This is a genomic window from Rahnella sp. ChDrAdgB13, from assembly GCF_017655185.1.
GTDB classification, from domain to species: domain Bacteria; phylum Pseudomonadota; class Gammaproteobacteria; order Enterobacterales; family Enterobacteriaceae; genus Rahnella; species Rahnella contaminans.
In genome coordinates this window covers 1-83,306 of record NZ_JAEMGT010000029.1, presented here as the reverse complement: position 1 = coordinate 83,306, position 83,306 = coordinate 1, and the positions used below count along the sequence as shown (strand labels likewise).

Here is an 83,306-nt window from a genome sequence, read left to right as displayed (position 1 = left end):
TATGAGGCGATGCTGCATTTTACCTGCGGCATCATTATCTGGAATAAAATCCTATTGGGATAGGCTCTAAGGCTTAATGATGTTAAAAAAACGCCCACTCTACACGCATTACACCGGTTCGCTGTTACTCGAAAATCCGCTGCTGAACAAAGGGTCGGCCTTCAGCCGCGAAGAACGTCTCGCGCTTAATCTGAATGGATTGCTGCCAAATCAGGTTGAAACCATCAGCGAACAGACCGACCGTGCATACACTCAATTCTCTGAATTCAAACGTGATATCTCCAAACACGTCTATCTGCGCAATATCCAGGACACCAACGAAACACTCTTCTATAACCTGGTGAATTCTCATCTGGAAGAAATGCTACCGATCATTTACACCCCGACCGTTGGCGAAGCCTGCGAGCATTTCTCTGATATCTACCGCCGGGCGAGAGGGTTGTTTATCTCCTACCCAGACCGCGACCACATTGATGAAATGCTGCAAAACTTCTCCAAGAATGACATCCGGGTGATCGTCGTCACCGACGGCGAACGCATTCTGGGGCTGGGCGATCAGGGCATCGGCGGGATGGGTATTCCTATCGGTAAACTGTCGTTATATACCTCCTGCGGCGGGATCAACCCGGCCAATACGTTGCCGATCATGCTCGACGTCGGCACCAATAATGCGCAGCGCCTCGATGATCCGCTGTATATGGGCTGGCGCCACCCGCGCATTACTGACGGTGAATACAATGAATTCATGGATATGTTCATTCAGGCGGTAAAAACACGCTGGCCGGACGTATTACTTCAGTTCGAGGATTTCGCGCAAACCAACGCGATGCCCTTGCTGGAGCGTTATCGCGAAGAGCTTTGCTGCTTCAATGATGATATTCAGGGCACCGCCGCTGTCACGCTGGGCTGCCTGATTGCCGCCAGCCATGCCGCCGGAACGCAACTGCGCGACCAGCGCGTCACTTTCCTTGGCGCGGGTTCTGCCGGCTGCGGTATCGCAGAAAAAATTGTTGCGCAGATGATTGCCGAAGGCGCTACGGAAGATGAAGCGCGCAGCCAGGTCTTTATGGTGGATCGCTTTGGCCTGCTGACGGATGACATGCCGAACGTGCTCGGTTTCCAGCGCAAGCTGGTCACGCGCAAAGCCAACATTGCCCACTGGAAAGTCGATGCACAAAATATCTCTTTACAGGATGTTGTGCACAACTCCAAACCGACAATACTGATTGGCGTTTCCGGGCAACCGGGGCTATTCACAGAAGAAATCATCCGTGAAATGCACCACAATTGTCACCATCCGATCATCATGCCGCTGTCGAATCCGACATCGCGCGCTGAAGCCCGCCCGCAGGATGTGATTGCGTGGACAGAAGGCGCCGCGCTGATGGCCACCGGCAGCCCGTTTGCCCCTGTGCATTATCAGGACCGCACCTACCCGATCCCGCAATGTAACAATGCGTATATCTTTCCCGGTTTAGGTTTAGGGATCCTGGCCGCCAAAGCGCGTCGCGTTACTGATGGAATGTTGCTGGCCGCCAGTCAGGCGCTGGCGAGCTTATCTCCGCTGGCAACCACCGGTAAAGGTTCGCTGTTACCGGCTATTGCCGATATTCAGCACGTGTCGAAAGTGATTGCCGCCGAAGTCGCCCGTGTGGCGCAGCAGGAAGGTGTGGCGCCGGAAATATCGCAAGAGACACTGCAAAATCGTCTTGATACTGAATTTTGGAAGCCAGAATACCGTTCTTACAAGCATTCATCGTTCTGATCATTTTGTCTGGCCGGAGAGATACCGGCCATTTTTTAATTCTGAAGTAGATCCGGGCAATAAACGCTAAAGCCCGGCATTTTGCGGATTATCAAAACCAACGCGCCCTACAAACGGCAAACGCAGCGCCGGATTTTTGAAATCAATTCCCAGATTCAGCCCTAACACATTCACTTCAACACCTTCTTCAACGCCAAGCGTGACGCCCAAAAGCCCCAGCACTGAAACCTGCACGCCACGCCCGGAAGGTGGCAAACCAATCGGGTTTGTGATGCCGCGATAATCTTTGCCAATGGCGTTAGACGGCATATCAAGTTGGAGATCCGGCACTTCGCGGCCAATGTGTGCCATAAATGTGTTGCTGTTGGGTCCCGGCCACGCGTGATAGGTATGCGGATACGGATAACGTTTAATCGCCGCGACAATATTGGGGATCATCGCTTCTGCCTGAGCCCCGCGATGATCGACCAGTAATTTGGGCTTTGACCCAAACCAGTAACCGTCAGGGAGGGCATAATTGCGGCGAACAACGTCCGTGCTGCCCCAGCTAATGACGTCATAACGTGTATACGCCGTTTCGCCTTCACGTTTAAAAATAATCCACGGATGTACCGCCACCAGCCCGCGCCAGCCATAGGTCGGCGCGGCATATATCTGGATAATTGCAGTACTGCGTAGTCTGACCGGATCCGGCGCAATACCCGCAGAATCACGACGCGCCGTCGCCCAGTTCTGACTGGCAGGCTCTGTTTTAGTGTGCGACGCCCTGGCAAAACTGTAACCCAATGACAGCAACAAAATGCCTACAAAACATATAATTATCCATTTAACGGCCATTTTTTCACTCACTCTTGTCAGCCATTTCGAAAGAACAACAGTACGCATTCATAACAAGGCTGGCAACGTGAAAGTCTGGCCCTTTGGGAAACCTGATTTGTGAGCGCCCTCACACTCCTGATCATCATCCTACCTATGTTTTGTAATCGATTACTTTTTAAGTGTAAATTTTGTAATCGATTACAAAAATGAAGGAAATAAGTATGCTTTTAAAATCTCACCTCTCAGGCGGATTGTTAGTGTTGTGTTCTCTGGTCGCTTTGCCTGTACACGCTGCGAAACCGGCCTGCGATAAACCACTTCCTACAAAAACCTGAGCAAAGCGCTGTCAGCAACAGAGAAATAATGGAAATGCCCGCCTCGCTGCGGGCAATTTAACTCAGGCACTCGCGCGTACAATAAAATGCCAGTCCATCATCAGGCGTTCTGCCGGAGATTCGGGGTTATCGATTTTTTTAATCAGTAAGGAAACCGCCTGCCGGCCAATATCGCGCGAGGGTTGTTGGATGGTCGTGAGCTGCGGAGAAACCATTTCGGCCAGTTCGGTGCCATCAAAGCCAATGACCGCAATATCCTGCGGAACCTTCAGCCCGGTGTCCCCGATAGCACGCATCGCGCCTGCGGCCAGCGTGTCGGAGACGGCAAACACACCATCAGGTTGTTCCGCGGCTTGCAGCAATTTTTCCATCGCCGCTTTTCCCGCGCTAAAACTCAACTCGCTGGCATATTCAATGGCTTCATAACCGTGCTCTTGTTCCTGCATCACCGTTTTGTACCCCTGTTCTCGCAGCCGGGCATATTTGTAGCTCAGGTCGTGGTTGATAAGTGCAATACGACGACAACCGCGGGCAATCAGATGCCGGATGGCAAACTCGGAGGCGTCGGTGTCACTGATCCCGACGCAGGAAACGTCCCCCGTATCCGCGTATTCGGCGCACTGCACCCACGGCGTCTGACCGATCATACTCGTCAGTTCGGGGAGTTTGGAAAAGGCATCCATGGTGATAATGCCGTCGACCATTTTGCCGGAAAGCAGGCCGAGGCTGGATTTAGAGCGTTCGATGTCGGAGCCGGAATTGCACAAAAGAATACGGTAGCCGTTCTTTTCGGCTTCTTCTTCAATGCCTTTCACAACATCAGCACAAAACGGATTGGCGATATTCGAGACCATCACCAGGATCATTGAGCTTCTGGACGTTCTCAACTGGCGGGCCAATAAATTGGGCTGGTAGTTACTTTCCCTGATCGCTTCCAGTACACGTTCGCGGTTTTTGCTTTTGACGGAATCGCTGTTATTGAGTACACGCGATACCGTTGCCACCGAGACACCGGCCAGTTTGGCAATTTTCTGAATCGACATAACGACAACACATCCTGCGGTCTGCTCTTTTTTGCCAGAGGCTACCACAGATCGGAGATGGCATGAATGGAAGCCCGGCGTTATCTGTGCGCCGGGCGTGAAGAAAGGACTTAAACCCTTACCCAACGCTGCTGCCGGTGACTTTGCAAAATGGCATCGACAACGGACATCACGCGGGCGCCTTCATAAAAAGTGGCAAACGGGCTGTGATCTTTGGCCGGTGGACGCCCTTCCCTGACGGCAGTATAAAACTGCAACATCATGTTCCTGAACGCATCCGGCCAGCCTTCAATGTGCCCGCCGGGAAATTGCGCGCTGTGAACCACATCGGCATTCATCAAACCCGGATCGTCCGTTAACAACTGATTCGGCTGCGCGCGCTGCCCTACCCAAAGTTGCTGCGGTATTTCCTGATCCCAGGCCACTGACGCCCCGCTGCCGTTCACTTCGAAACTCAGCCGGTTTTTACGGCCTGCGCTGACCTGCGAAACATGGAAACAGCCTTTACTGCCGTCATCAAACCGCAGCAGTACAAATCCCATATCTTCGGTTGTGACCGGCCGGTCTTCATAATGCGTATCAGCCTCTTTGGCGGCAAACGTTGAATTGCCCTGCACGGTAGCTTTACGCGTGGGCCAGACGATAGAGAGATCGGCCATCACTTCGGTGATGCGTTTGCCGGTGACAAACTGAAGCGTATCACACCAGTGCGAACCGATATCCGCGATGGCCCGCGAAGCGCCGCCCTGAGCCGCATCAACGCGCCAGTTATAGTCCGTTTCCAGCAACATCCAGTCCTGCAAATAACTGCCGTGCGCCGAAAATAACTTCCCGAGTTGCCCCTGACGCACCATGCTCGCGGCCTGCTGAACCATCGCGAATTGCCGGTAGACAAAACTCACGCCGTGAACGACACCCGCGTTTTCTGCCATTGCCACCAGCTCCTGCGCCTCCTCCGGCGTCATGCACAAAGGTTTTTCGCTGAAGACGTGTTTCCCGGCGCGAAGGATCTTGCGGTTAATCTCCGCATGCAGATGGTTCGGCGTGCAGTTATGCACCACGTCCAGGCCGGGATGTGCCAGCAACGCGTCGGTATCACTGTACGCATGCGGGACATTCAGCTGTCCGGCTTTTTTCTGCGCGGCCTCAAAAGGCGTATCACACAACGCGACCACATTGACAAATCCCAGCCGTCGTAACGCTTCGAGGTGCGCAGGGCCGATAAAACCGGTGCCGATAATGCCGACATTAATCATGAAAAACATCTCCGCCCAGGCCGAGCATCCGGCGTGCCTGCTGGCGGTCATTCTGGCCAGCAGCAAAATCATCAAACGCCCGTTCTGAAACCGGAATGATGTGACGACGGATAAACTCACTGCCTTCACGCGCGCCGGTTTCAGCGTTTTTCAGGCAGCACTCCCATTCCAATACTGCCCAGCCGGAATAATCGTATTGCGACAATTTGCTGAAAATGCTTTTGAAATCAATATCGCCATCGCCGGGCGAGCGAAAACGCCCCGGTCTGTCAGCCCAGTTCTGATAACCGCCGTAAACACCGCTCTGGCCGCTGGCGGCGAATTCCGCGTCTTTCACATGGAAGGCTTTGATACGGTCATGATAGCGGTCGATGAAGTCCAGATAATCCATATGCTGAAGCCGCAGATGGCTGGGGTCGAAGAGAATATTGCAGCGGGGATGGTGATTGACGAGCGCCAGAAAACGCCCGAACGTCACGCCGTCATGCAAATCTTCGCCCGGATGAATTTCAAAACATACATCCACACCGTGCTGATCAAAACAGTCCAGAACGGGCAGCCAGCGCTGCGCTAATGTGGTAAACGCCTCTTCCAGCAAGACCGCATTATGCGGCGGCCACGGATAAAAATACGGCCAGGCCAGCGAGCCTGAAAACGTCGCGTGCGCCGTCAGCCCGAGTTTTTCAGAAGCTGCCGCCGCCTGTTTTAACGCCTGCGTCGCCCACGCCTGACGCGCTGAAGGGTTTCCGCGCACCGCTTCCGGTGCAAAATTATCAAATGCCAGATCATACGCCGGATGCACGGCCAGCAGTTGTCCTTCGAGATGGGTAGAAAGCTCGCTGATCACCAGCCCGTGCCGCGCCAGCGTGGCAGTAATTTCGTCACAATACGCCTGACTGGTTGCCGCTTTCGGCAAATCAAAAATGTGCGGATGATTGCACGGGATCTGCAACGCTTTATAGCCCAGCGCCGCGGCCCATCCCGCCAGGCCTTCTAAAGTGTTAAACGGGGCTTCAGCCCCGATGAACTGCGACAAAAAAATGCCCGGTCCTTTAATGGTTTTCATTGCACCTCCTGAGTTACTCAACACGCTCTTTCTCGTCATATCTGAACGAGAAGAGGAAAATTAATGCGATAACCGCAGCGGAAATCGCCGGGATCCACCAGAACGTCACCCACGCCTGCGGCACGGTTTGCCCGGCGACCAGACGGTTATAAAGCGCACCGGAAATCTGCGACCCCAGCAACATACCGATGCCGTAGGTGAACATGACGATCATGCTCTGCGCCTGACCTTTCACTTTTTCCCCCGCCACACGGTCGGTGTAAATAAACCCGACCACAAAGAAGAAGTCGTAGCAGACGCCGTGCAGCAAAATTCCGATATAGAGCAGAAAACGCCCTTCCTCGCTGACGCCCAGCGCAAAGAAGGCATAACGGACAAACCAGGCGAGCATGCCAATCAGCAGCATGTATTTCACGCCCAGACGGCGGAACAGCAGCGGGATCACCAGCATGAAGAAGATTTCTGACATCTGGCCGAAGGACATTGCGGTACTGACATCCGCTATACCGGTATCCGCCAGATACGACGCGGTGTACGCGTAGTACGTCCCGAGCGGCACAGAGATCAACATGGCGCAGAGCGAGAACACAAAGAAATGACGGGTTTTCAGCAGTGCAAAGGCATCAGCACAAAACAGATCGCGCAGTGCAAACGGGAGGCCTTTTGCGGGGGCGGGGGTATGTGGCAACGTCAGGCTGTAAGCCGCCAGCACCACGGAGCACACCGCGGCAATCGAGAAAATACTGACGCTCGCCGAGACGCCGGTCACGCCGATAAAAATCCCTGCCACAATCCAGCCAATCGTGCCGAAAACGCGCACCACCGGGAAACTTTTATCGATGTTTTTCAGGCTGTGGAAAGAGATGTTGTTGGTCAGCGCCAGCGTCGGCATGTAGCAGAGCGTGTAACCGAACAACAACGTGATGAGCAGCGTACCGTTTTCTGCGATCAGCGCCTGAGGCACAAACCACAAGATCACCGCGCCTGCCAGATGCATTACCGCCATCACTTTTTGTGAGGGGAAGAAACGGTCGACCAGCATCCCGAGCACAAACGGCGATAAAATTGACGCGATCGGCCCTGCCGAGAAAGCATCGCCGATCAGCAGTGACATGTTGTGATGCGCCATCACCAGCCCCAGCGTCACCGACAAGCTTCCCCAGATAAAGAACTGTAAAAACATCATCAGTGATAAACGCGGCACCAGAAAACGGTGCCGTATATGACTTTTTTCATGGCTTTCTAATGCTGACATCATTTTCGCCTCACAAAAAGTAATCGATTACAAAACGTGTTTTAGGAAAAGTAATCGATTACAAAATTATTATCCCGTGCTTCATCGCAAATTTGCGAGAAAGCTCACGATAAAAAATCCCGTCAGGAAAATCGGACTCCAGCCCATTGTTGCCAGCGGCGGGCTGTCCCATACTGAAACTCACGCTATGAGGTTTTACAGGTTTAATGAAAACTATAAATTAACGTTACGCATTGAATAAAAGGATGAATATGACTGACTCTAAAAAAGCATTGATCATCGGCGCTTCACGCGGTATCGGTTTAGGTGTGGTGGACGTTCTGGCAAAACGTGGCTGGCAGGTCACGGCGACAACGCGGGCTGCCGTTCCGGCCAAAAGTCCGTCTTCGGTTGAATGGGTCAAACTGGACATCAATAAATCCGAAGCGCGGGAAGCGGTTAAAGACGCACTTTCCGAAAGCCGTTTTGATCTGATTTTTGTGAATGCGGGCGTATTTGGCCCTGACCATCAGGACATTCATCAGGCATCCGATGAAGAAATTTTACAGCTGCTTCTCACTAATGCCATTTCCCCTGTCCGCACCGCGGCTGAATTCCTTCCGCTGCTCAACCACCGCACCGGCGTGCTGGCGCTGATGACTTCTGAGCTTTCCAGCCTCAATGAGAATGAAGTCGCCACCTATCCGCTGTATTCCGCCAGTAAAGCCGCGCTGAATATGCTGACCCGCGGGTTGCAGGAAGCGACTGAGAAACAGGAACTGACGCTGTTGTCCGTCCATCCGGGTTGGGTGAAAACGGATATGGGCGGCGAAGATGCCACGCTGACCGTAGAAGAAAGCGCCACCGGGATTGCCGATCAGTTCGACGCATTCCGCGGCAAAGGCGGCCATCACTTTGTGGAATATTCCGGCCGTAAACTGCGCTGGTAAATTTGCAGTTCCGTGCTTGCTGACGGCCTCACCCGAGGCCGTTTTTAATTCTAAAACACAACCGTAATCCCCTCCCCGCGAACTCCATTCCTTCTTCACAATATGACGGCAGACTCCGTTATATGAAGATTTGCTGAACCTTTTGTGATGTTTCTCTTTTATGGTAAAACTAGCCGGTCGGTTGGTTGTTAATAATTTGTACACACAATAATTGCCGGGCTAACTTATTCCAAAATAAGGCTCAGACGCGGCGTATAAACGTTTTTTTCAGGGATTTATCATGCCTCCTGCTTCCTCAGCGGATTCAGATTCACTGTTACAACATCGTTCATTTGTGGCGTTCTGGATAGCGCGCGCCGCGTCCAGCTTTGGTTTTCAGATGCTTTCCATTGTGGTGAGCTGGCAAATCTATTCCATCACCGGCCGGGCGTTTGATCTCGGGCTGATCGGGCTGGTGCAGTTTTTCCCCTCTGTCGCGCTGGCGCTGGTCGCCGGGCACGTTGCCGACCAGTTTGATCGCCGCCGCGTCGTCTTGCTCGGGCAAATCGTCGAATGGCTGGCGATTGGCGCGCTGGCCTGGTTATCGCTCACGCATCACGTTAATGAAGTGATTGTGCTCGGGCTGATTTTCATTATTTCGACCGCCAAAGCGATGGAAGCGCCGTCGTTGCAATCGATGCTTCCGGCCCTGGTTCCGCCGCATTTACTGGCACGCGCGATGGCGGCAAACAGCGTTTCCGGCCAGGCGGCGGCGATGGTTGGCCCGGCATTGGGCGGTTTTTTGTATGTCGCCGGGGCGGGCGTGGCTTATTCGGTCTGCGCCGTGCTGTATCTGCTATCGATCCTGATGGTCAGTCGTTTACGCTATGAACAGGCACCTCCTCGCCGTGTTCCTGCCACGTTCAAAACCCTGTTTGCAGGCATCAGTTTTATCCGTAACCGGCCGGACGTTCTGGGCGTGATTTCGCTGGATTTGTTTGCCGTACTGCTGGGCGGCGCGACGGCCCTGTTGCCAATTTTCGCTCACGATATTCTGCACACCGGCCCGTGGGGTTTGGGCTTGCTGCGCGGCGCGCCTGCAGTCGGCGGGTTAATCGTCGGATTCTGGCTGAGCCATCGTGCACTGAAACGCAATGTCGGGATGACTATGTTTACGGCGGTGGCCGGTTTTGGCGTCGCGACGTTAGTTTTCGCCTTCTCAACGTCGTTGTGGCTTTCCATGCTCGCACTCTTTGCACTCGGCGGTTTCGACATGATCAGCATGGTCATTCGGGGCGCGCTGGTTCAGCTGGACACGCCGGACGATATGCGCGGCCGCGTCAGCGCCGTGAATTCCATTTTCATCAATACCTCCAATCAGCTTGGCGAGTTTGAGTCGGGTTTACTGGCTGCCTGGGTCGGTGCAGTGCCCGCTGCGGCGATTGGCGGCGTCGGTACGCTGATCGTGGTGGGATTATGGATGACCTGGTTCCCGGCCCTGCGTAAACGGCAGAAGCTGGAAAATGATGCGGTGACACCGTAACGCTTTGCGGGGTTTCCGGGACTGGAACAATTTGGAAATCCCCAATATAATCCGTTCATTCATTCACCAACCGAATACATAAGGAGGATTGCCATGCTGACCCGTGAAGTTTTTTTAATTTCACTCGTCCTTAGCGATCGTCACTGCTCAGGCGTTACCGGTATCGTGCTGCGATAACCTGCTTGAGCGAAGCTAACTGACAATCTGAGAACTTCCCTCCGGCTTACCGGTTATCGTCGGCTTTATTGACGAGAGGCATTTTTTTGCCTGTAAAACTTGAGTAAGCACCATGACATTATTATCTGCACAATCCTTATCCTTCGATAATTCCTTCGGCCCTTTGCTGACGGAAATTTCTTTCGGCCTGAAAAAAGGCGACCGCATCGGGCTTATCGGTCATAACGGCTGCGGGAAAAGTACCCTCCTGAAAATCCTCAACGGCGAACTGGCGGCGACGTCCGGCCAGCTGACGCTGGCGACTCAGTGCATTATGGCGACGGTAGAACAACATCTTCCGGCCGCATTGCAAGATGCGACGCTGATTGATGCGGTGCAAAACCATTTACCCGGCAGCCTTCATCAGCCGGAAAGCTGGCAGGCCGAAGTGCTGCTCGCCACGCTGGGCTTTGGGGAAAAAACCTGGAGTCTGGCCGCAGGTACGCTCAGCGGCGGGCAACATACGCGGCTTATGCTGGCGCGTGCGCTGGTCCGGCAACCAGATTTATTGCTGCTCGATGAACCGAGTAACCATCTCGATCTGCCCACGTTGCTGTGGCTTGAACAGTTCCTGCAAAACTGGGGCGGCAGCTTTGTGCTGGTTTCCCACGACCTCAGCCTGCTGGACAGCGTAACCAACTGCACCTGGATCCTGCGCGACAAAACGCTGCAATTTATCCGTCTCCCCTGCACGCAGGCGCGTCAGGCGCTGGCCGAAAAAGATGCGGCGGACGCATTACGACGCAGAGCCGAGCAAAAGGAGATCGACCGTGTCACTAAAAGCGCCAAACGGCTGGCCGTCTGGGGCAGTATTTACGACAACGAAGGTCTGGCGCGCAAGGCCAAAAAAATGGAAAAACAGGTTGACCGGATGAAGGAAGAACAAACCGATGTCACCGCGGGCAATCAGTGGCAGTTGCGGCTGAGCGGAGAAGCCTTACCGGCGGATCGCGTACTGGCGCTTTCTGCCTTACAGATCCGGCCCGCCGCGGATGCGCCGGTCTTGTTTGAACTTGGCGAACTGCGGGTGAAAAGCGGCGACCGTATCGCGCTGGCAGGCCGCAACGGCTGCGGAAAATCATCGCTGCTGCACCATCTGTGGCAGGCTTACAGTCAGCCGGAAACCACCGCTGAGGGCGTGATGTTCCATCCCAAAGTGCGTACGGGCTATTACGATCAGAGCCTGCGGCAACTACAGGATGAGGATTCGCTGTCGGATGCGCTGGCACATTTTGCGCCGCTGACCGAAGAACAGCGGAAAATGGCGCTGATCGGTGCTGGTTTTCCGTATCTCCGCCATCAGCAAAAAGTCAGCACCCTGAGCGGCGGCGAGCGTTCGCGGTTGCTGTTTACCGGTCTGATGCTGGCGAATTACTCGCTGTTGCTGCTCGATGAGCCGACCAACCATCTGGACATGGAAGGTAAAGAGGAGCTGGCAGAAACGCTGAAAAACTTCAGCGGCGCGGTATTGCTGGTTTCTCATGACCGGACGCTGATTGCGCAAAGCTGCAACCGCTTCTGGCTTATTCATCAGCAACGGCTGGAGGAATGGCACAGTCTCGCGCCGGTCTGCGCGATCCTCGCCGATATTCCGGTGGCGAATACCCTGGCTGCGGAAAAACCACAGGTGGCTACATCTGCGGTTCCCGAAACCGAAGAGGAGCACTGGCTGGCGACGCTGCTGGAGCTGGAAAGTAAACTGGAAGAAGATCTGGCGCGAAAGCCCAGACATCAGAAACCGGAATTACAACGCCAGTGGCAACAGCAAATCGCCGAACTGAATGCCTTACTGGAACTGAGCTAACGTTTAAATATTTCCCCTTTAAGGCCGCAGAAATGCGGCCTTTTTTCGTGCAAGCCTGTCGTTTTTACCCGCGTCGGTTATGCTTAAAAAGCAGAAACATATTACCGGTTTGATTTAGCGACGCCGGAAAAGAAAATGGTTCACGCAGGCCAGCGCGGAAAAAAGACTGATTTCCTCGCCCAACTATATTTTCAACGGCACGGGCGAGCGCCACGCCTTCGGCTTTCCTGAGGATATTCTTTGAGAAGTAAGCCCGGCGTAAGGAAGATCCGCATTCTTAACAAAAAGATCACACCCTCTTCGCCTCCTTGATAGACTGGCCTGAGACTAAAATAAGCTGCCGGAGAAAACATGTTTAACGTATTACGTGCTGAACCCAAAACGACTTTCGAATACGGCCCTTTCCGGATCCGGCGTATGCGTCCGGGGCAGATCCTGCCTGAGCGCGGTGACGATGCTTTCGGCCCGCTGAGTGTTATTGACCACGCGAATCTCGAACAGGGGACGCTGGTGAAAATGCATGAGCACAATAACGACGAAATCCTCAGTTATATGTGGCGCGGTTCGATGGTTCACGAAGATTCTGCCGGCAACCGCGTTCCACTTTCACCGAAAAAACTGATGATGATGAATGCCGGGGAAAGTTTCTGGCATGAAGAATCCACGCCTCTGGTTTCGGCTGAGATGCTGCAAATTTTTATCCGCCCGCGCAAAGCGAATCTTGAAGCCCGCGTGCAGTTTATGGAACGTCGGGACGGCCCGAAACAAAACGCATGGACGCTAATTGGCGCACCGGAAGGCATTGAGTCTCCGCTGGAAATCCGCCAGGCCATTTACGTTTACGATATCCGTCTGGACACTGACACGACGATTGAAATCCCCACGCATCCTGGATTTGCGCAGTGGCTATACGTGATGGACGGCGAAATTACGATTGGCGGTCACACGCTGGGTAAAGGTGACGCAATCAGCGACGAAACCAGCGCACTGACGCCTGCAACGGCCACAAAAGAGACGACGCTGGTGTGTTTTCTGGTGTATCTGGATGCGGAATCCGTTCTGGAAGGCACTATCAGCGGTAAGTTCGGTAATGTGAAATAAGGCGACAGGCCAGTGTTACGAATAATCCGAGATATTACAGTGCCCTGAATGAAAAAGCCCCAGCAAGTTATTGCCGGGGCCTTTAAAGTACTATCAAATTAGTATTTAACATTCATCAACTTAATTACAGATACTTACTTCTACAGATGTACATCGTTTCACAGGATATATTTTTGAAACCGGTTAACGCTATCCTCCTATAATAATATGGAATAACATCGCTATCCTGTTCATTTCATTCAGCCTGGTTTTTCATGTCAGGATAAATGAGTACATCACCCTCGCGATATAGACTCTTTGATGCGTGGCCTTACTCTCTTCGCGATATTCTCGATTTCAGACTTACGTACCCAAATCGCGAACATTACTCTTAATTACAAGGCGTTACATCATCGCGTTTTCGTCCACATAATGCGATTGCACAGATTTACCGCGTGGCCTTAAAGCATCATCTCACAGACATTCAAATATCGCCTGATATTGAATCACCCAAACAAAAATACTTCGTGGCCTTTATCGCATCTCATTACTGACAAGTTTATCAACTTGTTAAATGCACCGGGAAATAAAATCTTCACTTCATTTCTCTGCGGGGCTGACTTCTAATTTACTCGTTATGAGCAGTGTGTCAACACTGTATTTAAGCACAGGTTTTTACTCCCTTTTTTGATAAGTAATAATAATGAAAAATGTGATCTGCACCAGATATAGGGGTTAGCGTTTTAACCTAAAAAATCAACATTTTCATATTTTAGAAACATCTCAATTCACGCCCTGCCCGGCATCTTCGCCAATGCGCTGTTTTGTACCAGCAAACTAGTTCAACAGTGTACATCCGGCACAAGATGCACTATATTGCGGCGCGTAAGGCTAACAAGGCAGGATAAAACTGCGATTTTTGGTCAATTCCCCTATCAATTCTTTTACAGCAATTCTTGAACGAATCGTGATAAAAGCCACGCGAGGAACCGCACTATGGCGACGCTTTCCGTGACCACCCCACAACGCTCGGTGCTGGGTGGCGCAATGATTATCGGAGGAACCATTATTGGTGCCGGGATGTTTTCCCTGCCGGTGGTGATGTCCGGTGCCTGGTTTTTCTGGTCTGTCGCGGCACTGATTTTTACCTGGTTCTGCATGCTGCATTCCGGCCTGATGATCCTCGAAGCCAACCTGAATTATCCGGTAGGATCGAGTTTCAACACGGTGACCGGCGATCTGCTGGGCAAAAACTGGAACCGGCTTAACGGCCTGACCATCGCCTTCGTGCTGTATATTCTGACGTATGCCTATATCTCAGCCAGCGGTTCCGTGCTCCAGCATACGATGCGCGAAATGTCGGTGAACTTCTCCCCGCGTCTCGGCGGGCTGATAACGGCGCTTGCCGTGGCGTTTATTGTCTGGCTGAGTACCCGCGCGGTCAGCCGCATGACGGCAATTGTGCTGGGCGCTAAAATCATCGCGTTCTTCCTGACGTTCGGCAGCCTGTTGTGGCACATCAAGCCGGTGAATTTACTCAACAGCGTCGAAATTAATCCAAGTTATATGCCTTACGTGCTGGCGACGCTGCCATTCTGCCTCGCATCATTTGGTTATCACGGCAACGTGCCGAGCCTGATGAAGTATTACGGCAAAAATCCGCAGATCATAAAAAAATGCCTACTGCTGGGCACGCTGATGGCGCTCGGGCTTTACATCATCTGGATGCTGGGGACGATGGGGAACATACCGCGCCCGGAGTTCATCGGCATTGCGGCCCGTGGCGGCAACATCGACGTGCTGGTACAGTCACTGAGCCAGATCCTCAACAGCGAAGGACTAGATCTGCTGCTGACGGTCTTCTCCAACTTTGCCGTCGCCTGTTCATTCCTCGGCGTGACGCTCGGCCTGTTCGACTATCTGGCGGATCTGTTCGGGTTTGATGACAGCCGAACCGGACGCTTTAAAACCGCACTCGTGACGTTCATCCCGCCCATCGTTGGCGGCGTGATTTATCCGGATGGCTTTATCTATGCGATCGGTTTTGCAGGTCTGGCGGCGACCGTCTGGGCAGTCATCGTTCCGGCACTGATGGCTCGCGCATCGCGTCAGCGCTTTGGCAGCCCGCTGTATCGCGTATGGGGCGGAAATAAAATGATTATGCTGGTATTACTGTTTGGTGTGCTCAATGCGGTCGTACATATTTTTTCCAGCGTAAATCTGTTACCTGTTTATCACTGAAAGCGCATAAATATCGGCATCTGGCCATGTCTTAGCGGCATGGCTTTTTTTTGTTTTACATCACAAACTCCCCTCATAAATAAATTCCCCCTACAGACGGTGATTTATTTGCCGATTGTATATTGTAATAATCAATTCAGATGCCAAATATAACCCTTCGACCGTATTCAAAATCAGGAAAAAAAATGCTGGAAATTTTCGATGTGAGTTACAACGACCTGACAGGCAAACGTTCGGATGATCTCTACAAACTGAGGAAAAAAACGTTTAAAGACCGCCTGGACTGGGCCGTTCAGTGCAGCAATGACATGGAATTTGATGAATTTGATAATGCTGATACGCGCTACATGCTGGGTATTTACGACAACCAGCTGGTGTGCAGCGTGCGCTTCGTTGATTTACGTCTGCCGAATATGATCACCCATACTTTTAACCGGCTATTTGATGACGTGAAATTACCCGAGGGTGATTATATCGAATCGAGCCGATTTTTCGTGGATAAGAACCGCGCAAAAGAATTACTCGGCAGCCGTTTCCCGATCAGCCATGTTCTGTTTCTTTCGATGATTAATTATGCGCGCCATCACGGACACACCGGAATATACACCATTGTCAGCCGGGCGATGCTGACGATTGCGAAACGTTCCGGCTGGGAAATTGAAGTGATCAAAGAAGGTTTTGTCAGCGAAAATGAGCCTATTTACCTGCTCCGTTTGCCGATTGATTTGCATAACCAGGGCATCCTTGCCCGACGTATCAGCGATCAGTCCGAAGCCTCGCTGGAAGCGTTATGTGAATGGCCTATGTCTTTGCCTGTGACACCAGTACAGGTTTGATGAGTTCCAGTTCAACGCCAAGCCGGATTGCCTGCTTGGCGTTAATAACCCCCAGCTTTTTCACCACGTTAGCCATGTGATATTTCACGGTTCGCGTCGTGATGTTGATGATCTGCGAAATCTCATCGTAGGTTTTCCCCATGCTCGCCCAGTGCAGCACTTCGTTTTCTCTCGGTGAGAAAATCGGTTTCCCGCCCGACACCAGCGATGGCGAAATCTGCGATGAACGCGCCGCGCTCTGGTTAAGCATCAGCATCTTCTCGTGGGTTTTGATCAGCAGGCATTGCAGCTTATCCATATCCTGCGCGACCCTATTTTCCGGCCCTTTATCCGCGCCCGCTTCCATAATCAGTGACAGCATGCCCAGATTATTCATGTGGTCATGAAGCACGAAAGTGAAACCGTTCGCGATATTATATTTCTTCGACAACGAGAAAATTTTGGATGATTTTAAATCAGAAAGCACGGTAAGATTTTCATCCCACGCGAACGGCGAAACACGTTTAAGCGCGGTCAGAACCACCGGGTCGATATGCTGGTAATTATGCGATTTATAGATATCGGCCCATTCATCCGGATAGCTGGTGACGACAAAGATGTCGACCGGATTTCTTTTATTGATCACCAGATAGGTGTATTTCAGATTGCCGTAAGGAAGTAATTTCCTTTCGAGATAATCACGTAACGTATCGATAATTTTTTCATCATTTCTAACACGCGAATGCATTCCTCTTCCCCCCTGGCTGACGCGGCTTCCCTTTTGATTTTCGTGGTCTTTCTGTCACAAAGTACAGTGCACGATTACACCTTAGTACAACTATCGGGTTGCGTCTCCCCCCGTATAATCACCGCATAATAATTAATTAGCAAAAAAAAACCTGACCGGTAGAGTCAGGTAGCAACATTAGCCAACACCAGGGAAATTTTTAAAAGAAGTTATACCTAAAATGCTACAGAAGCGAACGCGTTTCAACAGTTCTCGCTTCCGTAGCATTTATTATTTTCGCGCCTCAAACTATTTTGACTCATTATTCGCCAGCCCCACGCCTTAATCCCCTCTGATATTACGCCTTCATTCCTAACCGCTTCGCCAGCCGGTGAAGATTTCCGCCGTCCATTTCCAGCGCTCTCGCCGTTGCAGACCAGTTCATCTGATGTGCCTGCAAGATTTTGGTAATTTGTTGCCGCTGAAAATCCTGCGTGGCCTGTTGCAGATTGAGTGAAGTTACCTCCGGGGCTTCGTTTTCGGGCGCGGCCATGACTTCCGGATTTCCGGCCTCAGAAAAGTTAAACAGCGCACGATGTAACGTGACATCGCCCTGAATTTGCGACGCCCGCGCCAGCACTGCCGCACGTTCAATTGCGTGTTTCATCTCACGTACATTGCCGGGCCAGCCATAGCTGACCAGCATCGAAAGTGTGTCAGCAGGCAGCCTGAGCTGCGAAATCCCCAGCTTGTTTTTGATGTGTTCGACAAAAAAACCGGCCAGCAGAACGATGTCACCCTTTCGTTCGCGCAGCGGCGGCACGAAAAGCGGAAACACGCTCAGGCGGTGGAACAGATCGACGCGGAAAGTCCCGTCCACCACCGCTTTTTTCAGGTCGCAGTTCGTCGCGGCCAGGATCCTGACATTCACGCGTTTGGTGCTGTCATCGCCGACCCGTTGCAGGTCACCGTACTGAATCACGCGCAGTAACTTGGCCTGAAGCACCAGCGATAACTCGCCGATTTCATCGAGAAACAGCGTGCCGTTATCCGCCATCTCAAATTTGCCCGTGCGGTTATGGATGGCGCCGGTAAACGCCCCTTTCACATGACCGAACAGTTCACTTTCCGCCACACTTTCCGGCAGCGCCGCGCAGTTGAGATACACCAGCGGTTTTCCCGCTCGCGGTGAAAGATGATGCACGGCATTGGCCACCAGCTCTTTACCCACGCCGGTTTCACCGGTGATCAGCACGTTGAGATCCGAACCGGCCACCACGCTGATTTCATGCCGTAATTGCTGCATGGCGTCGGAAAGCCCGATCATTTCCTCCTCCGGACGGCGGACGTTTTGTTTGCGCGCATTCGGCGCGGCCATCGCCGGTAACGCCTGCTTTTCAAGGGCATCCACCAGCAGCGCATTATTGAGGGCGGAAGACGCCAGCGCGCCGATGAGCCACAACTCCTCATCGCTGAACGCATCAAATTGTTGCGGATTCAGGCTGTCAAACGTCAGCGCGCCAATCAGCGCCTGATCGGCAAACAACGGTAAACCGATGCAGGCGTGAACTTTCAGATCGTCATGACCGGGGATGAGCCCGTCGTACGGATCAGGCAGATGGCTGTCCGCCGGAAAACGCACCACATTCCCCGCGCGGGCAATGGCCTCGAGACGCGGATGTGAGGCCAGCGCGAAACGCCGTCCGAGCACATCCGGCGATAAACCATCGATCGCCAGCGGCCTGAACTGCTGTTCTTCATAACGCAACAGCGCTGACGCATCACATTTGAGGAGTTGGCGCACGCTGGCAATCAGATGCTGAAAGCGATTCTCACCGGACAAACCGTTTTGTAACTCAATGGCAATGCCCGCCAGGGACTGAATGGATAAGCTCATAATGTCATTCCGACACAGTTAAAGTCATTTTGACAATAATAGCGCATTGTCAAAATGACTCATAAGATTATTTAAATCTTTAAAATCAGTATGATAAATACTGGCACGGTCATTGCTCTCTGAAGAAGACCATCCATTACTTTTTCAGGAAACTATCATGGCTATTCAGGTTAAAAATAACATCAGTTGGGTTGGGCAACGTGACTGGGAAGTTCGCGATTTTCACGGCACCGAATATAAAACCCATCAGGGCAGCAGCTATAACAGTTATCTGATCCGTGAAGGTAAAACCGTCCTGATTGACACCGTCGATCATAAATTCAGCCGTGAGTTTGTTGCCAATCTCGAGAAAGAAATCGACCTTGCGGCGATCGATTACATCATTATCAACCATGCCGAAGAGGACCACGCCGGTGCGCTGACCGAACTGATGTCCCGCATTCCCGACACGCCGATTTACTGCACCACCAACGCGATTGATTCCATCAACGGCCATCATCATCACCCTGAATGGAATTTCCACACTGTGAAAACCGGCGACTCGCTGGATATCGGTAACGGCAAAACGCTGATTTTTGTGGAGACGCCAATGCTGCACTGGCCGGACAGCATGATGACGTATATGACGGAAGACGCCGTTTTGTTCAGCAATGATGCCTTTGGCCAGCACTATTGCGACGAGCATTTGTTTAACGATGAGGTCGATCAGACAGAGCTCTACGAGCAGTGCGCCCGTTATTACGCCAATATTCTGACGCCATTCAGCCGTCTGGTGACGCCAAAAATTAACGAGATCCTCGGCTTTAATTTGCCGCTAGACATGATTGCCACCTCGCACGGCGTGGTATGGCGCGACAATCCGACGCAAATTGTGGCGAAATACCTTGAATGGGCGGCGGATTATCAGGAAGACCGCATCACTATTTTCTACGACACCATGTCCTCAAACACCCGCATGATGGCCGACGCCATTGCACAGGGCATTCACGACACAGACCCGACCGTTGCGGTGAAAATCTACAATATTTCCCGCCACGATAAGAACGAGATCCTGACGCAAATCTTCCGCTCCAAAGGCGTGCTGGTCGGTTCATCCACCATGAATAACGTGATGATGCCGAAAGTGGCAGGCATGCTGGAAGAGCTGGCCGGTCTGCGTTTTCGCAACAAAAAAGCCTCCGCGTTTGGCAGCTTTGGCTGGACCGGCGGCGCGGTTGACCGCATTCAGACCCGGCTGATGGATGCCGGTTTTGATATCGCGTTGTCACTGAAAGCTAAATGGCGCCCGGACGGCAAAGCGCTGGAAGAATGCCGTGAACATGGCCGCAAAATCGCCCGCGAATGGGCTTTGCATCCGCTCAAAGAAACCAGCGTGCCGGTGCAGCCCGTTGAATCTGCCTGCGGATGCAATGCTGAGCCGAAAGCCGACGCCGGTGTTTCAATGATTTGTACCGTGTGCCAGTGGGTTTATGACCCGCAGCTGGGTGAGCCGTTGCAGGATGTCGCGCCGGGAACCGCGTGGTCTGACGTACCGGAATCCTTCCTTTGCCCGGGCTGTGCGCTGGGTAAATCCGTCTTTGATCCGCTGTGAAAGGAGGCCAGATGGAACACAACATTGTGATTATTGGCGCCGGATTTGCCGCGCGCCAGCTGATAAAAAACATCCGCCGCGCCGATAAACAGGTACCGGTCACGCTGATCGCCGCAGACAGCGCAGACGATTACAACAAACCGGATCTGAGCCATGTTTTCACGCAAAAACAAGGCGCGGATGACCTGACGCGCCAGAGTGCGGCGCAGTTTGCCGCGGAAAATAATCTCACGGTGGTTTCAAACACGCGGGTCACGGCTATCGATCGCAGGAATAGACGCGTGGTGTGCGGCGACCGGTTTTTTGATTATGAGAAACTGGTGCTGGCGACCGGCGCGCAGGCGATATTGCCTGCGTTGCCGGGCAGCGAATGGATTTTCACGTTTAACAGCCAGAATGAGTACCGGCAGAATCAGGACGCGTTGCAGTCGGCGAAACAGATTGTGGTACTGGGCGGCTGCCTGATTGGCAGCGAACTGGCGATGGATTTACACCGCGCCGGAAAACAGGTGACGGTGGTTGATCGTTCCCACAGCCTGCTGGCTTCGGTGATGCCTGCGGAAATCAGCAGCCGGTTACAGCATAAATTCAGCCAGATGGGCATTCAGCTGGCGTTAAATAACGAACTGGAATCGGTGGCTAAAACGGCTGATGGCCTGAATGTTTCGCTGAAAAATGGCCTGATAATACGTGCTGACGCCGTGATCGCGGCCATCGGCCTGAAACCGGAAACCGCCCTCGCCGCAGACGCCGGTTTGCACACGCAGCGCGGCATCGTGGTCAACGGTCAGTTACAAACGTCGGATCCGGCCATTTACGCGCTCGGCGACTGCGCAGAAATTGAAGGGCGAATTCTGCCTTTCCTCCAACCGGCGCAGATTGGCGCAATGACGCTGGCGAAAAACCTGATGGGCGGCGCAGAAACGCTGAATCTTCCCGCCATGCTGGTGAAGGTCAAAACGCCGGATTTACCCCTGTTCTTTGCCGGTGAAACCACACGCACCGACCTGAGCTGGGACATCACGTTCAACGGTCAGGGCATGATGGCGAAAGGCCGGGACGACCAGAATCAGCTGCGGGCGTTTATCGCCAGCGAGGAACACACCAAACAGGCTTTCCTGCTGTTGCGTGAACTGAGCGTGTAAACCCGATCACGCACGATGCTGATAAAACGCCAGCACGTGACGCGGTTCGAAAGAAAAAATGACATATTCCCTGCCGTTCAGCGAGAATTCGCCCGCTTCTGTCATCGGGTAATGCCGGTGAATGAGCAGGGATTTATGATTTTCTTTATCAACAAAAGCCACACCCAGCGCAAAGTCCTCTTTCAGCGCATCGCAAATATGTAAAAGGAGTTTCGTCAGTAATCCTGTACCACGATATGCCTTTCTGACACTGACAGGCCCATAGAGAAAAATCTGTTCCGCCGTCGCCACACCGGAGGCAAGTATCGCGTTATACGCTGCCTGCGCAGGGCCGTGTTTCGCCAGACTGCCGCGCGTGGTCATCGCCACACCGGTAATCACCGGCTGTCCTTCATGTTCATCACGGCTGACAAACACGCCACTGCCTGACTGGAATTTTGCCAGCAATTCAGCGTCCATCGTCCCTTGCGTAAATCCTTCTTCTCCGCGCTGCTGCGCCGTCAGATTATCGCCTCTGGATCCGCTTAAAATACTGAGGATCTCAGCAATGTCATGATGATCGGATTTCGTAATTTGCATGCGTCTCATCTTCCTGTTGATGACTTTTTTAAGGTGTGATTATGGCAAAGGTTTGGAGGATTGGCGCGCAGAGGGAAAACGGGGCGAAGAATATGCCCCGTCAGAAATATCAGCCCAGATCGGTATTGGCGTTCAGGGCTTCGCCGGTGGCATAGAACTGGCCGCCTGCGATGTAATGCAAGCTGCGCAGGGACGGATCAGCGCCTTCGAAATGCCAGTGACCGTTGCTGAATACACGGGTATCCGCCCAGGCACCGACAATTTCACCGATAAACAGATCATGCGCCTGCTGGTTGTGCGGCTCAGGGATCAGCTTACACGCCAGCCACGCAGAGCAACCGGCGACAAACGGCAGGTCGCCGTGCCCTTCCATACGAAACAGCTCTGCGCCGCAATGCTGTAATTTATCCGGATCGTTACGCAGCGTTCTGGTGCCCAGATCGTACGTCATCTGCAATTGCGCCACCGTTGGCACCTGAATCACGAAATAACCACTTTGCTCAATCAGCTCGCGGGTACGGGCGATTTTATCGATCACCACCGTCAGTTTTGCTGGTTTAAAATCCAGCCCGCACACCCAGGACGCTGACATCACGTTGTCCACGCCCGCGTGATGGGCGGATACCAGCGCGGTGGCTCCGTGGTTGATCAGGCGGTAGGCTTTTTCCAGTTCGACGGGCGCAAATTGTGGGGTCATCAGAATCTCTCAGCAAAAAATGTCAGAAAACAGCATGGCAAATCAGCCCGGCCAGCACTACGCAATCGGTGCGGACTGTCGCGGTTTTAGGGATTTTCGCAGTAAATTAGCCGTGAGCGCCAGCAGGAAAAACAGCGCCTGAATCAGCACAATTGTCGGCCCCGTCGCGGCATCAATATAAAAGCTGATAAACGTGCCTGACACTGCCGCGGAAAGTGACACCGTCACTGCAATCATTACCATTTTCGGCAATGTTTTACACAGCAGAAATGCGGTAATACCCGGTGTGATCAGCATCGCCACCACCAGCACCACGCCGACCGCCTGAAGCGCCGCGACAATGGTCATCGCCAGCATGCACAGCAACGCGTAGTGGTAAAAACGAACCGGTAACCCGATGACTTTGGCCTGAACCGGGTCAAAGCAAAACAGCACCAAATCCTTAAATCTGAACAGGATAGCCAGCGTCACCACTGCCGCGATAATCAGCGTTTGCAGCATTTCGCTGTCCGTTACGCCGAGTACGTTGCCAAACAAAATATGGCTGAGATGCTGCCCGGTGTTCACCCGCGAGAAAAGCACCAGCCCGGCGGCGAACATTCCGGAAAACACAATGCCCATCACTGAATCTTCTTTTACCCGGCAATGCTCTTTAATAAAACCGGTGGCGACGGCGCAGAAAAGCCCGGAACCAAACGCCCCGATGGCCAGCGGAATACCCGCCAGATAGGCCAGCACCACGCCCGGTAAAACGGCGTGAGAAATGGCGTCGCCCATCAGCGACCAGCCTTTCAGCACCAGAAAACAGGAAAAAATCGCACAGACGATACTGGTCGCCGCCGCGGTCAGCAGCGCGCGCTGCATAAATTCGAAGCCCATCGGCTCAAGCAAAACATCCAGCCAGCTCATCATACGCGGCTCCTGCGGAGCCGGAAGTGATTAACCAGCCAGCCGTGTTTCGGCGCAAACAGAAACGCCAGCAGGAAGACGACGGTTTGCAGGCAGACGATAACGCCACCGGTCGCGCCATCCAGGTAATAACTCAGCCACGCACCCGCCGCACTGGTGACCGCGCCAATAATCACCGAAATAAACAGCAAATGTGAGAAGCGGTCAGAGAGCAGATACGCCGTTGCGCCGGGGGTAATCACCATCGCGATCACCAGAATGGCGCCGACGGTTTGCAATGCGGCCACGCTGCACGCGCTGAAAATGGTGAAGAAAATGATTTTCAGCTTCAGCGGAGAAAGCCCGACCGACACGGCGTGCGCTTCATCGAAGAAGACCGCCAGCAGATCCCGCCAGATAACGCACAGCACCACCAGCGAAATGCCAACGATGATCTGCACCTGCAAAATATCCGCGTCATCGATGCCTAAAATATTGCCGAACAGGATCGACTGGACGTTGACCGACGTCGGGTTAAGCGACACCAGCAGCAGGCCGAGTGCGAAGAACGTGGAAAAGACGAAACCAATAATCGCGTCTTCGCGCAGTTTGGTGAAATGGCGCAGCAGCGTCATGGAAAGCGCGGCCAGAATGCCGGTGCCGAAAGCACCGACGGCATAAGGGAATCCAAGCGCATACGCGCCCGCCACGCCCGGAACGACCGAATGGGATAAGGCATCCCCCATCAGCGACCAGCCTTTGAGCATCAGATACGCCGACAAAAATGCGCACACCGCGCCTACGCCCGCGCTGACCCAGATGGCTTTGACCATGTAATTATACTGAAACGGCTCAAGCAGCAGTTCGGTCATACCACCCGCCTTACCGCTGTCTCCGGCAGGCTCTCTTTCTGCACTAAATAGCCGATATTGCGCAGTGCGCCGCCAAAGGTGTTTTCCAGATTCTGATGCGTAAACGTGGCTTCCAGCTCACCGGCGGCCATCACCGTCCGGTTGATAAGCACCACGCGATCGCAGAAATCCGGCACGCTGGCGATATTGTGCGTGGACACCAGAATCAGATGCCCTTCCTCACGCAGCTGGCGCAGAAGTTCGATAATGGCGTTTTCCGTTTTGATATCCACGCCGGTAAAAGGCTCATCAAGCAGCAGAACGCGCCCCTGCTGAGCCAGCGCGCGCGCGAGAAAAACACGTTTTTTCTGGCCGCCGGACAGCTCACCAATCTGACGATGCGCCAGATCGGTCAGCCCGACACGCGCCAGCGCCGACGCAACCTGATTTTTATCTTCCTGCGAGGGAATACGCAGAAATGACATTTTGCCGTAACGCCCCATCATCACCACGTCACGCACCAGTACCGGAAAATTCCAGTCCACTTCTTCGGACTGCGGCACGTAAGCGATCAGATTCTGCTTCAGCGCTTTAGCGACGTTCAGGCCATCCAGCGTCACGCTGCCGTGCGTCGGGCGGATAATGCCCATAATGGTTTTGAATAACGTGGATTTGCCGCTGCCGTTAACGCCCAGCAGCGCGCAAATCGAGCCGCCGTGCAGCGTAAAACTCGCGTCTTCAATGGCGGTGTGACCGTTGTTGTAGGTCACGGTGACATCATCAACCCTGAGGTGAAGCCGCGAGTCATTCATTGCCCGAACCCTTGCGCAATCGTGCCGACCGTCACTTTCAGCAAATCAATATACGTGGGCACCGGGCCGTCCGCGGCGGACAGCGAATCGACATACAACACGCCGCCGTATTTCGCGCCGGTTTCCTTGCTGACCTGTTTCGCCGGTTTATCCGAAATCGTACTTTCGCTGAAAACTACCGGGATATTTTGCTGACGCACCAGATCAATCAGCTTTTTCACCTGCTGCGGCGTGCCCTGCTCTTCGGCGTTGATCGGCCACAGATACGCTTCTTTAAGATCGTAATCTTTCGCCAGATAACTGAATGCGCCCTCGCTGGTCACCAGCCAGCGCTGACCGGCCGGGATTTTCGCCAGACGTTCGCGCAGCGGCGCATCAAGCTGCATGATTTTCTGCGAATAATCTTTGGCATTGCGGTCGTAGGTCGCGGCGTTTTCCGGATCATATTTCACCAGCGCAGCGCGGATATTCTCGACGTAGACCAGTGCGTTTTTCGCGGACATCCAGGCGTGCGGATTCGGGTTACCGAGATACGGCCCTTCCTGAATTGGCATTGGCGTAATGCCGTCCGTGACCGTCGCCGACGGCACATCTTTGATATTGGCAAAAAAACGCCCGAACCAGCGTTCGAGGTTAAAACCGTTCCACAGAATCAGATCCGCAGACTGCGTTTTGACGATATCGCGCGGCGTCGGCTGATAATCGTGGATCTCCGCGCCCGGCTTGGTGATCGACTCTACGGTCGCCGCATCACCGGCGACGTTCTGCGCGATGTCCTGGATCACCGTGAAGGTCGTCACCACTTTGAACTTTTTTTTGTCTTTCTCTGCCGCCGTCGCATTTCCGGTGATCAGCGCAACAATCATACCGATCAGCATCAGACGCAAACGAAACGGTGAATAACTGAATAATTTTAAGAGGCTCTGTCCATTTCCCATCAACGTTCTCCTGTGAAACACCACAACAACCGGCGGTTTATTATTCAGGTATAGCACAGGCTATACTCCATAGCCAAGGCAAAGTTTTCAGAAATTGGTAGATGTGTGCACTTGGTTTACAATGCACGGATTGCTGCGGTGAGCGCGGCTGCGGTGGAAAACCGTTGAGCAAGAAAGAGGCAGGCGTAGTGAAAGATAAAAAAATAAATCCATTACTGGATGTGGAAGAACACGCTCAGGGTTTTTTACAGGTGCGCGAGGCGCATCGCCGCGAATTAATGGACGATTACGTTGAGCTGATTTCAGACTTAATTCATGAATTTGGTGAAGCAAGACAGGTCGATCTGGCCGCACGTCTGGGCGTTTCGCAGCCGACTGTGGCGAAAACGCTGAAACGTCTGGCTAACGCCGGGCTGGTTCATCAGCTGCCGTATCGCGGCACTTTCCTCACGCCGGAAGGTGAGAAACTGGCGGCGGAAAACCGCGAACGTCATAACGTCGTTGAAGCCTTTTTCATCGCGTTGGGCATCAGCGCAGAAACGGCGCGCCTTGATGCGGAAGGGGTGGAACATCATGTCAGCGACGAAACGCTGGCCGCTTTCCGGCGCTTTACCGCAAGCCAGGAAATCAGCGCGAAAAAGTGACTTTTTGGCCCGTCTGCGAAAGGCAGCGGGCAGTTCGTCAACAAACGTATCTCCCTGAATTTTTTATACACAATTACACCCAAACTCTTGTCACATTCCCCCAGTTCTCCTGCCAACCTTTTACACCCCTGAAGCGTATCTTTAGCCTCAGGAGTGGTGTCATTTTTGCCGCTCCGTGCATCCGGTCAATGTGCTTCGAGGTGGTTATGAAAAGGCTGTTGTTGTTGATGCTTACCGCTGGCGCGCTGATGTCAGCCAGCTCTGCGTCTTTCGCCTATGGGTATTACGGTCATGGCTATTATGGTCATGGCTATTACGGCCGCGGCTGGTATGGCGGACCGCGTGTTGTTGTCGGTATTCCCTGGGGCCCGCCGCCGCCGGTGTATTACGGGCCACCGCCGGTTGTCTATGTTGCGCCTGCGCAACCGCAGACTTACGTCGAGAAAACCCCAAATTATGCTTACTACTGCCAGAATCCGGCGGGATATTACCCGCAAGTTCCACGCTGTGCGCGCGGCTGGATGAAGGTCGTTGTGGGTGATTCCGCTCCACGTTAACAGGCGATAATGTCATGAACAGGTTTACTCCGCTGGCGGTTATTGCCCTGGCCGCAGCGCTTTCCGGCTGCGTATCTCCCCCGACCCGCCCGGATGTAATGGTTTTACCGGGTACGGGAAAGGATTATCAGCAGTTTCAGAGGGATGAAATGTCCTGCCGGAATGCGGCCTACGCCAGCGTGAACGGTGGTGCACAAACGGCCAATAATACTGCGGTGAATACTGCGGCGGCAGGCACGGCGGTCGGCGCCGCAGCCGGTGCTTTGCTGGGCGCGGCGTCACATCAGGCGGGTGCTGGCGCGCTGATTGGCGCAGGCAGCGGGCTGCTAATCGGCAGCGCGATGGGCAATAACAGTGCCGGTGCCAGCAGCGGCGATTTGCAGGATCAGTACGATACGGTTTACACCCAGTGCATGTACGCCAAAGGCAACAAAGTGCCGGTGGACGCCAGCTACAGCGACCGTCAGGACTCTGCGCCGCAAAGCCCGGTACCGCCGGATTACTATCCGTCTCAGCCGGGCGACAACGGCGTTCCGCCTGATTACGTTCAGTAAACACTAAGCAATAACACAGGCAATAAAAAAAGGCTGCCGTATCTGCGGCAGCCTTTTCGTTTTAACCGGATTGAGCGCCGGTTTGCGTCAGTCATGCGAACGGCGGACGCGCATTGAATACATCTTCAATCACCTCAAGTACCCCTTCGTTTTCATGGGAAGGCGCGCGATATTTCGCTGCGGCTTTTGCCGGGGCGGACGCATTCTCCATCGCAAAACCGTAGCCCGCGTAACTCAGCATTTCCAGGTCATTACCGCTGTCACCGAACGCCAGCACTTCATCATCACGGATACCGTAAATCTGCTGGATTTTGCGCAGCCCGCTGGCTTTATGATTCCCGGCGATAATCAGGTCAACGGATCCATGTCCGCTGGTCACCGGCGCGACGATCCCGCCGAGCTGTTCTGTGATTTCCCCCATCAGCGGGTAAACGTCGTCTTCCACGTAGCTCAGCGCGAATTTGAAAATCGTATCGCTGATTTCTGCATAACTTTGCACTTTTGTCAGACGATGATAGTAGCGACGCATCCGGCTGATAAATGCTTCGGGCGTGCCTTCCAGCACATACGCGCCCAGCCTGCCGCAGACAATCGTGTTGATCCCCGGCGTGCGGCTGATCCAGTCCAGCACCAGCGTGACCTGTTCAGGTTCAAGCTTGCCGCAGTAGATTTCCTGCTTTTTATCGACGACGTAACCCCCGCCTTCCGCCACGTAAGCGATCTCTTCATCGATGTCATCAAAGAAGGATTTCAGCTGGTAATACTGGTTACCGCTGGCGACGACAAACTTGATCCCGCGCTCCAGCATTTGCTCATACTGCCCGCGAAAACGGGCTTTGTTATATTCACCGTTCTGATCCAGGAAAGTGCCATCCATGTCGACGGCAATAAGTTTTACGGCCATTACAGCTCCTTACAGGGTCGGATTTGAAACAATCATCATAAACAAAAAAAGGCTGGCGGGGTTCTGCACACCAGTTGGCAAGATGCCACTCAGTTATAAACTTTTATTAATCAGCCTGATATTTTAATTTGTACGCGCCGAACGTCACGATCAGGAATGCGGCAGCGACGGCGGAAAACGCCACGTACAAACTCGACAGGTGCGCGACAAAACCAATCAGCGCCGGACCACCCAAAATTCCGAGATACCCGAGCGTTGCGACAAACGCCACTGACATGTTCACCGGCATCACTTTTTCCTGACCGGCCAGCGTGATCAGCACCGGCGCAATGTTTGCCGCACCAATCCCGACCAGCGCAAAACCGCAAACCGGCAGGAACCAGCCCGGCAGCAGGATCACCATCAGATAACCGGCAATCCCGAGAATTCCGCCCATCACCAGAACGCGTTTACGGCCCAGCGCGCTGACAATCGCGTCGCCGGTCAGGCGCATCACGGACATCGCAATGGCAAACACCGCAAATCCCCATCCCGCATGTTCAAGCGCCAGCCCGCGCTCGCGGGTCAGGAAAACGCCGCCCCAGTCGAGCACTGCGCCTTCGGCCATAAAGCAAATCATCGCCATAACCGCCATCAGGATCAGACGGAAATTAGGCCGTGCTTTAGCTTTACCTTCGTGCGAGCTTTCCTCGTGCGCCCCGAACGGCAGCAGGCTGCGCCACGAAAACGCCGTCCCCAAAATCACCAGCACGATGGCGAAAAATGTGCTGCCCACCGGCGTGATACCGGCGCTGAGCAACAACGCACCGCCACCCGCGCCCGCAATCCCGCCGACGCTCCACAGACAGTGAAAACCCGACATCAGCGGTTTATCCGCGGCCTGTTCAACCATCGTGCCCTGCACATTGACCGCCACGTCCGCCAGCCCGATGCCCATGCCGAAAATGAACAGACTCAGCGCCATCAGCCGGATATCGCTGAATGTCGCCAGCAGCGGCATCATCAGACAATACATCACCACGGCGGCGAGGATCACCGCGCGGCAACCGAATCGGCCGATGATCCGGCCGGAGCCCAACATCGACAACAACGATCCTGCGCCGAGACACAACAGCAGCATACCGAGCGCACCGGCTTCGGAATGCGTTCGCAGCTGCGCGTAGGGCACCAGCGCGCCCCACAATCCCATCGCCATGCCGGTGACAAAAAATATCATCCGCGTAGCCACACGGCGGCCCGGTGCGCCGACCCACTCAGCGGGTTTTTCTAATTCAGGTGACAGTGACAAAGTGCGCTCCTGTGCCGTATTGGATAGTTATTAAAAGACTTTTAATAAGTGCGAAGTATATTGATCAGGGCAACGCAAAGTCAACGCCTGAGGCGCGATTAGTTTCCGAAAGCGATATGCAGGTTGTAGTTATTCAGCGTGAGTTCAGTGATGCCTTGCAGATAGTCCTGCCGCATCGACGGGCGATAAATCAGCGCGGGCATATGCTGCGCGGGAATATGCTCCTGACAGCGTTGGGTAAGTTCGGGGATCAGCGCATCGCTGATTTTCGGGCCGGAGAGCGCAATTGTCGCCGGGTTGATAATGGCGCTGAGCGAGACAATGACCTTGGCCATTTCTTCCGCCACAGGCAGCTTATCGAGATCTTTAAACGGCAGGTTCGACACCTCGCCCGCAAACTGACTGGCGCCCTGCAACACCTGCCCGTTGATGACCATTCCGCAGCCGAGGCAAGGCACGTCAGGCTTGAAAATGTAGGCTACCGGCGCGGTTTTTACCGCGCAGCTGCTGCGGTAAAAACCATAGGCGGTGTAGTTCATGTCGTTGTCAGCCTGCACGTAGATACCGAATTTTTCGCGCAGCTGTTGTTCGATATCCACACCGGCGAACGCGCTGATATCGCAGGTCGCCACGCGCCCTTTCACCACCACGCCCGGCAGGCCGATACCGAGAGCTTTAATGTTCGGGTAATCCGCCAGCAACCCGGCAATCTGCTGATAAAACGTTTCCAGGCTGAGCGGCACAAAGCGCACTTCGCCCTGCGCCAGGCTCGCGCCCGTGGCCGAATTCACCGACCAGATAATCTGCGCCGCCGCATCGCTGCCCTGCGCATAGAGACTCAGCACGGAGAAATAATCGGGGTTATACGCGTAACGCTGCGCAGGCCGCCCGCCGCGGGATTCTTCCAGCTCAAGCGCCAGCACTTCACGCGTCAGACGTAATTCATTAAGCACCGCGCCGCAGGTCGCAATACTCAGCCCCGTTTGCGCCGCCACTTCCGCTTTGGTCGCCGAGCCCAGTGATTTCAACGCCTGAGTGACCAGCACCACGTTATTGATCTTCATTTCGCGGGTTGTACGGTTTTGCGGGGTAATCATGGTGCCTCGGGATGCGGGGAATTTGAGGGTAATTTAGCACAAAATCAGGGCGCGGACTTTTGGCCGATAAAACTCAGAGGGGGAAGTGTTTAGAGGGAGGAAGTATCCGGAGGCAAGTCACCTCCGGATGACGGATTACAGCACCTTACTCAAGAACTCGCGGGTACGCGGATTGGTTGGTGCGGTGAAAAGCTGCGCTGGCGGCCCTTCTTCCTGGATCACACCCTGATCAATAAACACCACGCGATCGGCCACTTCACGGGCAAAGCCCATTTCGTGGGTCACGATCACCATCGTCATGCCTTCGAGCGCCAGCTGTTTCATGACGGCCAGCACTTCGCCGACCAGCTCGGGGTCGAGCGCAGATGTCGGTTCGTCGAACAAAATGATCGAAGGTTCCATCGCCAGCGCCCGGGCGATCGCCACACGCTGCTGCTGACCGCCGGAAAGGCTGGAAGGCCAGGCGTCGATTTTGTCGATCAGCCCGACTTTTTGCAGCAGCTTCTCAGCACGTGAAACCGCTTCGGCTTTCGACAACCCTTTCAGCGACATCGGCGCCATAATCAGGTTTTCCAGCACCGTCATGTGCGGAAACAGATTAAAGCGCTGGAACACCATTCCGACGCCGGAACGCAGCGTATTCAGATTGGTTTTCGGGTCATGAACCGCGAAACCGTTCACCACTACTTCGCCGCCGTTCGGTTTTTCCAGCGCGTTCAGGCAACGCAGGAAGGTACTTTTCCCCGAACCGGACGGGCCGATGATGCACACCACTTCTTTCTCTGCGATATCACACGAGATGCCGCGCAAAACGTGGGTTTCACCGAACTGTTTCTGTAAATCCTTAACGTGAATCACTTTTGCCAAACCTCTTTTCCATGTGTTGAACGAGTAACGAGAGCAGGAAAGTCAGAACCCAGTACACCAGCGAAATCGTCAGGTAGGGTTCCCAGTAGGTGGCGTAAGCGCCTGAAACAGTTCGCGCCGCGTAAGCCAGATCGGCCAGGCCGATGGCGGACGCCAGCGAAGAATCTTTCACAATCGCAATCGCGTTATTGCCCAGCGGCGGCAGAATACGACGAAACGCCTGCGGCAAAATCACTTTGCGCATCGTTTTGCCCCAGCCCATCCCTAATGCACGTGACGCTTCCATCTGGCCGTTATCAATCGACTGGATCCCGGCGCGGAAAATTTCGGAAACGTAAGCGCCCGCGTTCAGCGTAATCGCGACGACACAGGATAAAAACGCGCCGTAATCGGAGCGTAACGCACGGGCGAAATCCGAAGACATCAGGCCGTTGGTCACTAAAATCCCGTCACGCGGATTGATGAACAGCGGAACCAGCGCGAAGTGAACCACCATAATCTGCACAAACAGCGGTGTCCCGCGAAATGCGCTGACGTAAATGCGCACCGGCCATTGCACGGCGAAGCGCAGAACATATTTCCACGGGCCGTCGTCGGCGCGGGCCATGCGTCCGAGGCCGAGCAGCAGGCCCCAGGTGGTGCCTAAAATGACGCAAATGAGGGTGCATTTGATGGTCATCAGCGCGCCCTGTACAAACAGCGGCGCATATTCTGAGATTATCTCCCAGCGAAATCCGGTCATACCTGTCCTTGTTCAGGGGCGCTTTCACGCCCCTGCATATCAATATTTTTCTGGGGGGATTTATTGCGCTGGCAGCGTTGGCACGTTCTTATCAAACCAGGTTTCGTAGATTTTTGCGTAGGTGCCGTCAGCCACGATTTTCTTCAGACCGGCGTTGATTTTACCCAACAATTCCGTGTTGTCTTTGGCGACCGCAATGCCGAAATACTGACGTTCGAACTTGCTGTCCGGCACCAGTTTCAGGGCTTTTTCAGGATGGGATTTGATGTAGTACTTCACCACGCCGACGTCGCCAACCGCTGCGCCAATGCCGTCTTCCGCCAGTTCCTGCAACATCAGCGGCGTGTTATCAAAACGTTTGATGTCCGTGCTGTTTTTGCCCAGTGCGTCAGATACCACGATGTCGCCAGTGCTGGAGTTCACCACGCCGACTTTCAGGCCTTTCAGCGCAGCAACGGAATCCACTTTGGAATCCGCAGGCACCACGATGGATTGTTCTGCCGGGAAATACGGCGCAGAGAAATCGACCATCGCTTTACGTTTGTCGGTAATGGTGATGCCGGAAATAATGATGTCACGATCACCGGAATTCAGGGTGGCGAAAATCCCTTCCCACGGCGTATTGACCAGTTTGATGTCAAAATCTTCCGCTTTAGCGATAGCTTTGATTATGTCGATATCAAAACCTTCCAGCTGTTTCTGGCTGTTTTCATATTCGAAAGGGCGATACGTGCCGCCGGAACCGACCACATATGTGGTCTGCGCGGCGTAGGCGGAAGTGATTAAGGAAGAAAGCAGGCACCCGGTGAGAACTAAAGACTTGAACATGGACACTCCTGTGTGTTTGTTATTTTATGCAGATAATTTGCATAAAAATACACAAATTGACGAAGCGCTTCAACCGAAAATTTGGTGAGGGTGACAGACAGATAAGAAGAATCCTCCGAGTTCCCCGCGGCGACATTCATCTCAATCCTGAGATCGGGTATATTGGTACGCAGATCACAAAAATCCCTTAAAGGAAGACGTCGCACTATGAGTTATCGTTTCACCCTGGCCGCCGTTGCGGCCGTTTTCGCACTCACAGGATGCGCAAACACCAAAACCGCTGAAAAACCGGCGTTCGATCTCGGTTCCACGCGTCTGACCGTCACACACGTTCCGACCAAAACTGACGATGGCACCCAGATTTACGTCACCATTGATGGCAAAGATGCCGGTGCGCTGGGGCTTGGCGAAAGCGTGGAAGTGCAGCTTCCGGAAGGGAAACATCAGGTCGGCGGTTATGCCCGTTCACTGATCGGACGCGTGACTATTGCGCCTGTCGATGTGACAACGTCACGCAACGATATCAGCCATGTGACCTATTCCGTTGCGAATCTCAAGCCGACATTCCTGGTTCGCGCGACAACCCCGATCCCGAAACCTAAGTCAGAGTCGGTGCCGTTAGAACCGATCCCGGCCCTGCCAACGCAAATTGAGGCACCGGCAACGGACGTTCAGGCGCAAACCACAACGCCAGCGGCGGCATCAGCAACGACGCCAGCAGAAACTACAGCACCTGTAGCAGCAACCGCAACAGCAACGCCAGCCACTACAACGCCGGCGACGACAACCAAAACCGAAACCACTACAACGCCGGCTGCGGCAACCACGACTCCGTCTACCACCACGCAGACTGAAACCACGACTACACCGGCAACCCAGACCACTACGCAGTCTGTGCCTGTCACCACGTTGCAGTCGCAGACGGATACCACGACGTCATCGCCTCAGGCAGCTAACATCACTGAACTTCAGGATCCGCAGAGCTAAACTGTTCTGCTTTCCGCACGGCCCGTTTCCGGATTTCATCCCCGGAAACGGGCCGTTTGCTTTTAGAATTTCACCACAGCACCCAGCTCAATCACCCGGTTTGGCGGAATATGATAATGTTCCGGCGCACGCAGGGAGTTACGTTGTAACACCTGGAACAGTTTCCCCCGCGCTTTGAGATACCACGGACGCGGATCGCCCAGCACAAAGGTATCCCGCGACATAAAGAACGACGTTTCATTCATCGTACACTTCAGCCCTTCCAGCCCGCAGCGGTACAAAATATCAGTGACATTAGGTTTTTCCCGCCAGCCATAACTGGCGATAACACGCCAGAATGACGGCGAAAGCTGCTCAATCGTCACACGCCGGACGTTGTGCACGTACGGCACATCTTCCGTCGCCACCGTCAGTAACACCACGCGCTCATGCAATATCTTGTTATGTTTCAGATTATGCAGCAGCACCAGCGGCACTTCATATTGCCCGCGCGACATCACCACGGCGGTACCGGGTACACGTTTCGGCGGCGATTTTTCCAGTGACACAATCAGCGCTTCGAGCGCTTCCGGATCCTGACGTAAACGCCTCAGCAGGCGATTACGTTCAGTTTTCCAGGTGAGCATAATCAGCAAAATCGTCAGGCCGATCACCACCGGCAGCCAGCCGCCGGAGAACAGTTTGACCAGATTCGCGGCAAATAACGGCACATCAATCAGTAGCATGACCGCCATCATCAGGCCGCCCACCCCGCTTTTCCAGCCCCAGTTTTTCACCATCACAATGCCTATCAGCAGTGAAGTAATGACCATCGTACCCGTCACCACAATGCCGTAAGCAGACGCCAGATTGCTGGAGTGTTTGAAGCTGAGGATGGCAATCAGCACCGCGAAATAGAGCAGCCAGTTGACGACCGGAATATAGATCTGCCCCGACTCTTCATCAGAGGTGTAGATGATGCGCATCGGCGGCAGATAACCCATCCGCACGGCCTGACGCGTCAGGGAGAATACGCCCGAAATCACCGCCTGCGAGGCAATCACCGTCGCCAGCGTCGCCAGTATCAGCAGCGGGATCAGCGCCCAGCCGGGTGCCAGCAGGAAAAACGGATTCTGGATGGCGTCAGGTTTGCTGAGTAACAGCGCACCCTGCCCGAAATAGTTCATCACCAGCGATGGCCCGACCAGAATAAACCACGCAATGCGGATCGGCTTTTTACCGAAATGCCCCATGTCGGCGTACAGCGCCTCCCCGCCGGTCACGGACAGCACCACCATGCCGAGCGCGAAAAACGAAACGGTTTTGTATTCCGCAAAGAAGTGCACCGCCCAGTACGGGTTCAGTGCGTGCAAGACCTGCGGATTACGCAAGATCCCGCTGAGGCCCAGCACGCCAATCGTGACAAACCACAGCACCATTACCGGCGCAAAGATTTTCCCGACGCTGCCGGTGCCATTTTTCTGAATGAAAAACAGCAGCGTCAGAACGGCAATGGAAAACGGAATGATAAAACGATCGAGGGAAGGCTCGATGATTTCCAGCCCTTCAATGGCGGAAAGCACCGAAATCGCCGGGGTAATGACGCCGTCGCCGTAGAAGAAACTGCCGCCCACCAGCCCGAGAAACATGATAAGTGGCACCCATCGCGGGCTCAGATTGCGCACGGCCAGCGACATCAGGGTGAGAATTCCCCCTTCGCCGTCGTTGTCGGCGCGCATCACAAAACTGATGTATTTGACCGAAACGACCAGCATCAGTAGCCAGAATATCAGCGACAGAAAGCCGAACAGAGAGCTCTGTGTCAGGGTGATGCCCGCCTGGCCGGTCAGGCATTCCCGCAGGGTATATAACGGGCTGGTACCGATGTCGCCATACACGACACCAATACAGGCCACAGTCACAGTAAGCAGGGATGATTTCTTTTTTATATGTGTCATAAGTGGCTTCGCGATGTCTCAGGACAACCTTTGTTGTCCCATTTTCAGAGTATAGCTGCTGCCACCTGTTCGCCGCCTCAACAACCCTCATTTTCTTTACATAAAAGAAACATTTAACGCACAAAGCCTTTTGCAATCGCAATAAAATTATCGCGGACAGAATCATCATAGCGCGTGTCCCAGGCGATCCCCACCTGCCAGCGGGTTGCTCCCCCCGAAAGCGGCACAATATTCAACCCCGGTGGCGCGATATGCACCACGCTTTGCGGCAACAGGGCCACGCCGGTACCGGCAATAATCAGCGCGACAATCGTCTGAATATCTTCCACCTGCTGCGTGGCGCCCGGAAATATGTGCTGCTCGTGCAGGAACAGCGTCGTCTGCGTATCCAGGCCGCCGCCGCGCGCCGGGTACAAACGCAGCAACGGGAATTTTTGCAGCCAGCCTTCGATGCTCAGGCCATTATTCTCCGGCGTGACCAGCACCAGATTATCGTCAAACAGGCTGTGATAACTGAGCGGTTTCGCCGGTGGCACACGGACAAACCCGACCTGCAACGCCCCGCTTTGCAGCATGTCGTATTGCTGCGCCGAGGGCAGATCTTCGAGCGTGATGTCAACGCCGGGATACTGCGCCCGGAACTGCGCAATACATTCCGGCGCAAAATAAAAACTGGACAGCCCGAAACCTGCCGCCAGAAAACCCTCGCGCCCTTTCGCCACCTGTTCTGCGTGATGCAAAAACAGCTCCGCCTGCGCGACGACTTTTTTCGCTTCCGGCAACAGCCGCTGCCCGCCCGCCGTCAGCGCGGTGCCGTGGCGGCCACGCGTAAACAGCGCCAGGTTTACCCGGGATTCCAGCAGATTGATCTGTTTGGTGAGCGCAGGTTGCGATATCGCCAGCGCCTCTGCTGCCAGGGCGTAATTTCCTTTTTCAGCCAGCACCACGAACGCCTTGAGCAGTCGCGTATTCATATTTTGCATTCCGTTTGGTTATCAAAAATGAAAAAAATTCATTATAAAGTTATCAGCCGGATTGCTGTAATGCCAGTGAAAGTCACCCTTTGTGACCCTTTACGGAGAACGGCGATGAGCGAAGTCACGGCAGTAAAATCGATAAAAACGGCAGTGGTTCAGTTTCAGCATCAGGCCAGCAATAAGGCTTATAACCTGTTGATTATGGAGAAATACATTGAACAGGCCGCCGCGCAGGGTGTGAAGATCCTGGCCTTCCCGGAAATGTGCATCACCGGTTACTGGCACGTGCCGGGTCTTTCGGCGGAAGAAGTGAATGCGCTGGCTGAAGCGGTTGAAACCAGCCCGTCGCTGGCACTGATCAAGGCGCTGGCGGCGAAAAATCAGATGCTGATTGGCGCGGGCCTTATCGAACGCGCGACAGATGGCCGGATTTATAACACCTACGTGGCCTGCATGCCGGACGGTTCTTATCACGCGCACCGCAAACTTCACGCGTTTGAACATCCTGCGTTTAGCTGCGGTGACGGTTTTACCGTTTTTGATACGCCATGGGGCGTGAAGGTGGGGATCCTGATTTGCTGGGACAATAATCTGGTGGAAAACGTACGCGCGACCACGCTGCTTGGCGCGGATATCCTGCTGGCACCGCATCAGACCGGCGGCACCCATTCGCGCAGCCCGCACGGCATGAAACCCATTCCGCTGGAATTGTGGGAACAACGTGCGCAAAGAAAGGAAGAAATCACCGCCGCGTTTAAAGGGGAAAGTGGCCGCGGATGGATCCTGCGCTGGTTGCCATCGCGTGCGCATGATAACGGACTGTTCATTTTATTCAGCAATGGCGTGGGCGCCGATGCGGATGAAGTCCGCACCGGCAACGCGATGATCCTCGACCCCTATGGCCGGATCATCAGCGAAACCTGGGTTGCCGCTGACGCCATGGTCAGCGCCGAACTGGATTTAACGCTGATCCCCCTGAGTTCGGGCCGCCGCTGGATCTACGGCCGACGCCGGAATTGTATTCCATTCTCACCGAGCGTCAGGGCTACGAGCGCGACGCCATCACCGCACGTTTTTCCGAGGAAGCGACGGGGCCGGCATCGCGTAAAGTTTAACGTGTCATAGCGTAATGATTGTGGAAGCCGGTGATGTGCAAGTCCCGGCATTCATTCTTTCACCGTGTTTATTCAGCCGCCTGCAGACTGCGCCTCACCCGCTGAGAATTACTGAATCCCCCCCTCAGAACCTAACGGATTAGGATTACAGGCTTTTTTGCCCCTCTGCGGATGAATTTCAGGCCAAATGAAGCCTTTTCATACAAATATAGCCAAGGCTAACATTCTTAACCAACACTATAACTAGTTGAATATTATGGTTTTTTTATTTTGTTTTTTGTGGCAGACTGCGCGCTTCTGATGATAACCCGCCTTTTTGTCACCAAAGGCATGACCGGTCCGTTTTTATGCAACTTTATACTATCCTCATTCTGGCTTTTGGTATGTCTATGGATGCCTTCGCGGCGGCTATCGGCAAAGGTGCCGCGTTGCACCGTCCCCCGCTGAAAGAGGCACTGCGTACCGGATTAATTTTTGGCGTGATTGAAGCCATAACGCCGGTGATCGGCTGGGCTATCGGGCTGGCGGCCAGCCAGTTTATTATGAGCTGGGATCACTGGGTGGCGTTCACACTGCTGCTGGTTCTGGGGATCCGTATGATTTCCGAAGCCTTCAAAAAAGATAAGGCCGAAGAAGTTGAAGCGCCGCGCCGTCACGGTTTCTGGCTGCTGGTGACCACCGCAATTGCCACCAGTCTGGATGCGATGGCCGTCGGTGTCGGGCTGGCATTCCTGCAAGTGAATATTCTGGTGATGGCGCTGACGATTGGCGCGGCGACCACCATTATGGCAACCTCCGGCATGCTGCTGGGCCGTTTTCTCGGCGCGGCCATCGGTAAATGGGCCGAAGTGCTGGGCGGTATCGTGCTGATTGGCATCGGTACGTCGATTCTGGTCGAGCATTTAGGTTTGCTGAGCTGACGTGAATTACGGTAGCTTTACGGGAAATGGTTCAGCCAATCCGACAGGAGCACCGTAATGCCACATATTGATTTGAAATTTTATCCGCGCGGGCTTTCAGAAGAAGCGACGCAAAAACTGGTCGATGACCTTTCCGCCGTGCTGATTAATCATCTGGGGACGACGGACAAAGCCATCTCCGTGATGTTGACGGAAGTTCAGCCAGAGGCGTGGAAAAGCGATGTGTATGATCCGGTCATCAGACCGGCATTAGATCAGATGGCGAAAAAACCCGGTTATACCCTGTAATCTCCCTCACTGCGTCATCCCCCATTTGAAGACCCCGTCACGGCTAACGTGACGGGGTCACTTTTTAGCACTCATTACTTTTAGCGCTAATTACAGTGTTCCCGTCCCGCCGTCAGAACACCAGACCTGTCCGGAGGAATAGCTACTTTCCGGCGATGCAAACGCGACATACAGCGCCGCGATTTCCGCAGGCTGGCCGGGGCGCCCCAGCGGTGCCTGCTCGCCAAATTTTTCAACTTTCTCCTGCGGCTGCCCCCCCGAGGTTTGCAGAACCGTCCAGTACGGGCCAGGCGCGACAGCATTCACACGAATTCCGTCAGGCGCAAGCTGCTTGGCGAGCGATTTCGTAAACGCCACGATTGAAGCCTTGGTTTGCGAATAGTCGAGCAGATTCTCACTCGGCAAAAATGCCTGAACCGAGGTTGTGTTGATCACCGAGCTGCCGCGCGGAAGATAATCCAGCGCCGCTTTGGTTATCCAGAACATCGCGTAAACGTTGGTTTTAAACGTCGCGTCAAACGCCTCGGTCGTGAGATCTTTAATCGAATTGCAGAACTGCTGACGCCCGGCGTTATTCACCAGAAGATCCAGCCCGCCGAGCTGTTCCGCGGCTTCTTTTACCAGCCTCTGACAAAACTGCTCATCACGGATGTCACCCGGGATCGCAATAATCTTACGCCCTTCACTGCGCAGTAAATCGACGACTTCCCGGGCATCCGGTTCTTCTTCCGGCAAATAGTTAATCGCGACATCAGCGCCTTCACGGGCAAATGCAATCGCGACAGCGCGGCCAATACCCGAATCACCGCCGGTTACCAGCGCCTTGCGGCCTTCAAGCCTGGAACTCCCCTGATAAGAGGTTTCACCGTGATCCGGAACCGGGACCATTTTGCTCGCCAGACCCGGGAACGGCTGTTTCTGCCTTTCAAAAGGGGGCTTTGGATACGCATCCACATGTGGCTGATTGAGGGACGGAGGAAGGGGTTTGTGACTGCTCATGATGGCTCCTTAAACTAAAAACGTAGTATTAAGGGTAGAACACCTCAGCCTGCCCGAGGTGTGTTACGGACAGTTCCGAGTTGAGGCCGGCAAGCATTGAGAGAAAATCAGGTGAACGTCATCGCCCCGCGTCCCTTCTTTTCGTAACGTCGTGATGATTTGAAAAATTCCGGCAACCGTAATTCAGACGCCAACCATCGCCGCTGGCGCCGTAAAAATATGAACGCAGATATCCTCATCCAGCCTGATAGTGCTTTTTTGCTTTCAAATCACGACCCTTCTGGAGAGCGACGTCCATTTCGCAAAATTCGAAGATTCACGGTACCCGACCTTTCACTGAGTGGGGATCAGGCTTTTTGGGTGCTTCAGCGTCAGCGGTTAACCTCTCTCAGCTTTTCGGATAAGCCACATGATAGCCGTCGGTGTTGTCCGGCGGTGTCACCGGCACGATATGCGCAAAACCCGGTTCGCCGAAATGCATACCTGCCACCAGCAGTTTTTCGCGGGCGACCTGCGCCATGATGGTTTTACGGGTGTTTTCCGCCTGAACGGGATCGCAGTCAAAGGCGATGGAAACGCCGGGTTGCGCGGACTGAATGTGCGGGAAATGCACGATGTCGCCCCAAATCAGCAGGCTTTGCTCGCCCGAATCAATGCGGTATCCGCTGTGCCCCGGCGTATGACCGGGCAGCCAGACGGAACGAATGCCTTTCACAATCTCCGCGCCATCAAGAAACTTCAGCTTCGCCGCGTAAGCCGTCAGCATCCGGCGCGCCAGCAAGAAATTACGCTGCCGGTGCTCCGCGACCTGCATCATTTTGCTGTCATCGCGCCAGTATTGGGCTTCGAGCGGGTGAATATGAATTTCTGCATTGGGATAAACCGGTTGCCCCTGCGCGTCCAGCAGCCCGCCGATGTGGTCCGGGTGCGCGTGCGTCAGCAGAACCGTATCGATATCTTCGGGAGCCACGCCCGCAGACCGCAGATTTTCACCGAGCTTTCCGCCGGAATTATTCAGCCCGCCGGTGCCGGAATCGACCAGAAGGGTGCGCCCCGGCCCGCGGATCAGGTAACAATTGATATGAATATTGCCGGGCTCTGCCAGCCCGGCGTCACGTTGTATTTTCGCGGCATCTGCCGTCTCAATGCCGGACAACAGATCCAGGCTTGCCGCCATGTTTCCGTCGCTCAGGGCCGTTACAGTAAAATCCCCAATCTGGCGGGACGCAAAAGACGGATTGTTCATAATCACCTCAGGTTAATTACGTGCATGAGGCTGCAACATTGTGGTTTAGCAACTCATAAGCCTTTGATGTGTTTGATCGCCAGCTGGAGCGCCGAGTTCGGCTCACCGTGGAAATCTAACGCCTCTTCCTGCGCACGTTCGAGACAAAAAACAATGCGCCTGCGGCTGACTTCCTCACAGTTCTGAGCAAGCATCAAACAACATTCACCCACCATCCTGCAGGCCTCTTCAAAAATCTGACCGGACTCTCGCATAGCAAACTCCATCACGCCTGAAAATAAAATACTGTTTTTAGGTTAACGGCATAATTTGATAAAAGTTTGTTTTTTTTACCGAACCTTTACTCAAATTTTCTGAGTTCGCGGACGGCGGGCAAGGCTAAATCAGAACATCACCGGCAACCCGAGCCCGCGTTTTACCTGCACCAGCGTTTGCTGCGTGACGTTTTGCGCCTGTTCGCTGCCGTGGCGCAGCAACGCCAGCAACTGACCTTTGTCCTGAATAAACGCATTCCTGCGGCTGCGGATCGGCGCGAGCAAGGCTTGCAGACAGCCTTCCAGTTCGTCCTTACAAGCCCGGTCGCCTAATCCTCCGCGCAAATAATGCGCTTTCATCGCGCTGACTTTTTCTGCGTCCGGGTGGAATGCGTCCAGATAGCTGAACACCACGTTGCCATCGACCTGACCGGGATCGTTAACCCGCAGGTGATTCGGATCGGTATACATCGCACAGACCGCCTGATGAATGTCTTCTTCGCTGGCGGAAAGCGTCAGCGTATTGCCAAGGGATTTCGACATTTTGGCCTTGCCGTCGATGCCCGGCAGACGCCCCGTTTTGCTCAGCAGCGCCTGACAATGGCGCAGCAACGGCTGACCCGTCAGGCTGTTCATCTTGTGGACGATTTCATTGGTCTGCTCAATCATCGGTAACTGGTCATCGCCGACGGGAATTAAATCCGCCTGAAACGCCGTGATATCCGCCGCCTGGCTGATCGGGTAGGTCATAAAACCGACCGGCAGCGAACGGGAAAAACCTTTCTGAGTAATTTCACTTTTCACGGTCGGGTTACGCTCGACGCGCGCCACGGTCACGATGTTCATGTACAGCAGGGTGAGTTCGGCCAGCGCGGGCAATGCGGATTGCAGGCAGACCACCGTTTTAGTGGGGTCGATGCCCACCGCCAGATAATCCGCCATCACTTCGGGAATATTACCGGCGACTTTTTGCGGGGAATTGCCGTTGTCGGTCAGCCCCTGAAGATCGGCGATCAAAATGTATTGCTGATTATCGTGTTGCAGCGCCATCCGCTGGCGCAGGGAGCCAGCAAAGTGGCCTAAATGCAGCTGACCGGTTGGACGGTCGCCGGTAAGAATGGTTTTTGCGTTATTCATGAGAGTTCCTTTTTGGTTTTTTACGCCGGAAAGGAGTCTGATAAACAACAAAGCCGCCTTCCGGCGGCTTTGTGAACAGATACAGGAATTCAGCCGCCTTTAGAGTGGCAGCCACCAGGAACAACGTGATGTGGTCATGGTATGTATCTGAGTTTTCATGGCGGTAATTTATCATTACTTAGCACGAAAGGTAAATCACGAATTTCTTTGCAAGCCGCTCACTGCGGGCGTTGCGCGGCTATTCGGCTTTTACCGGTTTGATGAGCAATGCTTTTCCCCGGCGTCTTTCGCTCAATACGGCCAGTATTCCGGCGGCGGCAATTACCGATGCGCCAACCAGCGTCGAAACGGTCGGCAGGCTGTCGAGGAACAGGAAACCAATCATCATCGACCAGACCATCGTGGTGTAATCGAACGGTGCCAGCAGCGAGGCATCGGCGTAGCGCAGGCTCAGCGTAATGAGGATCTGCGCCATTCCGCCGAAAAATCCGCAGCCCGTCAGCAGCAAAAGCTGTCGGGTATCGGGGATTTTCCAGCCGAAGAAAATCGTCGCCAGCCCGATCAGCATGGTCATCAGCGAGAAGTAGAAGACGATCGCACCCGGCCTTTCGATACCGTTCAGAAAACGGATCTGCACCGACGACACCGCCGTACACATTGCCGCCAGCAGCGCCAGAATCACGCCAAGTCCGGCTGAAACTTGCGTAAACCCGCCCGAAAGCAGCGAACCGCTGTCACGCAGATGCGCCCACAGCATCACCAGAATGCCGGTGAAACCGACCGCCACCGCCATCCAGCGGGCGGCATGCACGTTTTCTCGCAACAAAATAGCGGCCATGATCACCGTAAACAGCGGCGCGGCGTAGCTGATTGCTGTGGCATCTGCCAGCGAGATATACACCAGCGCCAGATAGTTAAAATACATGCCGCCGGTGCCGGAAAATCCGCGAATTAAATGGCCGAATATATTCTTCGTTTTAATTTGCGCAATAACCGGCCCCTGCAATTTTAGCCAGATCAACAGCGGGAATAAGGCGACGAAAGAGCGAAAGAATATCACTTCTCCGGTAGGAATATTTCCCCCCAACCCTTTTACGCAGGCCAGCATGAGCGTGGCGCATAGGGCGGATAATATTTTCAGCGAAACACCCATTCTGGCGTTCATGTTTTACCCTTTTACTCTTTGAGATTAACGGTCTGAAACTGACCACTATTCTGGCAGAGCCCCCTTTTTTGCGGTCATACAAAAAGCGTATCGCCATACAGGGTTTACTTCTTATACAACGCCAGATTGAGCTTATATAGTCGGGTTGACCTCATAAGAAACCGCAGCCAGTTTTGCTCACAGTGAGCCAGGGGAAGTTGTCGTCACACACCGCTAATTAAAAGACCCGGAGAATGAATGATGAAACTGAAGTTACTGTCTTGCTCTTTGCTGACATTGCCACTGATGGCGGCCTTTTCCTCTGCGAAAGCCGATGTTCTCTCTGATATTCAGGCGCGCGGCGCACTTAACTGTGCCGTGTATTCCGATGTGCCGCCTTTCTCTTCGCCGGATCCGAAAACACGCCAGCTGGCCGGAATGGACGTCGATTTATGCACGGCGTTAGCCAAACAGATGGGCGTAAAACTCAATCTGATGCCGACCTCTATTGAAGCGCGCATCGCGGTGATCGCAACCGGCCGCGCCGACGTGCTGATTGCCAATCTGGCGTACACTAAAACGCGCGGCCAGCAGATTCAGTTCAGCGACCCGTATTACGTGGCGAAAGAAGTGCTGGTGGTGAAAAAGCCGAACGTCAATAAAACCCGTGCGGATTTTAAAGGCAAACGCATCAGCGCCACCAAGGGCACGACGTCAGAGCAATCCATTTATCTGGCGGGCGCGAAAGCCGTGACCTTCCAGGATGCCGCCTCGGCGTTTCTGGCACTCGAACAGAATAAAGCCGTGGGCTTTGTCACCAACACCATGACCGCTATCAAGATGATTTCTCAGGCCGGAAAAGACGGCATCGAACTGGGGATGATCAAAGAACCGATGGCGCTGGAACCGATTGGCGTCGGTATGAAAAAGGACGAACCGGCGTTGCTGGCAAAAGTGAACGGCAGCCTGAAAGCGATGGATGACGACGGCACCATCGATAAAATCTGGGCAAACTGGATCGGACCAAATACCGAATACAAAATGGTGCGCGAAGACAAAGTTCAGCCGCTCTCCAGCCTTAAATTCGAACCTCTGGAATAGCCGATGACCATTGTGTCGCACGAGGTGCCTTCCCGCGTCTCTTATATTCTTGCCAGTCAGGGCGACAACATCAAAATCTCCACCATCGGCAGCCGTGCGTGGCTGATTGAAGCGCCGGGGGATTTCGACCTGCCCGCCCAGCGCCGCATCTGGTCGCTGGCGGCCACACTGCGCGTGCGCGACGACGTCGAATCGCTGATCCCCGGCGTCACCAATTTGCTGGTGCTGTTTCGCCAGACGCCGGAAGATTATGACGCGACTTTCGCCCTGCTGGTCGGCGCGTGGGAACAGGCGCAGGCCGTTCATCCGCAAGGCAAACTGATTGAAATTCCGGTGATTTACGGCGGCGAACATGCCACGGATCTGGATGCGGTTTGTCAGCATACCGGGCTTTCGCCCCGCGACGTCATCCGCCGCCACTCTCAGGGCAGCTACACGGTATTTTCACTGGGCAGCGCGCCGGGTTTTGGCTATCTCCACGGGCTGGATCCGTCTCTCGCTACGCCGCGTAAAAAAGTCCCCTCGCTGAATATGCTCAAAGGCACCGTGACCATCGGCGGTGCGCAGACCGGCGTTTCCGCGCTCACCGGGCCCAACGGCTGGAACGCCATCGGATTCGCCGAACTGACGCTGTTTGACCCGTGCGCTGAGAATCCCGCGCTGATGGCACCGGGTGACAGCGTGCGGTTCCTGCCAGAAAGGATAGAACTGTGACCCCAAAAGCGGTGATTGAAATTGTGAAAACCGGCCCGCTGAATACCGTTCAGGACGCGGGCCGCAGCGGATTTCGGGATATCGGCGTGTCCGTCAGCGGCGTGATGGATCCGCTGGCGTTTCGCGCGGGCAACATCCTGCTGGGCAACGACGAAAACGCCGCCTGCATTGAAGTGCAGATGTTCCCGTTTAAAGTCCGGTTTCTTGCCGATACCAGCATTGCCGTTACCGGCGCGGATTGCCGCACGAAGCTCGACGGCGAAGAGCTTCCGCCCTGGTGGGCCTGTTCCGTCCGCACCGGACAGGAGCTGGAAATGCAGTTTCCGCGTTCCGGCGCGCGCAGCTATTTGTGCGTCGCCGGAGGCATTGACGTGCCGGTCGTCATGGGTTCGCGCAGTACCGCCCTGCGCGGCGGTTTCGGCGGAACAGACGGGCGACCGCTGGCGAAAAACGATCGTCTTGCGGCAGGCGATTCTTTCATCTCACCTTTGCCTGCACAAGGCATGGGTATCGAGCCGCCGCAGATTGCGCTGGCCAACGTGTTCCCGACCAGCACTGAGGGACTGGTGCAACTGCGCGCCATTCCCGCCGGTGAATATGCGCTGTTTGAAGCCGATCTTCCCCGCTTCTGGTCGCAGCCCTGGAAGGTTTCCCTGCACAGCAACCGCACCGGTTACCGGCTGTCCGGCGAACCGGTCACGCCGTCGAAAGTCATTGAAATGCGTTCCTACGGGTTAATCCCCGGCATCGTGCAGGTTCCGCCTGCGGGCGAGCCCATCATTCAACTGGCCGACGCTAATACTGCCGGAGGCTATCCGAAAATTGCCGGCATTATTGAAGAAGATTTGTGGCGTCTGGCGCAGGTTCAGCCCGGTCAGAGCATCCGGCTTGTCAAAAGCGATGCACGCGAAGCCATTGCCGTGGCACGTCAGATCAACCAGTGGTTCTCCCGCCTGCGCGATAACGTAATGCCGGTGAAGACGGTGATGGGGTTTTAAATTTCCCTCATGATGAAACAGAAAACGGGCCCGAAAAAGGCCCGTTTTTTTACGGTTGGAATTCAGAGGTTTTATTTCAGACCTGCACAAAACTCCGCGATCCGGTCGCAGCCGTCCTGCAAAATTTCCATACTGGTGGCGTAGGAAATACGGAAGTACGGGCTCATGCCATACGCTGCGCCCTGCACGGTGACGACGTGCTTTTCTTCGATCAGCGCCATCACAAAATCGGCATCATTATCGATGTGACGCCCGCCTGCGGTGGTTTTCCCGATACAGCCTTCGATATTCACGAACAGATAAAACGCGCCCTGCGGTCTATGGCAACGCAATTCATGCACGGACGTTAAACGCTCCAGCACGTAATCGCGGCGCTGACGGTAGATTTCGGCGCGCTCTTTCAGTAAACCCTGCGGGCCGTTAAGCACAGCAACCGCTGCCGCCTGCGTAAGCGTGGTGACGCCCCCGCTGTTTTGCGTGTTCACGTTGCTCATGGCTTTAATCAGATCTTTCGGGCCGCCGCAAAAACCTAAACGCCAGCCGGTCATGGAATAGGCTTTCGACACGCCGTTAACCGTCAGTACGCGATCGAGCAAACGCGGCTCCACTTCGGCCAGCGTGTAAAACGTCACGTCGTCGTAAATCAGGTGTTCGTAGATATCATCGGTCAGGATCCACACGCCCGTATGGCGCAGCATCACTTCGCCAATCGCCTGCAATTCCGGACGCGTTGCCACGGAACCGGTCGGATTGCCCGGATAATTCAGCAGCAGCCATTTGGTTTTCGGCGTGATCGCCGCTTCAATGTCCTGCGGATACGGCTTGAAATTGTTCTCTTCCGGGCAGGCCACCGGCACCGGAATACCGCCCGCAAATTTGACGATATCCGCATAGCTGATCCACGACGGCGTCGGGATCACCACTTCATCGCCCGGATTAATCGTCGCCAGCATCGCGTTAAAGATAATTTGCTTCGCGCCGCCTGCGGTGAGGATCTGGCTCACATCGTAATCGAGGTGGTTATCGCGCTGGAATTTACGCGCGATAGCCGCCCGCAAAGCCGGGGTTCCGTCGGTTGGCGGATAGCGGGTATCACCGCCGAGCGCGGCGGCGTAGGCCGCTTCCGTGGCGTGTCGTGGCGTCGGAAAATCCGGTTCGCCGGTAGAAAGCGCGATGACGTTCACGCCGGCGGCGGCAAGATCACGGGCCTTTTGCGTCATGGCGACGGAGGCAGAAACAGAGACATTTTTTAAGCGGTCGGCGATATCAGGCATGGTCCTGGGGTTCCATTGTTTTTATCGAACGTAAAAAGACGGACAGCGATGAGGCACTACAGGGGGAAGAGTAATGAGGAACGGACCGCGCCGACCAATAGCGCTTTGTTGTGATGACATAACACAAAGCAATGGCTGAACGCGCAAATCAGGCAATTTGCACCGGTGCAGTGCAGGCGGAGGAAGTCATTTTCCGGCAGGCGGCGCAAACGCCGAAAATATCCGGCTACGCAATGACCAAACCGGCGGTGAAATCAGAAGGAAACCCGGCGCACAGGCATAAATCAGCGCATCAGTGCGTGTTGGCACTCATCTTGCTTCATACACATTACTTATAACACCACTCGTTTACGTGATGAGGATGCCATCGTGAATCTCCGCCGCCTTAAATATTTTATCAAGATTGTCGATGTGGGCAGCCTCACTCAGGCCGCAGATATCCTGCATATTGCGCAGCCTGCGCTCAGCCAGCAACTCGCCACGCTGGAAGGCGAAGTGAATCAGCAACTGCTGATCCGCACCAAACGCGGCGTGACGCCGACCGAAGCGGGCAAAATTTTATATATCCACGCACAGGCTATTTTGCGCCAGTGCGATCAGGCGCAGAGCGCGATTGACGGCTCGGCGCTGGCGCTTTCGGGCAGCGTTTCCGTCGGGCTTGCGCCGGGTACCGCCGCACAACAGCTGGCGTTGCCGCTGATGGAAGAAGTCCACCGGCAATATCCGGGTATCGTGTTGTATTTTAATGAAAACTTCGGCACCACGCTGAGCGAACTCATCATGAATGGCCGGATGGATATGGCGGTGATTTACGGCAACCGCGAAATTCACGGGCTACGCTTTATGCCGCTGATGAAAGAAGAGTTGTATTTCGTGTGCCCGCACGCACTCAGCAAACCACTGAAAACCGTCAGTCTGGCGCAGGTGGCAAAGTACGATCTGTTCCTGCCGCGTATTTATAACATCATGCGTAAAGTCATCGACGACGCGTTTATCCACGAAGAAGTGACGTACCGCGTGAAGTGCGAAATCGAATCGCAAACCACCCTCAATGCCGCGCTGGCCGCAGGATTAGGCTGCACGATCATGCCGGAATCCGCCGCCCGTGCGATGCTCAAAGCCTCCGGTTCGTGGATGGCGAAAATCGACAAACCGAATATTCAGGCGGCGCTGTCATTTTGTATGTCCGACCATCTGCCGCTTTCCCAACCCGCCGAAGCGGTCAAAGCGATTTTGCTGTCGCTGATGGCCAGCCGCACGGTAGATAACCGGCCACTGACGCTGGTGGGGTAATAAGCGCACCTTATTACCGCAAAGCGAAATCCTCTTTCCTGACGTCCGCAGTGACACGATAGAGTGCGTTTACCGCCCGCTCAGCGGGCCGTTTTGTCGTCGTTATTGCGCGGGGACACTCTCTCTTTGACGGGATGGATATGGAAAAAAAAGCACCAGCACTCAGCGAGTTGCGCTCTGTCGCACAGAAGATGCGCAAGTCCGGCCTCAGCCAGATTGAACTGCGCGGAAACGGCTTCCGGGTCAGCATAAAATACGCGCCCGTTTCCCCTGCCCTTTTGCCGTGCCGCGTGCCGGACGAAACGCCTGCGCTTCCCGCGCTGGCCGCCCCCGACGCGGTGCGTGCGCCCTTCCCCGGTATCGTGCTGCTACAGCATCCGCTCAGCAAAATTCCGTTTACTCAGCCCGGTGAAAAAGTCGGGAAAGACGCGCTGCTCGGCCTGCTAAAAGTTGGCGTGATCTACCTGCCGCTGCGCAGTCCGGTGCAGGGCGTGGTGGAACCCCTTTCCGTAAAAGACGGTGACTGCGTGGAATACGGCGAGGAAATTTTCACGTTACGCCGCGAGGAACTGGCCGCATGAAATACATCGATTTGAACGCCGATATCGGCGAAGGATTTGGCGATTACACCCTTGCCGACGACGCCACGCTGATGCCGCTGATCACCTCCGCCAACGTGGCCTGCGGGTTTCACGCCGGGGACGCGGTGATTATGGCGAAAACCGTCGCGCTGGCGAAAAAGTATCAGGTGGATCTCGGCGCGCACGTCGGGTTCCCCGATTTGTCCGGGTTTGGCCGACGCCGGATGCACATCGAACCGCAGGTCATGGCGCATTACGTCACTTACCAGCTGGGCGCGCTTTCGGCGTTTGCCAGAGCGGCGGATTACCCGCTGACACACATGAGTTTTCACGGCGCGCTGGGGAATATGGTCTCCGAAGACGCTCAGCTGGCGCGGGTGTTATTGCAGGCGGTGAAGGATTTCGATGCACAGATGATCATCAGCACAATGTCCGGCAACGCCGTTGAACGTATGGCGCGGGCGCTGGAGTTGCCGGTGATTTGCACGTTTCTCGCCGACCGCGCGTATGAAAGCAACGGGCTGCTGGTCAGCCGGGCGAAACCGGGCGCGGTCATTCATGACAAAGAGCAGGTGCGCGCGCGTATCCGCCAGCTGCTGCGCGAAGGCACGGTACAAAGCATCGACGGCGTGACGCTGCCGGTGACTGCAACGTCGATTCTGGTTCACGGCGATACGCCGGAATCCATCGAAATGGTGCATACGCTGCGGGAAATTATTGCCGAAATGGATATCGCGCTGATGCCGCCAGCCCGGCAACGCCGGGAGCTGGCGAGGGGAAACGCGCTGTTATAAGTCCCGCTTATCGCCTCACACAGTTTATGTCTTATACCGCCTGAGAATTACTGGATACAGTCAGAAAACACCCACCGGCAGAACATGACGGAGCCGGGGTTTAACAGGAGAGTCGCAATGCCATTTTCAGATTACAAAACCGCGCTGGTGACCGGCGCATCGGCCGGAATGGGTGAAGCCATTGTCGAACGCCTTTGTCAGGAAGGCATTACGGTTCACGCCGTCGCCCGCCGCGCCGATCAGCTGGCCGCCCTCGCTGCCCGCACCGGTTGTATTGCGCACGCACTCGACGTCAGCGACCTCGACGCCGTCACGCGCCTGTGCAGCGAAATCAGCGTGGATATTCTGGTGAACAACGCCGGTGTTTCGCGCCCCGGCTCTATCCTGAACGCCGATGAAGAATCCGTGGATACGCAGGTGGACGTGAATCTGCGCGCGGTTTTGCATCTCTGCCGCCTGCTGGTGCCGGGCATGATGGAACGCGATCGCGGCCACGTTATTAATATCACCTCAATTGCCGCGATTTATAACTTCGGTGGCAACTCGATTTATCACGCCACCAAAGCCGGCGTTCACGCCCTCTCGCGCCAGCTGCGCGTTGACTGCTACGGCAAGCGGGTACGCATTACCGAAATCTGCCCCGGCCGCGTGGCAACGGACATTTTCGGCAACGTTTCCGGCGATCACGAAGAAGCCCGCCGCCGCTTCATTGACGGTTTTGAACTGCCTGAAGCCAAAGACATCGCCGACTGCGTGGCGTTTGCCCTGTCTGCGCCGGTTGCCGTGAACATCGGCAACATCGAGATCACCCCGACGTTGCAGGTTCCCGGTGGCCTTTCCACCATGCGCCCCGGCGAAGGTCTGTGATTTTCCCGCTAAACCCGTTTTCCTTATAAACCGACAGTTCAACCATTCAGGAGGGTGAAAATACAATGACGCTCGATTTCAGCAAAGTCCTGACCGGTCAGTTCGGGCAGATGATCGTCGATGGTATGGTTGTCACCCTCAAGCTGGCGCTGGGATCCTGGCTGCTGGCGATGTTTATTGCCCTGCTGCTGGTCGTCATCCGGCTGACGCACAAACGCGCCGCCGAATATTTTGTCCGTGCGTATGTGTCGTATCACCGCAATGTGCCGACGCTTATCCAGCTGATGATGTGGTATTTCGCCATTCCGACGCTGCTGCCCGAATCCGTGCAGATGTGGATTAACGATTTTAACGCCGAACTTCTGTTCTCGATGTTTGCGCTCGGATTGTGTCAGGCGGCGTATTTCTCCGAAGACATCCGCAGCGGTTTACGCGCTATTCCTGAAGGACAAACCGAGGCATCACGTGCACTGGGCATGAGTTACACCCGTTCTTTGCGCTCGGTGATCCTGCCGCAGGGCATCCGTAACGCGCTGCCGTCGCTGCTCAACCACACCGTTTTGCTGTTCAAAAACACCAGCCTGGCGATGGTCATTGGCGTGGCTGAACTGACTTACGTGACCCGTGATATTGAAAACCAGACGTTCCGCACTTTCGAATCGTATCTGGTGGCCTCTGCCGGTTATCTGTTCTTCTCTCTGCTGCTGATGGGTGCCGGTGCGTTGCTGGCCCGCCGGTTCCAGCGGGTCTACGCGAGGTAATCCCATGCTCGAAATGTTCACGATTTTGCACGACAACGGGATGCTGTTCCTGATGGGACAATACCCGCAGGGGCCGCTCGGCGGGATCCTCTGTACGCTGCTGATTTCCGTGCTGGCCGTTCTGTTTGCGCTGCCGGTGGGGGTTTTACTCGGGCTGGCGCGTTTATCGCCGTTCCGCTGGCTGAGCTGGCCCGCCGCCTGCTGGGTTTACGGTTTACGCGGTATTCCGCTGCTGATGGTGGTGTTCTGGACGTACTTTTGCGTCCCGCTGTTAATCGGCCACAACATCAGCGGATTCAGCACCATGCTATGTACGCTGGTGATTTATGAAAGTGCGTATATCGCCGAGATAGTGCGCGGCGGCATTCAGGCGTTGCCGGGCGGCCAGTACGAGGCGGCGCGCGCATTGGGCATGAGTTATTTCAAAACGCTGCGCCTGATTATTCTGCCGCAGGCGTTGTACAACACGCTGCCAAGCCTGGTCAGCCAGCTGGTTTCCATCATTAAAGACAGCACGCTCGGTTACGTGATTAACGTACCGGAGCTGACCTTTGCCGCCAATCAGGTAAACAACCAGCTGCTGACCAAGCCGTTTCAGGTTTTCGCGATTGTCGCGATTGGCTATTACCTCATCTGTTTCAGCCTGACGTGGCTCGCCAATAAGCTGGAAGCGCGCATTACGCGCAAACGGCAGAACCGCGTGCCGGAAGCGGACAACGTGGCGCAGGCGATGCTGCTGACCAAGACTCAATCACAATAAGGAGCGACGATGCGACCGGTGATCTTATTTAATCAGGTCAATAAATGGTATGGCGAATACCAGGCGCTGACCGATCTGAGTGCAGAAATTAAAAGCGGTGAAGTGGTGGTGGTATGCGGGCCGTCAGGCTCGGGTAAATCGACGCTGATCCGCACCGTCAACCGGCTGGAGCCGATTGAAGAAGGCCAGATTTTATTTGATGGCATCGACATTCACGGCACCAGCACGCGCCTGAATCAGCTGCGCACGCGCATCGGGTTTGTGTTTCAGAACTTCAACCTTTTCCCGCACGTTTCGGTGCTGGAAAATATCATGATGTCGCCGGTGAAAGTGCTCGGCGTGAAGCGTCAGGAAGCGCGTCAGCACGCGGGTGAACTGCTGGAACGCGTTGGTTTATCGCATAAAGCCAATGCCTATCCGGCGCAGCTTTCCGGCGGACAGCAACAGCGCGTCGCCATTGCGCGCGCGTTAGCCATGAAACCGCCGGTGATGTTGTTTGATGAACCGACGTCAGCGCTGGATCCGGAAATGGTTGGTGAAGTGCTGAACGTGATGCGCGGTCTGGCGCGGGAAGGCATGACCATGATGTGCGTAACGCACGAAATGAATTTTGCCCGCGAAGTGGCGGACACGATCTGGTTTATGGATCAGGGGAAAATTCTGGAGAAATCCACGCCCGAAAACTTCTTCACGCGCCCGCAGCACGCCCGGGCTCAGAAGTTTTTGAGCGATTTGCATCACAACTGATTTTTGAATACCGCGCCTTTGGGTAAAACGCAAAGGCGCAGGATCCGGCTTTACAGTGCTTTGGTTCTTCTCTGGTTTTTATCCAGATACATCGCCTGATCCGGATTAACAGCAGCAGGATTAATCGCGATAGCGCCGATGCTCGGGCCGGCGTAATCCAGCGTGCAGGAATGCAGTTTGTATTCGCCGATGAGTAAACTGCGCAGACGGTTTTTGAACGCATCCGCCGCGCGCAGCGCGTCATCAAATCCTGACGGCCCTTCTCCGGCGACGATAAATTCGTCACCGCCGACACGCCCGAGGATCTCACCTTCCGCCGCGCCCGCTTTCAGCCTTTGCCCGACCGCATACAGGAAATCATCGCCCGTTTCGTGGCCGTAGACATCATTGATCTGCTTGAAATTATCCAGATCGGTAAACGCCACCAGAACATAATTCGCCTTGTCAGCGGCCCTGTCGAACAGGTCGGGCAACGTTTCAAACACCGCGCGGCGGTTGGGCAATTCGGTGAGTTCATCGGTCAGGCTGACGGCGGTCAGCGCGGCATTCGCCTCTTGCAGCTTTTTCAGCAGCTGTTCGTTCTGAATCTGCTGGGCGATCAGTTGCGCGAAAAGCTGCAACACCTGTTCGCTGCGTTCCGAAAGTTCGCGGTTTTCGGAACTGGCGGCGCACAGCGTGCCGTAAAGCGAACCGTCCACCAGCGTCACCGGCGTGCTCACGTAAGTCATGATCCCCAGCGCTTTTGCCGCTTCGGAATCGCCCCAGATACTGGCGACATCGCAGGTATAACGGCGGCCTTCGTCGAGCGCACGCTTGCACAGCGTATCGCCCCACGGCACCGAAATCCCTTCAGGAATTTGCATATCTTGTGAGTTGCGGGAGAACAGAATGTGCTGGTAATCGCCGTCCGGCTCAATGCGGGTGAGATACGTCGATTCCATGTTGGTCACCAGCTCAAGCATTTCAAGAAGCTGTCGAACGAGTCCTTCAAGCGTGTATTCAGATTCTAACGCACTCGAAATGCGCTCAATAAGATTGTCAGACATTACTCGGGATAAACCTTTCTTTTAATGGTCGTGCGGGGAAACCCTGGGCCGCGCATTTTATCATAGTTTCCGGCGAAGTAATCCCCTGCTGGCAGGATGCGTGTTGAATAAATGATATAACAACCTATTGAATTAATTATAAATTCACAAAGTTTAGGTTAAGTCGCATTGTAAAAATAGGACAAAAACGATACGGCACGCCCCGTATTCCATTGGCGAAGTTATGTCTACTAAGATGCGCCCGGAGAGGCCTTTCCGAATAATCCGAACTGCCGGATGATCAGGTTCAACTTTTCATCTGCACATTCGGTTCTACAAGGCTTTCAATGCAAAATAAAAATTCACTCCTGCTGCTGACACTTTCCGTCGCCGTCTTCAGCGTCATCACCACGGAAATTGGCATCATCGGATTGTTGCCGAAACTCATCGAACAACTCCACGTCACCGCCACGCAGGTCGGTTTTCTGGTCAGCATTTACGCCGTAATTGTCGCCGTCACCGGCCCGTTTATTACCCTGCTGCTGTCGGGTTTTAACAAAAAAACCGTGCTGCTTTCGATTCTCTTCGTCTTCGTGGTTTCCAACCTGATTTACGCCACTACAGAGGTCTTCAATATGATGCTGGTCTTCCGCATTCTTCCGGCACTCACACATGCGGTGTTCTTTGCGGTCGCACTGGTGGTCGCCACGCAGGCCGTGCCGAAAGAAAAAAGTGCCGGCGCGGCGGCGAAAGTGTTTGCCGGTGTGGCAATCGGGCTGGTGCTCGGCGTGCCGTTAAGCTCGCTGATCGCGGAACATTTATCGCTGGCCGATGCGTTCTACTTTGCGGCGATTTCCTGTGCCCTCGCGTTCGTCGGGATCCTCTTCTTCGTCCCTTCTATGCCTGCCACGGCCAAAGTGTCCTTTGCCAGTCAGGTGAGCGTGCTGCGTAACGGCAAACTGTGGCTGACCATCGTCACGGTCACGATGATTTTCGCGGCGATGTTCTCGAGTTTCAGCTACGTGGCGGATTACCTGTCACGCGTCACGCACCTTAACAGCAACATGATCACGGCGATGCTTATCGCCTTTGGCGTCTGCGGATTCGCCGGGAACTTTGTGTTCAGCAGCTTCCTGCAAAAAAACGCCAACAAAACCACGCATCTTTATCCGGTGGTGTACGCCCTGATCTTCATCCTGGTCTGGCTGGCCGGTGATTCCCTGCTTGCCATGTGCGCACTGATGGTTTTCTGGGGCGCATTCCACTCTTCAGGGCTGGTGGTCAGCCAGACATGGCTGATGCGCGAAGCCAGCCAGGCGCCGGAATTCGCCAACAGCCTGTACATGTCATTTTCAAATCTGGGCATCACCGTCGGTTCACTGGCGGGCGGCTGGTTTATCGCCGAATTCGGTACGCGTTCAGTGGTGCTGAGCAGCATCATTTTCGCCGCCGCCGCGTGGCTCAGTATTTACATCAAACAGCGCGTGGATGCCGGTGACCGCGCCTGCCGGACACACAGAACTGAACACGCGGGGGGAAATCACATGATCTAACCGCGTGGTGATGGCACCAACGACCCGTTCTATGAAGAAAAAGCGTAAGCCTTGTCAGTCGAGCTGGCCATCCTCCGCGGCTTTGATCAGCGTATCCACCACAAAGCGGATTTTCGGTAACAGCTGACGGCTTTTAGGCCACAAGGCGCTGACAGGCATTTCGCCCCCGGAATGGCCTGTCAGCACCTCTTTCAGTTCCCCGCTTGCCAGATATTTTCCCACCAGCCACAGCGGCAACTGCGACAACCCGCAACCGGCCAGCACACCTGCCAGCATCGCGTCGCCGTCGGCAAATTCGTACGTCGCGGGCGGCGTATAGCGGCTCACTTCGCCGCGCGCGTTGCGCAGGATCCAGAATTTTGGCTGGTTGCGCCGCACGCCCACTACACAGCGGTGCTGACTGAGTTCTTCGGGTTCATGCAGTTCACCGTACTGCGCGAGATACTCCGGCGCGGCGCAGATCACCAGTTTTTGCGTAGTCAGACGGCGTGCTATCAGTCCGCTGCTGTCGGTCAGTTCGCCGATACGCACCACCAGATCGATGCCTTCTTCAATGGGATCGATAAACCGTTCGCTGAACGTAATTGTCATTTCCAGCTCAGGGTATTGCCGGATAACGGCCAGCAGGTGCGGCATGATCCGCTGCCGCCCGAACGCCGCCGGTAAATCCACCCGCAACCGGCCGGAAGGTTTCGCGGTATGCGACATCAGTTCCGCTTCCGCCTGTTCGAGAATTTCAATCGCGTTCTGGCTGCTTTGCAGATAACGCTCACCGTCCGGCGTCAGGCTGAGCCGCCGCGTCGAGCGCTGAAAAAGTTGCAGCCCGAGCCGTGCCTCGAGACGCCCGACGCTTTTCGCCACCGCCGATTTCGTCAGCCCCAGCCGTTCCGCCGCCGCGGTAAAACTCCCGCACTGCGCCGTGGTGACAAACGCCGTGATACCCCCCAGATGATCTGTTTTGCGCATTACTCGACTTCCCGCTCATCAAAAGCAGCCTGAGCCTGAATGACATCGGCGGAATGATTCAGCATCCAGCCATACAATGCCTGAAAAGGCGCTTCCAGAGTGCGCCCCAGCGGCGTAATGCTGTATTCGACAGCTATTTGTGAGGAAGGGATAACGCGGCGGGCAACAATGCCATTACGTTCAAGACGGCGCAGGCTTTGCGTTAACGATTTTTGAGTGATTCCGTCCAGACAACGTCTGATTTCATTGAAACGCAGCGGCTTGGCACAGAGCACGGTGAGGATCAGAACAGCCCATTTATCGGTGATCTGATCCAGCAGTAAACGGTTTGAAGCACTGCGACAATTCACTTGCGTAACTGCCTTTGGCACGGCATTACCCGACATAGGGTTTCCTCATATAGACCAGATGAATAAAAGGTGCCTGAATGATACTAAGTATCCATTACATACTATAAAGCCTTTTTTAAGAGGCGTCATTTATGCCGTCCGGCGACCAGAATGAAACCATGGCTACGCTCGCCGTCACGGAATCCCTTTAATGCCATGACAAAATAACCAAACCCTATTTCCCGGCGGCAGATTTGCTGTCGGTCTGAACGCAACCCTGAGCAAAAACTGGAGCGCCACGGCTAAAGTGAATACACTCGTCGCCAGTGACGCGAGCAATGAAGTTCATGCGTAACTGGGCGGTGAGTATAAGTTTTAATTAGCAAAACTTAAAAATCATGCTCGCGTTCCGCAAAGCCCCGGCCCTCTCAACAGCCGGGGCTTTTTTGTGTGCTGAATGCTTATTTACTCATAACGCTTAATTCATCGTCTGTGACGACTCCCCGCCCCATCCGCCCCCCAGCGCCTTATACAACCGGACCAGCGCGAGCGACACGCTGGCATCGCTGACCACCAGCGTCTGCCGCGCCGCGATCAGTTCCTTTTGCATCACCAGCACATTGAGAAAGTCCGTCGCGCCTGCAACATATTGTTTTGATGCAGCGTCCAGCGCCGCACTGTCATTATCCACGCGAATTTTCAGCTGGCTGCGCTGCCGCTGCCCGGTGTCGTAATCCACCATCGCGTCATCCACTTCGTGCCAGGCCTTTAATACCGTGCTCTGAAAATGCAGGCTGGCTTCCTGTTGCTGCGCTTTTTTCAACGCTAACTGACCGCGCAGACGCCCGCCTTCAAATATTGGCAACGTCAGGCCGGGGCCGAAACTGTAAAGCTGAGATCCCCAGTTTCCCAGCTGGCTGAACTGCATCGCCTGTATCCCGATATTGCCGGTCAGGGTGATGCGCGGATAAAAATCAGCCGTGGCGACGCCAATGTCTGCCGTTGCGGCATGCAGCTGTGCCTCAGCGGCGCGGATATCAGGCCGCCGCTGCGCCAGCTCAGACGGCAACCCGACCGGCACTTCCGGCGGCGTCAGCGGCAACGGTCTGGCGCCGCGAAGCCGCTGCGTTAATGCCCCCGGTTCCTTACCCAGCAGATAACTCAGCGCGTTGATAAGATGTGCTTCCTGCTGTTCCAGTACCGGCAGGGTGGACTCGACAGCCGCCACCTGCGCCTGCGCCTGTGCCACTTCCAGCTGCGTCGCCACGCCGTCGGCCATTCTGATGCCTGTCAGTTTCAGGCTGTGACGGGCGATATCCAGATCCTGCAAGGCGTTTTCACGCTGTAACTGCACGCTGCGCAGCCGGAAATAATCGCTGGCCGTTTCAGCCTGAATGCCGATCAGCACCGCGCGGCGTAAATCCTCGCTGACTTCAACGCGCGCACCGGCGGATTCCCGCGCGCGACGCAGCCGCCCCCACATATCGACCTCCCACGAAACCCCGACGCCAGGTTGCCAGACGCTGTAGGCTTCCTTGCCTCCCAGCCCTGAAATATCCTGCAAACCGTTCTGACTATTTCGGGCGCGCTGATACGACGCCGATCCGGTGACGGACGGCAAACTTTCCCCCGTCACCACGCTGTTTTCCGCCTGCGCCTGCAACAGCCGCGCGCCCGCCGCCTGAATATCCAGATTTCCCTGCGCAGATTCTGCGATTAACGCGGTCAGCGTATCGTCGTGGAAAATATTCCACCAGTGTGGATCAAGCCCCTGTTCTACGACGTGACTTACCGCCTTTCCCTGCGGCCACGTCGGCGGACTTTTCACAACCGGCGCGTTAAAATCAGGCCCCACCATGCAGCCGCTCAGCAGTAAAACGCTCAATGTTAACCCTGCGTTTTTCATTGATCCGCTCCTGTCGTGCCGGTGTGAATGGTCGCTTCTACCGCCATGCCCACCAGCAGCCGTGCGACCTGTTTCTGCCCGGCTTCGATTTCAATTTTTACCGGGATACGCTGGACCACTTTAGTAAAATTACCGGTGGCGTTATCGGGCGTAATCGCCGAAAACGTCACGCCGGTCGCCGGTGCAAAGCTGTTGACCACGCCGTGCAGCAGGGTTCCGCCCAGACTGTCCACGCTGATATCCACCCGCTGTCCCGGCCTGACATGTTCAAGCTGCGTTTCCTGAAAATTCCCCACCACGTAGGCGTTATTGAGCGGCACTACAGCCAGCAGCGGCGTGCCCGGCGTGACATACGCACCTTCCCGCGCCACGCGCTGCCCGACCCAGCCCGCAACCGGAGCAACAATGTGCGTATAGGATAAATTCAGCTTCGCCGTCTCCTGCACGGCCTGCGCCCGTTCCAGTTCTCCTTTTGCGCGCTGACATTCCGTCTGCAACACCACGGTTTTGGCTCTGGCGGCGTTCAGCGTGGCGTTATCCCGCGCCACATTCGCCTGTGCGGTATCGATGCGCGAACGAGCCAGCTGCGCGTTTTGTTTACTGCCAGCCCCTTGCGCGGCCAGATCGCGATAACGCGCCAAATCCGCTTTGGCAAAAACGTAACTGGCCTGGCTGGCCGCCAGTGTGGCGGCGGCCTGCGCGATCATCGACTGCTGCTGCATCAGGCTGGCTTTGGCATTATCGACCGCCGCCTGCTGCACGTTCACACTGGCCACCGCCGCATTCAGTTCCGCACGCAGATCCCGGTCATCGATTTCCACCAGCGTTTGCCCCTGCTCCACATACTCATTGTCTTTCACCGCCACCTTCTCAATCTGGCCGGTAATACGCGGCGTCACCACGGTGTAATCTGCCCGGATAAACGCATCATTGGTGCGCTGATCGGCCTTATCCGCCAGCAGCCAGAAGTAAATCATCCCCGCCACCAGCAGGATGACCACGCCGGAAACCGCCACGGCATTTTTTTTAAATCGCATGATCAAATTCATGTTCAAACCTTAAGAAATTGAAGGGCTGGCAAGCGGACGCGGTGGATAAACGCGCGTTGCCATTAACGGAATAAAGAGGATCAGAATGACGGTCAGCACGACCATGACCTGATAAACATCAGCAGACGCCAGCACCACGGCCTGCACGTGGATTTGCTCCGGCAGCGCTGAAAGGCTTTCGCTGCCGGAGTGAGAAAACGACAGCCCCTGCCCGCTGTTTCCCCACTGATTCACCAGCGTGTTGGAGTGAAAATGCTCGCGCGCGGTGCTCAGCCCTTCGAGCACGCCGGTTCCGGCCACCGCCGCCATACCTTTCACGGTGTTAAACCAGGCCGAGGCAAATGGCCCTTCGGCGGGCGGTAAACCGTTGGTGGCCAGCAGAAGCAGCGGGATCACCGCCATCGGCTGCCCGAGGATTTGCAGCATTTGCAGGCCGTAAAAATTATTGCGGATCCAGTCCGACGTCATCGCACTGCCGAGGTAACAGGTCACCGCGATCAGCCCCAGCCCGCAGGCCAGCACCCAGCGGCAATCGACCCGGCGGATATTGCACAGCGCCGAGACCAGCGGCAGCGCCGCCAGTTGCCCGAGCGCGACATAAAGTGCCAGCGGAGCCGTCTGCACAGGCCGGTAACCGCGGATTTCCGCCAGATATCCGGCCGGAACCCCCGGTACTGCCACCAGGATCACCAGCACGCCGCCCAGCGTAATCAGCGAGAAGGTGAGATTGCGCCGCGCGAGTTGCTGCACTTTGAAAAATGGCAGCGGATGAAACCACTCGTTGACCATAAACAGCGTCAGGGTCGTCAGCCCCAGCAACAACATCCGGCAGATGAACGGCGAATCCAGCCAGCCCAGCCGCGTGCCCTGTTCCAGCACCACCACCAGCGAGGTGATAGCCGGTAAACCGAGCAGCAGCCCCACGCCGTTGAACTGCGCAAAACGTTCAAGCCGCAGCGGGTCTTGCGGAATGCCCCAGTGCACGGCGGCAATCGCCAGCAGACAAAGTGGAATGATTTGCCAGAACACCATTTGCCAGCCGGTGTATTCCGTCCATAACGCCGCCAGCGGGATGCCGAGATTCGGCCCGAACGTGGCCGTCAGCGCATACGCGCCCAGACCATAAAGCTTGATCCCCGGCGGTAAAAACCGCAGCGCGGCGCTCATCAGCATCGGCGGCAGGCAGCCGCCAAACAGCCCCTGCACCGTCCGCAGGACATAAAGCACGGGCAGATTGGGCGCAAACGGACAAAGCACGCCCGCCACCATGAAAGCGGCGGTGACGCCGAGGGTGAAACGCCGCAGTGACAGCGTGGCCGAAAACCAGGGCGCAAACGCCATGACCGCCACCTGCGCCGCTTCATACAATGTGGTGAGCCAGCTCCCTTCGTCATAGCTGATAGACAGCACGCCGCGCACGTCGGTCATCGCAATATCGGTGACGTGTTCGTTTAATCCGGCCACCAGCGAGGCCAGCAAAATGCCCGTCAGCCCCGTCATGATGCGCAGGTCAAACGTCGCCGCTGGCGGCATAGCTTTAGGTTGCGCAAGTGTTTGCATTACTTATCCCTTCCAGATGATCAGGGGCTCAGTCTAGAAAGTTGGCGCAGCGGGAGGAATTGCGATGTTTGCAGCCGAGGCGTGCGTCTGGCGCACGTGACAGGTGCATACAGAGGCATTTATTTACCAGGGCGGGTTACCCAAGATAGGGTCTTTATCATTCACAGAAAGGATACGCGATGTTCACCAATATTCTCGTGGCGCTCGACGGGTCGCCGCAATCGCTGGCGGTCATTGAACTGGGCCGGAAAATCAGTGCCGGAAAACCGGCCAATCTGCATATTTTATGCGTGGTTGACGGGGCGTATTTGCTGCCCGGCGTACATCATTTCTTAGCGGAAAACCCCGCAAATAACGAAGCCAGCGACGGGCTGGTTTACCCCCCGGCAAATCACGAATATCACGAGGCGCGGCGCATCGTGAGCCACGCCGTGACGGAACTGACGGCAGACAACCGCCACGTCAGCGGGCTGATTGTCGGCGGGGAACCAACGGAGGTGATTATCCGGGAAGCGGCCAGACTGAAGGTGGACTTAATCGTGATGGGACACCGGCATTTATCCTCGCTGCAACGCTGGGTCGAACACTCCATCGTGAAAGAAGTGATCGACCTCGCAGCCTGTCCGGTGCTGGTGGAAAATCAGGAAACGGAGCCGTCGTGCTGACACGGATCACGCGCTAGCGGAATGGATACATAAATCATGAATGGTGCGCCGCAGCCACTGATGGGCGGGATCATTCTGGAACCGCGGATGCCAGGCCTGAACGATAGGAATGGCATCCAGCTCCACCGGCAGCGGGAAGGCGCGCGTTCTGATCCCCATCGTTTTTACCGCCTGCACGACATGTTCCGGCAACGATAAAATCAGATCGGAATTCCCCAGCGAAAACACGCCGGAATGGAACGTCGGCACCACCAGCGAAATGTGGCGCACGAGGCCCAGTTCTGCGAGCCGCTTATCGATAGGCCCGCGCGCGCGTCCACGCCGGGATACGCTGATCTGCTCATAACGGGTGAATGATTCCGGGGTGATTTCATGGTCGAAAATCGGATGGTCTTCACGCGCCAGCCCCATAAAATGCGTGGAAAACAGTGATTGTACGTGAATATCATCTCCCAGCGGACGCATCGCGCTGATGTAAAGATCGACCTTGCCGTCGCGCAGACTGTCTTCGTCGCTGCCATTTTCCGGGGTAAAGCGTAAACCGACGTTATGCGCCTCCTGCCGTAAACGGCTGAGCAGGATCCCGCCGAACGCGCTGATAAAAACGTCGTTGGCGTGCAGCGTAAACGTGCGTTCCAGCTGCGATAAATCCACAACCGACTGCGGCTGCAACAGCCGGACGGCCTCGCCCATTATCTGATGTACTTCTTCCCTGAGGGCCAGCGCCCGCGGGGTTGGCACCATTTTTCGCCCGGCCTTGACCAGGATCGGATCGCCAAGCTGATGACGGATACGGGTCAGCGTCCGGCTCATCGCGGGCGCGCTTAAATTCATTCTGCGCGCCGCACCAATCACCGAGCCTTCGTCCAGCAGGGCATCAAGAGCAATAATCAGATTTAAATCAGGGGTTTTCATCATCATTCATATTGGAAACAAGCCGTTCCATAACATAGCCAGAAAGGCGCTGGCCGCAAAGTGAAAAACGTAAAAGCATTATAAAGACGCCGTGCGGCCTGATAACTGACTTTCAATCACCCGAGCCGTGCGTGGCACGCAATCGCCATTAACCTCAGGAGGAGATGAAAATCTCCGGGTGCCGTCAGGCAGCGTTAGCCGAAAGCCCCGGATCTTACTTTTAGTCTTTGCCCTTGCCGAAATACGTTCCGCTGTACGGAACGGGCAGGTAATCGTGAAAGAGTTGTCGGAGGGTTTGCTCAGGTTCGATATCGGCGAAAAGCTCCGGATACAGCGTTTTCGCCATAAACTCAGTGGCCGCAACGTGCCACGGGCTGAGGTAAAAGTTCTGCCATATCACCGCCGTGTGGCCGTTATGCAGGGCTTTCAGCGTGCGCAATCCGTTCTGCTGCGCGGTTAATTGCGCCAGACTTTGCTGAACCATTTCGGGGGAAATGGCCGGACCGAGTTTCAGATCGTCTTTGTCGTTAACGTCGCCCGCACCGGTCGCGATGTAAAATTCCGGCTGCGCCATGATCACGGATTCTTCATTCAGACGACCAAATACTCCGCCGACGGTTTTACTGGCAATGTTGTCGCCACCGGCAAACGTCAGCAATTCGCCGAGACTGCCTTTCACCGCTGTCACACAGCATTCATTGCGGCGCCCCAGATGCAGCTGGAGCAACACCGTGGGTTTGGGGCCCTGGTAGGCTGCCAGCCGGTCGTGTATCACCTGCATATGCGAGCGATAAAACTGCGTGAACGCCTTCGCGCGTTCAGTCTGGTTAAACACTTCACCGAGAATCTCCACGCTGCGGGCGGTATTTTTCAGCAGATGGACACGCAGATCGATTCTCACCACCGGAATGTGCGCCGCTTTCAGCATCCGGAGCAGCCGTAAATCCGCATCGTCGTAGCGCGCCAGGCTCGGCAAAATCACCACGTCAGGTTTCAGCGCCAGCACTTTCTCGGGGTTCATTTCATCAGGCCCGCCGCCGCCCAGCACCGGAATTTTCAGCATCTGCGGGAATTTTTGCGTAAATATCGTCCAGGTCTGGCTGTCATACCGCTTTAAATCCAGCGGCCAGCCGACAATGCGTTTCACCGGATCGCCGGTTTCGAGCATTGCCAGCGTATACAACATCCGGCTTTCGCCCAGCACAATACGCTGCGGATTATCGGGGATTTCAACCTGATTCCCGTCGATATCCGTTACCGTTCGCGCCTGCACCGCCACGCTCATCACCGCACTCAGCAGCACCAGCGCGATAAGCGCCGGTCTGAAAAATACGGGCACGCGCAGCGCGCCCTTTTGACTATCACGATCAGAATTCAACACTGGCCTGTACCATCAGATTACGGGTTTCGCCTTCACGCACGCGCAGATTGCCGCCGCTGGAGGTGTAATAGTGTTTGTTAAACAGGTTGTTGAGGTTAAGTTTCAACTGCGTTTTCTCGCCGAACAGCGGGTTGTTCCACGCGATAAAACTGTCGGCCACCACATAGTCCGGCATCGTGAAACTGTTCTCCGGATCGCCTGCCCGCGTGCCGACATAACGCGCCCCGCCGCCCACGCGGAAATCACCCGGAATGCCGCTGAACGTCAGATTATGGCTCAGATACAACGCGCCGGAATGGCGTGGCGCATTTTGCAGTCGGTTGCCGTTATTGGTGGAGTTCACGCCGTCATTCACAATTTCGGCATTGTCATAACTGTAATTGGCGCTCACATCCCAGTCCGGCAGCACTTCGCCATTCAGTTCAAATTCAGCGCCGGTGGAACGCGCTTTATCAATCGCCCGCGTTGTGCCGTTAATGCTGAGCGACATGTCGCGTTCGTCAATCCGGTACAGTGCCACGCTGGCAAACAGGCGCGGGGAAATCTGCCATTTGCTGCCCACTTCCCAGTTGGTGCCCTGCTCCGGTTTACCGACATTGCCGTCATCATCCACGTCGGTTGATGGCGTAAAGGATTTGCTGACACTGCTGTAAAGCGAAACATCTGGCGTCAGTTTGTAGATAAGCCCGGCCTGCGGCAGGAATTTGTTGCCTTCACTGTCGAGCGTCTGAACCACCGGATCAAAGCCTTTCGACGCGCGCTGTTCGTAATGCTGATAACGCCCGCCGACCACGGCAATCCAGTCCGACGTCAGCGAAATGCTGTCTTTGGCATAGACCGAACGGCTGTGAATACGGTTCAGGTTATTGCCGTTGGCGGTGTTTTCCGTGGTGCTGTCAGTGACCGGCGAGAGGATGTCGTATTGCGGATCAAAGTAATTGAAGCTGCTGTTCGCCTTCCCCTGATACTGGTGTGCGCGATAGGTCTGATTCATCTCATAATCCGTGCCCAGCACGATATCGTGATTCATCCCCAGAATATCCTGAGAGCCCAGCAAGTCCCACGAAACGTATTTGGTTTTGTGGTTAAAGCCGCGGTTGGCGTCGGCGCGCCGCGTCACTGCGCCGGTGGTCGTGTTGACCGCCGTCACCCTGACTTCATCATTGTTGTAGCGGCGCTGGTTCCAGCCGAGCGTCAGGCGGGTGCTCCAGTCATCGCTGAACTGCCAGTCATAATGGGCGTTCAGCGTTTTATTATGGCCCCAGGCGCGGTTTGCTTTGTCGTCTAGACGGTCTTTATAGTTGATATCAATCGGTTTGCCGTTGATAAATGCCGTGCCGCGATCGTAAGGAATGTCGTAGCGGTAATCGGAATAGCTGATCAGGAAGCTGGATTTTTCGCCATACCATTGCAACGACGGTGCAACCAGCGTGTGTTTATCGCTGCCAAAATTGCGCCAGTAATCCTGATTTTGTTTTTCCGCAATCAGGCGGAATGCAAAACCGTTGCCGAGCGGGCCGGTGACGTCAATCGTGCCCGCGCCGCCACCTTCGCTGGAGGAACGCCCGCTGATTTTGGTGTGCCAGTCGTATTGCGGTTTTTTGCTGACGACGTTGATCACGCCGCCCGGATTCTGAATACCGTACAGCAGCGATGCCGAGCCTTTCAGCACTTCGACGCGCTCGGTGGTGGCATCAAAATTCAGCCCCTGACTGCTGCGCACGCCGTCGCGGTAAATCGAACCGTCGGAGTTCGAACCAAATCCGCGGCGGACAAACCCGTCCTCAGTGCTCGCCAGCGTATTGCCTTCGGTGACGCCGCTGACAAAACGCATCGCGTCCGACAAACTGGAAGCCTGATAATCCTCCAATTGTTGCTGCGTCACTACGCTGACCGACTGCGCTTCATTGAGCCGCGAAGTCGGCGTTTTGCTGGCCACGGAAGTCTCGCTGGCGCTGTAACCCTGCCCGTCTGTTTCCTGTCCGGACACCGTGAGCGTATTGCTGTCCCACGCAGAATAACTGATCCCCGGTGTCAGCAACGCGACACCATAAATAGCGGCCATAATTGCCGGATGGCAATTCCGTTTAAAAGAAATCGTCCTGTTATTATTCATTTCATTACGCCTGATGTTTATTATTTTATTATTTCCGTAAATTCATTCCGGATATTTTAAGAAACCACCCGATTTCGCAGGGAACTATTCCCGCAACGTCCCCATGGGTTATTTCCTGCACGTTCACCGGGTCAAAAAAACCGCTGTAATGCAATTGATAATCATTCCAACATGTGAAAACGTAGTAGTAAATGAACAATTTCATGCCTCTACTACATTAATCGTTAAAAAAACCCACACAGTTACCGGGTTGAAAATAAAATATAACGCACTGATTTAAATAATTAAACTTCAAAAACACCTTCCACAACCTGAATCCTTTCGCCCTGAATCTTGTGAATTGAACCGTTTTCATAGCGGGCAAATCACTACATTTGATAAGATAAAATTCCTCTCAGAAGCACTGACGCTTACCCATACACTTTTAAAGCAAAGGGATCGGGTTCATTCCATGGCCGCCACTCCGTTAAAAAAACGTATTGATGTATTTGGTGAACGTTATCGTGCGCGGGCACACGCACTTTCACCACGCTTACAGGCCGTGGTGAGATATATCTATGACAATCGTGAGACTGTTCTGGAATCCACGGCATTAGAAATTGCTGCCGCAACGGAAACCTCGGATGCCACCGTGATCCGCGCAATTCAGGCATTAGGGTTTGCCGGTTTGCGTGATATGAAAAAAACGCTGGAAGCGTGGCTCGGCACGGCGATTAATTCAGAAGAAAAGATGATCACGACGGTCAGCGAGCTGGCCTGCGATATTAATTCCGGTATCGATTTCGTTCTCGATGGCCATAAACGTGCGTGCGATACGCTTTCGGAACCCGGCAACCGGCAGGCGATATCTGAAGCCGTCGCGTTGCTGATTGGCGCGCGTCAGGTGGGGCTTTTTGGCATTAATGCCTCGGGAATTCTGGCGGATTACAGCGCGCGGCTTTTCAACCGTATCGGTATTCAGGCCGTTTCGCTTAACCGTTCCGGCGTCGCGCTGGCGGAACAGCTGATCAGCCTGCAACGTGGCGATGTGCTGATTATGATGGCGCAAAAAAACGCGCACAAAGAAGGAACGACCACGGTTCGCGAGGCAAAACGTCTGGGGATCCCGATCATTTTGCTGACGCACGCCACGGAATCTTTCTTCGCCAAAGAAGCGACCCTCGTGATCAACGTGCCACGCGGCGGCGAAAATGGCCGGATGCCGCTGCATGGCACCGTGCTGGTTTGTCTGGAAATGCTGATATTATCGGTCGCATCCGCCACATCCTCCCGCACGGTCAAAACCATGACCCGCATTCAGGATTTATACCGGACACTGAAACCGTCAAACAAGAAGTGAGGCGTTATGATCTGCGTTTTTGGCCATCTCAACCCGGACAGTGACACTATTTGCAGTGCGCTGGTCACCGCCGCCTGGCTTAACGAGTAGAAAGGCCTTCACCACGGTGAAGGCCTTGTGTTTCGGACGATAGCAGCAACGGCAAATCAGGTACGGATTTGCGCCCACCACAGCCGCGCTTTCATTCCCCAGTAAGAAGTCCAGCCGGTCGTTGTGGCAATCACCTGCCCTTTATCAATAACAACGAATGTCGGGGTGACGCCAATATTCCACTGTGCCGACAAATCGCCGCGGGCATCGTTAACCACCGGCATGTGAATGCCCTTTCCGTGCAGATAACGCTCCAGCGTGGCGTTATCCCCTGAACGCAATGCCACGGTCAGGACGTTCTCCCCTTCTTCTGCCAGCCGGGAAACTGAAGGTGTGGTCATTTTGCACACGCCGCACCACGTTGCCCAGAAGTAGACCAGCAGCGGGCGCTGCTGACTTTGTTGGCTGAGCGTCACGGACTGATTGCTGAGAGTCTGCAACGGCTGGCTGCCAAAACTGGCCGGTGCCTGCGGCGCGCGCAGAAAATCCATTCCCAGCATCACGACCAAAATCAGCACGACGAAAATCGCCCCTTCGCGCACCCAGCGTTTAAGCCTGATCATGTTTTGCCTTCGCCAGTTGTTCCTTCACGACTTTCTGCAAATCCTCCCAGGAGATGGCACCCGCAATCAGCTGATCGCCAATGATCGTCGCAGGCGTTCCCTGAATGCCCAATACCTCGGCGATTTCCACATTGGTTTTCAGTTCAAGATAACTGGCGGGCGTCACGCGGATGGGTTCCAGTCCGGCATATTTCACCGCCTCGAGCGCACTGGCTTCATCATGCTGCCCTTTTTTAGACATCAGCCGCTGGTGTACCACCAGAAACTTTTCCGGATGCTGCTCCCAGACCGTCATCGCCGCACGACCGGCAATAATGGAGCTCGCGCCGCGAAAAGGCAGCAGTTTAATCACCACTTTGATATCTGGATTTTCCTTCGCGACTTTTTCCAGCATCGGATCAAACTGCTTGCAGTAAGGACAGTTGTAATCGGTGAAGGACACAATGGTCAGCCGGGGATTTTTCGCGCCAAACCACGGCGAGGCCGGGTTGTTAAACAGCGTATCTTCCGGCGTCATCGCCAGAACCACCGGAGAAATCACCATCATCATAATCAGCATTAACGTTTTCATTATCGGGCTCCACGGGCATCTTCCAGCCTCTGTAATACGGCGTCACGGGTAAGCAACGGCGATAAGATTTCACCGGCAGGATTGTGCGGACCATAAATTTGATTAAACGGCACGGCGACGCTGCCGCGTTTTTGCAGGAAGTCATTGATCGGTTTTGACGGCAACGTCCAGTCACCGCGCAGGGCCACAACGTCGTTTTCCGTCAGGGCTTTCTGCACATCGTCGCGCATCAGTACGTTGTATTTGTTGGCTTTACAGGTCACACACCAGTCGGCGGTGACATCCACAAAGACCACTTTATTTGCCGCCAGCGCGGTCTGAATCGCCTCTTCGGACAAGGGTTGCCAGGCAATATCATCGCGCAGTGGCTTCCCGCCTGTGCCTGAAAAGTGCGAGGCCATGACGATCACGGCACTGGCCAGAAGCGCGCCCGCCCCCGCAGTTAACGCCGAATTACGCAAGCCATAGCGGCGCAGGGAGAAGGCGAACAGCATCACCAGCAAGACACCCGCCAGCACGGCCACCGTCAGCGCAGAGAAATGGTTTTGCATCAGGCTGAGCAACCAGAGACAGGCCGACAGCATCAGCGCGCCGAGGAAAAGCCGCAGCCTTAGCATCCAGCGCCCCGGCCGCGGCAGACACATCGCCAGCCCCGGCCACAGGGCAATCATCAGCCACGGCAGACTCATGCCGATGCCCAGCATCAGGAACAGCCCCCACAGAACCGGCAGCGGTGCGGCCAGCGCGAACGCCACCGCCGTGCCGAGAAACGGCGCGGAACAGGGCGTCGCCAGCAGCGTGGCAAAAGCGCCTTCAGCGAAGTGTCCGCTGAGACCGGAACGCTGATGCGTCGCCAGACGGGTGGTCATCTTTGAGGGCAGATTAATTTCAAACAACCCCAGCAGATTGGCGGTAAATACGGCCGTGACCAGCACCATCAGCCCGATAAACCACGGGCTCTGAAACTGAATGCCCCAGCCCAGCGTCTGATGGGTGTAACGGAGCAGCGTCATCAGTAACGCCAGCGCCAGAAACGAGGTGATAATCCCGCCCGATGACGCCAGAAACTGCACGCGAATGCTTTTCCGGTTGCGCTGTTCCACCTGCAAAATACTGCCGAGTTTCATCCCCAGCACCGGCAGAACGCAGGGCATAAGATTGAGAATGAAACCACCGGCCAGTGCCATCAGCGCCACCTGCCAGAGTGCGACCGCGCCCGGCGCGCCGGCAGAAAGCGGGCTCACTTTCAGGTAATTTTGCTGCGCCAGACCATTGTCCGACAACACGATACTCAGCGTTTTGCCCGTGATATCCGCCGCCTTATCGCCCCATTCGTCGGTCACGGGCAGCGTGAACCGCGCCAGTTGCCCGTCCACTTTCACCACCGGCTTGCCCAGCGAACTGCCTTCCAGCGTGTCGGTAAACACTTGCGGATTTTGCCAGCCCTGCCCGCGGTGAGCGGTGATCTGCAATACGCCGGGGCGATATCCCGCCGTCACGCTGTCTGTCAGCCCTTCAGCTATCGGCACTTTACCCATTGCCGCGGCGAACTCGCGTGCGAATTCTGCGCTGTCCGTACTGGAACGGAGATCCAGACTGAAAGGATAGTCGGTGAGAATGCACACGTTGCTGCACACCGGCAGTGTCAGCGTTCCGGCAATTGTGCCCGGCTCTTCACCGCTGAGGATGACGGGCAGCGTGACTTCATCGTGATAGCCCTGGGTGGTGATGCCCGCGACATCAAAACGTGCGGGCGTCGGCCAGTACCCTGTAGCCTGTTGCGCCGTGACCGGTTTTTGCCATTCGACTGACGGCGCAATACCGCCTTCCCCCGGCGAACGCCAGTAGGTTTTCCAGCCTTTTTCGAGGCTGACAGAAATCAGCAACCGGGTTTCTTCTTCAGAAGAATCGGCAGGCTGCGCCTGTAAGCGCACTTTCGCGTGGGTATTTTGCGGGCTTTGCAGCCAGCCGGTGTCGGCAGCATATCCGGTATGCAGCCAGAGCATCAGTAAGCAGCCAGCGGCCGCCCTGAATAAATTTCGCATCGATTTTCTCCAAAAATAAAAAAGTCACATCCTGATGAAAAACAGGCGTGTTTTATTCCCGGAGTTTTTATTCCCGAAATACACAGAGCCGCAAATGCACCCGCAGGCGCGGCACGGGGACGGCCTCCGGCACAAGCAGGCGGATCGCCGCCAGATTGCCGCGTGACAAAAAGGCCAGCAGCAGGCTCAGCGCCAGAAACGCAAATTCTAAGAGGAGAGGAGGAACAGAAAGCAGCGATTTGCTGCTGAGCTCGCAGGGAGCGGGAATTTTAGCGATTTCAGAAGTCGTGGATGACGCCTGCGCCGTCGCCGTTTCCTGATGCACGATTGCGGACAGCGCATTCAGCCCGGCGATGCGCTGCGTCATACACGTCAGTATGACCAGACAGGCCAGGCAAAAATAGAGCAGTGCTGAACGCCGTTGTTTATTCACATTTCCCTCGCAAGCAGGCCGCCATTCTAACGGCCACTCAAACATTCACAAGATGTATGAATCATGAATTACAAGAATTTACGCTCAATAATCTGCGCTGCGTGACTCGTTTAGCCGTCAGGCACGTGCCACCGGGACATCGCTCAGACGGGTGGTCCATGCAGGGGATAACATCTCGCGCTTCATCTGCCAGTCCCGCGAGATCCCCTGCCCGGCGAACCACAGCGTCCCTTTTCCTTTATCATTGATTTCATCGAAAAGCGTCATCAGCGCATCGCTGTTGGCACGCGGCGCGCGCTCATCAAATAAGTGCAACTGGGACACGCCCTGACTGAAAAAATCCCCCAGCATTACGCCTGCTTTCTGATACCGGTGCCCTTCTTTCCAGACATCATCCAGACACTTTGTTGCAGCGAAGATAATGTCGCGGGTGTCCTGAGTGGGCGTAATCAGCCGGGTACTCGCCAGATTTCCATAGTAAATCTCCCCTTCCGCGAACGGGCTGGTTTTGACAAAGACGGAAATCTGCCGGCAAAACTGATGCTCTGCGCGCAGCTTTTCAGAAGCCCGCGTGGCGTAATAACAGATGGCTTCACGCATTTCCTGATACGCCGTCACCCACGTGCCGAAAGACCGCGAGCAAACAATTTCCTGTTTGGCGGGCGCAAATTCGTCAAAGCCTAAACAAGGTTCGCCGCGCAGCTCGCGCACGGTGCGTTCCATCACTACATTAAAATTCTTCCGGATAAACCACAGGTCGCATTCGGCAAGCTGGAGCGCCGTTTTAATCCCGGCGTCATTCAGTTTTTTCGATATCCGCCGCCCCACGCCCCAGACCTCTTCGACCGGTACATACGACATCAGCTTTTTCTGACGAACCGGATCAGAGAGATCGATAACGCCCTGACTTTTTGTCCATTTTTTTGCTGCGAAATTGGCGAGTTTTGCCAGCGTTTTCGTCGGCGCAATGCCGACGCCAATGGTCAGCCGCGTATGTTGTTTCACCGTGTCCCTGATTTCCTTGCCGAAGCTTTCTAAATCGAGATCCCCCGGCAACCGGCTGAGATCGAGAAAGGCCTCATCGATGCTATAGATTTCGATTTTCGGACATAACGCGCCCAGCGTCTCCATCACCCTGTGGCTCATATCGCCGTAAAGTTCGTAATTGCTGCTGAAAACCACCACGTTATGTTGCTGAAAAAGTGCCCTTTGTTTGAAGTACGGCGCGCCCATTTTGATTTTGAGCTTCTTCGCTTCCGCCGAAAGCGCAATCACGCAGCCATCATTATTGGACAACACTACGACCGGTTTGCCTTGCAGGTCAGGGCGCCAGGCGACTTCACAACTGGCGTAGAACGAGTTCACATCAGCGAGTGCGTACATTGCGATGCATCGTGCTGATAACGGTGGTGACAACGCCGACAATCTCGACTTGCCGGTCTTCATTCAGCGGAATAGGCGCGTAGGACGGGTTTTCAGCCCGCAGATGAGGATACGGATGGAGCATCAGTCGTTTCACCGTAAATTCTCCGTCCAGACTGGCGACAACGATATCGTTGTGAGCCGGTTTCAGGCTGAAATCGACCAGCAACATTGAGCCATCGATGATCGCCGCGTCCCGCATGGAATCGCCGGAGACTTTAAGCACATAGGTAGAAGAAGGATGCGCAATCAGGTGCGCCACCAGATCGATACCCTTCTCCACATAGTCCGCCGCCGGGCTGGGGAAACCCGCTGCAATAGGGTTTAAATACAACGGGATATCCGTTTTTTGCTGCCGTGCGGCGATTTTGTAAAGCATCATGAGTGGAGTTCCTGCAAACATACTGTATTTATATACAGTATAGTTAATCAGGTGCTCAGATCAATGGCTGCCAGCACAGATCAGCAGGCCCCGCGCCGCCTGCGCGACTATCGTGTTGATCTCGCAGAGAAGAAATTTTGGCGATTTTAAATGCGTCAGATTGAATTTCCGCAAGCGGCCGCCCTCACCTTCTCCCGCTGCATAATCAGGCTCAGCGCAGCCGGAAGCAGCGTAAGCGTGACGAAAGTGGCGACAATTAACCCGCCGATAATCGCGTAAGCCATCGGCCCCCAAAATACCTGTTCGGCGATCGGCAGCATCCCCAGTATTGCCGCGCAGGCCGTCAGCAATATAGGTCTTGAACGGTGCCCGGCGGCGGCCTTGATGGCGTCATCACGGCCCATCCCGGCGATAACGTTATTATCCACTTCGCTGATCAGGATCACCGCGTTGCGGATAATCATTCCCGCCAGCGCGATAATCCCCAGCAGGGCGACAAAACCCATCGGCGTGCCGGTGGGCAACATCGCCAGCACAATGCCGATAAGGCCGAACGGAGCCATGAATAAGGCCAGTAGCATGCGCGAAAAACGCTGCAACTGGATCATCAGCAGGATCAGCATCACGCACAACGTGACCGGCAGCACGGCATACACCGAACCGTTGCCTTTATCTGACTCCGCCACCACGCCGCCCTCCTCGATTTTATATCCGGAAGGCATCGCCGCACGGATACGCGAAACCCGCGGCGCGAGCTGCTGCGATACGGTTTCGGCATGCAGCCCCGGCGCTAAATCCGTCTGAACGGTAATGAACGGCAGCCGCTGGCGACGCCACACAACCGGATCGTCAATCCCCCAGACCGGTGTCGCGACCTGACTTATCGGGATTTTTTGCCCCGTTGCGGTGGTGATCATCAGGCCCGACAGCGTGGTGATATCCTGACGCTCGCGGTTGTTCGCCCGCAGAACAACATCAATCAGCCGGTTTTTATCCCGGACGGTGGTGACGACGCTGCCTGACCAGACGGTGTTAAGCAAAGCCGCAAGACTTTCCGAAGAAACGCCTGCCGCACGCGCTGCCGTCTGATTCACCCGCAGCGTTATTACCCGCTCGGGCTCTCCGGCGGTCAGATTCACTTCGCGCGTAACCGGAACCTCACCCAGCGTGGCAGCGAGATGTTGGGCGATCTGTCTGACCTGCGCATAGTCCGGGCCGCTGACGCGATATTTTACCGGCCACCCGACCGGCGGGCCGAGTTCCAGCGGGGAAACGCGCGTGGTGATGTCGCTGAAATCACGGGCTAAAATGGCCTCAAGCTGTGCGCGAAGCTTGTCACGGTCTTCCAGATTTTTGGCGACAATGACCAGCTGCGCCGTATTCTCGTTATCCAGTAACACATCCATCGGCAGATAAAAGCGCGCAGCCCCCGACCCGACATAATCCGAATAGTGATCGACATTCCGGTTACCTTGCAGCGCACGTTCCAGGCGTTCAGTTTGCCGCGCGGTTTCTGCCCAGGAAGCATTCGCGGGAAGCGTGAGACTCACCAGTAATTCCGGCCGGTCGGAGGCGGGGAAAAATTCCCCCTGCATAAACGTCGTCGCATACATCGCCATCGCCAGCAACAGACAGGCAATACTCAGCGTGCCCCACCGGTGAAGCAGCACATAATTCAGCAGACGCAGGTAGAAACGCATTAACCGGCCACGCTTTTCACCGTGCGATGCAAGCTTTGCGGGTAAAATCCACGTCCCGATCAGCGGCGAAAAAAGAATGGCGACCACCCAGGAACACAGCAACGCGATAAGCACCACGGCGAACAGGGAGTAACAATATTCACCGGCGCTTGAGGCCGCGAAGCCCACCGGAATAAAACCGGCAATCATCACCAGAGTGCCGGTAAGCATCGGGAATGCCGTCGTTTCAAAAGCGTAAGTGGCGGCGCGCCAGGCCGGATCTCCCGCCTCGATACGCGACACCATCGCTTCAACGGTGATCATCGCGTCATCCACCAGTAACCCGAGCGCAATGATCAGCGCGCCCAGAGAAATGCGCTGTAACCCGATTCCCGCCAGCATCATGCCGATGAACGTCATGGCCAGAACCACCGGAATGGCCGCCGCCACAACCAGCCCGGCGCGGGTGCCGAGTGAAACAAAATAGACGGCTAATACAATGAAAACGGATTCAATCAGCACCCGGATAAAGCTGCTGACGGCCTGTGAAACCACCGCTGACTGATCGGCCACTTTGACCATTTCAATGCCGTGCGGGAGGCGCGTGCGGATGTCCGCCATCCGGTCATTGAGCGCTTTGCCAAAGGACAGCATATTTCCGGCGGAAGCCATAGAAATCGCCAGCCCGATAGCGGGTTGCCCGTTAACACGAAATTCGGGTGCAGGCGGCTCGGCATCCTGACGGCTTATCGTCGCGATATCCGTCAGCGGAATGTAGCGCCCGGCGATGTGCAGCGTCACCGCCTGCAAACTTTGCTCAGACGTCAGGGAGCCGCTTACGCGCAGGGCGATATTTTCACGATCGCTGCGCAAAACACCCGCAGGTTCGACCGCATTTTGCGCTTTCAGGGCGTCGGTGACCTGCTGCAAATCAATGCCCATCCCGGCGAGCTGCGCGGGCGAAAACGCAATCACAATGTTTTCTTCCTGAATGCCCAGCAGGCGGGTTTTGCCGATGTCCGGCAGCGACATCAGGCTGCGGCTGATGTCTTCCACGCGGTCGCGCAGTTCACGCGGCGAGTAACCCTCAGCGGTAAACCCATAAATCGTGCCAAACGTATCATCGAACTCATCGTTGACCGACGGCCCCTGCACGCCTGCGGGCAGCGACGGGGCGATATCCTGCATTTTTTTACGCACCTGATACCAGATGCCTGCAACCTCTGCGGGCGGCGTATCATCACGCAAGTTAACGAAAATCACCGATTGCCCGGCGCGGGTCTCGCTCTCAACGAAATCAAGATACTGGATTTCCTGAAGTTTTTTCTCCAGCGTATCCGTGATCAGATTGACCGTATCCGTCACGCTGGCACCCGGCCAGCTTGCAGAGACTACCGCCGTTTTAATGGTAAACGCCGGATCCTCGTTGCGCGGCAGTTGCTCATAACTGAAGACACCGGCGGCCATGAGCAGAAGCATAAAAAAGGCGATCAGCGGCTGATGTGCCAGCGCCCAGGCGGAGAGATTGAACCGGTGTACGGGAGTGGACGGCTTCATTCGCTGCCTTCCCCCAGCGTCACTTTTTCGCCATTGCGCAGTTTACTCACACCGGCAATCGCGACCGTTTCGCCGGGACTCAGGCCAGCCGAAATAAAGATTTCTTTGGTGCTGTAACGCGCTAAAACCACCGGTTGCAGGTGCAACGTCAGCGTTTTGGTATTCACGATAAAAATGGCGGGCTGGCCACCGGCGCGGGTCAGCGCCGACGCAGGCAGTGCGATCGCCGCCTGGCCTGAAGCAGGGAGAATGAGCTGAATGCTGGCCCCCAGCGCCATGGCGGGCGGCGGGTTATCGAGCGTGATACGAACACGCCATGTCCGGGTTTGCGGGTCGGCCTGCGGGCTGATATCCCGTAAATGCCCCGGCGCGATCACTGAAGAGCCGGACAGTAACGAAACGCTAAAAACAGCGCCCGCATGTGCCGGAATCGCCTGCGGATCGGCGACATCAAACACCGCATCACGCCCGCCGCCCGAGGCCAGCGTCACAATCTGTTGCCCGGCGCTGACCACCTGCCCGACCGAGGCGCTGACCTGCGTCACGACGCCGTCCGCCGGTGCGGTCAGTTGTGCCCAGGAGAGATTTTCACGTGCGTTTTTCAGCGCATCTTCACTGCTCTGACGCCGCGCGCGGGCCGCCTGCCAGTCGGATTGTGCGCTATCCAGCTGCGTGCGGGCGATAGCACCGCCCGGCATCAGCAGCTTCATGCGACGGAGATTCAGCGCAGCCAGCTGTTCCGCCGCGCGGGCGCTGTCCAGATCGGCCTGCGCGCTGTTGAGCTGGTTGCGGCGGGTGGCACTTTCCTGCGTCGCGACAATCTGCCCGGCCGCCACACGATCACCGACATCGACCTGACGGGTGAGGATCCTGCCGTCCAGCCGGAAACCCAGCGCCACCTCTTCGCGGGCGCGGATTTCACCTGTCTGGATAACCGTGCCGGAGGCTGAAGGAAGCGGCGCAATCACCACGCGCACCGGCCTTGCGGGTACTACGGGCTGACGGGATTTATCGCCACACCCCGCCAGCACGACGACAACTATCAGCAGACAGGCGGCGGGAAGAAAGGGCAGCAGACGTCCAGCAGCACATAAATGGCGCACGCCGTGGCGGGCATAATCCGTAAAAGTAGCGGTCATGACAGACTTCCTGAATTGAGATACCGCTATTCAATCCGCTCACTGTCCAGATTCCCGCGATATTTCATCAAGGAACCGTCAAGAACCGCTTATTTATTTTCCCGCTTCCGGCTGAGGCAAACTGACCGTGATAACCAGCCCGCCCTGTTCTTTCAGCAAAGCCCGGATGCCGCCGCCATGGGCTTCACATATCGCACGGGCAATGGATAGCCCCAGCCCGCTGCCCCCGGAGTGCCGGGCGCGGGAAGATTCTGCCCGGCTGAAGCGTTCAAACATTACCGGCAGAAAACCCGCATCGACACCCGGCCCGTGATCCCGAAACGCAATCTCTGTGGGGTGGTAATCATTTCTGCACTGATCGGGGCAACCTCTGATTCAACGACAGCCCTTTAGCGACGCGGCTTAGCAGGGATTTACTGATTTTGCACTCGGCGTGAGAAAATGACGAAAAAGTGATTTTTTTGAATCATTTTCTGCATTCTTTGATTCTGGTTTGAATAAGTTTGAAAGGGGTTTAAATTAACTTAATAATCTTTGAGCGCCAGACAGGGCGCTCAGCATGCAGATACTATTTTTTGTTCCAAATAGTTTGATAAAGGCGCTTTATCTCATCATCAGTTAGTTCTGTCATCGAAGATTTTGAAAACGTTTTGAGCATGTGCTGCTTGCGCCATGTTTGCCAACCTTTTTCGGAGCAACGCGCCTGGATTGACTGTATTGCCTTTTTTCTCCAGTCGCTCACCTTTGCAGGTGCGGAAGCCATGTTTCTAAGTTTACCTATCTGTGTCCTTAGATACTTAATGGCTTTGTCAAAGTTTGTTTTTTTATTTCGTGATAACTATTCACATCCATGAAACCGTTAAGCATCGCCCACGCTTTTTGGTAGCTTAATGGTGATTTCTTAATCGCTTCCTCCATGCCAACCCATTCATAAAGCAATGACTTAATTGCCTTTTTTTGGCTGGCATCTACAACGCCCTCTCCCGTTCTCACATAAACTTTATTGCGAATCGAACCGTTAATATGAATGGGGCCATTGTTTACGAAGTTTCCGTTTCCCACAATGTTGCCGGAACCATTTATATGATTGGAGGTTGCTGATGGTTGTCCTTCACCTTCTATCAGTGATGGTGATTCATTAGAAATCATTTTGGCAATATTCAATAACTCATCTTCAAGAGAGTTTTGGCGTTTGCCTAGCGCTACGATTTTATGATCATCTTTCATAATTCCTCCTATTATGCGACTAAATCTATGGTTTCTCGGACTAAGTCTATGTCTATGAAATCATTTGATTTTGCTGCCCGGTAAAGGATTGCTATTACTCTGGCTTTTGTTGTCGCGGAAAGAGTCTTGTGTCCCGATTGAAGCAATATCTCCACAGCCTCAATCACTTTAGTCAAAACCGTGATATCAACTATGGTTGCTTGTTCAATCTGTCCGCCTAAAGCCGCTTGCGTCTCAGGCGGTAACGACGAAATGTGAAACTCAAAGGCTATACCACGCGTTCCCTTTTTTTGTCTGCGCTCCCAACCTTCTTTATTAGCTCTGCGGTTTACGCTGCTTTTGTCTCCAGGTAACCCAGGCAACCCAGCTAACTCATTTGCCGTGTACCACTTTTTAGATGCAACCAAAACCATTACCTCTCATTGCGATATGGGCGCGTTATCGTTGCGCGCAATCAAGATATTTATGCAACAAAAACAAATGGTTAATGATTTTTGGTAAATTAATATGATTGCGTATGTTGCAATGAAAACGCAATGACAGTATATTTTTCATAGCCGAGTGGGTACTCGCATTGGTAGCTAGTTAGTTATTCAACTTGTAAGGATGGCATGAAATGACTGCCGAAAAAAGAAGAAACATGCATAGGGCCGATATCATCGCGGCTCTGCACAAGAAAGGCATGACCCTTTCTGGATTAGGACGTGATCATAATTTATCGCCCTATACACTAAAAAATGCGCTTGATAAGCCTTACCCCAAAGGGGAGCTAATTATTGCTTCTGCGGTGGGGCTTGAACCCCAGATAATTTGGCCTGAGAGGTATTAGCCATGAGTGAACTATTTTTCTGGGTTACAAGTATGGAGATTGCCAGTCTCAATGCAGCCCCTTCAGCCATTAGTTCCATTATTAGGAGAGCTAATAAGCAAGGATGGATTAGCCGCCAGAAGGAGGGAGGACGCGGAATTTCGTATGAATTTGATTCCCGTTGTTTACCTGAAGAATGGCAAAAAGAATTATTAAATCGCCATTATTCAAAAGTCCTTGAGCAGACCAGTAGTGATGTTCCTGCGGTAGTAGAAAAAACGAGCATGCGTGTTAAATCTGGTTCGGTTGAACTTGATTTATATCGTAAATGTCCTGCGCTGCTCGATAAGAAGCTGGGTGAACTGACTGACGATCAGAAGGCAGTTGCTGATGCCCGCATGAAGCTGGTTTGCGGTGTGCTTAAGCTGATGAACGTCGGCGGCATGAAGCGCAAGGCGGCTGTTGAGCTGATTTCAAACAGTTCAAAAAATGATGCTCTGTCACCTGAAATGCAGAATGCCGCGCTGGTGGCTAATGCCCGCAAAGGAGAGACACGCAAGGGTGTGTGTGTGCGTTCCCTGCAAAAATGGGTATCGGATTACATGGCGGCGAAAACGCCCGGTGAGAAGATGGCCATAATTGCGCCGGGCAAAGTTAAAGCGAAACCGGTTACATCTTATACGTGGATGCCTGAGTTTTTGTTGTTCTGGCGCCACACCAATCAGCCAACCGTAACAATGGCTTATGAAGATTTTGAAGAAGAGTGGCGCACACAATATGCGGGGAATGAAATGATGCTCTCCCTGCTGCCCAAAGTCGATACGGTGCGATATGCGCTTAATAAGATACCTAAAGCCGAACGGGAACGCGGTCGTGTGACCGGTGCCGAGTATAAATCCATGCTGCCGTTCGTCCGGCGCGACTGGTCAAAATTACCGGTTAATGGTGCATGGATTGGCGATGGCCACGGCATGAAGCTGGAAGCCTTGCACCCTGAAACGGGTAAGCCTTTCAAACCGGAGATCACCATGGTTATCGAAGGGCCGACGCGGGTTGTTGTGGGATGGAGTCTGGCCATGTCGGAAAGCCAGGTTGCTGTGGGTGATGCTATTCGCGATGCAGTATCAAAATACGGCATTCCGTTAATTTATTACTCAGATAACGGCGGTGGTGAAAAGAATGAATTTTTTGATGCCGATATTACCGGGATATTTTCTCGCCTCGGTATCGATCACCCTACGGGGATTCCAGGAAACCCGCAGGCACGCGGCATTATTGAACGTCTGAATCAGGAAATCCCAAAGCGTGTCGCCAAAAAGTTTGGTTCGTATGTGGGTAAATATGGTGACCGGGAAGCACAGCGCATTTATCGCAAACAGGTAGATTCAGCGGTAAACGCCATTGAGAAAGGCAAGGAACTGAAAGCTGTTCAAAAGGCAGCAATAGCGAAAGTACCGCACTGGGACGAGCTGATCGCCGAAATCGAATGCCAGATTGAGCGCCACAACAACCGGCCTCATGACAGTCTGCCAATGCGTGAAAATGGTCAACACTGGTCACCGGTTGCCTACCGCAAGATGTTGATAGCGCGTGACAAGGTGGAGATTGATTATCTGACCAGTGCGGAGTTGCATGAAATGTTCCGCCCTGAAGTAGAGCGCAAGGCCGTTAAAGGTGAAGTGCGGGTGTTTAATAACCGGTATTTCAGCACCGAACTGTCGCGTGTCGAGGGTGAAAATGTTCGGGTTTGTTTTGATATTCATGACCCGAATACTGTCATCATCCGAAAAATGGACGGCTCATGGGTGTGTGATGCGGTCTGGGATGGCAATAAGGTGGATGCATTCGCCAAGCCTTACGTTGATCAGCTTCAGGAAAAACGTCATCAGCGCCGTCGTCAGCGGCTTGAGCAGCAGATTGCTCGTGTGGATGAAGAACTG

At 54.8% G+C, this 83,306-nt stretch carries 78 protein-coding genes and 2 pseudogenes; 31 read left to right on the top strand and 49 right to left on the bottom strand.

Going from position 1 to position 83,306, the window contains the following annotated elements; all coding sequences use genetic code 11:
• Nucleotides 1–79: 79 nt before the first annotated feature.
• Entirely contained in the window at nucleotides 80–1,765 is a 1,686-nt protein-coding gene (locus J8X26_RS09865; RefSeq protein ID WP_371819785.1) for an NAD-dependent malic enzyme, read from the top strand.
• Nucleotides 1,766–1,831: 66 nt separating this feature from the next.
• On the opposite strand, the gene J8X26_RS09860 is transcribed toward J8X26_RS09865, so the two are convergent.
• From J8X26_RS09860 to J8X26_RS09840, 5 genes are all read right to left on the bottom strand, one after another.
• A complete protein-coding gene (locus J8X26_RS09860) occupies nucleotides 1,832–2,602 on the bottom strand; it encodes a DUF3750 domain-containing protein (protein WP_208950796.1) in 771 nt (256 codons plus the stop codon).
• A 379-nt stretch (nucleotides 2,603–2,981) separates the two neighbouring features.
• Nucleotides 2,982–3,962: a LacI family DNA-binding transcriptional regulator gene (locus tag J8X26_RS09855; RefSeq protein WP_208950795.1), complete on the bottom strand. Its 981-nt coding sequence runs from the start codon at nucleotides 3,960–3,962 to the stop codon at nucleotides 2,982–2,984.
• A gap of 110 nt (nucleotides 3,963–4,072) precedes the next feature.
• Complete coding sequence (locus tag J8X26_RS09850) at nucleotides 4,073–5,218, bottom strand: Gfo/Idh/MocA family protein (RefSeq protein WP_152323872.1); 1,146 nt, start codon at nucleotides 5,216–5,218, stop codon at nucleotides 4,073–4,075.
• Nucleotides 5,211–6,284: a sugar phosphate isomerase/epimerase gene (locus J8X26_RS09845; protein WP_208950794.1), complete on the bottom strand. Its 1,074-nt coding sequence runs from the start codon at nucleotides 6,282–6,284 to the stop codon at nucleotides 5,211–5,213. The genes J8X26_RS09850 and J8X26_RS09845 overlap by 8 nt, the downstream gene beginning before the upstream one ends.
• Before the next feature lie 13 nt (nucleotides 6,285–6,297).
• Complete coding sequence (locus J8X26_RS09840; protein WP_374101276.1) at nucleotides 6,298–7,542, bottom strand: MFS transporter; 1,245 nt, start codon at nucleotides 7,540–7,542, stop codon at nucleotides 6,298–6,300.
• 248 nt (nucleotides 7,543–7,790) lie between these two features.
• On the opposite strand from J8X26_RS09840, the gene J8X26_RS09835 reads away from it, so the two are divergent.
• The 6 genes from J8X26_RS09835 to eagI all read left to right on the top strand — a co-directional run bounded on the left by J8X26_RS09835 (nucleotide 7,791) and on the right by eagI (nucleotide 16,167).
• On the top strand, nucleotides 7,791–8,468 hold the full coding sequence (locus tag J8X26_RS09835) for an SDR family oxidoreductase (RefSeq protein ID WP_165060330.1): 678 nt from the start codon (nucleotides 7,791–7,793) through the stop codon (nucleotides 8,466–8,468).
• Between the two features lie 280 nt (nucleotides 8,469–8,748).
• Nucleotides 8,749–9,990 carry an MFS transporter gene (locus tag J8X26_RS09830; protein ID WP_208950793.1) on the top strand — a complete coding sequence of 414 codons (1,242 nt, stop codon included), beginning with the start codon at nucleotides 8,749–8,751 and terminating at the stop codon, nucleotides 9,988–9,990.
• Nucleotides 9,991–10,279: 289 nt separating this feature from the next.
• Nucleotides 10,280–12,010, top strand: a complete 1,731-nt coding sequence (locus J8X26_RS09825) for an ABC-F family ATP-binding cassette domain-containing protein (RefSeq protein WP_208950792.1) — start codon at nucleotides 10,280–10,282, stop codon at nucleotides 12,008–12,010.
• Between the two features lie 351 nt (nucleotides 12,011–12,361).
• Nucleotides 12,362–13,111, top strand: coding sequence for a pirin family protein (locus J8X26_RS09820; RefSeq protein WP_152323866.1), 750 nt, complete (start codon nucleotides 12,362–12,364; stop codon nucleotides 13,109–13,111).
• A 975-nt stretch (nucleotides 13,112–14,086) separates the two neighbouring features.
• Entirely contained in the window at nucleotides 14,087–15,331 is a 1,245-nt protein-coding gene (gene mtr, locus J8X26_RS09815) for a tryptophan permease (RefSeq protein ID WP_208950791.1), read from the top strand.
• 185 nt (nucleotides 15,332–15,516) lie between these two features.
• Nucleotides 15,517–16,167 carry an acyl-homoserine-lactone synthase EagI gene (gene eagI, locus J8X26_RS09810; RefSeq protein WP_152323864.1) on the top strand — a complete coding sequence of 217 codons (651 nt, stop codon included), beginning with the start codon at nucleotides 15,517–15,519 and terminating at the stop codon, nucleotides 16,165–16,167.
• On the opposite strand, the gene J8X26_RS09805 is transcribed toward eagI, so the two are convergent.
• Nucleotides 16,133–16,894 (bottom strand): LuxR family transcriptional regulator, encoded by a 762-nt coding sequence (locus J8X26_RS09805; RefSeq protein WP_152323863.1) that lies wholly within the window; start codon nucleotides 16,892–16,894, stop codon nucleotides 16,133–16,135. The genes eagI and J8X26_RS09805 overlap by 35 nt on opposite strands.
• A gap of 337 nt (nucleotides 16,895–17,231) precedes the next feature.
• Complete coding sequence (gene norR, locus J8X26_RS09800; RefSeq protein WP_208950790.1) at nucleotides 17,232–18,770, bottom strand: nitric oxide reductase transcriptional regulator NorR; 1,539 nt, start codon at nucleotides 18,768–18,770, stop codon at nucleotides 17,232–17,234.
• 157 nt (nucleotides 18,771–18,927) lie between these two features.
• Here norR and norV point away from each other — a divergent pair, with 157 nt between their 5' ends.
• Together norV and norW are read left to right on the top strand one after the other, a co-directional pair.
• Nucleotides 18,928–20,361, top strand: a complete 1,434-nt coding sequence (norV, locus tag J8X26_RS09795; RefSeq protein WP_208950789.1) for an anaerobic nitric oxide reductase flavorubredoxin — start codon at nucleotides 18,928–18,930, stop codon at nucleotides 20,359–20,361.
• An 11-nt stretch (nucleotides 20,362–20,372) separates the two neighbouring features.
• Nucleotides 20,373–21,506, top strand: a complete 1,134-nt coding sequence (gene norW, locus J8X26_RS09790) for an NADH:flavorubredoxin reductase NorW (protein WP_208950788.1) — start codon at nucleotides 20,373–20,375, stop codon at nucleotides 21,504–21,506.
• 6 nt (nucleotides 21,507–21,512) lie between these two features.
• Here the strand turns inward: norW and J8X26_RS09785 are convergent, their stop codons facing one another.
• The 6 genes from J8X26_RS09785 to J8X26_RS09760 form a co-directional block, all read right to left on the bottom strand.
• Entirely contained in the window at nucleotides 21,513–22,085 is a 573-nt protein-coding gene (locus J8X26_RS09785) for a hypothetical protein (RefSeq protein WP_208950787.1), read from the bottom strand.
• Nucleotides 22,086–22,194: 109 nt separating this feature from the next.
• A complete protein-coding gene (locus tag J8X26_RS09780) occupies nucleotides 22,195–22,782 on the bottom strand; it encodes a flavin reductase family protein (RefSeq protein WP_208950786.1) in 588 nt (195 codons plus the stop codon).
• Between the two features lie 57 nt (nucleotides 22,783–22,839).
• Nucleotides 22,840–23,694, bottom strand: a complete 855-nt coding sequence (locus tag J8X26_RS09775; protein ID WP_152323857.1) for a metal ABC transporter permease — start codon at nucleotides 23,692–23,694, stop codon at nucleotides 22,840–22,842.
• Nucleotides 23,691–24,542, bottom strand: a complete 852-nt coding sequence (locus J8X26_RS09770) for a metal ABC transporter permease (RefSeq protein ID WP_208950785.1) — start codon at nucleotides 24,540–24,542, stop codon at nucleotides 23,691–23,693. The genes J8X26_RS09775 and J8X26_RS09770 overlap by 4 nt, the downstream gene beginning before the upstream one ends.
• Nucleotides 24,539–25,333, bottom strand: coding sequence for a metal ABC transporter ATP-binding protein (locus tag J8X26_RS09765; protein WP_208950784.1), 795 nt, complete (start codon nucleotides 25,331–25,333; stop codon nucleotides 24,539–24,541). The genes J8X26_RS09770 and J8X26_RS09765 overlap by 4 nt, the downstream gene beginning before the upstream one ends.
• Nucleotides 25,330–26,271, bottom strand: a complete 942-nt coding sequence (locus J8X26_RS09760) for a metal ABC transporter substrate-binding protein (RefSeq protein ID WP_152323854.1) — start codon at nucleotides 26,269–26,271, stop codon at nucleotides 25,330–25,332. The genes J8X26_RS09765 and J8X26_RS09760 overlap by 4 nt, the downstream gene beginning before the upstream one ends.
• Before the next feature lie 188 nt (nucleotides 26,272–26,459).
• Between J8X26_RS09760 and mntR the strand changes: the two genes are divergently transcribed.
• The 3 genes from mntR to J8X26_RS09745 all read left to right on the top strand — a co-directional run bounded on the left by mntR (nucleotide 26,460) and on the right by J8X26_RS09745 (nucleotide 28,026).
• Nucleotides 26,460–26,915: a manganese-binding transcriptional regulator MntR gene (gene mntR, locus J8X26_RS09755; protein ID WP_152323961.1), complete on the top strand. Its 456-nt coding sequence runs from the start codon at nucleotides 26,460–26,462 to the stop codon at nucleotides 26,913–26,915.
• Between the two features lie 206 nt (nucleotides 26,916–27,121).
• Nucleotides 27,122–27,472 (top strand): hypothetical protein, encoded by a 351-nt coding sequence (locus tag J8X26_RS09750; RefSeq protein ID WP_152323853.1) that lies wholly within the window; start codon nucleotides 27,122–27,124, stop codon nucleotides 27,470–27,472.
• 14 nt (nucleotides 27,473–27,486) lie between these two features.
• A complete protein-coding gene (locus J8X26_RS09745) occupies nucleotides 27,487–28,026 on the top strand; it encodes a glycine zipper family protein (protein ID WP_165060308.1) in 540 nt (179 codons plus the stop codon).
• Nucleotides 28,027–28,117: 91 nt separating this feature from the next.
• Here J8X26_RS09745 and J8X26_RS09740 read toward each other — a convergent pair whose 3' ends face one another.
• The 6 genes from J8X26_RS09740 to J8X26_RS09715 all read right to left on the bottom strand — a co-directional run bounded on the left by J8X26_RS09740 (nucleotide 28,118) and on the right by J8X26_RS09715 (nucleotide 33,752).
• The gene (locus J8X26_RS09740; RefSeq protein WP_208950783.1) at nucleotides 28,118–28,930 is read right to left on the bottom strand and encodes a Cof-type HAD-IIB family hydrolase; all 813 of its coding nucleotides are present in this window, start codon (nucleotides 28,928–28,930) and stop codon (nucleotides 28,118–28,120) included.
• A gap of 106 nt (nucleotides 28,931–29,036) precedes the next feature.
• A complete protein-coding gene (locus J8X26_RS09735; protein ID WP_371819786.1) occupies nucleotides 29,037–30,218 on the bottom strand; it encodes an MFS transporter in 1,182 nt (393 codons plus the stop codon).
• 98 nt (nucleotides 30,219–30,316) lie between these two features.
• Nucleotides 30,317–31,315 (bottom strand): ROK family protein, encoded by a 999-nt coding sequence (locus J8X26_RS09730; RefSeq protein ID WP_208950782.1) that lies wholly within the window; start codon nucleotides 31,313–31,315, stop codon nucleotides 30,317–30,319.
• A 135-nt stretch (nucleotides 31,316–31,450) separates the two neighbouring features.
• Nucleotides 31,451–32,173 carry an amino acid ABC transporter ATP-binding protein gene (locus tag J8X26_RS09725; RefSeq protein WP_165060580.1) on the bottom strand — a complete coding sequence of 241 codons (723 nt, stop codon included), beginning with the start codon at nucleotides 32,171–32,173 and terminating at the stop codon, nucleotides 31,451–31,453.
• Entirely contained in the window at nucleotides 32,160–32,924 is a 765-nt protein-coding gene (locus J8X26_RS09720) for an amino acid ABC transporter permease (RefSeq protein ID WP_152323849.1), read from the bottom strand. Before J8X26_RS09720 ends, J8X26_RS09725 begins: the two co-directional genes overlap by 14 nt.
• 60 nt (nucleotides 32,925–32,984) lie before the next feature.
• Complete coding sequence (locus J8X26_RS09715) at nucleotides 32,985–33,752, bottom strand: basic amino acid ABC transporter substrate-binding protein (RefSeq protein ID WP_165060300.1); 768 nt, start codon at nucleotides 33,750–33,752, stop codon at nucleotides 32,985–32,987.
• A 207-nt stretch (nucleotides 33,753–33,959) separates the two neighbouring features.
• Here J8X26_RS09715 and J8X26_RS09710 point away from each other — a divergent pair, with 207 nt between their 5' ends.
• Nucleotides 33,960–34,739, top strand: coding sequence for a hypothetical protein (locus J8X26_RS09710; RefSeq protein WP_235937407.1), 780 nt, complete (start codon nucleotides 33,960–33,962; stop codon nucleotides 34,737–34,739).
• Nucleotides 34,740–34,801: 62 nt separating this feature from the next.
• On the opposite strand, the gene kup is transcribed toward J8X26_RS09710, so the two are convergent.
• Complete coding sequence (kup, locus tag J8X26_RS09705; RefSeq protein WP_152323847.1) at nucleotides 34,802–36,676, bottom strand: low affinity potassium transporter Kup; 1,875 nt, start codon at nucleotides 36,674–36,676, stop codon at nucleotides 34,802–34,804.
• Between the two features lie 113 nt (nucleotides 36,677–36,789).
• On the bottom strand, nucleotides 36,790–37,650 hold the full coding sequence (locus J8X26_RS09700; RefSeq protein ID WP_208950781.1) for a LysR family transcriptional regulator: 861 nt from the start codon (nucleotides 37,648–37,650) through the stop codon (nucleotides 36,790–36,792).
• 114 nt (nucleotides 37,651–37,764) lie between these two features.
• Here J8X26_RS09700 and J8X26_RS09695 point away from each other — a divergent pair.
• The 3 genes and pseudogenes from J8X26_RS09695 to pptA all read left to right on the top strand — a co-directional run bounded on the left by J8X26_RS09695 (nucleotide 37,765) and on the right by pptA (nucleotide 39,976).
• Nucleotides 37,765–38,768 (top strand): annotated as a pseudogene (locus tag J8X26_RS09695) (nitrilase family protein).
• Between the two features lie 347 nt (nucleotides 38,769–39,115).
• Nucleotides 39,116–39,688 (top strand): manganese efflux pump MntP, encoded by a 573-nt coding sequence (mntP, locus tag J8X26_RS09690; RefSeq protein ID WP_152323844.1) that lies wholly within the window; start codon nucleotides 39,116–39,118, stop codon nucleotides 39,686–39,688.
• A gap of 57 nt (nucleotides 39,689–39,745) precedes the next feature.
• On the top strand, nucleotides 39,746–39,976 hold the full coding sequence (gene pptA, locus J8X26_RS09685) for a tautomerase PptA (RefSeq protein ID WP_152323843.1): 231 nt from the start codon (nucleotides 39,746–39,748) through the stop codon (nucleotides 39,974–39,976).
• 90 nt (nucleotides 39,977–40,066) lie between these two features.
• Here pptA and J8X26_RS09680 read toward each other — a convergent pair whose 3' ends face one another.
• From J8X26_RS09680 to J8X26_RS09660, 5 genes are all read right to left on the bottom strand, one after another.
• Entirely contained in the window at nucleotides 40,067–40,975 is a 909-nt protein-coding gene (locus J8X26_RS09680; RefSeq protein ID WP_208950780.1) for an SDR family oxidoreductase, read from the bottom strand.
• 388 nt (nucleotides 40,976–41,363) lie between these two features.
• On the bottom strand, nucleotides 41,364–42,221 hold the full coding sequence (locus tag J8X26_RS09675; protein ID WP_208950779.1) for an MBL fold metallo-hydrolase: 858 nt from the start codon (nucleotides 42,219–42,221) through the stop codon (nucleotides 41,364–41,366).
• A gap of 53 nt (nucleotides 42,222–42,274) precedes the next feature.
• A complete protein-coding gene (locus tag J8X26_RS09670) occupies nucleotides 42,275–42,415 on the bottom strand; it encodes a hypothetical protein (protein WP_226790127.1) in 141 nt (46 codons plus the stop codon).
• A gap of 189 nt (nucleotides 42,416–42,604) precedes the next feature.
• Nucleotides 42,605–43,612 (bottom strand): tryptophan--tRNA ligase, encoded by a 1,008-nt coding sequence (trpS, locus tag J8X26_RS09665; RefSeq protein ID WP_208950778.1) that lies wholly within the window; start codon nucleotides 43,610–43,612, stop codon nucleotides 42,605–42,607.
• 238 nt (nucleotides 43,613–43,850) lie between these two features.
• Nucleotides 43,851–44,777, bottom strand: coding sequence for a DMT family transporter (locus J8X26_RS09660; RefSeq protein WP_208950777.1), 927 nt, complete (start codon nucleotides 44,775–44,777; stop codon nucleotides 43,851–43,853).
• A gap of 240 nt (nucleotides 44,778–45,017) precedes the next feature.
• On the opposite strand from J8X26_RS09660, the gene J8X26_RS09655 reads away from it, so the two are divergent.
• Genes J8X26_RS09655 through J8X26_RS09645 form a run of 3 tightly spaced genes read left to right on the top strand, consistent with a single transcriptional unit; the run spans nucleotide 45,018 to nucleotide 47,569 of the window.
• Entirely contained in the window at nucleotides 45,018–45,857 is an 840-nt protein-coding gene (locus J8X26_RS09655; protein ID WP_165060578.1) for a transporter substrate-binding domain-containing protein, read from the top strand.
• Nucleotides 45,858–45,860: 3 nt separating this feature from the next.
• The gene (gene pxpB, locus J8X26_RS09650; RefSeq protein WP_208950776.1) at nucleotides 45,861–46,571 is read left to right on the top strand and encodes a 5-oxoprolinase subunit PxpB; all 711 of its coding nucleotides are present in this window, start codon (nucleotides 45,861–45,863) and stop codon (nucleotides 46,569–46,571) included.
• A gap of 11 nt (nucleotides 46,572–46,582) precedes the next feature.
• Nucleotides 46,583–47,569 carry a biotin-dependent carboxyltransferase family protein gene (locus tag J8X26_RS09645; RefSeq protein ID WP_208950798.1) on the top strand — a complete coding sequence of 329 codons (987 nt, stop codon included), beginning with the start codon at nucleotides 46,583–46,585 and terminating at the stop codon, nucleotides 47,567–47,569.
• A gap of 71 nt (nucleotides 47,570–47,640) precedes the next feature.
• Here J8X26_RS09645 and J8X26_RS09640 read toward each other — a convergent pair whose 3' ends face one another.
• Nucleotides 47,641–48,843, bottom strand: coding sequence for a pyridoxal phosphate-dependent aminotransferase (locus J8X26_RS09640; protein WP_208950775.1), 1,203 nt, complete (start codon nucleotides 48,841–48,843; stop codon nucleotides 47,641–47,643).
• A gap of 186 nt (nucleotides 48,844–49,029) precedes the next feature.
• Complete coding sequence (locus J8X26_RS27890) at nucleotides 49,030–49,152, bottom strand: hypothetical protein (protein ID WP_259229799.1); 123 nt, start codon at nucleotides 49,150–49,152, stop codon at nucleotides 49,030–49,032.
• Between the two features lie 60 nt (nucleotides 49,153–49,212).
• Here J8X26_RS27890 and nac point away from each other — a divergent pair, with 60 nt between their 5' ends.
• The 7 genes from nac (at nucleotide 49,213) to J8X26_RS09605 (ending at nucleotide 54,646) form a co-directional block, all read left to right on the top strand.
• A complete protein-coding gene (gene nac / locus J8X26_RS09635) occupies nucleotides 49,213–50,136 on the top strand; it encodes a nitrogen assimilation transcriptional regulator NAC (RefSeq protein WP_152323835.1) in 924 nt (307 codons plus the stop codon).
• 140 nt (nucleotides 50,137–50,276) lie between these two features.
• Complete coding sequence (locus tag J8X26_RS09630; protein WP_208950774.1) at nucleotides 50,277–50,717, top strand: biotin/lipoyl-containing protein; 441 nt, start codon at nucleotides 50,277–50,279, stop codon at nucleotides 50,715–50,717.
• On the top strand, nucleotides 50,714–51,511 hold the full coding sequence (locus tag J8X26_RS09625) for a LamB/YcsF family protein (protein ID WP_208950773.1): 798 nt from the start codon (nucleotides 50,714–50,716) through the stop codon (nucleotides 51,509–51,511). The genes J8X26_RS09630 and J8X26_RS09625 overlap by 4 nt, the downstream gene beginning before the upstream one ends.
• A gap of 117 nt (nucleotides 51,512–51,628) precedes the next feature.
• On the top strand, nucleotides 51,629–52,378 hold the full coding sequence (locus J8X26_RS09620; protein WP_152323832.1) for an SDR family oxidoreductase: 750 nt from the start codon (nucleotides 51,629–51,631) through the stop codon (nucleotides 52,376–52,378).
• A gap of 65 nt (nucleotides 52,379–52,443) precedes the next feature.
• Complete coding sequence (locus J8X26_RS09615; RefSeq protein WP_208950772.1) at nucleotides 52,444–53,139, top strand: amino acid ABC transporter permease; 696 nt, start codon at nucleotides 52,444–52,446, stop codon at nucleotides 53,137–53,139.
• A gap of 4 nt (nucleotides 53,140–53,143) precedes the next feature.
• The gene (locus J8X26_RS09610) at nucleotides 53,144–53,899 is read left to right on the top strand and encodes an amino acid ABC transporter permease (RefSeq protein WP_152323831.1); all 756 of its coding nucleotides are present in this window, start codon (nucleotides 53,144–53,146) and stop codon (nucleotides 53,897–53,899) included.
• Nucleotides 53,900–53,908: 9 nt separating this feature from the next.
• The gene (locus J8X26_RS09605; RefSeq protein WP_152323830.1) at nucleotides 53,909–54,646 is read left to right on the top strand and encodes an amino acid ABC transporter ATP-binding protein; all 738 of its coding nucleotides are present in this window, start codon (nucleotides 53,909–53,911) and stop codon (nucleotides 54,644–54,646) included.
• A gap of 50 nt (nucleotides 54,647–54,696) precedes the next feature.
• On the opposite strand, the gene J8X26_RS09600 is transcribed toward J8X26_RS09605, so the two are convergent.
• A complete protein-coding gene (locus J8X26_RS09600; protein ID WP_208950771.1) occupies nucleotides 54,697–55,692 on the bottom strand; it encodes a sensor domain-containing diguanylate cyclase in 996 nt (331 codons plus the stop codon).
• 326 nt (nucleotides 55,693–56,018) lie between these two features.
• Between J8X26_RS09600 and J8X26_RS09595 the strand changes: the two genes are divergently transcribed.
• Nucleotides 56,019–57,224, top strand: a complete 1,206-nt coding sequence (locus tag J8X26_RS09595; protein WP_208950770.1) for an MFS transporter — start codon at nucleotides 56,019–56,021, stop codon at nucleotides 57,222–57,224.
• Nucleotides 57,225–57,278: 54 nt separating this feature from the next.
• Here the strand turns inward: J8X26_RS09595 and J8X26_RS09590 are convergent, their stop codons facing one another.
• From J8X26_RS09590 to J8X26_RS09570, 5 genes are all read right to left on the bottom strand, one after another.
• Nucleotides 57,279–58,190 (bottom strand): LysR family transcriptional regulator, encoded by a 912-nt coding sequence (locus J8X26_RS09590; protein WP_165060261.1) that lies wholly within the window; start codon nucleotides 58,188–58,190, stop codon nucleotides 57,279–57,281.
• Nucleotides 58,190–58,576: a helix-turn-helix domain-containing protein gene (locus J8X26_RS09585; protein WP_208950769.1), complete on the bottom strand. Its 387-nt coding sequence runs from the start codon at nucleotides 58,574–58,576 to the stop codon at nucleotides 58,190–58,192. The genes J8X26_RS09590 and J8X26_RS09585 overlap by 1 nt, the downstream gene beginning before the upstream one ends.
• Before the next feature lie 421 nt (nucleotides 58,577–58,997).
• Complete coding sequence (locus J8X26_RS09580; protein ID WP_208950768.1) at nucleotides 58,998–60,425, bottom strand: efflux transporter outer membrane subunit; 1,428 nt, start codon at nucleotides 60,423–60,425, stop codon at nucleotides 58,998–59,000.
• Complete coding sequence (locus J8X26_RS09575; RefSeq protein WP_208950767.1) at nucleotides 60,422–61,462, bottom strand: HlyD family secretion protein; 1,041 nt, start codon at nucleotides 61,460–61,462, stop codon at nucleotides 60,422–60,424. The genes J8X26_RS09580 and J8X26_RS09575 overlap by 4 nt, the downstream gene beginning before the upstream one ends.
• A 21-nt stretch (nucleotides 61,463–61,483) precedes the next feature.
• Nucleotides 61,484–63,034: an MFS transporter gene (locus J8X26_RS09570; RefSeq protein ID WP_208950766.1), complete on the bottom strand. Its 1,551-nt coding sequence runs from the start codon at nucleotides 63,032–63,034 to the stop codon at nucleotides 61,484–61,486.
• Nucleotides 63,035–63,213: 179 nt separating this feature from the next.
• Here J8X26_RS09570 and J8X26_RS09565 point away from each other — a divergent pair, with 179 nt between their 5' ends.
• On the top strand, nucleotides 63,214–63,699 hold the full coding sequence (locus tag J8X26_RS09565; protein ID WP_152323822.1) for a universal stress protein: 486 nt from the start codon (nucleotides 63,214–63,216) through the stop codon (nucleotides 63,697–63,699).
• Between the two features lie 6 nt (nucleotides 63,700–63,705).
• Here J8X26_RS09565 and J8X26_RS09560 read toward each other — a convergent pair whose 3' ends face one another.
• The 3 genes from J8X26_RS09560 to J8X26_RS09550 form a co-directional block, all read right to left on the bottom strand.
• Nucleotides 63,706–64,620 (bottom strand): LysR family transcriptional regulator, encoded by a 915-nt coding sequence (locus J8X26_RS09560; protein ID WP_307803460.1) that lies wholly within the window; start codon nucleotides 64,618–64,620, stop codon nucleotides 63,706–63,708.
• A gap of 214 nt (nucleotides 64,621–64,834) precedes the next feature.
• The gene (locus J8X26_RS09555; RefSeq protein ID WP_208950797.1) at nucleotides 64,835–65,899 is read right to left on the bottom strand and encodes an ABC transporter substrate-binding protein; all 1,065 of its coding nucleotides are present in this window, start codon (nucleotides 65,897–65,899) and stop codon (nucleotides 64,835–64,837) included.
• An 82-nt stretch (nucleotides 65,900–65,981) separates the two neighbouring features.
• A complete protein-coding gene (locus tag J8X26_RS09550) occupies nucleotides 65,982–68,111 on the bottom strand; it encodes a TonB-dependent siderophore receptor (RefSeq protein ID WP_208950765.1) in 2,130 nt (709 codons plus the stop codon).
• Nucleotides 68,112–68,562: 451 nt separating this feature from the next.
• On the opposite strand from J8X26_RS09550, the gene J8X26_RS09545 reads away from it, so the two are divergent.
• Complete coding sequence (locus J8X26_RS09545) at nucleotides 68,563–69,450, top strand: MurR/RpiR family transcriptional regulator (RefSeq protein ID WP_208950764.1); 888 nt, start codon at nucleotides 68,563–68,565, stop codon at nucleotides 69,448–69,450.
• Between the two features lie 146 nt (nucleotides 69,451–69,596).
• Here the strand turns inward: J8X26_RS09545 and J8X26_RS09540 are convergent, their stop codons facing one another.
• The 12 genes and pseudogenes from J8X26_RS09540 to J8X26_RS09485 all read right to left on the bottom strand — a co-directional run bounded on the left by J8X26_RS09540 (nucleotide 69,597) and on the right by J8X26_RS09485 (nucleotide 80,971).
• On the bottom strand, nucleotides 69,597–70,103 hold the full coding sequence (locus J8X26_RS09540; RefSeq protein ID WP_208950763.1) for a protein disulfide oxidoreductase: 507 nt from the start codon (nucleotides 70,101–70,103) through the stop codon (nucleotides 69,597–69,599).
• Nucleotides 70,090–70,674, bottom strand: coding sequence for a DsbA family protein (locus J8X26_RS09535; RefSeq protein ID WP_208950762.1), 585 nt, complete (start codon nucleotides 70,672–70,674; stop codon nucleotides 70,090–70,092). The genes J8X26_RS09540 and J8X26_RS09535 overlap by 14 nt, the downstream gene beginning before the upstream one ends.
• Nucleotides 70,674–72,719, bottom strand: a complete 2,046-nt coding sequence (locus J8X26_RS09530) for a protein-disulfide reductase DsbD (protein WP_208950761.1) — start codon at nucleotides 72,717–72,719, stop codon at nucleotides 70,674–70,676. The genes J8X26_RS09535 and J8X26_RS09530 overlap by 1 nt, the downstream gene beginning before the upstream one ends.
• A 67-nt stretch (nucleotides 72,720–72,786) precedes the next feature.
• On the bottom strand, nucleotides 72,787–73,152 hold the full coding sequence (locus tag J8X26_RS09525) for a copper resistance protein (protein WP_152323816.1): 366 nt from the start codon (nucleotides 73,150–73,152) through the stop codon (nucleotides 72,787–72,789).
• A 117-nt stretch (nucleotides 73,153–73,269) separates the two neighbouring features.
• On the bottom strand, nucleotides 73,270–74,535 hold the full coding sequence (umuC, locus tag J8X26_RS09520; protein ID WP_208950760.1) for a translesion error-prone DNA polymerase V subunit UmuC: 1,266 nt from the start codon (nucleotides 74,533–74,535) through the stop codon (nucleotides 73,270–73,272).
• Entirely contained in the window at nucleotides 74,519–74,956 is a 438-nt protein-coding gene (umuD, locus tag J8X26_RS09515; protein WP_152323814.1) for a translesion error-prone DNA polymerase V autoproteolytic subunit, read from the bottom strand. Before umuD ends, umuC begins: the two co-directional genes overlap by 17 nt.
• A gap of 155 nt (nucleotides 74,957–75,111) precedes the next feature.
• Nucleotides 75,112–78,192, bottom strand: coding sequence for an efflux RND transporter permease subunit (locus tag J8X26_RS09510; RefSeq protein WP_208950759.1), 3,081 nt, complete (start codon nucleotides 78,190–78,192; stop codon nucleotides 75,112–75,114).
• A complete protein-coding gene (locus J8X26_RS09505; RefSeq protein WP_208950758.1) occupies nucleotides 78,189–79,331 on the bottom strand; it encodes an efflux RND transporter periplasmic adaptor subunit in 1,143 nt (380 codons plus the stop codon). The genes J8X26_RS09510 and J8X26_RS09505 overlap by 4 nt, the downstream gene beginning before the upstream one ends.
• 93 nt (nucleotides 79,332–79,424) lie before the next feature.
• Nucleotides 79,425–79,658 (bottom strand): annotated as a pseudogene (locus J8X26_RS09500) (ATP-binding protein); the annotation flags it as partial.
• Nucleotides 79,659–79,899: 241 nt separating this feature from the next.
• Nucleotides 79,900–80,094, bottom strand: coding sequence for a hypothetical protein (locus J8X26_RS09495; RefSeq protein ID WP_208950757.1), 195 nt, complete (start codon nucleotides 80,092–80,094; stop codon nucleotides 79,900–79,902).
• A gap of 26 nt (nucleotides 80,095–80,120) precedes the next feature.
• Complete coding sequence (locus J8X26_RS09490) at nucleotides 80,121–80,558, bottom strand: hypothetical protein (RefSeq protein WP_208950756.1); 438 nt, start codon at nucleotides 80,556–80,558, stop codon at nucleotides 80,121–80,123.
• 11 nt (nucleotides 80,559–80,569) lie between these two features.
• The gene (locus J8X26_RS09485; RefSeq protein ID WP_208950755.1) at nucleotides 80,570–80,971 is read right to left on the bottom strand and encodes a DNA-binding protein; all 402 of its coding nucleotides are present in this window, start codon (nucleotides 80,969–80,971) and stop codon (nucleotides 80,570–80,572) included.
• A 203-nt stretch (nucleotides 80,972–81,174) separates the two neighbouring features.
• On the opposite strand from J8X26_RS09485, the gene J8X26_RS09480 reads away from it, so the two are divergent.
• A complete protein-coding gene (locus J8X26_RS09480) occupies nucleotides 81,175–81,387 on the top strand; it encodes a helix-turn-helix transcriptional regulator (RefSeq protein ID WP_208950754.1) in 213 nt (70 codons plus the stop codon).
• Between the two features lie 2 nt (nucleotides 81,388–81,389).
• Nucleotides 81,390–83,306, top strand: a 1,917-nt coding sequence (locus J8X26_RS09475; RefSeq protein WP_208950753.1) for a Mu transposase C-terminal domain-containing protein, incomplete at its 3' end; no start/stop codon positions are given.

Excerpts from the sequence above, each read along its gene's own strand:
- J8X26_RS09730 (WP_208950782.1), bottom strand. The coding sequence starts at position 31,315 with ATGATTACCCCGCAAAACCGTACAACCCGCGAAATGAAGATCAATAAC.
- J8X26_RS09545 (WP_208950764.1), top strand. The coding sequence starts at position 68,563 with ATGGCCGCCACTCCGTTAAAAAAACGTATTGATGTATTTGGTGAACGT.
- pptA (WP_152323843.1), top strand. The coding sequence starts at position 39,746 with ATGCCACATATTGATTTGAAATTTTATCCGCGCGGGCTTTCAGAAGAA.
- J8X26_RS09565 (WP_152323822.1), top strand. The coding sequence starts at position 63,214 with ATGTTCACCAATATTCTCGTGGCGCTCGACGGGTCGCCGCAATCGCTG.
- J8X26_RS09740 (WP_208950783.1), bottom strand. The coding sequence starts at position 28,930 with ATGGCCGTAAAACTTATTGCCGTCGACATGGATGGCACTTTCCTGGAT.
- umuD (WP_152323814.1), bottom strand. The coding sequence starts at position 74,956 with ATGATGCTTTACAAAATCGCCGCACGGCAGCAAAAAACGGATATCCCG.
- J8X26_RS09835 (WP_165060330.1), top strand. The coding sequence starts at position 7,791 with ATGACTGACTCTAAAAAAGCATTGATCATCGGCGCTTCACGCGGTATC.
- J8X26_RS09830 (WP_208950793.1), top strand. The coding sequence starts at position 8,749 with ATGCCTCCTGCTTCCTCAGCGGATTCAGATTCACTGTTACAACATCGT.
- J8X26_RS09480 (WP_208950754.1), top strand. The coding sequence starts at position 81,175 with ATGACTGCCGAAAAAAGAAGAAACATGCATAGGGCCGATATCATCGCG.
- J8X26_RS09630 (WP_208950774.1), top strand. The coding sequence starts at position 50,277 with ATGGAAAAAAAAGCACCAGCACTCAGCGAGTTGCGCTCTGTCGCACAG.
- J8X26_RS09595 (WP_208950770.1), top strand. The coding sequence starts at position 56,019 with ATGCAAAATAAAAATTCACTCCTGCTGCTGACACTTTCCGTCGCCGTC.
- norR (WP_208950790.1), bottom strand. The coding sequence starts at position 18,770 with ATGAGCTTATCCATTCAGTCCCTGGCGGGCATTGCCATTGAGTTACAA.
- mtr (WP_208950791.1), top strand. The coding sequence starts at position 14,087 with ATGGCGACGCTTTCCGTGACCACCCCACAACGCTCGGTGCTGGGTGGC.
- J8X26_RS09560 (WP_307803460.1), bottom strand. The coding sequence starts at position 64,620 with ATGATGATGAAAACCCCTGATTTAAATCTGATTATTGCTCTTGATGCC.
- J8X26_RS09590 (WP_165060261.1), bottom strand. The coding sequence starts at position 58,190 with ATGCGCAAAACAGATCATCTGGGGGGTATCACGGCGTTTGTCACCACG.
- J8X26_RS09710 (WP_235937407.1), top strand. The coding sequence starts at position 33,960 with ATGAGTTATCGTTTCACCCTGGCCGCCGTTGCGGCCGTTTTCGCACTC.
- J8X26_RS09675 (WP_208950779.1), bottom strand. The coding sequence starts at position 42,221 with ATGAACAATCCGTCTTTTGCGTCCCGCCAGATTGGGGATTTTACTGTA.
- J8X26_RS09780 (WP_208950786.1), bottom strand. The coding sequence starts at position 22,782 with ATGACCCCACAATTTGCGCCCGTCGAACTGGAAAAAGCCTACCGCCTG.
- J8X26_RS09605 (WP_152323830.1), top strand. The coding sequence starts at position 53,909 with ATGCGACCGGTGATCTTATTTAATCAGGTCAATAAATGGTATGGCGAA.
- J8X26_RS09550 (WP_208950765.1), bottom strand. The coding sequence starts at position 68,111 with ATGAATAATAACAGGACGATTTCTTTTAAACGGAATTGCCATCCGGCA.
- J8X26_RS09865 (WP_371819785.1), top strand. The coding sequence starts at position 80 with ATGTTAAAAAAACGCCCACTCTACACGCATTACACCGGTTCGCTGTTA.
- J8X26_RS09770 (WP_208950785.1), bottom strand. The coding sequence starts at position 24,542 with ATGACCGAACTGCTGCTTGAGCCGTTTCAGTATAATTACATGGTCAAA.
- J8X26_RS09720 (WP_152323849.1), bottom strand. The coding sequence starts at position 32,924 with ATGACCGGATTTCGCTGGGAGATAATCTCAGAATATGCGCCGCTGTTT.
- J8X26_RS09640 (WP_208950775.1), bottom strand. The coding sequence starts at position 48,843 with ATGCCTGATATCGCCGACCGCTTAAAAAATGTCTCTGTTTCTGCCTCC.
- J8X26_RS09855 (WP_208950795.1), bottom strand. The coding sequence starts at position 3,962 with ATGTCGATTCAGAAAATTGCCAAACTGGCCGGTGTCTCGGTGGCAACG.
- J8X26_RS09680 (WP_208950780.1), bottom strand. The coding sequence starts at position 40,975 with ATGAGCAGTCACAAACCCCTTCCTCCGTCCCTCAATCAGCCACATGTG.
- J8X26_RS09765 (WP_208950784.1), bottom strand. The coding sequence starts at position 25,333 with ATGAATGACTCGCGGCTTCACCTCAGGGTTGATGATGTCACCGTGACC.
- J8X26_RS09760 (WP_152323854.1), bottom strand. The coding sequence starts at position 26,271 with ATGGGAAATGGACAGAGCCTCTTAAAATTATTCAGTTATTCACCGTTT.
- J8X26_RS09850 (WP_152323872.1), bottom strand. The coding sequence starts at position 5,218 with ATGATTAATGTCGGCATTATCGGCACCGGTTTTATCGGCCCTGCGCAC.
- J8X26_RS09660 (WP_208950777.1), bottom strand. The coding sequence starts at position 44,777 with ATGAACGCCAGAATGGGTGTTTCGCTGAAAATATTATCCGCCCTATGC.
- J8X26_RS09805 (WP_152323863.1), bottom strand. The coding sequence starts at position 16,894 with ATGCATTCGCGTGTTAGAAATGATGAAAAAATTATCGATACGTTACGT.
- J8X26_RS09860 (WP_208950796.1), bottom strand. The coding sequence starts at position 2,602 with ATGGCCGTTAAATGGATAATTATATGTTTTGTAGGCATTTTGTTGCTG.
- J8X26_RS09495 (WP_208950757.1), bottom strand. The coding sequence starts at position 80,094 with ATGGCTTCCGCACCTGCAAAGGTGAGCGACTGGAGAAAAAAGGCAATA.
- J8X26_RS09530 (WP_208950761.1), bottom strand. The coding sequence starts at position 72,719 with ATGCGAAATTTATTCAGGGCGGCCGCTGGCTGCTTACTGATGCTCTGG.
- umuC (WP_208950760.1), bottom strand. The coding sequence starts at position 74,535 with ATGTACGCACTCGCTGATGTGAACTCGTTCTACGCCAGTTGTGAAGTC.
- J8X26_RS09570 (WP_208950766.1), bottom strand. The coding sequence starts at position 63,034 with ATGCAAACACTTGCGCAACCTAAAGCTATGCCGCCAGCGGCGACGTTT.
- J8X26_RS09825 (WP_208950792.1), top strand. The coding sequence starts at position 10,280 with ATGACATTATTATCTGCACAATCCTTATCCTTCGATAATTCCTTCGGC.
- J8X26_RS09555 (WP_208950797.1), bottom strand. The coding sequence starts at position 65,899 with ATGAGCGTGGCGGTGCAGGCGCGAACGGTAACGGATATCGACGGGAAT.
- J8X26_RS09750 (WP_152323853.1), top strand. The coding sequence starts at position 27,122 with ATGAAAAGGCTGTTGTTGTTGATGCTTACCGCTGGCGCGCTGATGTCA.
- J8X26_RS09510 (WP_208950759.1), bottom strand. The coding sequence starts at position 78,192 with ATGAAGCCGTCCACTCCCGTACACCGGTTCAATCTCTCCGCCTGGGCG.
- J8X26_RS09600 (WP_208950771.1), bottom strand. The coding sequence starts at position 55,692 with ATGTCTGACAATCTTATTGAGCGCATTTCGAGTGCGTTAGAATCTGAA.
- J8X26_RS09840 (WP_374101276.1), bottom strand. The coding sequence starts at position 7,542 with ATGATGTCAGCATTAGAAAGCCATGAAAAAAGTCATATACGGCACCGT.
- eagI (WP_152323864.1), top strand. The coding sequence starts at position 15,517 with ATGCTGGAAATTTTCGATGTGAGTTACAACGACCTGACAGGCAAACGT.
- pxpB (WP_208950776.1), top strand. The coding sequence starts at position 45,861 with ATGACCATTGTGTCGCACGAGGTGCCTTCCCGCGTCTCTTATATTCTT.
- J8X26_RS09610 (WP_152323831.1), top strand. The coding sequence starts at position 53,144 with ATGCTCGAAATGTTCACGATTTTGCACGACAACGGGATGCTGTTCCTG.
- J8X26_RS09575 (WP_208950767.1), bottom strand. The coding sequence starts at position 61,462 with ATGCGATTTAAAAAAAATGCCGTGGCGGTTTCCGGCGTGGTCATCCTG.
- kup (WP_152323847.1), bottom strand. The coding sequence starts at position 36,676 with ATGACACATATAAAAAAGAAATCATCCCTGCTTACTGTGACTGTGGCC.
- norV (WP_208950789.1), top strand. The coding sequence starts at position 18,928 with ATGGCTATTCAGGTTAAAAATAACATCAGTTGGGTTGGGCAACGTGAC.
- J8X26_RS09625 (WP_208950773.1), top strand. The coding sequence starts at position 50,714 with ATGAAATACATCGATTTGAACGCCGATATCGGCGAAGGATTTGGCGAT.
- J8X26_RS09845 (WP_208950794.1), bottom strand. The coding sequence starts at position 6,284 with ATGAAAACCATTAAAGGACCGGGCATTTTTTTGTCGCAGTTCATCGGG.
- J8X26_RS09585 (WP_208950769.1), bottom strand. The coding sequence starts at position 58,576 with ATGTCGGGTAATGCCGTGCCAAAGGCAGTTACGCAAGTGAATTGTCGC.
- J8X26_RS09485 (WP_208950755.1), bottom strand. The coding sequence starts at position 80,971 with ATGGTTTTGGTTGCATCTAAAAAGTGGTACACGGCAAATGAGTTAGCT.
- norW (WP_208950788.1), top strand. The coding sequence starts at position 20,373 with ATGGAACACAACATTGTGATTATTGGCGCCGGATTTGCCGCGCGCCAG.
- J8X26_RS09785 (WP_208950787.1), bottom strand. The coding sequence starts at position 22,085 with ATGCAAATTACGAAATCCGATCATCATGACATTGCTGAGATCCTCAGT.
- J8X26_RS09620 (WP_152323832.1), top strand. The coding sequence starts at position 51,629 with ATGCCATTTTCAGATTACAAAACCGCGCTGGTGACCGGCGCATCGGCC.
- J8X26_RS09670 (WP_226790127.1), bottom strand. The coding sequence starts at position 42,415 with ATGCTTGCTCAGAACTGTGAGGAAGTCAGCCGCAGGCGCATTGTTTTT.
- J8X26_RS09505 (WP_208950758.1), bottom strand. The coding sequence starts at position 79,331 with ATGACCGCTACTTTTACGGATTATGCCCGCCACGGCGTGCGCCATTTA.
- J8X26_RS09615 (WP_208950772.1), top strand. The coding sequence starts at position 52,444 with ATGACGCTCGATTTCAGCAAAGTCCTGACCGGTCAGTTCGGGCAGATG.
- J8X26_RS09540 (WP_208950763.1), bottom strand. The coding sequence starts at position 70,103 with ATGATCAGGCTTAAACGCTGGGTGCGCGAAGGGGCGATTTTCGTCGTG.
- trpS (WP_208950778.1), bottom strand. The coding sequence starts at position 43,612 with ATGAATAACGCAAAAACCATTCTTACCGGCGACCGTCCAACCGGTCAG.
- J8X26_RS09655 (WP_165060578.1), top strand. The coding sequence starts at position 45,018 with ATGAAACTGAAGTTACTGTCTTGCTCTTTGCTGACATTGCCACTGATG.
- J8X26_RS09490 (WP_208950756.1), bottom strand. The coding sequence starts at position 80,558 with ATGAAAGATGATCATAAAATCGTAGCGCTAGGCAAACGCCAAAACTCT.
- J8X26_RS09775 (WP_152323857.1), bottom strand. The coding sequence starts at position 23,694 with ATGATGAGCTGGCTGGATGTTTTGCTTGAGCCGATGGGCTTCGAATTT.
- J8X26_RS09745 (WP_165060308.1), top strand. The coding sequence starts at position 27,487 with ATGAACAGGTTTACTCCGCTGGCGGTTATTGCCCTGGCCGCAGCGCTT.
- J8X26_RS09580 (WP_208950768.1), bottom strand. The coding sequence starts at position 60,425 with ATGAAAAACGCAGGGTTAACATTGAGCGTTTTACTGCTGAGCGGCTGC.
- J8X26_RS09715 (WP_165060300.1), bottom strand. The coding sequence starts at position 33,752 with ATGTTCAAGTCTTTAGTTCTCACCGGGTGCCTGCTTTCTTCCTTAATC.
- mntP (WP_152323844.1), top strand. The coding sequence starts at position 39,116 with ATGCAACTTTATACTATCCTCATTCTGGCTTTTGGTATGTCTATGGAT.
- J8X26_RS09535 (WP_208950762.1), bottom strand. The coding sequence starts at position 70,674 with ATGAAAACGTTAATGCTGATTATGATGATGGTGATTTCTCCGGTGGTT.
- J8X26_RS09820 (WP_152323866.1), top strand. The coding sequence starts at position 12,362 with ATGTTTAACGTATTACGTGCTGAACCCAAAACGACTTTCGAATACGGC.
- J8X26_RS09700 (WP_208950781.1), bottom strand. The coding sequence starts at position 37,650 with ATGAATACGCGACTGCTCAAGGCGTTCGTGGTGCTGGCTGAAAAAGGA.